At 39.2% G+C, this 96781-nt stretch carries 98 protein-coding genes and 1 tRNA gene (1 of these 99 only partly in view); 52 read left to right on the top strand and 47 right to left on the bottom strand.

Going from position 1 to position 96781, the window contains the following annotated elements; translation table 11 throughout:
• Positions 1-570 precede the first annotated feature (570 nt).
• On the bottom strand, positions 571-1278 hold the full coding sequence (locus HMPREF0766_RS14445; protein ID WP_002998577.1) for a hypothetical protein: 708 nt from the start codon (positions 1276-1278) through the stop codon (positions 571-573).
• Positions 1279-1471: 193 nt separating this feature from the next.
• Between HMPREF0766_RS14445 and HMPREF0766_RS22405 the strand changes: the two genes are divergently transcribed.
• Both HMPREF0766_RS22405 and HMPREF0766_RS22125 read left to right on the top strand, forming a co-directional pair.
• Positions 1472-1633 carry a hypothetical protein gene (locus tag HMPREF0766_RS22405; protein ID WP_002998575.1) on the top strand — a complete coding sequence of 54 codons (162 nt, stop codon included), beginning with the start codon at positions 1472-1474 and terminating at the stop codon, positions 1631-1633.
• Positions 1634-1693: 60 nt separating this feature from the next.
• A complete protein-coding gene (locus HMPREF0766_RS22125) occupies positions 1694-3256 on the top strand; it encodes a recombinase family protein (protein WP_081454856.1) in 1563 nt (520 codons plus the stop codon).
• Here the strand turns inward: HMPREF0766_RS22125 and HMPREF0766_RS14440 are convergent.
• Positions 3219-3290: transfer RNA gene (locus tag HMPREF0766_RS14440), tRNA-Arg, on the bottom strand. The genes HMPREF0766_RS22125 and HMPREF0766_RS14440 overlap by 38 nt on opposite strands.
• 210 nt (positions 3291-3500) lie before the next feature.
• On the opposite strand from HMPREF0766_RS14440, the gene HMPREF0766_RS14435 reads away from it, so the two are divergent.
• The 6 genes from HMPREF0766_RS14435 (at position 3501) to HMPREF0766_RS14410 (ending at position 9573) form a co-directional block, all read left to right on the top strand.
• Positions 3501-4136: a peroxiredoxin gene (locus HMPREF0766_RS14435; protein WP_002998573.1), complete on the top strand. Its 636-nt coding sequence runs from the start codon at positions 3501-3503 to the stop codon at positions 4134-4136.
• Positions 4137-4225: 89 nt separating this feature from the next.
• Complete coding sequence (locus HMPREF0766_RS14430) at positions 4226-4540, top strand: thioredoxin family protein (protein ID WP_002998571.1); 315 nt, start codon at positions 4226-4228, stop codon at positions 4538-4540.
• Positions 4521-4778 (top strand): DUF6952 family protein, encoded by a 258-nt coding sequence (locus HMPREF0766_RS14425; protein WP_002998569.1) that lies wholly within the window; start codon positions 4521-4523, stop codon positions 4776-4778. Before HMPREF0766_RS14430 ends, HMPREF0766_RS14425 begins: the two co-directional genes overlap by 20 nt.
• 330 nt (positions 4779-5108) lie before the next feature.
• Positions 5109-7553 carry a PIG-L family deacetylase gene (locus HMPREF0766_RS14420; protein ID WP_002998567.1) on the top strand — a complete coding sequence of 815 codons (2445 nt, stop codon included), beginning with the start codon at positions 5109-5111 and terminating at the stop codon, positions 7551-7553.
• A 7-nt stretch (positions 7554-7560) separates the two neighbouring features.
• Entirely contained in the window at positions 7561-7764 is a 204-nt protein-coding gene (locus tag HMPREF0766_RS14415) for a hypothetical protein (protein WP_002998565.1), read from the top strand.
• Between the two features lie 105 nt (positions 7765-7869).
• A complete protein-coding gene (locus HMPREF0766_RS14410; protein WP_002998562.1) occupies positions 7870-9573 on the top strand; it encodes a sodium:solute symporter family protein in 1704 nt (567 codons plus the stop codon).
• Positions 9574-9698: 125 nt separating this feature from the next.
• On the opposite strand, the gene HMPREF0766_RS14405 is transcribed toward HMPREF0766_RS14410, so the two are convergent.
• The 8 genes from HMPREF0766_RS14405 to HMPREF0766_RS14370 all read right to left on the bottom strand — a co-directional run bounded on the left by HMPREF0766_RS14405 (position 9699) and on the right by HMPREF0766_RS14370 (position 15829).
• Positions 9699-10592 carry an N-acetylmuramoyl-L-alanine amidase gene (locus HMPREF0766_RS14405; RefSeq protein ID WP_002998560.1) on the bottom strand — a complete coding sequence of 298 codons (894 nt, stop codon included), beginning with the start codon at positions 10590-10592 and terminating at the stop codon, positions 9699-9701.
• Positions 10592-11635 (bottom strand): DUF3078 domain-containing protein, encoded by a 1044-nt coding sequence (locus HMPREF0766_RS14400; RefSeq protein ID WP_236590615.1) that lies wholly within the window; start codon positions 11633-11635, stop codon positions 10592-10594. The genes HMPREF0766_RS14405 and HMPREF0766_RS14400 overlap by 1 nt, the downstream gene beginning before the upstream one ends.
• Positions 11636-11656: 21 nt before the next feature.
• Positions 11657-12325, bottom strand: a complete 669-nt coding sequence (locus tag HMPREF0766_RS14395) for a hypothetical protein (protein WP_236590616.1) — start codon at positions 12323-12325, stop codon at positions 11657-11659.
• A gap of 160 nt (positions 12326-12485) precedes the next feature.
• Positions 12486-13331 (bottom strand): glucosaminidase domain-containing protein, encoded by an 846-nt coding sequence (locus HMPREF0766_RS14390; protein ID WP_002998556.1) that lies wholly within the window; start codon positions 13329-13331, stop codon positions 12486-12488.
• 55 nt (positions 13332-13386) lie between these two features.
• Positions 13387-13956, bottom strand: coding sequence for a glucosaminidase domain-containing protein (locus HMPREF0766_RS14385; RefSeq protein WP_002998555.1), 570 nt, complete (start codon positions 13954-13956; stop codon positions 13387-13389).
• Between the two features lie 22 nt (positions 13957-13978).
• Positions 13979-14614: an O-methyltransferase gene (locus HMPREF0766_RS14380; protein WP_002998553.1), complete on the bottom strand. Its 636-nt coding sequence runs from the start codon at positions 14612-14614 to the stop codon at positions 13979-13981.
• A gap of 147 nt (positions 14615-14761) precedes the next feature.
• Positions 14762-15394 (bottom strand): GTP cyclohydrolase I FolE, encoded by a 633-nt coding sequence (gene folE, locus HMPREF0766_RS14375; RefSeq protein ID WP_002998551.1) that lies wholly within the window; start codon positions 15392-15394, stop codon positions 14762-14764.
• Between the two features lie 21 nt (positions 15395-15415).
• Positions 15416-15829, bottom strand: a complete 414-nt coding sequence (locus tag HMPREF0766_RS14370) for a 6-pyruvoyl trahydropterin synthase family protein (RefSeq protein ID WP_002998549.1) — start codon at positions 15827-15829, stop codon at positions 15416-15418.
• A gap of 74 nt (positions 15830-15903) precedes the next feature.
• On the opposite strand from HMPREF0766_RS14370, the gene mqnB reads away from it, so the two are divergent.
• The 3 genes from mqnB to HMPREF0766_RS14355 all read left to right on the top strand — a co-directional run bounded on the left by mqnB (position 15904) and on the right by HMPREF0766_RS14355 (position 18485).
• Complete coding sequence (gene mqnB / locus HMPREF0766_RS14365; RefSeq protein ID WP_002998547.1) at positions 15904-16521, top strand: futalosine hydrolase; 618 nt, start codon at positions 15904-15906, stop codon at positions 16519-16521.
• Between the two features lie 147 nt (positions 16522-16668).
• Positions 16669-17655 (top strand): pyruvate dehydrogenase complex E1 component subunit beta, encoded by a 987-nt coding sequence (locus tag HMPREF0766_RS14360; protein ID WP_002998545.1) that lies wholly within the window; start codon positions 16669-16671, stop codon positions 17653-17655.
• A 77-nt stretch (positions 17656-17732) separates the two neighbouring features.
• Positions 17733-18485 carry a DUF6263 family protein gene (locus tag HMPREF0766_RS14355; RefSeq protein WP_002998543.1) on the top strand — a complete coding sequence of 251 codons (753 nt, stop codon included), beginning with the start codon at positions 17733-17735 and terminating at the stop codon, positions 18483-18485.
• A 55-nt stretch (positions 18486-18540) separates the two neighbouring features.
• Here the strand turns inward: HMPREF0766_RS14355 and gcvH are convergent, their stop codons facing one another.
• Positions 18541-18921 (bottom strand): glycine cleavage system protein GcvH, encoded by a 381-nt coding sequence (gene gcvH, locus HMPREF0766_RS14350; protein WP_002998541.1) that lies wholly within the window; start codon positions 18919-18921, stop codon positions 18541-18543.
• Positions 18922-19015: 94 nt separating this feature from the next.
• On the opposite strand from gcvH, the gene HMPREF0766_RS14345 reads away from it, so the two are divergent.
• A complete protein-coding gene (locus HMPREF0766_RS14345; RefSeq protein WP_002998539.1) occupies positions 19016-20212 on the top strand; it encodes an anhydro-N-acetylmuramic acid kinase in 1197 nt (398 codons plus the stop codon).
• On the opposite strand, the gene HMPREF0766_RS14340 is transcribed toward HMPREF0766_RS14345, so the two are convergent.
• Genes HMPREF0766_RS14340 through HMPREF0766_RS14325 form a run of 4 tightly spaced genes read right to left on the bottom strand, consistent with a single transcriptional unit; the run spans position 20209 to position 22802 of the window.
• Complete coding sequence (locus HMPREF0766_RS14340; RefSeq protein ID WP_002998537.1) at positions 20209-20877, bottom strand: DUF2461 domain-containing protein; 669 nt, start codon at positions 20875-20877, stop codon at positions 20209-20211. The two genes, HMPREF0766_RS14345 and HMPREF0766_RS14340, sit on opposite strands and share 4 nt — an antisense overlap.
• 14 nt (positions 20878-20891) lie before the next feature.
• Positions 20892-21689, bottom strand: coding sequence for a phosphatidate cytidylyltransferase (locus HMPREF0766_RS14335; RefSeq protein ID WP_002998535.1), 798 nt, complete (start codon positions 21687-21689; stop codon positions 20892-20894).
• Between the two features lie 2 nt (positions 21690-21691).
• Positions 21692-21838 carry a DUF2007 domain-containing protein gene (locus HMPREF0766_RS14330; protein ID WP_002998534.1) on the bottom strand — a complete coding sequence of 49 codons (147 nt, stop codon included), beginning with the start codon at positions 21836-21838 and terminating at the stop codon, positions 21692-21694.
• Positions 21839-21851: 13 nt separating this feature from the next.
• Complete coding sequence (locus tag HMPREF0766_RS14325; protein WP_002998532.1) at positions 21852-22802, bottom strand: CPBP family intramembrane glutamic endopeptidase; 951 nt, start codon at positions 22800-22802, stop codon at positions 21852-21854.
• A gap of 132 nt (positions 22803-22934) precedes the next feature.
• Between HMPREF0766_RS14325 and HMPREF0766_RS14320 the strand changes: the two genes are divergently transcribed.
• On the top strand, positions 22935-25445 hold the full coding sequence (locus tag HMPREF0766_RS14320) for a phosphocholine-specific phospholipase C (RefSeq protein ID WP_002998530.1): 2511 nt from the start codon (positions 22935-22937) through the stop codon (positions 25443-25445).
• Between the two features lie 46 nt (positions 25446-25491).
• Here HMPREF0766_RS14320 and HMPREF0766_RS14315 read toward each other — a convergent pair whose 3' ends face one another.
• From HMPREF0766_RS14315 to HMPREF0766_RS14295, 5 genes are all read right to left on the bottom strand, one after another.
• Positions 25492-28755, bottom strand: a complete 3264-nt coding sequence (locus HMPREF0766_RS14315) for a S41 family peptidase (RefSeq protein ID WP_002998528.1) — start codon at positions 28753-28755, stop codon at positions 25492-25494.
• Between the two features lie 124 nt (positions 28756-28879).
• Complete coding sequence (locus HMPREF0766_RS14310) at positions 28880-29629, bottom strand: zinc ribbon domain-containing protein (protein ID WP_002998527.1); 750 nt, start codon at positions 29627-29629, stop codon at positions 28880-28882.
• Complete coding sequence (locus tag HMPREF0766_RS14305) at positions 29629-30726, bottom strand: Nif3-like dinuclear metal center hexameric protein (RefSeq protein WP_002998525.1); 1098 nt, start codon at positions 30724-30726, stop codon at positions 29629-29631. The genes HMPREF0766_RS14310 and HMPREF0766_RS14305 overlap by 1 nt, the downstream gene beginning before the upstream one ends.
• Positions 30727-30771: 45 nt before the next feature.
• Positions 30772-31242 carry a hypothetical protein gene (locus tag HMPREF0766_RS14300; protein WP_002998523.1) on the bottom strand — a complete coding sequence of 157 codons (471 nt, stop codon included), beginning with the start codon at positions 31240-31242 and terminating at the stop codon, positions 30772-30774.
• A gap of 181 nt (positions 31243-31423) precedes the next feature.
• A complete protein-coding gene (locus HMPREF0766_RS14295) occupies positions 31424-32134 on the bottom strand; it encodes an SAM-dependent methyltransferase (protein ID WP_002998521.1) in 711 nt (236 codons plus the stop codon).
• A gap of 201 nt (positions 32135-32335) precedes the next feature.
• Between HMPREF0766_RS14295 and apaG the strand changes: the two genes are divergently transcribed.
• The 5 genes from apaG to HMPREF0766_RS14270 all read left to right on the top strand — a co-directional run bounded on the left by apaG (position 32336) and on the right by HMPREF0766_RS14270 (position 39040).
• A complete protein-coding gene (gene apaG, locus HMPREF0766_RS14290; protein ID WP_002998519.1) occupies positions 32336-32722 on the top strand; it encodes a Co2+/Mg2+ efflux protein ApaG in 387 nt (128 codons plus the stop codon).
• 103 nt (positions 32723-32825) lie between these two features.
• Positions 32826-33491: an NAD-dependent epimerase/dehydratase family protein gene (locus HMPREF0766_RS14285; RefSeq protein ID WP_002998517.1), complete on the top strand. Its 666-nt coding sequence runs from the start codon at positions 32826-32828 to the stop codon at positions 33489-33491.
• Positions 33488-35350, top strand: coding sequence for an ABC-F family ATP-binding cassette domain-containing protein (locus HMPREF0766_RS14280; RefSeq protein WP_002998515.1), 1863 nt, complete (start codon positions 33488-33490; stop codon positions 35348-35350). The genes HMPREF0766_RS14285 and HMPREF0766_RS14280 overlap by 4 nt, the downstream gene beginning before the upstream one ends.
• Positions 35351-35426: 76 nt before the next feature.
• Positions 35427-37286 (top strand): tRNA uridine-5-carboxymethylaminomethyl(34) synthesis enzyme MnmG, encoded by a 1860-nt coding sequence (gene mnmG, locus HMPREF0766_RS14275; RefSeq protein WP_002998513.1) that lies wholly within the window; start codon positions 35427-35429, stop codon positions 37284-37286.
• Positions 37287-37486: 200 nt separating this feature from the next.
• Positions 37487-39040 (top strand): Ig-like domain-containing domain, encoded by a 1554-nt coding sequence (locus tag HMPREF0766_RS14270; RefSeq protein WP_236590617.1) that lies wholly within the window; start codon positions 37487-37489, stop codon positions 39038-39040.
• On the opposite strand, the gene HMPREF0766_RS14265 is transcribed toward HMPREF0766_RS14270, so the two are convergent.
• Together HMPREF0766_RS14265 and nadB are read right to left on the bottom strand one after the other, a co-directional pair.
• Positions 39037-39552, bottom strand: a complete 516-nt coding sequence (locus tag HMPREF0766_RS14265) for a gamma carbonic anhydrase family protein (RefSeq protein WP_002998510.1) — start codon at positions 39550-39552, stop codon at positions 39037-39039. The two genes, HMPREF0766_RS14270 and HMPREF0766_RS14265, sit on opposite strands and share 4 nt — an antisense overlap.
• A 7-nt stretch (positions 39553-39559) precedes the next feature.
• Positions 39560-41152, bottom strand: coding sequence for an L-aspartate oxidase (gene nadB / locus HMPREF0766_RS14260; RefSeq protein ID WP_002998508.1), 1593 nt, complete (start codon positions 41150-41152; stop codon positions 39560-39562).
• A 491-nt stretch (positions 41153-41643) separates the two neighbouring features.
• Between nadB and nadA the strand changes: the two genes are divergently transcribed.
• A complete protein-coding gene (gene nadA, locus HMPREF0766_RS14255) occupies positions 41644-42642 on the top strand; it encodes a quinolinate synthase NadA (RefSeq protein WP_002998506.1) in 999 nt (332 codons plus the stop codon).
• A gap of 37 nt (positions 42643-42679) precedes the next feature.
• A complete protein-coding gene (thiL, locus tag HMPREF0766_RS14250; RefSeq protein ID WP_002998504.1) occupies positions 42680-43720 on the top strand; it encodes a thiamine-phosphate kinase in 1041 nt (346 codons plus the stop codon).
• 54 nt (positions 43721-43774) lie between these two features.
• Here the strand turns inward: thiL and HMPREF0766_RS14245 are convergent, their stop codons facing one another.
• Complete coding sequence (locus tag HMPREF0766_RS14245) at positions 43775-44563, bottom strand: segregation and condensation protein A (protein ID WP_002998502.1); 789 nt, start codon at positions 44561-44563, stop codon at positions 43775-43777.
• 146 nt (positions 44564-44709) lie between these two features.
• Between HMPREF0766_RS14245 and dxs the strand changes: the two genes are divergently transcribed.
• Positions 44710-46638, top strand: a complete 1929-nt coding sequence (gene dxs, locus HMPREF0766_RS14240) for a 1-deoxy-D-xylulose-5-phosphate synthase (protein WP_002998500.1) — start codon at positions 44710-44712, stop codon at positions 46636-46638.
• A 383-nt stretch (positions 46639-47021) separates the two neighbouring features.
• A complete protein-coding gene (dnaA, locus tag HMPREF0766_RS14235; RefSeq protein WP_002998498.1) occupies positions 47022-48449 on the top strand; it encodes a chromosomal replication initiator protein DnaA in 1428 nt (475 codons plus the stop codon).
• 250 nt (positions 48450-48699) lie between these two features.
• On the opposite strand, the gene HMPREF0766_RS14230 is transcribed toward dnaA, so the two are convergent.
• The 5 genes from HMPREF0766_RS14230 to HMPREF0766_RS14210 form a co-directional block, all read right to left on the bottom strand.
• Positions 48700-49182, bottom strand: coding sequence for a ribonuclease E domain-containing protein (locus HMPREF0766_RS14230; RefSeq protein ID WP_002998496.1), 483 nt, complete (start codon positions 49180-49182; stop codon positions 48700-48702).
• A 355-nt stretch (positions 49183-49537) separates the two neighbouring features.
• Positions 49538-50566 (bottom strand): tetraacyldisaccharide 4'-kinase, encoded by a 1029-nt coding sequence (lpxK, locus tag HMPREF0766_RS14225; protein ID WP_002998494.1) that lies wholly within the window; start codon positions 50564-50566, stop codon positions 49538-49540.
• 204 nt (positions 50567-50770) lie between these two features.
• Positions 50771-51235, bottom strand: coding sequence for a gliding motility lipoprotein GldH (locus HMPREF0766_RS14220; protein ID WP_002998490.1), 465 nt, complete (start codon positions 51233-51235; stop codon positions 50771-50773).
• A 12-nt stretch (positions 51236-51247) separates the two neighbouring features.
• Positions 51248-52546 (bottom strand): PSP1 domain-containing protein, encoded by a 1299-nt coding sequence (locus HMPREF0766_RS14215; RefSeq protein WP_002998487.1) that lies wholly within the window; start codon positions 52544-52546, stop codon positions 51248-51250.
• A gap of 105 nt (positions 52547-52651) precedes the next feature.
• Positions 52652-53791 (bottom strand): DNA polymerase III subunit, encoded by a 1140-nt coding sequence (locus tag HMPREF0766_RS14210; RefSeq protein WP_002998483.1) that lies wholly within the window; start codon positions 53789-53791, stop codon positions 52652-52654.
• 167 nt (positions 53792-53958) lie between these two features.
• Here HMPREF0766_RS14210 and dnaN point away from each other — a divergent pair, with 167 nt between their 5' ends.
• From dnaN to HMPREF0766_RS14170, 8 genes are all read left to right on the top strand, one after another.
• The gene (dnaN, locus tag HMPREF0766_RS14205; protein ID WP_002998480.1) at positions 53959-55083 is read left to right on the top strand and encodes a DNA polymerase III subunit beta; all 1125 of its coding nucleotides are present in this window, start codon (positions 53959-53961) and stop codon (positions 55081-55083) included.
• Between the two features lie 10 nt (positions 55084-55093).
• Positions 55094-55744, top strand: a complete 651-nt coding sequence (locus tag HMPREF0766_RS14200; protein ID WP_002998478.1) for a DedA family protein — start codon at positions 55094-55096, stop codon at positions 55742-55744.
• A 32-nt stretch (positions 55745-55776) separates the two neighbouring features.
• Positions 55777-56415: a DedA family protein gene (locus HMPREF0766_RS14195; protein ID WP_002998475.1), complete on the top strand. Its 639-nt coding sequence runs from the start codon at positions 55777-55779 to the stop codon at positions 56413-56415.
• 59 nt (positions 56416-56474) lie between these two features.
• Positions 56475-57047, top strand: coding sequence for a CAP domain-containing protein (locus HMPREF0766_RS14190; protein ID WP_002998473.1), 573 nt, complete (start codon positions 56475-56477; stop codon positions 57045-57047).
• Between the two features lie 80 nt (positions 57048-57127).
• On the top strand, positions 57128-58003 hold the full coding sequence (locus HMPREF0766_RS14185) for a YicC/YloC family endoribonuclease (protein ID WP_002998471.1): 876 nt from the start codon (positions 57128-57130) through the stop codon (positions 58001-58003).
• A 4-nt stretch (positions 58004-58007) separates the two neighbouring features.
• Complete coding sequence (gmk, locus tag HMPREF0766_RS14180) at positions 58008-58580, top strand: guanylate kinase (RefSeq protein WP_002998468.1); 573 nt, start codon at positions 58008-58010, stop codon at positions 58578-58580.
• A gap of 13 nt (positions 58581-58593) precedes the next feature.
• On the top strand, positions 58594-59172 hold the full coding sequence (nadD, locus tag HMPREF0766_RS14175) for a nicotinate (nicotinamide) nucleotide adenylyltransferase (RefSeq protein ID WP_002998466.1): 579 nt from the start codon (positions 58594-58596) through the stop codon (positions 59170-59172).
• A 138-nt stretch (positions 59173-59310) separates the two neighbouring features.
• A complete protein-coding gene (locus HMPREF0766_RS14170) occupies positions 59311-59835 on the top strand; it encodes an ExbD/TolR family protein (RefSeq protein WP_002998463.1) in 525 nt (174 codons plus the stop codon).
• 66 nt (positions 59836-59901) lie between these two features.
• On the opposite strand, the gene HMPREF0766_RS14165 is transcribed toward HMPREF0766_RS14170, so the two are convergent.
• From HMPREF0766_RS14165 to kduI, 3 genes are read right to left on the bottom strand one after another with little or no spacing between them, the layout of a single operon-like run.
• The gene (locus HMPREF0766_RS14165) at positions 59902-60672 is read right to left on the bottom strand and encodes an SDR family oxidoreductase (protein ID WP_002998461.1); all 771 of its coding nucleotides are present in this window, start codon (positions 60670-60672) and stop codon (positions 59902-59904) included.
• 51 nt (positions 60673-60723) lie between these two features.
• Positions 60724-61839, bottom strand: a complete 1116-nt coding sequence (locus HMPREF0766_RS14160; protein ID WP_002998460.1) for a DUF4861 family protein — start codon at positions 61837-61839, stop codon at positions 60724-60726.
• 6 nt (positions 61840-61845) lie between these two features.
• On the bottom strand, positions 61846-62691 hold the full coding sequence (kduI, locus tag HMPREF0766_RS14155) for a 5-dehydro-4-deoxy-D-glucuronate isomerase (protein WP_002998458.1): 846 nt from the start codon (positions 62689-62691) through the stop codon (positions 61846-61848).
• Positions 62692-62958: 267 nt separating this feature from the next.
• Between kduI and HMPREF0766_RS14150 the strand changes: the two genes are divergently transcribed.
• The 9 genes from HMPREF0766_RS14150 to HMPREF0766_RS14110 all read left to right on the top strand — a co-directional run bounded on the left by HMPREF0766_RS14150 (position 62959) and on the right by HMPREF0766_RS14110 (position 71338).
• The gene (locus HMPREF0766_RS14150) at positions 62959-63144 is read left to right on the top strand and encodes a CsbD family protein (protein ID WP_002998456.1); all 186 of its coding nucleotides are present in this window, start codon (positions 62959-62961) and stop codon (positions 63142-63144) included.
• Between the two features lie 80 nt (positions 63145-63224).
• A complete protein-coding gene (surE, locus tag HMPREF0766_RS14145; protein WP_002998454.1) occupies positions 63225-63998 on the top strand; it encodes a 5'/3'-nucleotidase SurE in 774 nt (257 codons plus the stop codon).
• Between the two features lie 8 nt (positions 63999-64006).
• Positions 64007-64270 (top strand): hypothetical protein, encoded by a 264-nt coding sequence (locus HMPREF0766_RS14140; protein ID WP_002998452.1) that lies wholly within the window; start codon positions 64007-64009, stop codon positions 64268-64270.
• Positions 64270-65142, top strand: coding sequence for a menaquinone biosynthesis family protein (locus tag HMPREF0766_RS14135; RefSeq protein ID WP_002998450.1), 873 nt, complete (start codon positions 64270-64272; stop codon positions 65140-65142). Before HMPREF0766_RS14140 ends, HMPREF0766_RS14135 begins: the two co-directional genes overlap by 1 nt.
• Positions 65143-65280: 138 nt before the next feature.
• Entirely contained in the window at positions 65281-68580 is a 3300-nt protein-coding gene (gene secA / locus HMPREF0766_RS14130) for a preprotein translocase subunit SecA (RefSeq protein ID WP_002998448.1), read from the top strand.
• A 5-nt stretch (positions 68581-68585) separates the two neighbouring features.
• Complete coding sequence (locus HMPREF0766_RS14125) at positions 68586-69068, top strand: SPOR domain-containing protein (RefSeq protein WP_236590619.1); 483 nt, start codon at positions 68586-68588, stop codon at positions 69066-69068.
• Positions 69069-69079: 11 nt separating this feature from the next.
• Positions 69080-70270, top strand: coding sequence for a M20 metallopeptidase family protein (locus HMPREF0766_RS14120; RefSeq protein WP_002998444.1), 1191 nt, complete (start codon positions 69080-69082; stop codon positions 70268-70270).
• A 1-nt stretch (position 70271) separates the two neighbouring features.
• Positions 70272-70844, top strand: coding sequence for a hypothetical protein (locus HMPREF0766_RS14115; protein ID WP_002998441.1), 573 nt, complete (start codon positions 70272-70274; stop codon positions 70842-70844).
• A complete protein-coding gene (locus HMPREF0766_RS14110; RefSeq protein WP_002998438.1) occupies positions 70841-71338 on the top strand; it encodes a GNAT family N-acetyltransferase in 498 nt (165 codons plus the stop codon). The genes HMPREF0766_RS14115 and HMPREF0766_RS14110 overlap by 4 nt, the downstream gene beginning before the upstream one ends.
• Here the strand turns inward: HMPREF0766_RS14110 and HMPREF0766_RS14105 are convergent.
• Positions 71327-72637 carry a M20/M25/M40 family metallo-hydrolase gene (locus tag HMPREF0766_RS14105; protein WP_037460411.1) on the bottom strand — a complete coding sequence of 437 codons (1311 nt, stop codon included), beginning with the start codon at positions 72635-72637 and terminating at the stop codon, positions 71327-71329. The two genes, HMPREF0766_RS14110 and HMPREF0766_RS14105, sit on opposite strands and share 12 nt — an antisense overlap.
• A gap of 197 nt (positions 72638-72834) precedes the next feature.
• Between HMPREF0766_RS14105 and HMPREF0766_RS14100 the strand changes: the two genes are divergently transcribed.
• The 3 genes from HMPREF0766_RS14100 to HMPREF0766_RS14090 are packed head-to-tail and all read left to right on the top strand — an operon-like array spanning position 72835 to position 73704.
• Positions 72835-73149, top strand: a complete 315-nt coding sequence (locus tag HMPREF0766_RS14100; RefSeq protein WP_002998435.1) for a rhodanese-like domain-containing protein — start codon at positions 72835-72837, stop codon at positions 73147-73149.
• Positions 73150-73156: 7 nt separating this feature from the next.
• Entirely contained in the window at positions 73157-73468 is a 312-nt protein-coding gene (locus HMPREF0766_RS14095) for a hypothetical protein (protein WP_002998433.1), read from the top strand.
• Entirely contained in the window at positions 73465-73704 is a 240-nt protein-coding gene (locus tag HMPREF0766_RS14090; RefSeq protein WP_002998432.1) for a DUF6358 family protein, read from the top strand. The genes HMPREF0766_RS14095 and HMPREF0766_RS14090 overlap by 4 nt, the downstream gene beginning before the upstream one ends.
• Positions 73705-73722: 18 nt before the next feature.
• Here the strand turns inward: HMPREF0766_RS14090 and gcvT are convergent, their stop codons facing one another.
• From gcvT to HMPREF0766_RS14060, 6 genes are all read right to left on the bottom strand, one after another.
• Positions 73723-74805: a glycine cleavage system aminomethyltransferase GcvT gene (gene gcvT, locus HMPREF0766_RS14085; RefSeq protein ID WP_002998430.1), complete on the bottom strand. Its 1083-nt coding sequence runs from the start codon at positions 74803-74805 to the stop codon at positions 73723-73725.
• 80 nt (positions 74806-74885) lie between these two features.
• Positions 74886-75719: a DUF6929 family protein gene (locus tag HMPREF0766_RS14080; protein ID WP_002998428.1), complete on the bottom strand. Its 834-nt coding sequence runs from the start codon at positions 75717-75719 to the stop codon at positions 74886-74888.
• A gap of 2 nt (positions 75720-75721) precedes the next feature.
• The gene (locus tag HMPREF0766_RS14075; protein WP_002998426.1) at positions 75722-76414 is read right to left on the bottom strand and encodes a pseudouridine synthase; all 693 of its coding nucleotides are present in this window, start codon (positions 76412-76414) and stop codon (positions 75722-75724) included.
• Positions 76415-76423: 9 nt separating this feature from the next.
• Positions 76424-76795 (bottom strand): DUF4359 domain-containing protein, encoded by a 372-nt coding sequence (locus HMPREF0766_RS14070; protein WP_002998424.1) that lies wholly within the window; start codon positions 76793-76795, stop codon positions 76424-76426.
• Positions 76796-76863: 68 nt separating this feature from the next.
• The gene (locus HMPREF0766_RS14065) at positions 76864-77349 is read right to left on the bottom strand and encodes a DUF4112 domain-containing protein (protein ID WP_002998422.1); all 486 of its coding nucleotides are present in this window, start codon (positions 77347-77349) and stop codon (positions 76864-76866) included.
• Positions 77350-77352: 3 nt separating this feature from the next.
• Entirely contained in the window at positions 77353-78075 is a 723-nt protein-coding gene (locus HMPREF0766_RS14060; RefSeq protein WP_236590620.1) for an SIMPL domain-containing protein, read from the bottom strand.
• Positions 78076-78226: 151 nt separating this feature from the next.
• Here HMPREF0766_RS14060 and HMPREF0766_RS14055 point away from each other — a divergent pair, with 151 nt between their 5' ends.
• Positions 78227-78418 carry a cold-shock protein gene (locus HMPREF0766_RS14055; RefSeq protein WP_002998417.1) on the top strand — a complete coding sequence of 64 codons (192 nt, stop codon included), beginning with the start codon at positions 78227-78229 and terminating at the stop codon, positions 78416-78418.
• A gap of 65 nt (positions 78419-78483) precedes the next feature.
• Here the strand turns inward: HMPREF0766_RS14055 and recO are convergent, their stop codons facing one another.
• Entirely contained in the window at positions 78484-79206 is a 723-nt protein-coding gene (gene recO / locus HMPREF0766_RS14050) for a DNA repair protein RecO (protein WP_002998415.1), read from the bottom strand.
• 57 nt (positions 79207-79263) lie between these two features.
• Entirely contained in the window at positions 79264-79491 is a 228-nt protein-coding gene (locus HMPREF0766_RS14045) for a hypothetical protein (RefSeq protein WP_002998413.1), read from the bottom strand.
• 207 nt (positions 79492-79698) lie between these two features.
• Here HMPREF0766_RS14045 and rpmB point away from each other — a divergent pair, with 207 nt between their 5' ends.
• The 6 genes from rpmB (at position 79699) to bshC (ending at position 84603) form a co-directional block, all read left to right on the top strand.
• Complete coding sequence (rpmB, locus tag HMPREF0766_RS22115; RefSeq protein WP_002998411.1) at positions 79699-79932, top strand: 50S ribosomal protein L28; 234 nt, start codon at positions 79699-79701, stop codon at positions 79930-79932.
• Positions 79933-80008: 76 nt separating this feature from the next.
• Positions 80009-80191: a 50S ribosomal protein L33 gene (rpmG, locus tag HMPREF0766_RS14040; protein ID WP_002998409.1), complete on the top strand. Its 183-nt coding sequence runs from the start codon at positions 80009-80011 to the stop codon at positions 80189-80191.
• 51 nt (positions 80192-80242) lie between these two features.
• A complete protein-coding gene (locus tag HMPREF0766_RS22110; RefSeq protein WP_002998407.1) occupies positions 80243-80404 on the top strand; it encodes a DUF4295 domain-containing protein in 162 nt (53 codons plus the stop codon).
• Positions 80405-80599: 195 nt separating this feature from the next.
• Entirely contained in the window at positions 80600-81574 is a 975-nt protein-coding gene (ftsY, locus tag HMPREF0766_RS14035; protein ID WP_002998405.1) for a signal recognition particle-docking protein FtsY, read from the top strand.
• Position 81575: 1 nt separating this feature from the next.
• A complete protein-coding gene (gene rimO / locus HMPREF0766_RS14030; RefSeq protein WP_037460288.1) occupies positions 81576-82910 on the top strand; it encodes a 30S ribosomal protein S12 methylthiotransferase RimO in 1335 nt (444 codons plus the stop codon).
• 103 nt (positions 82911-83013) lie between these two features.
• Complete coding sequence (gene bshC / locus HMPREF0766_RS14025; protein WP_002998401.1) at positions 83014-84603, top strand: bacillithiol biosynthesis cysteine-adding enzyme BshC; 1590 nt, start codon at positions 83014-83016, stop codon at positions 84601-84603.
• Here the strand turns inward: bshC and ctlX are convergent.
• Positions 84600-85544, bottom strand: coding sequence for a citrulline utilization hydrolase CtlX (gene ctlX / locus HMPREF0766_RS14020; protein ID WP_037460409.1), 945 nt, complete (start codon positions 85542-85544; stop codon positions 84600-84602). The genes bshC and ctlX overlap by 4 nt on opposite strands.
• A gap of 505 nt (positions 85545-86049) precedes the next feature.
• Between ctlX and gcvP the strand changes: the two genes are divergently transcribed.
• Positions 86050-88923: an aminomethyl-transferring glycine dehydrogenase gene (gene gcvP / locus HMPREF0766_RS14010; RefSeq protein ID WP_002998394.1), complete on the top strand. Its 2874-nt coding sequence runs from the start codon at positions 86050-86052 to the stop codon at positions 88921-88923.
• Positions 88924-89204: 281 nt separating this feature from the next.
• Complete coding sequence (locus tag HMPREF0766_RS14005) at positions 89205-89867, top strand: hypothetical protein (RefSeq protein WP_002998391.1); 663 nt, start codon at positions 89205-89207, stop codon at positions 89865-89867.
• Between the two features lie 49 nt (positions 89868-89916).
• On the opposite strand, the gene HMPREF0766_RS14000 is transcribed toward HMPREF0766_RS14005, so the two are convergent.
• Positions 89917-90609: an AIM24 family protein gene (locus HMPREF0766_RS14000; RefSeq protein ID WP_002998389.1), complete on the bottom strand. Its 693-nt coding sequence runs from the start codon at positions 90607-90609 to the stop codon at positions 89917-89919.
• Between the two features lie 148 nt (positions 90610-90757).
• Between HMPREF0766_RS14000 and HMPREF0766_RS13995 the strand changes: the two genes are divergently transcribed.
• Complete coding sequence (locus HMPREF0766_RS13995; protein ID WP_002998387.1) at positions 90758-91588, top strand: N-acetylmuramoyl-L-alanine amidase; 831 nt, start codon at positions 90758-90760, stop codon at positions 91586-91588.
• Between the two features lie 50 nt (positions 91589-91638).
• Here the strand turns inward: HMPREF0766_RS13995 and HMPREF0766_RS13990 are convergent, their stop codons facing one another.
• The 5 genes from HMPREF0766_RS13990 to HMPREF0766_RS13970 form a co-directional block, all read right to left on the bottom strand.
• Positions 91639-92949, bottom strand: coding sequence for a hypothetical protein (locus HMPREF0766_RS13990; RefSeq protein WP_002998385.1), 1311 nt, complete (start codon positions 92947-92949; stop codon positions 91639-91641).
• 154 nt (positions 92950-93103) lie between these two features.
• Complete coding sequence (locus tag HMPREF0766_RS13985; protein ID WP_002998383.1) at positions 93104-93646, bottom strand: NUDIX hydrolase; 543 nt, start codon at positions 93644-93646, stop codon at positions 93104-93106.
• A gap of 9 nt (positions 93647-93655) precedes the next feature.
• The gene (locus tag HMPREF0766_RS13980; RefSeq protein ID WP_002998381.1) at positions 93656-95389 is read right to left on the bottom strand and encodes a phospho-sugar mutase; all 1734 of its coding nucleotides are present in this window, start codon (positions 95387-95389) and stop codon (positions 93656-93658) included.
• Positions 95390-95468: 79 nt separating this feature from the next.
• The gene (locus tag HMPREF0766_RS13975; protein ID WP_002998379.1) at positions 95469-96113 is read right to left on the bottom strand and encodes a hypothetical protein; all 645 of its coding nucleotides are present in this window, start codon (positions 96111-96113) and stop codon (positions 95469-95471) included.
• Positions 96114-96781, bottom strand: partial view of an SDR family oxidoreductase gene (locus tag HMPREF0766_RS13970; protein ID WP_002998378.1) — the 3' portion only. The gene runs 214 nt beyond the window's last position; the window shows 668 of its 882 coding nt (coding positions 215-882); its start codon lies beyond the right edge, outside the window; the stop codon is at positions 96114-96116.

The raw sequence follows: 96781 nt of genomic DNA, 5'->3' as shown, positions 1-96781 counted from the left end.
AACACAATAATCCGTCCTACGGAACGGATTGGAGTTAGCCAATAATTTTTGTGTGTTTCCGAAAAAACACTTCTGCTATTCCTTTACAAAGTAAAGGAACAATCCGCTTTCGGCAATCGGACAAACACTGCCACTGAACGCCAAATGCTACCATAGAGAAATGAAAGGCTGATAAAAATTCGGATAGGGAAAACGACAGTATTGGTATCTGCATATATGAACAGGTATTTACACATATAAATAAGTACATAAACCTGTGTGTACGTTTGTATGCAAATATGCTTTTATAGTTATATGCCTTTACGCTTATATTTAGAGGCGTATCTACGTATGTACGTACATACAGGCACTCGAAGCAAACAGGTTCTCCCTCTTAAAATTATTTTCCAAAAGAAAAAAACAGAAAAAAAAGAAAGCCATTTTAACAAGGCGGACAGGCGGAAAAACCAAAAGGAAACGGAATAAGTCCCGAAAGGTGGCGAAGCCATTATGCCGTAGTCTTTTGGTCGGGCGGTGCGGTGGCTGTCCGCCTTATCTTTGCTACCTTTTTATTCTTTTTTGGGAATGGTTTTAATGCTTTAATAATCGTCTTATAGAAACCAAATGTCCAAATAAAACAATAGGTACTATAAATGTTGGCAACCAACTAAACGGAAAATTTAAAATAGCTATGTTCGGCTGTTCAAAAGCGAATTTCTGTATAGGAGAGGGAGCGGAGAAAAAAGCGTTTACGACAATGTTAATCAGAAGACCAAGACAGATAAAATTCCAAATCAAAATTGTCTTGCGATTAATCTTTTCTTTTACTAACCCAAAGTATGCAACTATTGGTGCGGTTATACCTGCTATAATATCTAAATTTCTTCCCTCGAAAGTCATTAATTCGGGAATAACTTTATTCAGAAAAAGCCAAAACAGTACAACCTCGACAGGTATTCTGACGATATTCAAATAAGTAATGTTTGTCAGGGATAAACTGTCAATAAATCTCTGTCCTTTTTTCATTGAGAACAAAACGGCAATTGCCAAAAGCGTTGGCAAAATCCCAAACAACAATATTTTGGGCGGAAATGAATTTGTATCTGAATTATAAACATTTTTAAGTGTCAAAACGGCTTGGATAATTAGCCATATTATCAAACTGATAATGATTATCGGTGAGTTTTTCCGTGTAGTTGGAGAGGTGGAAGTCTTAATAACCCAAGAGAATAAAAAAAGTGTTGCAACTGTTATCAGCCCGAACGTTAGGGGAATGTATATAGGTAAGTTTTCTAACATCTTAGTCTAATGAAACTGCAAGGTATAAATATTTCCCTTTTGTGATGCTTTCCATAAGACAAGAAATTGTTTGAAATTTTTAGATTATAATACAATATCTGGCAACTGAACGCCAAATGCTACCTCTGACTGCAACATTAGTAGCCCGACTTGCTTACCTGACTAATTTAGTCAGTACAAAACGAGTTAGGCGATGCAGGAGAGAAAAGAAATAGAAAAAATACCTATCGAGGAAGCAATGGAGCTTCTCCGTGAAATCGGTACTGACGTGGAACAGGAAACAGCCGAACTGATTATGGAGTTTTTGTACAACCTCACAATGATAATTATCCGTGAATGCTTTGACACCGAATGATTTATTTTGTAATTTAGCTAATCCCACACAAAGTCAATATCCACTTAAAAATGATTAGCTATGAAAAGAGCCGATTTATATATACGTGTTTCCACCGATGAACAGGCGGATAAGGGATATTCACAACGTGACCAAGAGGAACGCCTGAAAAGATATTGTGCGACCAACAAGATTACTGTCGGACAAGTTATTTACGAAGACCATTCCGCCAAGACCTTTAACCGTCCCGAATGGATAAGGTTACTGAACAGTCTTAAAAAGAGAAGTTCAAAGACTGACCTTATCCTGTTTACCAAATGGGACAGGTTCAGCCGTAATGCCGGCGATGCCTATCAGATGATTAGCACGCTCAACAAACTTGGCATAGAACCACAAGCGGTAGAACAGCCGTTAGACCTTTCCATTCCCGAAAACAAGATGATGCTTGCGATATATTTGTCCGCTCCCGAAGTAGAGAATGACCGCAGAGCATTGAATACGTTCTACGGTATGCGTAGAGCAAGGAAAGAAGGGCGTTTAATGGGTAAAGCTCCTTTCGGATATATCAACAGAAGCAAAGAGGACGGACGAAAATACATTGCTCCGAAAGAACCTGAAGCAACAGCTATGCTTTGGGCTTTCAACGAAATAGCCAAAGGCGTGTTTGCCTGTGACCAAGTACGGCAAAAAATGAATACGTTGCACAAAACAACGATAAGTCGAAGTGCTTTTCACGTAGCTGTCCGTAATCCGCTGTACTACGGTAAGATATTCATTGCCAAATTCAAGGACGAAGAAGCACAATTGGTACAGGGTCAGCACGAATCGCTTATATCCAAAGAACTTTTTGACAGAGTACAACTGATATTGGACGGAAACAAAAGGGTGGAACGTCCCAATACCAAAATACTTTCAGATGAGAACCTGCCCCTGCGTGGTTTCTTGGTATGTCCCGAATGTGGTCGCAACCTAACAGGAAGTGCTTCCAAAGGAAGAACAAGTCGATATTATTACTATCATTGCGTTTCCTCCTGTGGCTTCCGTCAAAAAGCCGAATTAGCCAACGATATTTTTGAAAAGAGTATGCGACAGTTTGCGTTGAATGGTACTTCTCAAATAGTGAAAAGACTGCTTTTGGACAACTACAAGAAATTCGTTAAAAATCCATTTGACGAAAAGAAACAGATTGCACAGGAAATAGATAAACTGAATGCGAGATTATCAGTAGCACGAAACAAACTGCTGTCTGAAATTATTGATGATGAGGAATATCTCGAAATCAAAGATGAGTGTAGGCAACGAATCCAGAGTTTGGAAGAACAGTTGAGTAAAGACGGTTCTGATACCAAGAAAATCAATATAGAAAAGTCTTTGGACAGGGCTTTGAAGTACATAGAAAATATTCCCAAAATGTACAGCGAGGGTGAAATCAGAACAAGGCGAGATATAATCGGTTCGATATTCCCCGAAAAATTAGAGTTTGACGGAAAAACGTATCGAACCACCCGAATGAATGTAATCGCAAACTATATCTTTCAGATAAACAGCAGATTACTCCCAAAAAAGAACAGGACAAACGAAAATCAATTTCATTTGTCCTGTTTAGTAGCCCCAAGCAGAATCGAACTGCTATCTAAAGTTTAGGAAACTTCTATTCTATCCGTTGAACTACAGGGCCATTAGTTATTGAGCGTAGCAAATGTAATATTTCTCTTCTTTCTAAACAATGTCTACGCATAATTTATAACGAAATGAGAATAGTAAAAATCTATGCAATCACAATTAAGATATAGATTTCAACAATTGCTTATTGACAATTGTAATACTTTCATGATGGAATAAGTCGTATCTTTGTAGCATAGAAAAAATTAAAAAACAATATATAATCATGAGCTTTACAGGTAAAAATTTCCCAAGTATTGCAGTAGATGCAATCGATTCATTAGGTGACAATTTAAGTATCAACATTTTTGAAAAAGCAACTCAGGAAGGTAAAAAAGTATTATTGTTCTGGTATCCGAAAGATTTCACTTTCGTATGTCCTACTGAACTTCATGCTTTTCAGGATGCTTTACCAGAATTTGAAAAACGCAACACTATTGTAATCGGTGCTTCTTGTGATTCTAACGAAGTACATTTTGCTTGGTTAAATACAGCAAAAGATAATGGTGGTATCGAAGGCGTTACTTACCCTATCCTGGCTGATACAAACCGTAACTTATCCAGCATTCTGGGTATTCTGGAAATCAAAGAAGTAGAGCACCCTGAATACGGTACTCTTGCTGAAGGATCCGCAGTATCTTACCGTGCTACTTACCTGATTGATGAAACAGGTAAAGTATTCCACGAGTCAGTAAACGATATGCCTTTAGGTCGTAACGTTAAAGAATATATCCGTCTGATCGATGCGTACACACACGTACAACAGCACGGTGAAGTATGCCCGGCAAACTGGGAAGAAGGTAAAGAAGCTATGCACGCAACTCGCACAGGTGTAGCTGAATACTTGTCAAACCTTAACTAAGTCTGGCTAGCTTTAGCGAAGACTAAAAACAAAAAAACAGGGGAAGTGTCTTTATTTCCCCTGTTCTTAACCACTTAAATAATAAAATCATGTTACAGGAATTAGAAAACGATACGCTACAAGAAATTGTGGACAATAATGATATTGTAATGGTACAATACTCAGCTTCATGGTGTGGAAACTGCCGTATCATGAAACCAAAATTCAAAAAGTTAGCTGGTGAGAATGAAAATGTTTCATTTATCATTGTTGACGCTGAGAAGTTTCCGGAGTCAAGAAAATTAGCAAACGTAAATAATCTTCCCACTTTTGCTGCATTCAAAAACGGTAAACTGATCAATCAGGTTCAAACTAATAAATTCGAAGGATTAATAGACTTATTCAATGAAACTACCAGTAATTAAGCATTTAACGGAATTTATCGAGCAAAATGATGTGGACTATGTACTGGAGACCATAGAGACACTGGAAGCACTGACAGAAGTTCCTTCCTTAAAAGATGAAGAACTGGACGTTATCGGAGAATTAATCTCTAATATGTACGGAGCTGTTGAAGTCGACAAATTGATAAAAGAAGGAACTCCTAAAAAAGAAGCACTAAATGTGTTTATGAAAAGAGTCCTTGGGTCTATAGATAAATAATACGCTAAGCATTGATCTAAAAGTAAGTAGATGATAAGGGAGAAGCACTTTTGCAACAACACATGTGCATAACTTCTTTTTTGTGGAAAATTTATTTTTACAGGTGTTCTGTCAATAGAAATAAAAAACACTACATTTACTATAATAAAGGTTACAATACTTAAAGTTGCAAACAACGGAAACCTGTTTAAAACTCAATTATTCGTCGCTAATTGCAGCTTTAGGTCAAAAAAAGATTTTTTAATTGTTGTTAAAAGGGATCTGTAAAATTTACAGATCCCTTTTACTTTTCTGCTACACGGAGTTACAAAATTATTTATCTTTAGTCCTATGATTATAAGGAATATCGCTATTGCTCTTTGCATGATCGCAAACACTCATCTATTATACGCTCAACCTGCACTACCGACACCTTCATCCGAAATCAAGCTCAAACTCGAGAAACTAAGCTCTCTGGGATCTGTACTCTATTTTGCCGCACATCCGGACGATGAAAATACAAGACTTATTGCCTGGCTTGCACAGGAAAAAAAATACAGAACGGCTTATCTGTCACTTACACGTGGTGATGGCGGACAGAATCTGATCGGGACAGAAATTGGCAAAGAACTGGGACTAATCCGTACGCAGGAACTATTAAAAGCCAGATCTATTGACAAAGGTGAACAGTTTTTCAGCACAGCATATGATTTTGGTTTTTCCAAGACCTACGCAGAGACCTTTGATTTTTGGGAGAAAGATGAAGTCCTGAAAGAAGCGGTGTGGATTATCCGTAAGTTTCAGCCGGATGTTATCATTACCCGCTTCCCCCCGGATGAAAGGGGAGGACACGGTCACCATCAGGCTTCAGCTATACTGGCTATAGAAGCTTTTAAAATTGCCGGTGACCCTAAAGTATACCCCGAACAGCTGAAATATGTAAAACCCTGGACAGCCAAAAGGTTACTCTGGAACACCTTTAATTTTGGCGATATAAAGACTACAGCCGATAATCAGTTTAATCTCGAGATCGGAGATTATAATCCACTCATAGGTAAATCATATGGGGAGATCGCATCGGAGAGTCGCTCTTCACACAAAAGTCAGGGCTTTGGTGCTTCCAGACAAAGAGGAAATAGCAGAGAATACTTTGAACTTCTGGGTGGGGAAGCTCCTGAAACAGACTTAATGGATGGTGTAGAAACATCCTGGAAAAGAGTAACAAATAACCCTGCTATACAACAAAAGATCACACAGCTTAATCAAAACTTTAATATCAGTCATCCTGAAGCTTCTGTAACCGGATTGACCGAGCTCTTACAACTGGTACAAAAAGTAGATGATGCTCACTGGAAAACGCAAAAGACCAAAGAAATAAAAGAGCTGATACTGGACTGTGCCGGCATATGGATAGAAAGTTATACCGATCAGCCGAAATTTGTCTTAGGCACAACAATTTCTGTTGCTAACGATGCTATCGTCAGAAGACCGGACGTTAAAGTCGAGCTTTCGGCAATAAACAATACCCCTGTTAATAAATCACTTCCCTATAACAGCATCTTAACCGAAAAAAACAACCAAACAGCGACACCAGTTTCACAACCTTACTGGCTTGAGAAAGAAGGTACACTGGGAAAATTCAATGTGGATGATTTAACTCTTGTCGGCAATCCTGAAAATCCCGATGCCCTGCACAATACTTTTACCCTCAAAATAAACGGGGTGTCAGTCACATTTGATCGTCCGGTATTATTCAAATACACGCATCCGGTAAGAGGAGAGGTATATGAGCCGCTAATCATTAGCCCTGCCGTGACGGCCAACATACAAAGCAGTGCGGTGGTGGCACGTCTCGGCGAGCCGAAAACGGTAGAAATCTTATTTCAGGCGCATACAGATCAACCTCAGACAGCAGAAGTATCATTCGATGTACCAAAGAACTGGACTGTATCTCCGCAAAAACTATCCTTAGATTTTAAAAATAGGGAGACAGAAGTCTCGCAAAAGATAATCTTAACGCCCTTATCAAAAGATGTCCGTTTAGATTCTTTACAGATCAACATCGGCAATAAGGCAGCCCTTTCTTATCATTCTATTGCATACGACCATATTCCGAAGATTACCTGGTTTCCGCCGGCAAAAGTCCGTCTTACCGGACTGGATATTAATATTCCTCAGAAAAAAGTCGGCTATATTGAAGGTGCCGGAGATCTGGTAGCTTCCAGCCTGAAAGATATCGGCATCTCAGTTACTCCACTGCGGGAGTCCGAGATCTTCAATGACCAGTTGCAGGACTATGATGCGATAATAGTAGGTATAAGGGCTTTCAACGTGAATAACAGAATATCTGCGTTAATGCCGCATCTTTTAAAATATGTGCGATCAGGAGGAACTCTGGTAGAGCAATATAACGTGAATAGTGGTCTGAAATCCAAAACATTTGGTCCATACCCGTTTCAGATCACACGAGACCGTGTGACTGATGAAAATGCAACGGTACAGTTTGACAAAGAAAGTCCGGTATTACAGACACCAAATAAGATCACAGCCGCAGACTTCGACGGATGGATTCAGGAGAGGGGATTATACTTTGCGTCACAGATAGATAGCAAATATGCGACTCCACTTGTGATGAATGATAAAAATGAATCCCCGAATAACGGATCTCTTTTGGTTGTTAATGAAGGAAAAGGTAAATTTGTATATACATCCTTGTCTTTTTTTAGACAATTGCCTGCCGGAGTACCGGGAGCTTACAGATTATTTGTAAATTTGCTATCAAAACAATCACAATAAATTAAAAATGGAAAACCACATCGAAAATACAGAAGAAACGGCATTAAATGTTCCTGGATTGATTATTCTAATTGGGGTAATTTTTGGCGCACTGACTGTTCTTGCCTGGAATCTATCCATTCTTGGTGCGATCGGTGGAGCAATCGGAGGCTTTATTTTTGCAGTCATTTTTATCAGTTTTCTTCTAAAAGGAAAGCCACATGACAGATAGGGGTTTACCCCCTTTTGTGCGTAGCTGGAGACAGTTTTATATTTTAGTTGTTCTCTGGCTAGCGCTTTTTATTCTGTTTCTTTACGGATTTACTCTGTATTTCTCATGAGTGCGATCGACTGGACCGTACTCTTTCTAACCCTTCTGCTCATTATCTGCTACGGCATATACAAAAGCAGAGGCATACGCAATATAGACGGCTACCTGCTGGGCAACCGCTCTATGCCCTGGTATAACGTGGGGCTATCTGTAATGGCGACTCAAGCCAGTGCAATCACTTTCCTTTCAGCTCCGGGCCTAGCTTACTCCTCCGGAATGAGCTTTGTACAATTCTACTTTGGGTTACCACTCGCAATGATTGTACTCTGTATCACCTTTGTCCCGATCTTTCATCGTTTACGTGTATTTACAGCATACGAATTTCTGGAGAAAAGATTCGACATCAAGACACGTGCCCTTACAGCCATTCTATTTTTGATACAACGTGGTATATCTACGGGTATTACCATCTTTGCACCTTCTATTATTCTATCGACCATTCTTCATGTAGATGTTACCTATACGACACTGTTTATTGGTAGTCTGGTCGTCCTTTACACAGTATATGGCGGAACCAAAGCCGTCTCGTATACACAGGCACTCCAGATGAGTATTATCTTTGGCGGGCTTCTGGTTGCCGGTTTTATGGTTGTGCATTTATTACCCGAAGATATTGGTTTTAGTAAAGCCCTGCATATTGCCGGAAAATCAGGAAAAACAAATGCCATTGATTTTACATTTGACCCCAACAATCAATATACGGTATGGACAGGGCTGATCGGTGGTTTTTTTCTTCAGTTGTCTTATTTCGGGACAGATCAAAGTCAGGTGGGGCGTTATCTCACCAGCTCATCTATCCGGGATAGCCGATTGGGACTTTTGATGAACGGATTACTGAAAGTTCCGATGCAGTTTGCCATTCTGTTGATCGGTGTACTTGTATTTGCTTACTATCAATATCATACTCCTCCGGTATTTTTCAATCAGCAAGAAATTCAGAAGTTACAGGGCAGTACGTATAAAGATGAATACAAGGCTCTTGAACAACAACACGTACAACTGTACGCAGAGAAACAGGCGGTCATCAATGAGTTGACAACAGCACTGGACAAAAACGATGACAAAGCAATAGAAGGTGCCCGCCTGAAGCTTGAACAATCAAATAAACAGGTACAGGGTGTCAGGGATAATGTGATTGCGCTGATCAAAAAGAATGACGGTAAAGCGGAAGTGAACGATAACAACTATGTATTTTTATCCTTTATAACTACCACATTCCCTAAAGGTCTTATCGGATTGCTGGTGGCGATTATATTCCTGGCTTCTATGGGTGCAACGGCCAGTGCGATCAATTCTCTGGCATCTACGACTATCGTGGATATCTATAAGCGATTTATGAACAAAGACGCCTCTGATCAGGGTTATCTCAATGCATCCAGACTCATTACATTTGCCTGGGGCATATTTACCATACTCATCGCGCTCTATGCCAGTCAGCTTGGCAATTTACTGGAAGCAGTCAATATACTCGGATCCCTGTTCTATGGAACAATATTAGGTATTTTTATAGTGGCTTTCTATGTGAAACGAATAGGAGGAAGGGCGGTCTTCTGGGCAGCAGTGATATCGGAAATCATTATTGTAGCCATATGGAAAATGGATGTTGTCGCTTTCCTTTGGCTCAACCTTATTGGTTGCGCACTTGTCGTTATCGTAGGGCTTATTCTGCAGCAAATATTACCCCGAAAAACGGAGAATTTAGCCGGCTAAAAACTGCAACAGGGTTACTCAACAATCAGTAAAGTCTCCAACAATAAGAAAATCCGGCAAATCTACAGCCGAATTATAAATGTATTTCATACCGGCTTCCTGAAGGTAATGCTTTTTACCTGGGCTTAATATTTAAGGTACAGATTATACAACACACTCTTGTCATACAGGGTAAGCTCCGGTCTGAGGTCATTCACAATAAACTTTCGTTTGAATGCTATGATAGCTGCAGACAGGTTACGGGTATCGTATCCGATTATTTTAAGCGCATCTACAGGGTTGAAATTCTCAGGAGGGGTCATGAGCGTGCGTTCATCATACCAGATCCCAAATCCCCGTTCAGCTAGCTTCTTCCACGGAAAAAATATACTTGGATCATTTTTGCGGGTAGGAGCAATATCTCCATGACCGATAAAGTTGGCTGCAGGGATATCGTAATTTGTCTTTAGCGTATCCAGTAAGGTTAGCAAGGCATTGATCTGTACCTCGGAGAATGGCTCTCTGCCATTATTATCCAGTTCAATTCCCAAAGACACCGAATTCATATCTGTAACGGATCCCCATTTGCTTGCTCCTGCATGCCATCCTCTTAGATAATCATTAAGCAATTGGTAAACCTCACCTTTCTTTCCGATCAGATAATGTGCACTCACTTTGGTATGTTCCAGGGTAAATGTACGCAGCGTCTGTTTGAGGCTATCCTGAGCAGTATGATGAATAATAACATAATTGGGTTTACGGATATCAAAATGAATTGCCCCCACCCAATCCAGGTCTTTACGCATTCCTTTTTGCTGCAGATTGGCGACCTTATCCACAGCCTTTACTTCCGGAACAGAGCTGTCTGCCGTTTCTTTTGCTCCGCTTGGTTGCGGAAGCTCAGCAGTCAGTGTAGATGCAATTTCTTTGACCTGATTCTGGTACTGTTTATTTGTCTTGGCATATTGATTGGTCTTACAAGCTGAAAATCCTATCACCACCACTAAAACTCCAAAAACGGCTTGTATGCCTGCTTTCATTACCTCGGCAAATTAAATGTAAGACCTAAAGCCAGAGATTCTGAAAACTGCAGTTTCGCTTTCGGGTTTTCAGGAGTAACATCATCGCTGTCATACAGCATTATCCCGTTTAAATTAACATTCACTAATCGTGTAATCTTAGCTGTCAGCCATACATCTAATCGATGACTGGGATCACCGATTTTCTCATAATTTGCAAACAGGTTGTAACGACTCTTCAGATTAAGATTCTTCGACAGATTCTTATCCAGATTTGCTGTTATCTGAAAGGCGAGATCATTTTTAAAGGTTTTTCCGGCCTTAACACCATATTTCTCCTGATCCTTAGTGATTGTTTGTCCGGGATACTTAATGGCGTATTGTTCTATTGTCAGCGGTTTGATACGATCGTCCAAAACAAAAGTCTGACGGGCAGTACCTGTACCAAGACGTACGGAAAAAGTATTATCAGGTTTATACTCCAAACCGAAAGATTCGGTAACATAACCCGGAGCCATAAATGCTGAAACAGTTTCTTTTATCCGCTCTACTCCATCTTTGGTCTCATACGTATAACCTACATCAAATTGGGATTCAAAAGTTAAGGAAGTAAAGAGTGACCAGCTTTTCGATAATTTATAAGACAGTTTGTTATCCCAGAAAATACGGTCATTGTTCTTTTTAGCCATTTGATCCTTATTCTTCACTTTACCATATCGCAGATCCACCTCCGTAATAAAGTTAAAATCATCCTTATTAAATTCAGATTTATGCCAGGCGTTTAGCCCCAGAGCTAATGAATTGACCCCCCCGCCTTTCCAGCTATCACTGAATGCAGCCTGATTCGCATTAACCCCAAACCGGCTCCAATGTTTCCAATAGTCCACTTCCAGCGCTAGTTTAGGAATAGGAACATTGATTGGTTTTATATTCAACTTTTGCTTATCCTGATTATTTGTAATAGAGTCCGGTTTTGCCCGAAGATCTTTTAAATCAACCTGAGCATGGGCTGTTTTGAAAAGCAGGCCCATCAATAGAAGAAAAGCGTAGTTTTTTATTTTCATAATAGCTGTTTTGTTAAACAATTATTTATAGGGTGTTATATCTAATGTTATGTCCGGCAACAAAGGTAAGCGTTTTAATGCAGGATTGCTTATATACTGTTCATAACTTGACTGAATATAGGATGTCATCTGATATTCAGTTGCCGAAATTACAAAAAAATATGATGGCCGGTACTGTGTCATAAAATCCTTCAACCGTTCATCCTTAAGACCTGTAACCTTTACAACCAATGCCTCTGTAAATTTGTAATCGATCATATTCTCTTTATAATCGTTTTCAATGAGGCGTGTCAATCGCTTTGCATTCTTTACTTCTTTGCTGAAAAGGCTGTAAATCGCATTGATACTTACACCCGCTCCGGTAGGTCCTACTGAAAATACACTGCCCGGATCAGCCAGACGATACGCCTTATTATAATTTTCCCGTTCCTGTTGCAGAATCTCTTCAGGTGTCTTCCTGCCTTTGACAGTGACCTCCTGCAGATAAATTGTAGCCCTCTTCAGATAGAACAGGATCACCGGACTGTCTTCTACCTTTACCGTATCTCCGTGGAATCCCTTAGAGGACGCTATAAGTATATCTCCTTTTTTGGCTTTGATCTGAAATTCTCCTTTGGAATTATTAAAAACCTCGCCTCCGCCGGATACATTCCTGATATTCACCTTCGCAATCCTTTGCTTGGTGTCCATATCAAAAACTATTCCTTCTATTTGTTTTTGCGCAAAAAGAGGGTTGATTTTCCCGAGAAATAAAATAAAAAATAGAATATAAAGGCGCGTTCTCACAAAGTAAAACTACATTATCGAACGCTAATTGTGAAATATTTAACAACTTTTCACTGTTTGTGAATTATTTTGAAATCACAAGCAATTGTCCTATAGAAACATCATCTGCAGTCAATCCATTGAGCTGTTTTATCTGTTCTACAGACACATTATACATTTTACTGAGTGCATATAATGTCTCCTTGGCTTTGACTTCGTGAATACGCATAGCCACCGGACTTTTTATCTGTTCAGGTACCACAGCAGCGGGCTCCTGTACAATACGTTGTTCTATTACTTTGTCTACCACTTCTTCACGTTTTTCTTTTTCTACATAAGTTTCCGAACGGTCGTAGCGATACAGTTCATACCTTTCGATCATATCGATCAGGAGTTCGGCATACCGAGGATTGGTGGCATAACCGGCAGATTTCAGCCCTCTTGCCCAACCTTTATAGTCGTCCTTATCGAGCAGGAAAAGTTTCTCGTATCGTTTTCTTAATAAAAATTGAGAGTGATCTTTAAAGGATTGATCCGGATTGTCATATACGCGGAAACAGTCATTTTCATTATCGTCCGGACGGTTGACACTTCTGCCGTTCCATACACCACCACACTTGATACCAAAGTGATTATTTGCCTCTCTGGCAAGATAGCTGTTTCCGCTTCCGGATTCGAGTAGTGCCTGCGCTAATTTTATACTGGCCGGAATGCCGTATTTGTTCATTTCAGAAATTGCGACACTTTTATAACGTTCTATATAGCTCAAACCCGACATACTGGTCGCTCCTTTGGCGGAGGACGTCTGGCTGCCCTGATTTCCCTTTGAAACAGAGGTTCCATTTTTGCCCTGTAAAACGGTGTGCCTTTTACTCGAACATGATGATGCAACCAGCATAATCATGATGGACAAATAGAAAATCTTTTTCATTGAATAATATAGAGTTTTGCCTTGTTATAAAATGCAATAATACTGAAAAAAAAGCTTATCTCAATTTTGAGGATGTTCCTTGTGAAACATCAGCATCTAATCTGTTGGCAATACGGGATTTATTCTCTGAAACCGGAGTATCCAGTTCGTCCAATCCGTATCTTTTGATCATACCCAACACCTGAGATTTCCAGCTTTTACTGTGTGAATATCCTGATCTTGCGATTCCGTTTATCCATTGCAGATAGTCATCTGAGTCGTATTTGTCAAAAAGTTTTTGAGTGGATGTTCTTCGTTTCAATAAGGCAACGAAGTCATGATATGAATCTAAAATAGAAGAATAGCCTTTGTAGGATGACCTGATGGTCTTGCTATTGTTCTTGCCTTTAATTCCGAAATGATTATTCAGGTTTTTGGCCACTTTGCTATTTCCATTTGCACTTTCATGCATAGCAATAGCTAAAATAACGGAGGCGGGAACACCCTGTTCGCGGCTCAGACGTTGTGCGATCTGCTTGTGCTCTTCGACATAAGATGTCGGAGAAAATTTCTGTGCAAAAGTAGTTATACTTAAAAAACACAAAAACAACACAAGAAGAACCTTCTTAAAGTTTTTTTCTTGCATAATAAATCATTTAGTCCACAAATCACTTTTTGCGTAACACAAAAAGCCCATCCCGAATAGGTAGAATTAATTTGTCTACCCGTTGATCCTTTGCTAACTGCTCGTTCAACCCGAGAATTTGTTTCGTTTGATTGTCCGGATCCTCCTGCAACACTTTTCCCTTCCATAAAACATTGTCGATCATAATAAGTCCACCGGACGGAACCCGATCAACGAGTAATTCATAATACTGAAGATTTCTCTTTTTATCAGCATCTATAAATATCAGGTCAAAATCTCCTGATATCTCATTTATCACTTCAAGTGCGTCCCCGATATGATACCGGATCTGCTCCTTATATAATGATTGATCAAAATATCCCTGCACACGTTCTTCCTGCTCTGCATTGATATCAATCGTATGGATCTCCCCATCTTTGCTAAGCCCTTCGGCCAGACAAAGAGTCGCATATCCTGTAAATGTACCGATCTCCAAAATGCGTCCCGGTCTTGCCATTTTACTCAAAAAAGAGAGTACTCTTCCCTGATAATGACCGGACAACATATGAGGCATAGTCTCCCGTAAATAGGTCTCTCTGTTGATCCTTTTTAGTAACGCAGATTCAGCGTCACAAGTATGTTCTAAGTACGTATTTAACAGTTCTTCTGACTGATACATGGATGCAAATGTAAATAAGGCTTTTGTAAATACAAAAACAAAAAATCATATTTCACTAAAAATCAAGACATTACATTATTTTGTTCGTCACAAAGTAAAGTAATGTCCGGATTTAGGAATTCTTAATAAAAGCGTGGATTTCTTTGATTAAACCAGACTGGCGGTAATTAATCTCAAAAATTCGGACCGTGTCACATCGTTTTGAAATGCACCGGTAAATGCGGATGTCGTTGTAACAGAATTTTGTTTCTGCACACCGCGCATAGCCATACACATATGCTTACATTCCATCACTACAGCTACACCTTGTGCACCAAGTGTCTCCTGAATACAATCCCGGATTTCATTGGTAAGACGCTCCTGTACCTGCAGGCGTCTTGCAAAGATATCCACTACTCTGGGTATTTTACTCAGACCCACTATATGTCCGTTAGGGATATAAGCGACATGTGCCTTTCCAAAGAAAGGAAGCATATGATGTTCACAAAGGGAGTATACCTCTATATCCTTTACTACAACCATCTGACTGTAGTCTTCCTCAAACATAGCACCTTTCAATACAGCTGCCGGATCCAGATCATATCCATGTGTCAGAAACTTCAATGCTTTGGCCACACGTTCAGGGGTCTTTAAAAGTCCCTCTCGTGCGGGATCTTCGCCCAGAGCCTGCAGGATATCGGTATAATGAGTAGCTATTCTATCAACGTGCAATGGATTATACTTGTCGATTTTAACATAGCCATCCATCTCTTCATGATCTAAACTTGAAGGGTTGCTCATGATCAAATTTTATTTTAAGATTTAATTGCCGAAATATTCGACATAGTTGTTTTCTGTTTCTACTAATTTCACACTATGCAGGATCACATTATGCTCCTCAAAAAGAGGATTCAATACGTTAAAGATCTCAATAGCCATGTATTCCGTGGAAGCCAATTTGCCTTTCATAAAGTCTACATCAAGGTTCACATTGCGGTGATCCAGTTTTTCGATAATATGATGCAATATGATTTCCTTCATTTTTTTTAAATCGATCAGAAAACCAGTCTCCGGATTTACCTCTCCCTTGACTGTCACAAACAACTCATAGTTGTGTCCGTGCCAATTGGGATTGCTACATTTTCCAAAGACATTTTCATTCTGCTCTGATGACCAGTCCTCTCGGTAAAGTTTGTGCGCAGCACTGAAACGCTCGCGTCGAGTAATAAAAATCATAATGCTGCAAAGATACTGCTTTACGGTTAGATTTGAGTAAATATTAGTATTATTGTAGGACAACGCTTGCTCGTATGAAGACACTTATTGTTGCCGCTACATCCTTTGAAATTCAACCCTTTCTGGAAAAAAAGCAGGATAATCCTGCCTGTGAAACCTTAATCACCGGAGTAGGCATGACCAATACGGCCTATCAACTCGGGAAACATCTGGCTAACAATCACTATAACCTCATTATTAATGCCGGAATAGCAGGATCTTTTGACAAAAATCTGATGATAGGAGAGGTGTTGGAGATCACAGAAGATCGTTTTGCAGAGTTAGGCGCTGAAGACGGAGCGACATTTCTTCCCATAGAAAGGCTTGGCTTTGGCCAATCTGTTTATTTTTCTACCACACCTCCCGACTGGAAGATCCGGCTTGATTCCTATAAAAAATGTACCGCGATTACAGTCAATAAAGTACATGGTCATGAACAGACGATTGAAGATGTCAAAAGACTATTCCCTTCTGTCTCTTTAGAATCTATGGAAGGAGCGGCCGTATTCATGGCTGCCGCGGAAGAAAACATTCCTGTGATTCAGCTTCGCAGCATTTCAAACTATGTGGAAAGACGTAACAGAGAGACCTGGAATATTCCGTTGGCAATCAAAAATTTAAACGCGCAACTTTTAGATCTTTTATCGAGATAGGTTTTATTTCCTCCTAATATTGCCATATCAGTCTCCTTTTTTTATCAAAAATGAGGCAAAGTCATATAATTTTGACAGCCGGAACCTTCAAAATATCAATAAATAATAGTAGTTTTGCGTATTAGAATTTGACACTATTTACAACTGATGAGAGAAATACAATTCAGAGAAGCACTTCGCGAAGCCTTAAGCGAAGAAATGCGTAAAGACGAAAAAATATTTTTAATGGGCGAGGAAGTTGCAGAATACAACGGAGCCTATAAAGTAAGTCAAGGTATGCTTGACGAATTCGGACCAAAACGCGTTATAGATACTCCAATCGCAGAGCTTGGTTTTGCCGGAATCGGTGTTGGAGCAGCCATGAACGGTCTTAAGCCTATTGTTGAATTTATGACATTCAACTTTTCACTGGTAGCAATTGACCAGGTGATCAACGCTGCAGCCAAAATTCACTCTATGAGTGGCGGTCAGTTTTCCATTCCTATTGTATTCCGTGGCCCGACAGGTAATGCCGGTCAGTTAGGTGCACAGCACTCTCAGAACTTTGAGAACTGGTATGCTAATACACCAGGATTGAAAGTTGTCGTTCCATCTAACCCTTATGATGCAAAAGGTCTTTTGAAATCTGCTATCATTGATCCGGATCCTGTTATTTTCATGGAATCTGAGGTAATGTACGGCGATAAAGGTCCTGTTCCTGAGGAAGAATACTATCTGGAAATCGGCAAAGCGAATGTTGTAAAAGAAGGTACTGATGTAACTGTTGTATCATTCGGTAAAATGATTCCTCGTGTTGTTCTTCCGGCTATCGAAGAATTGACAAAAGAAGGTGTAAATGTTGAATTGATCGACTTACGTTCTGTACGTCCTATCGACTATGCAACCATCGTTGAATCTGTTAAGAAAACAAACCGTTTGGTTATTGTTGAAGAAGCATGGCCTCTGGCCTCTATCTCTTCAGAGATAACATACAAAGTACAACGTGATGCTTTCGATTACTTAGACGCTCCTGTAACTCGTGTTACAGCGGCAGATGTACCTCTTCCATATGCACCTACATTAGTAGAAGCAGCTTTACCAAGTGTAGCTAAAGTGGTAAAAGCAGTAAAGGAAGTAGCTTACTTAAAGAAATAAGTTATCTTATTATAAATTCAGGAAAGCCTCTCAGTGATGAGGGGCTTTCTTTTTGACCACTTACTTAAATTCCTTTTATGAAAAAACACGCATTAAGCCTCCTTATCTTATTAGGTCTGGCATTGACCACTCAGGCACAGCAAGCCGTGACTTTAAAAATCAAACCATCCCTTAACAAACCTTCAGTGGTCAAAATGGATGTGAAGACAGATGTGGACGGACCACAAAGTGTATTAATGAATATGACCATGAAAATGGAAATGACCCCTAAAAGTATAGAAGGGGAAAAAATTACTATCGAAACACTTACCAAAACCATAAAAGCTGAAATCAATGCAGATATGATGACGCTTAATTATGATTCGGAAAAAGAATCTACAGACGAAATGGGAAAAATGCTGAGTGAACAGTTTGCACCCATACTTGGCAAAACAATCACGACAGTAATGACAAATTCAGGAAAAGTCCTGGATGTATCTTTTCCGACAGAACTGGGACAAGGAATAGATAAAAACTCTTTTAATAATATGGCAACAGCCCTGCCGGATCACCCTGTAAAGCCCGGAGATACATGGGATAGTGAAATAGAAAAAGGAGAGTTGGTTCCGAAGATCACAACGAAATCCACATTTAAAGAAATATCGGATAGCGGCTACGTTATTGATATCGCAGGAAATGTATTCGGAGATGATGACTCGCAGATAGGTACTATAACCGGAAACTATATCTTAGATAAAACAACTAATCTGACCAAAAGCTATATCCTGACAACAAGGCTTGAAGTTCAGGGAACAAAAGTGACTACGGAAGTCACGATGAATACCTTATAAAAAAACAAGGGACGTAACCGAATGGTTAGGCCTTTGTTTTTTATAAGCAAATGCCTTACGCATTGATTTCTTCTTTATATTGATCTGCAGACAATAACGCATCTACATCAGCAGGATTGCTCAATTTGACACGAATAATCCAACCTTCACCATATGCATCTGAGTTAACCAATTCAGGAGAAGCATCGATTGCTTCATTTACTGCTAATACAGTTGCAGTAACGGGCATAAACAGATCTGAAACTGTTTTTACAGCTTCTACTGTACCGAAAACTTCATTTGCAGGTACTTCCTCGCCTACTGTGTTGATATCTACAAATACGATATCGCCTAATTCGCGTTGTGCAAAGTCTGTAATACCAATTACGGCTTCATCTCCTTCAACACGAACCCATTCATGATCTTTCGTGTATTTTAATTCTGCTGGAAAATTCATAATCTTAATTTTTTCTCAAAAATAGAATTATAACATGACATTACAAAATATTAAAGATGCCCTTTATATATGATTAAAGTTGTATTTTTAGAATATGAATGCACAGATTGAAAAGTTGTATGCTCTTGCTCAAAAGCAGGAGCGGATGATTATAGGCTTAATGTCGGGAACATCACTGGACGGATTGGATATCGCGCTATGTAAGATCTCCGGATCAGGGAACAATACGCGTCTGGAACTTGTCGATTTTGAGACTATGGATTATGAACCTCAATTCCGGACGTATGTAAGGGAAGTGTTTTCAAAGCGTACAATTGATCTGCAAACCTTATCTGGTGTGAATGCCTATGTCGGTATCGTGCACGCTAAGCTTATCAATCAGGCTCTGCAGCAATGGCAGATGGATGCCTCTCAGGTGGATATTATTGCCAGTCACGGGCAAACAGTATATCACGCGCCTCAAAGTCTGACTCATGACACGCACCTTCCGAATAGCACACTGCAGGTAGGCGACGGAGATCATATTGCTGTAATAACCGGAATTATTACACTTTCTGATTTCAGACAAAAGCATATTGCGGCGGGTGGAGAAGGCGCTCCTTTGGCTGCCTACGGAGATTTCCTGCTGTTCACAGATAAGATTGAAAACAGAATATTACTTAATATCGGAGGCATTTCGAATTTCACTTTTCTACCTCATAAAGACAGTCCGTATGAAGCGTATGCTACGGATCTGGGGCCGGGAAATACCATGATGAATCAATATATGAAGGAACATTTTGATGAAGAAATGGATAGAGATGCACATGTGGCCCGTTCCGGAAAACCTGATCAGAAGTTATTGGCAGAATTAAGTAAAGAACCTTTTCTCCTCCTGGATTTCCCAAAAACAACAGGGCCGGAACTTTTTAATCTTCAGTACTTACAACATTTGCAGGAATTGTCTGGCACGACAGCCCTCTCTCATGAGGATGTGATGGCTACGCTATGTCATTTCTCTGCTGACACGATTGTCGCAGCGATTCTAAAACAGTGCACGGATCTTCAGCATGTTGCAGTATATATCAGCGGGGGCGGACTGCATAACCCCTTACTCGTAGAATTGATAAAAGACGGATTGCCCGATTATAAAATAACATCTTTTGAAGAGCTGGGTCTTAATCCGGATGCAAAAGAAGCGTGTCTGTTTGCGTTGCTGGCAAACGAGACACTTGTTGGAAAACCTGATCATGTCAATCAGATCAAAGATTCACCAGCTGTTTGCATGGGAAAAATAAGCCTTCCGGCTTAATCGTTGTCGATGGCCTGATGTATATAGGCTTTAAAGGCAAACATGCTATGTGCGGCTTCAATTACCTTGTCCAGCGCATCGGAAGCCATCAGCTCTTTATCTGAAAACTTACGATAGAGAATAAAACTCTTTAATTTAAGGATTTCTATCTCCGGATGCGAAGCATCATATCCCGCAGGAGGTCTTACCAGCTTATCTTCTGCGGACAGATCTGATGCCTTCCACTGATGATCTTGCAGTGCTTTATAGAACCCTTCAGCATTATAATCGATTTCCTGACGGATAGCATCCAGATGTTCTTTATTTGGCCTCCAGTACCCCACTCCCAAAAAAGACTTACCCGGTTCTATATGCAGATAATATTCCGGACCATCCAGCTTACGTCCGTCAACAGATATACCGGCACTGAACCAGGTCTTGTAAGGTGTCTTATCATTCGAAAAACGGGTGTCCCGATAGATTCTGAACAAACATTTGCTCTCTGAAATATCCGTGTGAATATGAGGATCGAAAGCAGATAATGCATCAATAATACCACGGATAAAAGCTTTTACATTAGCCAGAGAAGCCTCATACAGCCCCCTGTTCTCCTGAAACCATTCCCGATTATTATTTGGACGCAGTGCTTCCAAAAAAGAAAAGGTTTGTTTTTCAATCTTAGCCATAACGAAAATAGAGTTTATACTAATAACAAAAATATATAGACTAACGGAGCTGCGATAAGCACACCGTCAAACCGATCCAGAAAACCACCATGTCCGGGCATGATCTTACCTGAATCTTTTACGTCAAGACTTCTCTTAAGCATGGATTCGACCAAATCTCCCAATGTCCCGAAAACACCAATTGTCAGCGCCACAACGACCCATTGCCATTTCTCAATAGACCCGAAATACTGCTCCAGATTGAGCGCAACAACTACAGCCAGAAGCACTCCTCCGATAAATCCTTCCCAGGTCTTGTTCGGAGAAATCCGTTCGAAAAGTTTTCGCTTTCCAAAACTTCTCCCCGCCAAATAAGCTCCGGTATCATTAGACCACTGAAGAATCAGATATCCCAGGGGGATATAAAAATTGAATTTTCCGCGTACAAAAGCCAGACCTATCAGTGTCAGAAACGGAACAACCGTGTATACAATTCCGGTGATGGTATAGGATATATCGTGAAACGGAAATTTACGGTTTTGGTATAAAGCCGCAATATAGATCCATAACAGAAAGGGGACCACCAGCAGAATAATCCGAAAGGACCAAAATTCCAGATAAGCTCCTCCGCCTGTAACCATCAAAACCAGCCCCGTCAGCAATCCGATAGGCTTATCTGGCTTGATATCATCAGAGGTCACCAGCTTATAAAATTCTTGAAGACTTGCTACACCCAGTAATGCAAAGAAAGCCACAAATACCTCTTTACCTAACAGATGAGAACCTACAAGGATAATAATAAAGAAAACACCTGTAATAGCTCTTGTCTTCATGATTAGTTTTCTTCCGGATTAAGTTCATCAATCAATGCATTTGCCTTATCAACATCATTGACATTGACATAAAGCTCTATCTTACCAAACAGATAAGAAGAGTCTTGCTTATTAAGCACAACAGCATTAACCTCATTTTCTAAAAGCATCTGCTTTACAATTTCACTCTGAATCGCATTTGTATACGTCTTGATCTTTATCCAGTCTTTTTCCATCGTTAACCTTTCTTGAATAATTGTATAATATAAATAACAATACCATTGTTGCCGCTATACTCCCGATATAAATATACCATGGATAAGTTTCAGCAGTATTCATCTCCTCAAAAGTTTTCCCTTCTCTGGAATAGTAAAAGCCAAAAATTGTAGCGGTAGCATTGTTGATAAAATGTCCGAATATAGGGACCCAGATATTATTACTCCAGATCAGAAGATACCCGAAAAATGCGCCTAAAAGCATTCTTGGGAAAAATCCATAAAACTGAACGTGTATGGCACTAAAAATTATGGCCGTTACCCAGATCGCTAGGTGCTGATTTTTGAAAAGACGAAAAAAACTAGTTTGGATTACCCCTCGGAAAAACAATTCTTCACAAATCCCTGGTAATACCGCCAGAATGATAAGATTAATAATCAAGCCCCACCACGACGTTTTCATAACGATGCCGGACATCATGGAGGCCGCACTATCTTCCTGTTCGCGCATCCAGGATTCGATGCCTTTCAGGCTGTCCGGCAGAACCATCTTTGCATTCCATTCTGCAATCTGACTCATCAAAGGGATAAAAGCAATCATCGTGAGCAGCACCAGTACGAGATAGGTGAGGCGCCCCCGCCTCTGTACAGGAAAGTAGTTTATCTGACGTTGTTCAGCTTGTAAAAGAAAATAAGCAGGTAATCCAAATGTAGAAATACTACTTACGGCTAATAACAAATTGCTAAAAACCGGATTACTCATGATGGACGCCCCTGATTTGAGTACGTCAAAACTACCGGAATAAACAGCAAATATAAACATGACTATTCCCTGCAGCGTCAGACTGCAAGCCAGGCTAATAATAATCAATAATAGCATAGATACGACCGGCGTATTAATAGGCTTTGTAAATAGCATTTGTTATTGTAAAAATAATAATGATACTGTATTCTCTTAATCTCAAAAATTTGTTAAAGATAGGCAATATCAGTAGTTTGCACGTTCAATTTTACAAATACTGCGGATTTTTCCCGCAAACACCTAATTCTTATGGAAAATAGAAGAGATTTTATTAAAAAGGCCGCATTATTAACGGGTTCCTTTGGTCTTTTCAATAGCCTGCCGGGATCTATTCAGGCAGCACTAGCTATTGAGCCGGCTCCCGGATCAACATTCTATGACGCGGAGCATATTGTACTACTGATGCAGGAAAACAGATCTTTTGATCACAGCTTTGGCACATTAAAAGGTGTGCGTGGATTTAATGATCCAAGAGCAATCCAATTGCCCAATAAAAATCTGGTCTGGTTACAGCAAAACAAAGAAGGTAAAACTTATGCTCCGTTCCGCCTGGATCTGCAAAATTCGAACGCTGCCTGGACAAGAGATCTTCCACATTCCTGGGAAAACCAATCTGCAGCTCGTAATAAAGGAAAACATGATAACTGGCTGGAAGCCAAACGTTCAGGAGTAAAAGAACAAAGAGATATTCCTCTGACGCTGGGTTACTATTCCAGAGCAGATATTCCGTTTTACTATGCATTTGCAGATGCATTTACGATTTGTGATCAGCATTTCTGTTCTTCTATAACCGGAACGACTACCAACCGTCACTTCTTCTGGACAGGCAAATGTGTCCCTGAAAAGGGAGAAAAGCCTCTTGTACGTAATTCCGACATCTATTTTAATCAACTTGCACACTGGAAAACCTTTCCTGAACGACTGGAGGAAAATAATATCAGCTGGAGAGTCTATCAAAATGAGGTCAGCATACAAAATGCCCTGGAAGGAGAACGTGAACCCTGGTTAGGTAATTTTACAGACAATAATCTGGAGTGGTTTGCGCAGTACAATATCCGGTTCAAGAAAAGCCATACCGATTTTTTAAAAGTGCGTGTAACACAGTTACCTGCAGAAATTGCGGATTTAGAAACTCAGATAAAAAACACAAAGCCTGCTGATAGCCAAAAATTGCAGAAAAACTTAAAGAACAAAATTCAGCAACTGGAAAGCTATCAGTCAGCATTAAAAACATACAGTGCCGAAAACTTCGCTGCGTTAAGCAATTTTGATAAAGCACTTGTAACCAAAGCGTTCCAGACAAACGAAGGAGATCCGCACTATCATGAAATCGAAACGGTCTCTATGGATGACCAGGGAACATCAAAAGATATCACGGTTCCCAAAGGTGATGTATTATATCAGTTCAGAGAAGATGTCAAATCCGGAAAGCTGCCGACCGTTTCCTGGCTGGTTGCCCCACAAAACTTTTCAGATCATCCGAGCGCACCGATGTACGGTGCCTGGTATGTTTCAGAAGTGCTGAATATATTGACTCAAAATCCGGAAATCTGGAAAAAAACTATTTTTATCCTTAACTACGATGAAAATGATGGTTATTTTGACCATATCCCTCCCTTTGTTGCTCCTAATCCAAATGATCCGGCCTCCGGTCGAACCTCTCCTGATCTGGACTACAGTGATGAATATGTAACACGTGCACAGGAGATTGCAGCAGGTGTATCCGAGCAGAGTGCAACAGAAGGGCCAGTAGGGTTGGGATATCGTGTTCCGCTTGTCATTGCTTCACCGTGGTCCAAGGGAGGCTGGGTAAATTCCGAAGTATGCGATATTACCTCTACCATTCAGTTTATGGAAACATTCCTGAATAAAAAATACAATAAGCAAATCTTCGAAAGTAATATAAGCTCCTGGAGAAGAGGGATTACCGGCGATCTGACCTCCGCCTTCCGTCCTCAAACTAACAAGAATACCTCTTCACCGGATTTCCTTGACCGTAATGAACAAATACTGAGAATAGATAAAAGTAAATCGCTGGACTATCCTAAAAATCACCATGCGCTGTCTTCTTCAGAAATAGAAACCGCAAACAGATCTCCGGCTACAAGTCCGTTTTTGCCTAAACAAGAGTCCGGTATAAAAGAATCCTCCGCATTAGCATATGAGTTGTACGTAGATGCTGATATGTCTGCGTCTAAAATAAAACTCCGTTTTAATGCCGGAAAAAATATCTTCAGGGACAAAGCATTAGGTTCACCTTTCAATGTTTATTCCGGATCTTCATATAAAGACGGTGTAAGCTACTGGCCTTTTGCCACTTCAGCAGGAAATCAGGTGGATTTTGAATGGAATCTGGCAGACTTCAAAGACCTCTATGACTTACGGGTATATGGTCCTAACGGATTTCTACGAACCTTCAAAGGCGATCAAAGCTCAGCACGATTAACCGTAACCTGTGAATATGAATTAGATAAGAAAGGTATTCCTACCGGAAATATCAACCTCAGGATTAAAAATACTGACCCGGATAAAACGCTTCCTGTAATCGTATCTGCACAGATCTATCAACAGCTTCAGGAGAAAATAAGCTTGAAGCCCAATCAGGAAAAAATCATTCCTATCAATGGTAAAAAATCGTTTAACTGGTATGAGGTAAAGGTTTTATTAGCGGATAATCCAAATTTTGAACGCGGTTTTGCCGGAAGAGCCGAGACAGGGACTTCCTCGATGACAGACCCTCAAATGGGACGTGTTATTTAATTATAAGGGGGCTGAAGATAATCTTCAGCCCCCTTTTACTATTCTGTTAATTTACTCTGACCGGATCTGCCGGTTTACGCATCTGCTGATAAGGATATGTTTTCATCTCTTCTAACAAGATCTGTATAGTTTTCTCCAGTTGCGGATCACGTCCCTGCAGTACTTCTTTCGGTGTCTGCTCAACAAAAACGTCCGGAGCAACTCCTTCATTTTCGATAATATAATTCCCTTTCAGATCAAATATTCCAAAGTTAGGAGAAGTTACTCTTCCACCATCTAATAAAATAGGGTAGCCACTGATACCGACCAATATACCCATAGTCGTACGACCAACCAGTTTACCTAGACCTTTGTGACGAAACATATAAGGCATCATATCGCCTCCTGATCCCGCATTTTCATTGATAATCATAGCCTTTGGCCCATATATCCCATTTCCTGGTGTAGTGAAGCTCTTTCCGTCACGGATGCCCCAACCGGCTATCAGATCACGGGACAGCAAATCAATGACATAATCAGCTACCGATCCTCCGCCATTATTACGCTCATCCAGTAACAGAGCCTTCTTATCCATTTGAGAGAAATAGTATCTGTTGAATGATGTATAACCCTCTGAACCAGTATTCGGCATATACACATACGCTATCTGGCCTTTACTCAGTTCATCTGTGCGTTTTCTATTGCGCTCTACCCATTCTGTCTGACGTAAATTTACTTCATCACTGAAAGGAATTGGCTTTACGATCACCTCCTTTGCACCAACCAGAGATGGTTTATTATTCACCATAATGGCGGTTTGCCTTCCGGCTGTCTGATTGAATAAACTATAAATATTCATATCGGCAGTCAGTTCCACACCATTTACAGATACGATAAACATACCTTCCGAAACCTCTATACCCGGCTCAGCTAGCGGTGCCTGCAGATCAGGATTCCACTCCATACGTGTATAGATCTTACTTATCTGATAACGATTGTCTGCAATTTTATAATCCGCACCCAGCATACCTACATTTACAGACGGAGTTCTTGGCTGATCTCCCGGATAAATGTAACTGTGTCCTACAACCATTTCACCCATCATTTCATTCAAAAGATATGACAGATCCGAGCGATGATTTACGTAGGGAAGAAACTTCTCATATTTACGCTTTACTGCATTCCAGTCTGCACCATGCATATTCTCTACATAGAAATATTCCTTTTCCATTGCCCATACTTCATTGAACACCTGCTTCCATTCAGCAGCAGGATCTACGAGCTGTTTCACATTATCTATCTTTAGTTTACCGTTATCAGGAATAGGCTTTTGATTAGAATTCACAATAAAATATGATCCTCCTAAATAGTACATCAGCTTTTTGCCATCTGCACTAACCTCAAATCCGCCGGCACCCTCTACAAATACTTTATCTTCCAGCTTCTTTAAGTCATATGCTCCGATAGTACGTCCGCGTTGATAAAGCAGCATATCTTCTACTCTTCCATCCAGTTTATAATAGCCAGCAGGTAATGGTAAAGCAACAATACGATTAGAAATCTGATCAAATTCAACCTTGATATTTTTGACTTTAGGTTCTTCCTTCTTATCCTCTTTTTCTTCTTTTTTCTTCTCTTCTTCCTTTTCTTTATCCTTACCAACTGCTTCTTCATCACTTTCCAGTTTAAAAGGAGAAGGCGTGTCCTTAGCTAAAATAAAGGCATAAATAGTATAATTAGGAGAGCGCTCATAGGCGGACATATGTAAACCCGAGTTTGTCAGTCCGGTATTCGTACTGGCCGTAAAGAACAAATACTTTCCGTCTCTGCTGAAGGTCGGCTGATGCGTTTCAGACATACCGTCAGTGATTTGCTGACTTTGCTTTGTATCCAGATTATACATAAATACCGCCGATACAGTATTCGGCAATGTTTTGATGTAAGAAATCCATTTAGAATCCGGAGACCATGACGGTTCAAAATAATTACCTGTTCTGTTCGTGTGTGATCCCAGGACATCATCATCAACTTTTGTCACTTTCTTTGTATCAATATCTACATAATACAAGTTGAGATGGGCATCATTAAAGAACAATTTTTTGCTATCAGGAGACCAGATCGGATCAAAATAGAAATAATAATCGCCCAGTGAGATATAAATAGGGTCATTTTTGGCCATCTGATCTCTCAGCACCAATTCATATTTACCTCTTGCATCAGACAGATAGGATATCCATTTTCCGTTAGGTGACCAATTCGGAAAACGCTCATGAGAGCCTGGTGAAGAGGATATATTTCTTGCATCACCTTTTTCCTTAGGCACAGTGAATATTTCACCTCTCGCCTCAAAAATTGCCCGCTGTCCTGTAGGAGAGACATTCCAATTGCGAATTCCTTCGGATATATTGGAATAATGCGGACGCTTATAAAAGTTGTCTGCAAATATCTGAACCGGAATATGAGCTGTCTTTTTGCTTTTAATATTGAAGGTATAGATCTTGCCTTCAGCTTCATAAATAAGATCATCACCGAAGCCGTTCAATGTCCGGATGTCATATTCCTTGCTATTCGTAAGTTTCTCTGTTTTCTTCGTTTTTGTATCGTAGCTGAAGATATTCACGATTTTATCTCTATCTGACAAGAAGTAAATTTTGTCCCCCAGCCATATGGGTTTAACATTATTACTTTTTTCACCAGGTACGATTTCGATATCATTTGTTTTATTGTTGAAAATCCAGATCGAAGGCATACCTCCGCCTCTGTATCTTTTAAAAGCAACTACTTCACGCTCTGTAGGATCAGAATTTTTTAAATAAGCCCAATAATTTCCGTCCGGAGAAGGGGAGCCTTCAAAAGCTGTAGGCATAGGAAGAGCTTCATCTTTTCCTTTGTTTATATTGATCTTATAGAGTCTGGAACCCAATGAGTACTGAAATTCCTGTGTACTTGTAAAGTAGAGTTCCTGATTATTAATCCATCCTCTCATTACATCTGCTGCAGGATGATACGTAATTCGTTTAGGTTCACCTCCAGCCACAGAAATGGTATAAACATCTACATTACCATCATAATTACCTGTAAAAGCAATCTGCTTTCCGTCCGGTGAAAACATTGGATTTCGTTCTACATCCGGATTGACGGTAAGTCTTTTGGGATTACTGCCGTCTCTTCCCGCTATCCAGATATCGCCTCCATATACAAAAGAGATGTGATTTTGACTGATGCTCGGATTTCTCAATAAGAGTGTTTCCTGTTGTTGTCCCTGAGCTGCTGTAGCTGAAGCCAGAGTAAGAATGATACTACTGCAGTAGAATCTTAGCTTTTTATTCATAAAATAGGAAATATGCTGTTAAAATTTTATTTTAAAACAGCATGAAGATACAGGTATGAAATCTGATTTACAAAAAAAGCGCTGATATTATCAGCGCTTTAACATTTTTTATCTTAAATGGAAATTATACCATTTCGCCTTCTACTTCCAGTAAGATTCCTTCGTCAACGATTACACGTCCGCAATGTTCACAAATAATGATTTTTTTGCGTTGGCGAATCTCAGATTGCATCTGCGCAGGGATCTTGTTGTGACATCCTGAACAGCTGTCACGGTCAATAGAAACTACAGCCAAACCATTTTTGAATGAATTACGAAGTCTGTTATAGACATTAATCAAACGCTCTTCAATGTTTTTCTCTGCTGCTTCAGCATTCTTCAATAACGCATCTTCCTCTTTCTGAGTTTCTGCCGTAATTGTATCCAGCTCTTTTCTTTTCCCTTCAAGCTCTGTTTTGTTGTAAGCTAAAGTCTTTTCTGTGCTCTCGTATTGCTCAGTCTTGTTACGAATTTCAAACTCATATTCTTTGATTCGTTTTTCACAAACCTGAATTTCTAAGCCCTGAATTTCGATCTCCTTAGTGATAGCATCATATTCACGATTGTTTTTAACTTCGTTCAGCTGACCTTCATATTTCTTGATGGCCCCCTGAGCGTCCTTAATCATGTTTTTGCGCTTTACGATAGAATCTTCCAATTCATCCAGATCCGTTCTGATTTTCTCAATACGGGTTTCTAATCCTGCGATTTCATCTTCAAGATCAGCTACTTCGATAGGCAATTCACCTCTGATTTGACGAATTTTATCGACTTTAGTATGTATGGTTTGCAAAGACCATAATGCTTTCAATTTTTGTTCTACAGTTTGTTCCATTAACAGTAGTATTTTATTGGATTTGTGTCTGTTTCCGTTATTAGGACTGCAAAGTTAGCAAATTTATTCCGAATAATCTCTAACAATAATTCTTGCGTAAATTGTTCACTTTCAAAATGTCCCGTATCTGCAATGACGATCTGACCTTCAGCATCGAAAAATTCGTGATACTTATAATCTGCTGTGACAAAAAAATCTGCTCCTGATCTTTTTGCATCAGCAAGCAAAAAACCGCCTGCACCTCCACATACCGCCACACGAGACACTTCCTTTCCTCGCAATTCTGTATGACGAATGACGGTAAGATTGAGCTTTTCCTTCAAATATCGCAGAAAATCTATTTCACTCATTGGTTCGGATAAATTTCCTATCACTCCCGATCCTATTGTCTGATAATTGTTTTGCAATGTAACAATATTATACGCGACTTCTTCATATGGATGACTCGCATACATGGCTACAAGGATCTCACGCTCTTTTATTTGTGGATAAATGACCTCAATTTTAGTCTCTTCAACTCTTTCCTGCTGACCGATTTCACCTATAGCCGGATCAGCTCCTTCCAATGGTCTGAAAGTTCCGTATCCGGCACTGTTGTAGCTGCACTGGTCGTAGTTACCAATATTGCCTGCACCTGCTTCAAAAAGAGCATCACGGACAATCTCCACGTGTGTTCGTGGAACATATACGACCAGTTTATTTAAAAGATTTTTCTTTTGCTTCAGTATAGCCGTATTCTCCAGATGGAGTTTCTCGGCAATTTTTGAGCTGACTCCACCAAAGATATTATCCAGATTGGTATGAATAGCGTAAATCGCAATATTATTCCGGATGGCCTTGATAATAACCCGCTCTACATAGTTGGATCCGGTAAACTTTTTCAAGCCCCCGAATACAATAGGGTGGTGCGAGATAATGATATCACAGCCTTCAGCAATAGCTTCATCTACAACTGCTTCTGTACAATCTAATGAAATTAATGCACGGTGAATCTCATCCCCGGGACTACCCACTAACAGACCGGAATTATCATAAGACTCCTGATAAGCCAAAGGAGCAATACTCTCTAAATAATTCGTTAATTCAAATATTTTCATTCAACTCTTATTTGCTTTACTATATCCAAGAAAAGGAGCAATCCTTTATCCTTCATTAACCTCTTTTTCTACAAACTTATTGTGCTCTTTCAATAAAACTCTGTATTGATTGATCTTAACCCAATATGTAATGAAATAAATCAGGTTCATAATACCTGCAATAACAAGTATAAACGGTGGAAAAGGAATATTAATGGATAGAAATGTCCATGCATAAATCTGTCCTTCCTTACGTGTAGGATTTTCTTCAACCGCAATTTTACGGTCATAAAACTCGTTATTCAGGGAGTCGCATAATCTGCGAGCCACCTCAAAGTGCCAATAAATATTGAACAGCGGGACCGCTACAAACCAGGCCTGCGAAGGCAGGATATTCCTGTTTTCCGGAGCGATCAGATTTAATGTTTTCCGAATGGTATTGGCAAATAAAATCCAGCAAATCAGACGAACTGCAGATGCCGCCAAAATAATGTACAGCATTTCCATCGTCATCTTATCGGGTGTAAACTCTAACATTCTTAATTTTGAATTTCTTCTTTAAATATAGGCTGAATTATTCAAAACTTGATATTGATGAATAATATTTAGCACCTATCTGACAATATAACAACCTGTAAAAAGTTCTTTAGTTTTATTTTTCTGATAAAAATCAGTTTAAAAGAGCGTATTAAAAACACATTTTTCTATTTTTCATTCCTCAAAAATAAAGAAGGAAAATAGCAGGTTTCTTGTGAAAATCATCTTTTCTTTTCTTCCACTGATCTACCTTAAGTGTGAGAACAAATTCATCCTGTGCTGTGAGGTTACAAGCCACACATATTTTGGTTTGAGGCTTGCAGACCTTTAGTAATTCAGCAAATAATGTATTGTTGCGGAAAGGCGTTTCAATAAAAATCTGCGTCTGTTTATCTCTGTAAGCCTGTGCTTCCAGATCTTTTATCTTCCGGTTTCTATCCGATTTATCGATAGGAAGGTATCCCTGAAATGCGAATTTCTGTCCGCTGAAACCAGAAGCCATTAAGGCTAAAAGAATGGAACTTGGTCCCACCAAAGGAACAACCTTTATACCTTTGCTATGTGCTTCAGCAACAATATCAGCACCCGGATCTGCCACTCCGGGACATCCAGCTTCAGACATTAATCCCACATTTTTGCCTGCCATCAGTCCTTTGAAAAACTCTTGTTTGTTCCCCTGATCACGGTTATGTTTACCATAATCATGGATGATCAACTGTTGTTGCGGAATAGACAGACCGGCTTGTTTCAAAAATTTCCGTGCAGTTTTTTCGTTTTCTACAATATATTCATCCAGTGTATTGATGGTCTCTTGTAAATAGGGGGTATAGGAAGCCATTGCAGCGTCATCGCTCAACGGAACAGGAAGGAGATACAATATACCTTTTGACATATACAAACCTAGTCATTTATGACGAATATGATCAGACGAATACAAATTTATCTTGTTTGTCAGCATTTGAATAGGATACTTAATAGTCATTTAACAAACATTAACAAGCTCTGGTTCAGGATTTTTTCATTTTTACGTAATTTTATCACATTCAGGGAGTTGTTCTTTGATAATTTATAAATTATATTAATATTTGCATTAATGGTATCTCTAATAACAGAAGGTGTAAAGATTTCGGTAGAGAGTATTTATCAACCGGAATATTCTAATCCTGAAAAGGAACATTTCATGTTTGCTTATCGTATTTCTATTGAAAACGTAGGCGATTATACCGTTCAGCTATTGCGTCGTCACTGGCAAATATTTGATGCAATTGGAGAACACAGAGAAGTAGAAGGAGATGGTGTTGTTGGGGAACAGCCAGTTATACAGCCAGGAGAATCACATCAATATGTCTCCGGTTGTAATCTTAAAAGCGAAATGGGCTATATGGAAGGTACATACCAAATGTCCCGCCAGTTAGATGGAGAGATTTTTTATGTAGAGATTCCCCGCTTTAATCTTATTGCTAATCATCGCTTAAATTAGACTGTATTATATACAACACTGTCATAAAGAAGTACAATTCTTAGCTTTCCTGTAAATATTACTCACCTCAAACCCGTTTAATTCTGTATTTTTGTACCTTATTATGGATAAGACTGGCTATACCGCACTTGTTTTAGGCTCCACAGGCCTGATTGGCAGCTTTTTGGTCGAGATGCTTTTGGATAATACACAGTATTCAACGGTATATGCTGTATCAAGAAGCCCGCTGCAGTTGCAACACCCCGGATTTATCAATATTGTAGCAGATGCGGATTCAATAGCTCATCACCTGGAAAATATAGCTGTTGATCACCTCTATTGCTGCCTGGGAAGTACCAAAAGCAAAACTCCCGATCTGTCCGCATATTATAAGATAGATCATGATTATCCCTTATCAGTAACTCAGCAATTAAAAAATAAGGTGCTTTCTGCTGTATGTTTGGTATCGAGTATGGGGGCTAATGTATTATCCAATAATTTTTACCTCAAAATGAAAGGAGAGGTAGAACGGGATATAGAATCGCTTTCCATTGAAAGGACATTCATATTCAGACCCTCTTTATTATTGGGTAAACGCAAAGAAAACAGACTGCTGGAGAAGGTATCTTCAGTGGTTATGAATATTATAAATTATTTCCTAATAGGAAAATTAAAAGATTATAAAAGTATAAAAGCAGCAGACGTTGCCAGGTCAATGATGCATGTATGTTTATCTGATATGACGGGAACACATATCTTCAAGACGGCAAAAATTAAAGAATTAGCGTGAGTATATTATCTACAGAACAGGTTAGTCATTCCTTCAATGACAGATGGCTATTCAAGGACATCCATTTTGGGCTACAAAAGGGTGACCGAATAGCTCTTGTCGGAATCAATGGTACCGGCAAATCTACACTTCTCTCTATTTTAGCAGAAAAGGCAATTCCGACTTCCGGAAAGGTAGTAAAGGAAAAAGGAATTAAAATTGGTTTTCTTGCTCAGGACCCTGACTTTTCAGGATTACATTCTATCAATGATTTCATTTATAGTGCAGATAACGAACAGCAAACTTTAATCCGTCAGTATGAAGAACTGCTAAGCACAGATGAACCTGATCAGCAAAAACTGGAAGATCTTACTGAAAAATTATCTTTGCTCAATGCATGGGAATATGAATACAACATCAAAACTATTCTAAACCGTCTTAATATTATTGATTTCACTCAACAGATAGATAATCTGTCAGGAGGTCAGAGAAAAAGACTGGCCCTTGCAAAATTACTGATAGACGAACCTGATGTCTATATATTAGATGAGCCTACGAATCATCTGGATATCGAGACTATTGAATGGTTAGAAAAGTTATTGAATACAGGAAATAAAACGGTACTGTTAGTGACGCACGACCGTTACTTTCTGGATGGAGTTTGTACAGAAATCCGTGAACTTGACAGGGGAAATCTTCTTACATTCAAAGGTAATTACAGTTACTATCTGGAGAAAAAAGCAGAGCGGGAAGCCAATGATTCTTTACTGGTTGAAAAGAGTAGAAATCTGTTGCGTAAAGAATTGGAATGGATGCGCAGGCAACCTCAGGCACGTGGTACTAAATCCAAATCCAGAATTGAAGCCTACTATGATCTTGAAGAGAAATCTAAAGCAGCAAAGAAAAACGATATTGTACAGCTGAGTGTAAAAGTAAGTCGCCAGGGATCCAAAATACTGGAAATTGAAAATGCTTCTAAAAGTTTCGGTACAAAATCTATCATTGAAAATTTCAGCTATACTTTCAAAAAGGGAGATCGTATTGGTTTATCCGGTCGCAATGGCTCAGGAAAATCTACCTTCCTGAATTTAATCACCGGCATTGAAAAACCAACCTCCGGAACAATCAGTGTAGGAGAGACCACAGTATACGGTTACTATAAACAAGGCGGTCTGGAATTTCAAACCAACGAACGGGTAATAGACGTTGTAAAGAATGTTGCTGAATATATAGAGATGGCCAAAGGTGAAGTGATTACCGCTTCACAATTATTGACACATTTTTTATTCCCTCCGGAGAAACAATTTGGCATGGTTGAAAAACTGAGTGGAGGAGAACGCAAGCGTTTACAACTGATGCGTGTACTGATGCGTAATCCAAACTTCCTGATTCTGGATGAGCCATCAAATGATCTTGACATAGATACATTGAACGTATTGGAAGATTTCCTTGAAAAATATACAGGTGTACTTCTTCTTGTTTCACATGATCGTTATCTGGTAGACAAACTAACTGATCAACTTTTTATATTTGACGGAACAGGAAAGATCAACATTTATAACGGAAACTATGCAGACTTCAAAGCTGAACAAGACCTTTTGAACAAGCAACTCAAAGCAGGGAAAACAAATGTAAAACCTGCAGAAGTAAAAGAACAGCCAGGCAAGAAAAAACTAAGCTACAAAGAACAAAAGGAATATGAAGATCTCGAAAAGGAAATTACTTCTTTAGAACAGCAGATCGCAGAAAAGACAGAAGTGTTATCATCAACAACCGACCATATACAACTGGTGGAAATTGCTGAAGCTATCAAAACACTTGAATCAAAACTGGAAGAAAAAACGGAACGATGGTTATTATTAGCAGAACTTGCGGAATAATAAGGAAGCGTTCCACGTGAAACTATAGATAAAATAATCGTGAAGCAGTGATTGTTCCACGTGAAACTAAAATAAAATGTTTAAGAAATATAACGTAATTGTAGTAGGTGCCGGTCATGCCGGATGTGAAGCAGCAGCAGCAGCAGCGAACCTGGGATCGTCTGTATTGTTGATTACCATGAATATGGGTGTCATCGCTCAGATGAGCTGTAATCCTGCTATAGGGGGTGTAGCAAAGGGTCAGATTGTAAGAGAGATCGATGCTATGGGTGGATACACAGGTATCATAGCAGACAAATCCACACTACAATTCAGAATGCTTAACCTGTCAAAAGGCCCTGCTATGTGGAGTCCGCGATCACAAAATGACAGAATGCGCTTTGCAGAAGAATGGAGAATGCAACTGGAAGCAATCCCCAATCTGGACATGTGGCAGGACACCGTAAAAGAAGTCATTGTAGAAGGTGATAAAGCTGCCGGAGTCATTACTTCTCTGGGAATACGAATAGAAGCTGATGCAGTAGTTCTGACAAACGGAACTTTCCTGAACGGGGTGATCCATATAGGAGAAAAGAAATTCGGCGGAGGGCGCACAGGAGAGAAAGCAGCCACAGGCCTCACTGAACAACTGGTAAGTCTGGGTTTTGAATCCGGTAGAATGAAGACCGGAACGCCACCCCGTATAGACGGCAGATCGCTCAATTATGAGCTAATGGAAGAGCAATGGGGAGATGAGAATAAAGGAAGATTTTCCTATACGGATGTCCCTATTCCTACAGCACAAAGATGCTGCTGGATAACCTATACTAATGACAAAGTTCATGAAATGCTGAAAACAGGATTCGAAAGATCTCCAATGTTTACAGGAAGAATAAAAGGATTAGGTCCCAGATATTGCCCATCCATAGAAGACAAAATAAACAGATTTGCAGAACGCGAAAGACATCAGATATTTGTAGAACCGGAAGGATTCAATACTGTAGAAATATACGTTAATGGATTTTCTACTTCTCTTCCTGAAGATGTACAACAAAAAGCTTTGCAACTGATACCCGGATTTGAAAATGCCAGAATGTACAGACCGGGTTATGCAATCGAATATGATTTCTTCCCACCGATGCAATTGGATCTGACACTTGAAACACTGCGTATAAAACACCTGTTTTTTGCGGGTCAAATAAATGGAACTACAGGATACGAAGAGGCAGGAGCACAGGGATTCATAGCAGGTATAAATGCTCACCAGAGAATAAATGATCTTCATGAACTGACGCTAAAACGTTCAGAATCTTATATAGGTGTTCTGATTGATGACCTCGTCACAAAAGGAACTGAAGAACCTTATAGAATGTTTACATCCAGAGCAGAGCACCGCTTACTGTTACGTCAGGATAATGCAGATATTCGTCTTACACCAATGGCTTATAAACTGGGTCTGGTAGGAGAGGAGAGACTTAATAAAGTAAACGAAAAAATAAAAAATTCAGATGCTATTGTAGAGTATTTAAGACAAAACAGTGTGACAGCTGATCACATTAATCCGGTATTGGAAGATCTTAACTCTTCTCCGGTTTCGCAAAAAACCAGAATGTTTAATATATTAAGCAGACCGCAGATTAATATTTATGATATCAAAAAAGCGGATAGTGATTTTGAAAGCTATCTCAACCAGTTTGATAAAGAAACAATAGAGCAGGCAGAAATAAAAGTAAAATACGACAGCTATTTTGAAAAAGAAATGGAGATAGTCAACCGTATGAAAAAAATGGAAGATAAAGAGATCAATCCGAATTTCGATTACAATTCTCTAACTTCACTTTCTATAGAAGCCAGACAAAAATTATTAAAGGTCAAACCAAGAACACTGGGACAGGCATCCCGTATTTCGGGTGTTTCACCAGCTGATATTAGTGTTTTAATGGTGCACATGAGTTAAACTATTGTAATTCAATACATTAGCTATAAAAATAACAAGCTTAAAATAAAAGGATATAAGAAGATATTTTTAATTTTATGATACAAACATCCAAAAAAGATAAAAGTCGCTCAGAATCGATAAAAAACACCTTATTTCAAAAAGTGGTAATTTTCTCGTTTTTTTGTCTTCTTATTTTAAGTACGATTCAGTGCGCCAACATGCAACACCCTACCGGCGGACCAAAAGATTCACTTCCTCCAAAAATATTAAGTGAACTACCAAAAAATTATAGCCGGAATTTCAAAGCAAAAAAAATAGTTTTGCAATTTGATGAGTATGTCAAACTAAACAGTCAGTTTAAAGAATTCAGCATATCTCCGGATGTAGATACTCAACCAGAATATAAAATCAAGAAAAAGAATCTCGAAATAACATTACCAGATTCATTAGAAGAAAATACCACTTATACGATTCATTTTGGAAAAGGGCTTGTCGATTACAATGAAGGTAATCCGCTTCCCAACTATTCGTATGTATTTGCGACAGGTAATGAGCTGGATTCCCTGTCTATATCCGGATCGGTTCTTAACGGCTATACGAAGAGTCTCGATATGAAGAATGAGGACAAAGATGTTATGGTAATTCTGATTCCCACACGCCAGGATAGCATATTCGGAAAGCGTAAAGCGAACATATTTACAGCTGTAGATACAGCTGGTAATTTCAAATTCAATAACCTGAGGGAAGATACATACCGTATATATGCTTTGAAAGAGAAAAGCAGTAATCGCATATATGAAAGTACGGATGACTGGATCGGATTTCTCAATGACAGCATCGTATTAAGGAAAGATACCAGTAATATTAAGCTGGAATTTACTAAACCCTATCCTGATAAATTCAGAACCGGTGAAAAGAAACTGGAAAAGGATGGGGGAGTACAGTTGGTATTTAACCGGCCATTGCTTGACCCGGCTGTGAAAATATTATCTCCTCAGGAACTGGATGCATCCAAATATGTACGCTATGGCGTAAATAAAGATAGTGCCTTAATATACACTCAAAATACTGACTTTGACTCTCTTAAACTGGAGATACGTAATTATAATACGGTCATGGACACTGTATTAATAAAAAAAGGTGTTAATATGAAGTTTGAAAAAGAAATTCAACCGGTTCTCAATATAAATAATAAAGTAGATAAGATTACCCACATCACCGTTACTTCTAAAATACCTTTAGCGTCTATAGATAAGTCTAAAGTCAAACTAACAGAAGATAGCGTTGCCAGAACTAATTTCCAATTACAAAAGGATACCCTTAATGATCAGCTTTACCACATTCGTTTTAACTGGAAACCTAAAAGGAATTATACATTAGTATTAGAAGAAAAAGCCCTTACGGGATTATTCGGGGATCACAATAAGGAGCTCAAAACCAATTTTACATTGGATGAAAGCGAAAATTACGGTGATATAAACTTTAATTTTACCAATACAGACAGTACCATGCAATATGTGGTTGAACTTATTGATGACAAGAAAGAAAAAGTATTTAACAGGCAGATACTAGGGTCTAATAACACCATATCCTACAAGAAATTTCCGGGAGGCAAATATTCCTTACGTGTAATATTTGATGCCAACAGGAATGGAGTATGGGATCCTGCAGATGTAAAGACCAGAAAGCAGGCAGAGAACATATGGTATCTTAATAAAACATTTACGATACGTGCCAACTGGGAACAAAATGAAACTGTCAATATAAATTAACTGTTTTCAAACCAGGAACTATATAACACATAATTATGCGGTAACTGATGTAACATTTCTCTTTGTTCATCAGTTATCGCTTTTATTTTTTTAGCAGGTACACCTGCATACAGATAGCCTGATTCACAAATTGTATTTTCGAGTACGACGGCTCCTGCCGCAATAATAACTTCACTCTCTACTATTGCCTTATCCATAACAATGGCGCCCATACCGATCAATACATAATCTTTGACTATACAACCGTGTACCATTGCCTGATGACCTATATTGACATAACTTCCTATATCCGTTCCATTCTTTTGGTAAGTACAATGAATCACAGCACCATCCTGGATATTGGTATATGCTCCTATACGGATATAGTTTACGTCACCTCTGATCACGGCATTAAACCATACCGAACACTTATCCCCCATAACTACATCGCCTACAATGGTCGCATTAGGCGCTATAAAGCAATCTTCCGGATATTGGGGATATTTATCCTTAACAGGTAATATAACAGCCATATACGTTCTAAAATATAGTGTCCTTTAATACATCAGCATGATAAGGATAATCCGTTGAATAATGCAATCCTCTGCTTTCTTTGCGATCCTGAGCTGACTTAATAACCAAAAAAGCAACCTGAATAACGTTTCTCAATTCACAAAGTGGTACAGATAATTTGGTATGCTTATAAAACTCCTCTGTCTCATCATACAAAAATCCGAGTCTTCTGAATGCACGATCCAATCTGAAGTCAGAACGTACAATGCCAACATAATCAGACATCACTTTTTGTGTCTCCCGAAGATTGTGAGAAACCAGAATATCCTCATTCGATAAACTTGTATTGGAATCATCCCAATCAGGTATATTATCCTGAAAATCAATATCTTCTAATTTCTCTGCAGCATCCAGCCATATCCGGTGAGCATATACAGCCGCTTCCAGTAATGAATTGGAAGCTAATCTGTTAGCACCATGAAGACCAGTGGAAGAACATTCACCACATGCGTACAGATTATTAATAGTACTACGCCCGTATGCATCTACAAGAATTCCACCACATAAATAATGAGCAGCCGGAGATACAGGAATATAATCTTTCGTCATATCCAATCCTATGGATAAACATTTCTCATAGATATTTGGAAAATGCGCTAAGATATCCTCCTTACTACGCATCGTAATATCCAGGTATACATAATCGATACCTGACTTTTTCATCTCAGCATCTATTGCTCTTGCCACGATATCACGCGGTGCCAACGACCCGCGTTCATCATACTCCTCCATAAAGGACTCACCTGAAACACGTCGCAGAATCCCGCCAAAACCGCGTACAGCCTCTGAAACAAGAAATGCCGGATATTGACTGGGGTTATAAAGTGCTGTAGGATGGAACTGAATAAACTCCATATTACGTACTTTACCTTTCGCACGGTAGACCATAGCTATACCATCGCCTGTAGCTATAGTAGGATTAGTAGTACTGGAGTACACATGTCCCGCACCTCCGGAAGCCATTAAGGTAATCCGGCTCAAAATCTTTTCAATACGGTGATTCTTTGTATTCAGCGCATAAATACCAAAACACTTAATATCGTCTGATTTTTTATCCACAAATTCACCTAAATGGTGCTGCGTAATTAAATCGACTGCGAAATAATGTGTAAGTATCTCAATATTAGGATCCTGATGTACTTTAGCAAGTAAAGCACGTTCAATTTCATACCCTGTTATATCTTTATAGTGCAAAATACGGTGTTTGGAATGGCCACCTTCTTTTGCCAGATCATAACTGTCATCATCCACCTTATCGAAGTTAGTTCCGTATGCAATAAGCTCCGCAATACGTTCCGGTCCTTCCCTAACAACGTTTTCCACAATTTCCACATGGCATAATCCATCCCCAGCTATCTGAGTATCAAGTATATGCTTATCAAAGCTATCAGACTTATCCACAACGGCAGCTACACCGCCCTGTGCATATTTGGTATTAGACTCATCTTCATTAGACTTAGTGACTATCAATACTTTACCTTTTTTTGCAGCCTTCAAAGCAAAGCTCAAACCAGCAATTCCGGAACCAATAATCAAAAAATCAACCTTGCGATCTCCCATAAATACTAATGCGTATTAAAAATCAAGTTTTTCAGATAACAAATTAACAAAATATGTGGATAACGTGTAGATAAATGGTGAATTAAAAATGAAAACTATTTTTTATTCCACATTTCCACAAAAAATCGAGCCATTGTGAACAAATTATAACCACAACTTTACCCCATTATTAACAAAATATAAACAACAAACAATTCACACTGAAATATGGAAAACCAAAACGGACAATTTTCATATATCTGAAAATCAGCTCTATTTATAAACTTTAGATGTGAATAAATGTGGATAACTATGTTAAAAGTAACAATCGCAAATATAAATTCTCAAAACTTTCCCCATTTTCCACACACTAATAAACAATAAGTCTCCTTTTTATAAAAAGAGTTATTAATTATTGAAAAAAGGGAATGTGGATTTCGTTTCAAATTCTTTCGCTACTTTTGTGAAGTGATACCGTCTGAATCGTTGACTTAAATTTTATCAACACGGAAATGAATATTACTTATGAAAGAGATCTGGAAGCAAAAGGATACATAGATGTTGCTATTGATCCGACAATTGATCTCGTAGAAGAAATTAATCGCCTCAAAAAGGAAAAGAATGCTGTTATTCTGGCTCATTATTACCAAGAGTCTGAAATTCAGGATATTGCGGATTATATAGGCGATAGTTTGGGACTTTCCCAACAGGCTGCCAAGACAGATGCAGATGTGATTGTGTTTGCTGGTGTGCACTTTATGGCTGAAACGGCTAAGATATTATCCCCTTCAAAAAAGGTATTATTACCCGATCTGAAGGCAGGATGTTCATTATCAGATAGTTGTCCTCCTCATTTGTTTGCCAAGTTTAAAGAGAAATATCCTGATCACCTGGTCATAACTTATGTAAACTGTACAGCTGAGCTTAAAGCGCTATCAGACATTGTATGTACTTCCAGTAATGCGGTGCAGATCGTAGAAAGCCTTCCTTTAGATCAAAAAATAATTTTTGGTCCGGATCGCAATCTGGGTGCTTATGTTAAAAAGAAGACGGGCAGAGATCTGATCTTGTGGAACGGTGCATGTATGGTACATGAGATTTTTTCGCAGGATAAAATTGATGCTTTGCGCATTGAATATCCGGATGCTAAGTTTATTGCACATCCGGAGTGTGAGGATCATATTTTAGCAGGTGCTGATTATGTAGGATCTACTTCTGGTATGCTCAAATTTACAATGAATGATCCGTCGCAGGTTTATATCGTTGCTACTGAATCCGGTATTATTCATCAGATGCAAAAAGCGAGTCTCGAAAAGACTTTTATTCCGGCACCTCCGAATAATGCATGTGCATGTAACGATTGCCCGCACATGAAGCTTAATACTTTAGAAAAACTTTACAACTGTCTCAAGTTTGAATCTCCTGAAATTACACTTCCGGAAGACGTTATTTTACGGGCTCAAAAGCCGATTGAACGTATGCTGGAGATTTCAGAAAGATTAGGATTGTAAGCTTAACTGATATAATTTTTAATTTTAACATTACAGAATGTTTGAAAATACAGAAAGAACAAATCTGGATCAGATGGGTGAATTTGGTTTAATTGAACACTTAACCAAACATGTGGAACTGAACGAAAAGTCTACAATAAAAGGAATAGGGGATGATGCAGCTGTATTGGATTTTTCAAATAAGAAAACACTTATTTCTACTGACTTATTGTTAGAAGGAATTCATTTTGATCTGCGTTATGTTCCGCTTAAACACCTGGGATACAAAGCTGTACAGGTAAATCTGAGTGATATATATGCAATGAATGGTATAGCCTCTCAGATCACTTTTTCAATAGGATTATCCTCTAAATTTCCTTTAGAAGCAGTTGAAGAAATCTATGAAGGAGCATTGATTGCCTGTAAAAAATTCAATGTAGATCTTGTAGGCGGAGATACTTCAGCTTCTGCTCAGGGATTAATTATCTCTGTAACGAGTATAGGATACGCAGATGAAGACAGAATAGCTTATCGTTCAGGTGCTCAGGAAGGTGATCTACTTTGTGTTTCCGGAGATCTCGGAGCTGCTTATGTAGGATTGCAGATTCTGGAGCGTGAAAAGCAGGTATTTTTAGATAATCCTAAAATTCAGCCGGATTTGGAAGGAAAAGATTATATCATCGAGCGTCAGTTGAAACCTGAGGCCCGTAAAGATATTGTTCAACTATTAGATAGCCTGGATATCAAACCAAATGCTATGATAGATGTATCAGATGGTCTGGCTTCGGAGATCATTCATATCTGTAAACAGTCTGATAAAGGATGTAAATTATATGAAGACAAAATTCCGTTAGATCAGATGACATATGATACTGCCCGTGAATTTGGTTTAGATCCTACTGTTTGTGCATTAAACGGAGGGGAAGATTATGAATTGTTGTTTACAGTTCCACAGTCAGCATATGATAAACTTAGAAATCTTCCAGATATAACAGTTATCGGATATATTACCGAACCAAATGCTGGGTATGAAATGATTTCCAAATCCGGAAATGTATATCCTTTAACTGCTCAGGGTTGGAATGCTTTTAAAAAGTAAAGTAGTGATTACTATAGAAAAAAAGCAGCTGTTTCACATGAAACAGCTGCTTTTTTAATTTTCTTCCATTTCCAGTACTTCCGGATCAGGTACATTGGGATCTTTTTTTTCAACCCAAAAATTATTGTATCCCAATCCTACCTCAATCTCTAATAAGCGTTGCTGCAGCATTTCGAGAATAGCTAAAAAATTATAGACGAAATGAACTTTGTTTTCTGAACTCTTTCGGATACTGTTAAAATCCAGTTTCTCATTCATTTCTATCAATTCTTTAATTACTCTTTTTTGTTGTTCTATGGTATACGGATACTTAACAACAGTATGTTTGACTTCCTGTACACGATTAGCATAATGGTACATCATACGTTCATATACCATCATCAGTTTATAAAGATCGAATGAGGACAATTCTTCTCCGTCCTGTACAGGACGGTTAGTATTCTTCAGATCATAACCGATATTTCCTCTTAAATGATACCTGAGACGATTTTCTTCAAGTCCCTTTAAATCTTCACAAATATTTTTGAACTGTTTATAGAGTATCAGTTTTTGTACCAATTCCTTTTTAAGATCTATTTCATTTTCATTTTCATCCAGATCAGGACGTGGTAAAAGCATTTTAGCTTTGATACGCATGAGGGTAGAAGCTACAAATATAAACTCACTCGCGAGTTCTATATTCAAAGCCTGCATCTTCTGTATGTAATCCAGAAAATCATCTGTAATTTTAGAGATCGCTATATCATGGATATTCAATTCATCACGCTCTATAAAAAACAACAGCAGATCAAACGGACCTTCAAACTGGTCTAACTTAATTTCGTAACCCTCACTTGCATTCATAGATTCAAAAGTACATAATTATAAAAAATTATTAATAAATTAGTTTATTATAGAACCTATGTAAACCATAACAATTACGAATTGTTATATGATTTATGTAAATAAAAAATTGTTACTTTGTATCTTATTTTGAAATCGGAAAAACTATGCAGGTAGAAGCTGGAGAACTATTGCAAAAAATAAACTTTCCTTCAGATCTTAAGAAATTAAAGGAAGAAGATTTATTGCAGGTATGTAAAGAGCTTAGACAATATATTATTGATATTGTCTCCGTGAACGGAGGGCATTTTGCAGCAAGTTTAGGGGTAGTAGAATTAACCGTTGCTCTTCATTACGTGTTAAATACACCTTATGATCAATTGATCTGGGATGTAGGTCATCAGGCCTATGGTCACAAGATATTGACGGGGAGAAGGGATGTATTTGATACAAACCGGGTACTAAATGGTATTTCGGGTTTTCCAAACCGGAATGAAAGTGAGTATGATACTTTTGGTGTAGGTCACTCTTCTACATCTATATCAGCAGCTCTTGGTATGGCTGTAGCTTCTCATTATAAAGGAGAAGAAGACAGACAGCATGTAGCTGTAATAGGAGATGGAGCACTTACTGCCGGATTGGCCTTTGAAGCGCTGAATCACGCCGGAATAGAGAAATCTAATTTACTGGTTATTCTAAATGATAACTGTATGTCCATCGATCCGAATGTAGGAGCGATGAAAGAATATCTGACCAGTATAACGACGTCTAAACGTTACAACAGATTCAGAGATGATCTGGCTGCTGTACTTTCTAAAATCTCAGAGGTGGGACCAGATGCACTTGGGATAGCTAAGAAGCTTGAACGTGGGATTAAGGGATCTCTGCTGAAGAATGCAAATCTTTTCGAATCTTTAAATTTCAGATATTTCGGACCTGTAGATGGACATGATGTCAAGAAATTAGCCAAAACACTGGAAGATCTTAAACATATTCCGGGACCGAAACTTCTGCATTGCGTTACAGTAAAAGGTAAAGGATATGCTTTAGCCGAGAAAGATCAGACACTGTGGCATGCACCGGGTCTTTTCGACAAAATCACAGGAGAAATTAAAAAATCTGTTTCTGACAAGCCTGTTGCACCTAAGTATCAGGACGTATTCGGACATACGTTAGTTGAGCTGGCTGAGAATAATAAGAAAATAATGGGAATTACTCCGGCTATGCCGTCAGGATCTTCCATGAATATCATGATGAAAGCTATGCCTACCCGCGCTTTTGACGTAGGTATTGCTGAACAGCATGCTGTTACATTCAGTGCTGGACTGGCTACACAGGGATTACTTCCATTTTGTAATATCTACTCTTCATTTATGCAACGGGCGTATGACCAGGTTATTCATGATGTAGCCTTACAAAACCTGAATGTGGTATTCTGTCTGGACCGTGCAGGTGTGGCAGGGGCAGATGGTCCTACACATCACGGTGCATACGATCTTGCCTATATGCGTTGTATACCAAATATGATTGTGTCTGCTCCTATGAATGAGGAAGAACTTCGTAATCTGATGTATACGGCACAATTGGAGAATAAAGGACCATTTGTGATCCGTTATCCTCGCGGTGCAGGGGTAATGCCTGATTGGAAGAGACCATTTAAAGAAATAGAAATCGGAAAAGGCCGTAAAGTATCGGACGGAGAAGAGGTTGCTATATTAAGCATTGGCAGTATAGGTAACGAAGCTGTAAAAGCAATTCGTGTATTGAATGAAGAAGGTATTTATCCGGCACATTACGATTTGCGATTTGTCAAGCCTTTGGATAAAGAATTGTTACACGAGGTCTTCCGTAAATATAAAAAAGTGATCACCGTAGAGGATGGTTGTTTACAGGGAGGAATGGGGTCTGCAGTACTCGAATTTATGGTAGATAATGGTTATCAATCTCATGTTGTTCGTCTTGGTATTCCAGATCAGATTGTAGAGCACGGTGAGCAAAAAGAGCTTTGGAATTTGTGTCATTATGATGCGGAGGCTATTGCTGAGCAATGCAGAAAATTATCCACTATCCGTAAAACAGATTCTCTTGTCGGATAGATAGATTATACCATATTAAAATTTGAAAAAAGGAGTTGAAATTTTCAACTCCTTTTTTATGCTTTATACTTATAAAATTATCTGAAAATTTGCCGCGATTTTAAAACATAGTTTTCCACATTGATTTTTTAAATTCAATAAAAGTTACTAAATTGGGGGTATCGAGCCCATCATAAGAGCTGATGTTGAAAACTAAAATTTTGCCTGTGAATTTTAGTAAAAAATCTCTAAAAAATGATGTAAGTTATTGTTTATTAATACGTTGTGTATTTTTTTACTTTTTAATTTTTTAGCTGAATTTTTTTTGCCATCTTCGTTTTAAGAGAAAGTTATGAACAATTTTTTGGTCAGATATTGTAAATCAAGTTATTAACAATTTTAGAATGGAAAAAACGTACACAAGTGTTTGGAATAGTTGTCTTCAGATTATCAAAGACAATATACCTGCGCAAAGTTTCAAGACTTGGTTTGAACCGGTGAAAGCGGTGAAACTTGATGAGAACGTTTTAACTATTCAGGTGCCGAGCTTATTTTTTTACGAGTGGCTTGAGGAACATTATGTAGGTATCTTACGTAAAACGGTCAAAAAATTTTTGGGAGAGCAGGGAAGGTTGGAATATAATATTGTGGTGGAGAAATCTTCAACCAATATACCCTATACAACCAATATTCCGTCAAATGGAAACGGTGCAGAAGGAAAACGTCAATCGATCCCGGTGCCGGTCAATTTGAATAAGAATATTAAGAATCCTTTTGTTATTCCCGGATTAAAGAAGTTACAGGTAGATCCACAGTTGAATCAGCATTATACTTTTGATAATTTTATCGAAGGTGAATGTAACAGACTGGCAAGATCTGCAGGGTTTGCTGTAGCAAATAAACCCGGAGGAACTTCTTTTAATCCTTTGATGTTATACGGAGATGTAGGGTTAGGTAAAACCCATTTATCCCAGGCCATTGGAAATGAGATCAAGCGTAATCTCCCGGATAAGTTGGTTATCTATGTATCCTGTGAAAAATTCTGTCAGCAGTTTGTAGATTCATTAAAGAATAATACAATCAATGACTTTGTGAATTTTTATCAGGCAATGGATGTCATCATCATGGATGATGTGCACAATTTTGCCGGTAAGGAGAAGACCCAGGACATTTTCTTCCACATCTTTAATCATCTTCACCAGTCGGGTAAACAGATTATTCTGACTTCTGATAAGGCGCCTAAAGATCTGGCAGGATTGGAAGAACGATTATTAAGTCGTTTTAAATGGGGATTATCCGCGGATATACAGGTTCCGGATCTGGAGACAAGGATGGCAATCCTGAAGAAAAAAATGTATTCTGACGGTATTGAATTGCCAGAAAATGTAGTAGAGTATGTGGCGCATCAGATTGATAACAGTGTCCGCGAATTAGAAGGTGCCATGGTTTCATTATTGGCGCAATCTACCCTTAACAAAAAGGAGATTGACCTGAACCTGGCTAAATCTATGCTGAAAAACTTTGTGAAGAATACCAGTAAGGAAATTTCAATGGAATACATACAGAAACTGGTATGTGAGTATTTTGAAGTTCCGGTAGAAATGGTGAAATCAAAAGTTAGGAAACGTGAAATCGTACAAGCGCGTCAGATCTCTATGTATCTTGCAAAGAATCATACTAAATCTTCTTTGAAATCTATCGGTAACTTCTTTGGCGGACGGGATCACTCTACAGTGATATATGCCTGCCAGACAGTAGAAGATCTGATAGAAACAGACAAGAAGTTTAAAACGTATGTACAGGATATCCTGAAGAAGTTAAAAGCATCGTAACAATCAAAATTTTGAACGTAAAAAGGGAAGCAATTATATTGCTTCCCTTTTTGTTTTTACCTCTTTATTAATATAAACAGTTAGTCTTGGCTATTCTATTACCGTTTTCTTTGATTACATAGTAAACATTGGTATAATTGCTAATTTAAGTTTTATGCTTTAAAAAAATGCTTATTATAAAAAAAGGAGCCTTGTTTTTCAACAAGACCCCTTAATTGCTAATTTATGAAACCTATTATTGCTTTACTAGTTATTGTACCGGCTGCGCAGGTTGCTCAGTTGGTTGTTCAGTCGGCTGAGTTTGTTCTACTGGTTGTGCTGGCTCAACCGGCTCAGTAGTGGATGGCTCAGTTGCAGGTACTTCTGCAGGAGCTGATTCAGGAATTGTTACCGGAGCTCTTTCTGCTACAATTTTTTCAAAAAGTGGCTTTTGCTCATCTGTCAATACCTCAATGATTTTGGCATCAGTCTGTGCCTGAAGTTTTGCAATCTGCTCTGCTTTAGCTTCTTTAGATGCTGTGTTATCTGCTAATAATGCTTGTTCTGCTTTTGCATATTCCAAGGTTGCATTATATACAGTTGGTTGCTGCTCTTCTGTCAATGTAAGTTGTTGAGTCAATACAGTAACTACTTGTTTTGCATTATCTTCTGGTGACTGGGTTTGTTGCGCTTGCGCAAATGTTAATCCTAATGCTAAGAAAAATCCGATACCTGTTAAAACTAATTTTTTCATCTTGTTAAAATTTATACGTTTAAAACTCAATTATTAAATTCTTTACATTAATAACTGCTTTTTAACAGGGCTTAGTATATAATTGTATCAGGTTTGTTACTTTTTAACATTACTTAACATTTTCATTATTTGTAAATATTTGATAATCAATAGTTTAAATTGTAATTATTGTGTTACAATAAAACGCTGTATTTAGGGAAATCTGAACCAGATTACAATGGATTTAGGGACAATAGCTGTTCAAATGCCTTATTTTACTTAAAAAAGCAGAAAACATATGGGATCAGCCAAGTGAAAACAAGATGTGACCAACAGATGAATAGGTGTCAGACGTGAATATAAGGAAACAGGCCTGTCAGAGACCTAAATGACTAAAAATGCTTCTTTCTATATTTTGATAATCGGCTGTATCGAATGCTATCTGAATGGGGATATAGTAAAACGGGAAATGATGCAGACGTGTTCCATAAAGGCGCTGGAAGTCTTTTTCTGTAGTCAAAATAAGTTTATTTGATCCTGTAATAGCTTTGTACATCTCTTCTATTTTATTGATATCGGTCTCTGAAAAAGCATGATGATCCGAATAGGACATATGAATCAATCTGTTCACATTGGGTTGTAAATGATTGATCAGGGGATTAGGGTTTGCAATGCCTGTAATAAGCAGTACATCGGTTTCTTTTAGATTGGTATAGCATCCTGAACCATTCTTATCCATCCATTTATCATATTTGATTTTACTGAAATATATGGAAGCTGTCGGATTATGACGTGAAATCTTCTTAATGATTTTCCTTTTATCTTCTTCAGTTGCGTCTTCAGGGGTTTTGGTTACGATGATGATATTGGCTCTATGGCTTTCCATCATCATATCTCGGAAATTGCCGGTAGGGAGTAAAATAGCAGGTTCTGACAGTGAAGTATATTCAAACAGGAGAATGGAATAGGTCGGTTTTAATTTTCTATGCTGAAAAGCATCGTCCAGAATGATCAGATCATGCTTATCTTTTAATTGTTCTACGCCATAACAGCGATCTTCGCAAACAGCTACGGTTATCTCCGGAAACTTACGTTTGAACTGTAAGGGCTCATCTCCGGCCTCTGTTGATGTGGATTGGGTAGAAACGAATCTAAATCCCTTTGTCTTACGGCCATATCCTCTGCTGAGGGTGGCCAGCTTGATTTTGTCTTTCAAAAGACGTATCAAAAACTCTGTCATCGGGCTTTTACCTGTTCCACCTATGGCCAGATTTCCTATTACTATGAGGGGAATATTATAGGTTTTGCTTTTCAATAGCTGATAATCGTACAGACGATTTCTAAGCCATATAATGCTGGTGTAGATAATGGTAATTGGAAATAGAAACCATCTTAACAGTAGCATAGCCAAATTACTTTTGATTACGTTGGATCAGGTATCTGCGGTATCGTTGTAGTAAAAATAAAACAATTACTATCGGAAAAATATAGGTTTTGAATGGATGTTTTTCATCCATTACAAAGAATGAAACAGCACAAATAACAACTAAGAAAAGGTAGATATAACTAAAATTAGGATGGACTAAGATCTGGTTAAATTTATTCATAGTTATCTCTTTACAATTTTTATTCCCACATCATTGATATCTTTCAACGGGTTTTCGCGCATATTTTGTTCTATAGCAAAAGTGTAGACACCTGTATCTGGAAAGCTGTAATTTTCATGTATCAATGCCTGGTGTGCATATAAACTCCCTGCACTGTTACCTGTCCATCTGCCATCTAATTCGGCCAGTTTAAGTTCTCTTCTTTCCTTTTTACTGACACCTTTGGGATTTGTTTCATGTATACGGACAAAAATATTAGCGTATCTGTAATCTCCGTTGTGACGCAGATTAAGGTATACATCATACTTAGCATTTTTGTCCGTAATATGTGCTTTTACTTTTGGAATAACATTATACGGCCAGCTTTTGTCCGTAATGATGGTATTCTCATCCACTACGGTATTGGGATCACATCCGGCTAATACCAGTACATTTAAAAGAATAAAAGCGTAAAATAATCTTTTCATCTTGTTAACCCCTTATTCAGCAGGCTGAGAACCATTATTATTGTTTTTACCTTTATTACGGTTTCTGTTATTGAATCTCTTTTTAGGTTTCGGAGCATCCGTATTTTGAGGCTCCTTCGCTGATTTGGATTCCGTATTATCTTCCTTTTTCGCTTGTTGAACTTTCGGTTGCTGAGGCTTATTATTGTGTTTATTTACAGATTTTTTGTCCTCTGCTACTCCATCTGCTTTCTGTACCGTTTGTTTGTTTTTATTGCGGTTTTTGCTTTTGGATTTTTTCTTTCTGCGTTCATCCAATCGTGTCAGACTATCTTGGCCGACTACATTTTCATAATCGTAGACAACAGGTTTTTCCACTTCTTCCTGAATGTTAGGATTAACCAGTTCTTCCGGTTTTCTTCCTTCACGATTCATTTCGATGAATTCTTTTACCTTATCTACAGACAGTGGTATCCAGTTTTCCGCTTTCGGATAAGCATACCACATTGTCTTTTTGAAAATATCGGTTTTTTGAAGATAAGCGGTACCAATAACTGTTTCGATACGGTCTACATTATTCGGGATATCCTTTAATGCGTCCATATAGCTGTCCAGCTCATAGTTGAGACAACACTTTAGTTTGCCACATTGTCCAGCTAATTTAAGCGTGTTAAGCGAAAGATTTTGATAGCGTGCAGCTGAAGTAGATACAGTTTTGAAGTCTGTGAGCCAGGTGGAACAACAAAGTTCCCGGCCACAGGATCCGATTCCACCCAGACGACTTGCTTCCTGACGCATACCGATCTGTCTCATCTCTATACGTATCCTAAAGGATTCCGCCATTTTTTTGATGAGTTCCCGAAAATCCACACGACCCTCTGCTGTGTAGTAAAAGGTAGCTTTTGTCTTGTCACCCTGATAATCAACATCGGATATCTTCATGGAAAGTCCCAGATCCAAAGCTAGTTTTCTCGCTTTGTGCATAGTTTCCCATTCCAGATCCTTTGCTGCTTCGAATTTCTTTACATCCGCCTCGTTCGCTTTTCTGTATATCTTTTTTGTAACAGCATCTACAGATACATTATTTTTTTTCAACTGCAGTCTGACCAGTTCACCGGTCAGAGAAACATGACCAATATCGTAGCCACCTGTAGAAGGTTCCACGACGACCATTTCTCCCATTTCCAGGTAATGATTGTCTGTATTGATAAAAAAATCTTTGCGAGATCCTTTAAAACGCACTTCGACAATATCGAAGGCTTTATAGTTAGATGGCATATCCATATTGGACAGCCAGTCATATACATCTAATTTATTACATCCGCTGGTCATGCAAGAGCCATTGCTTTGGCAACCTGCCGGGGTAGCGCCTGCAACTGCAGTTCCGCTTCCACAACCTCCACCGGATGAGCAACTGCCACATCCCATATTTTTTCCTTATATATATTGAGTCCCTTTTGGGAACGTTTGATACTTAAATAATAAAACTAATTGCAAAGATAAATCTAAAAATAATATTTTAGGATTTGCATTGCGTTCTACACAATAATGTGTTTTTTCAAATAAAGATACAGCTTCTTCGATCTGATTCACAGTAAAAAGAGGCGCAAATTTGTTTACAAACTCCAATTCCTTCTCCGGAAGGAACACAAGATCATGCAATTCTTCCTTGATAAGGATAATCTGCCTCATCATATTTATGGCATACAAAAGAAAGCTTTTCTGATTCTCTCTTCCCAGTTTTGACAACTCATCGTCACATATACTGATCATATGCAGGCCTGCATCGCTGACAATAAATCGCAGCCACCGGATCAGTAAGTCCAGATGATTACCTGATTCTGAGAGCAGATTGAGCGCCTGTTGAAGATTCCCGTCTGCAATAAATGCAATTTCTCCGGCCTGTTCTTTCTGAATTCCCCTTTCTTCTACCAGATAATTTGTAATATCCTGATGCGGAAGTTTTTGAATTTTGACAAGCTGTGTACGGGAAATAATAGTATTTAATATGCGATCCTGATTTTCAGACACCAGTAGAAAAAGGGTTTTTTCCGGTGGTTCCTCTATTAATTTGAGCAGAGCATTACCCTGTGTATCCAGGTATTCCGGCAGCCACATGATAAGGATTTTATATTCTGCTTCAAAGGCTTTCAAACTTAGTTTTTTGATAATATCATGCGCTTCTGCTATATTGATATTCGCTTGTTTATTATCTGCTTCGAGCTGTCCTCTCCAATATTCAAGACTGAGGTATGGATTTTTCAAAAAAGCAGCCCGCCATTCTTCCATATATGTTACAGAAGTCTCTTCTTTTCCTTTTGCAAAAAAGGGAAAAGAGAAATGAAGGTCGGGATGAATTATTTTGGCATATTTCCGGCAGGAATTACACTGGCCGCAACTGTCGTCAGCAAGTTTGGCTTCACAATTGATAAATTGGGCATAGGCATGTGCTAAAGCCAGGCTTCCTGAACCCTCAGGACCAAGAAACAACTGGGCATGACTTACCCTGTTCTCCAATACGGTACGTACGAGATGATCTTTAATTTCCTGATGACCAATAATATCTTTAAACTGCATAATTCAAAGCCAGCATACAAATGTAACAAAATATATTTGCGGATAGGGTTTCACCTGTTGTATGATAAAACAAAATGTCGAAAACTATTCTTGATTAACGACAGGTCCATACAAAGAATATTGATTCTTTTCTGTATTATTGCAAGTATAAATAAGTATATTAGGAAATGAGATTTATAGTATCCACTTCAATTCTATTAAAACAGTTGCAAGCCATCAGTGGCGCTTCAAGTAGCAGTACTGTTCTGCCTATTTTGGAAAATTTCTTGTTTGAAATCAAAGATAATACGCTGACGATTTCTGCGACAGATTTGCAAACAAGTATGGTGACTTCTTTACAGATAGAGTCTAAAGAGGAGGGGCGTGTAGCTATGCCATCTAAGATTTTGATCGAGACCTTAAAGACATTACCGGATCAGCCTGTAGCATTTTCCGTTGACACAAATACGTTGGCTATCGAGATCAGTGCGGGAGATGGTAAGTATAAATTGAGTGGTGAAAATGCGGATGATTTTCCTAAGATTCCAACAGTAGACAATACATCTACAGTAAATATTCCGGCGCCTGTTTTGGCGGAGGCTATCAACAAAACCATCTTTGCAGTGAGTAATGATGAGTTGAGACCTGCAATGTCCGGTGTATTGGTACAACTGGCGGAGCAATCCACCACTTTTGTTTCTACAGATGCACACAAACTGGTGCGTTACCGTCGTACAGATATCTACACGGATAAACCAGCCTCTCTTATTTTGCCTAAAAAAGCACTTTCCTTATTAAAATCGTCTTTACCTTCTGACGATGTGAATGTGACTATTGAATATAATAATACGAATGCGTTCTTCCAGTTCGGTAATATCTTTCTGATCTGTCGTCTGATCGATGAGCGTTATCCGGATTATGAGGCTGTAATTCCTCAGGTAAATCCTAATAAACTGACCGTAGACCGCTCTTTGTTTTTGAATACATTACGTCGCGTTGTCATTTTCGCTAATAAGACTACTCATCAGGTACGTTTGCGTATCTCAGGTAGTGAGCTTAACATTTCTGCGGAGGATCTTGACTTTTCAAATGAAGCACACGAACGTTTGAGCTGCCAGTTTGAAGGAGATGATATGGAAATCGGTTTCAATGCTAAGTTTTTAGTAGAGATGTTGAATAACCTGAGCAGCGAAGAAGTAATAATTGAGATGAGTACACCAAACAGAGCCGGATTATTGATCCCGGCGATCAAAGATGACAATGAGGACATCCTGATGTTGGTAATGCCTGTCATGTTGAATAATGCCGGTTAATTAGAAGGCCTTGGAAGTTATATCATCACTTATTGATTTTATTCTCCATATTGATAAGCATCTGGTCGAGATCGTCAATGATTATCAAACGTGGACTTATCTGATTCTTTTCATTATTATTTTTGCAGAGACAGGTTTTGTAGTTACTCCCTTTTTACCGGGTGATTCCTTACTGTTTGCAACGGGAGCTATCATTGCCAAACCGGAGACGGACTTAAATATCTGGCTGATGTGGGTTTTACTGATGGTTGCCGGTATACTGGGTGATATGGTGAATTATCATATCGGAAAGTATATAGGACCCAAAGCCTTTAGCGGCAAGTACCGGTTTCTTAAAAAGGATTATCTGGACAAGACCGAAAAATTCTATGAAAAATACGGAGGGAAGACGATTATATATGCCCGTTTTGTTCCTATAGTAAGGACATTTGCACCTTTTGTAGCGGGAGTAGGATCTATGTCATACCGCAAGTTTGCTTCCTATAATGTTATCGGAGCGATTGTGTGGGTATCCAGTTTCTTATTTCTGGGATTTAAGTTTGGAGAGTTAGAATTTGTAAAGAAAAACTTTACGTATGTCATTCTTGGCATTATTGTATTCTCTATACTGCCTCCTGTAGTGGAAGTGATAAAAGAAAAATTTAAAAAGAAGGAAGCCTAAAAGCTTCCTTTTTTTGTACTATACGTATTGCTATGGATCTGATTGCACAGCTTTTTGATTTTATACGACATATAGATCGGCATATGGTAGATATTGTCAATGATTACCATACATGGACATATCTTATACTGTTTGTCATTATTTTTGCAGAAACAGGTCTGGTTGTAACCCCTTTCTTACCCGGAGATTCGGTATTGTTTGCGACTGGAGCTATTTTAGCCAAGCAGGAAAGTCAGTTGTCCGTATGGATTATGCTGGTGTTGCTGATAACTGCGGCTGTACTTGGTGATTTTGTAAATTATGAAATAGGCAAATACTTTGGTAAGCGATTATTCAAACCTGATTCTAAAATTTTTAAGCCTTCCTATTTATTAAAAACAGAGCAATTTTATGAGAAATACGGTGTTAAAACGATAATATATGCTCGTTTTGTACCTATTGTAAGGACATTTGCTCCTTTTATTGCTGGTGTGGGCAAGATGCCATATTCGCGTTTTGGATCCTATAATATAATCGGGGGAGTATTGTGGGTGTCTCTTTTTCTTTTGACCGGTTATTTCTTTGGTCAGATTTCCATTATACAGGAGAACTTTTCTCTCGTTATTTTGCTTATTATAGCTATATCGGTTATTCCTCCGATTATAGAGATTGTCAGAAATAAAAGCAAATAAGCAACGTTTATAGATTAAACTTTTGTCTGACTCTTCAGTCTTCATTATAAAATATGTCTATGAAATATCTGATTGCAGCGATTTTTTCGCTGGTTGCTCATGTTGCACAAGCACAACGTATTACCACAGAAAGAGATGAAGCGAAAGATGCGTATGTATTACTTAATGATATACGTAGTAATCCTTCTAAATACAGAAAGCAACTGGGAATATCCGATATACAAAATGTAACCCGGAAAGCATTGGTCTGGAATAAGCAATTAGCTAAAGTTGCAGAAGAAAGAGCCTATGATATGGCCAAAAGAGATTATTTTGACCACATTACACCTGATGGTGTAGGTGTGAATGTACAGATTGCAGACGGAGGATATACTTTAAACAAAGATTGGTTAAAGAATGTAAAGGCAAATAATTTTGAGTCTATAGCTGCAAATCATCCTTCTGCAGTAGAAGGAATAAGAGCGCTGATCATCGGAAAGGGATCACCCGGTTTTATGCACCGTAAGCATTTGCTAGGTATGGATAAATGGAACGGATCCCTTCAGGATATAGGTATAGGATATGTCAGGATCCCTTCGGGAGCGACTTATAAAAGCTATCTCTGTGTAATAATCGCAAAGCATGACTGGTAATAATTGCATTATCTTCTATAAAGCTCACTTTCACCGGTTTATTTTTTACTTTTTATTTTTTACTTTTCATACCTTTGCATATGATAAAATCAATGACCGGGTATGGTATTGGCACTCATGACAATGAAAAGGTTAAGTATAGTGTTGAAATAAAATCCCTCAATTCAAAATTCTTAGAGCTTAATATCCGTCTTCCAAAGGCGGTTTCTGATAAAGAGCTGACCCTTCGCGGAGAATGTGGTAAGCTTATTGAAAGAGGGAAAGTCAACGTGATGGTAAACGTTGAGTATACCGATCAGACAGCAAAAGCCTCAAATATTAATGCTGCTCTCTTAAAAAAATATTACAAACAACTTCAGGACATCGCTTTAGAACTTGGTGATAATCAAGCTTCCTTGTTTGCTTTGGCTTTGGATATGCCCGAAGTGGTGACTAATAATGATGATACGGTTGATGAAGAAGAAGGCAGTATATTGATGGCTGCATTTAAAGAAGCCGTAAATCAGTTTAATATATTCCGTGAAAAGGAAGGAGTAGTATTGCGGAATGATCTGGAACAGCGTGTGCAGTTTATCCTGGATTACCTGACTTCAGTAGAAGCAAAAGAAACTTCCCGTATTCCGTTAATAAGAGAACGGATCAGTCAGTATATGGATGAAGTAGTCGGCAAAGAGAATATCGATAAGAACAGGTTTGAACAAGAGCTGATTTATTATATAGATAAACTGGATATCACGGAAGAGAAAGTCCGCTTACGCAGTCATTGTAACTATTTTTTTGAAGCATTGAATGCGCCTGATTCGAATGGTAAGAAACTTGGTTTTATCTCTCAGGAGATGGGAAGAGAAATCAATACTTTAGGATCAAAAGCGAATAATGCGGAGATACAGCAGATTGTAGTCCGTATGAAAGAGGAATTAGAAAAAATTAAAGAACAGTTGCTAAACGTTTTATAGCCGCATGAAAGGTAAATTAATTATTTTTTCTGCACCATCAGGAGCAGGAAAAACAACCATAGTAAGACACTTATTAAATAAATATCCGGATAAAATAGAGTTTTCGATTTCTGCCAGCACCCGTGAACCACGCGGAGAGGAAGTGGATGGAAAAGATTACTATTTTATTTCGAAAGATGAATTTTTGCATAAAATCGCAAAACAGGAATTCATTGAGTTTGAAGAAGTTTATTCGGGTACATTTTACGGTACACTTCGTTCAGAGGTAGAACGTATCTGGGAAAAAGGGAAGCACGTTATATTTGATATAGATGTAGTCGGCGGTTTGCGGCTGCGATCCAAATTTCCGGATCAGGCACTTTCTATATTTGTACAACCACCTTCTCTGGAAGTGTTGAAAGATCGGTTAAGAGGTCGTGGCACTGATAGCGAAGATAAGCTAAAAGAGCGTTTTGCAAAAGCCGAACATGAGTTGTCTTTTGCGGATCGGTTTGATGTCATCCTCAAAAATTACGATCTGGATACGGCATGTGCTGAAGCAGAAAAATTATTGTTAGATTTTATCGATAAAGATTAAGTAAGGGTCTGCGATGAAGAAGGTTGGGCTTTTCTTTGGGTCTTTCAATCCGGTACATATAGGGCATTTGATTATTGCCAATTATATGGCTAATCATACTGCTCTGGATGAAGTATGGTTTGTGGTATCGCCTCAGAATCCTTTTAAAAAGAAAGCTTCTTTGGCAGATCCCTATGATCGTCTGGAGATGGTGAATATGGCTATCGAGGATACGGAAAACCTAAGATGCAGTAATATTGAGTTTAATCTTCCTGTACCATCCTATACTATAGATACGCTTGTACACTTATCCGAAAAATATCCGGATAAGCAGTTTCATCTTATTATGGGACAGGATAATCTGGAATCTCTCCAGAAATGGAAGAATATTGATATTATTCTGCGGGATTATCATATCTATGTATACCCCCGGCCAGGATATAATTCCGGCGATATGAAAGATCATCCTTCTATAACCCTTACCGATACCCCATTAATGGAATTGTCTTCTACATTTTTACGAAAGGCTATTCTGGAAGGGAAGGATATTAAATTTTTCACACCGGATAAGGTTATAGAATTTATTGACAAAAAAGGTCTTTATTCAAAATAGAAAAACATAGCCCATCTACCCAGATGGGCTTTTTTATTGCCTCAGCTGAAAGATTTAGTCTCCCTGTTTTATGGAATGGTCGATTTTAAAGCATCCTAAAGTTAAATAACCATTATTTAACTTTTAAACTCAAAGGTCATGGCAGAGCTAAGTCTTAAACAACAGAACACCGGTAAAAAGGAGCGGAGAAGTATCAGATCAAGGGCAATGCCCAAAGTAGATCTGACGGCTATGGTAGATCTGGCATTTTTACTGATTACATTCTTCATGCTGACCACATCATTGAATACTCCAAATAATCTGGCTGTTGCTATGCCGGATAAGGGACCAATTACAGAGCCGGTATTGATTAATGAGGATCGCACAATTAATCTTTTATTGGGAGATAATAATGAGATCACCTATTATAAAGGTGCTGATCAGCATCCAAAGAGCAGGCCTTTGAAGGTTTCATATGGTAAACTGGGACTGAGAGAGCTTTTGATAAATCTAAGAAAGGAGGTTTTCCAAAGTACAGGCGGACAGGATATGATCGTGCTGATCAAGCCCGGAAATGAGTCTGTGACAAAAAATCTGGTAGATGTTCTGGATGAGATCCAGATAGCAGATGTCAGGCGTTTTATGATTACAAAGATGTCAGCAAAAGAAAAGGAAATGCTCTAATGGGTAGGATACAAACTGTAAAATAAATGGCTTCCGAAAAGGGAAGCCATTTATTTTATACTGAGATTATCTTCCCATCCATCCGCCATCAACGGTAAGAATGGTACCGTGTACATAGTCAGATGCCTGAGAAGCTAAGAAAACGGCAGGACCTTTAAAATCTTCCGGTTGTCCCCATCTTCCTGCGGGAATACGATCTAATATAGATTTTGATCTTTCAGGATCATCACGGAGTGCTTCCGTATTGTCCGTTGCAATATATCCCGGAGCAAATGCATTTACATTGACACCTTTGGAAGCCCATTCATTGGAGAAAGCTTTTACAAGAGAACCTATGGCTCCTTTTGAAGCGGCGTATCCCGGAACATTGATTCCCCCCTGGAATGTTAGCAGAGAGGCTGTAAATACAATTTTGCCGGATCCTCTGGCGATCATCTCTTTCCCTATTTCGCGGGTCAGTATAAATTGTGCATTTTGATTGATTTCGATAATCTGATCCCAGTATTCGTCTGGATGTTCCGCGACAGGTTTTCGCAGAATATTACCGGCATTATTAAAAAGAATATCAATCTGCGGATGTTCTGCTTTGACCTTTTCAATAAAAGCATACAGGTCTTTTCTGTCCGAAAAATCTGCCTGATATGCGCTGAATTTTCTTCCGATAGCTTTAACGGATTTTTCTACCGCAGAGTCCTGCAGTTCTAAGGATGCAGATACACCAATAATATCTGCTCCGGCCTCAGCAAGTGCTTCGGCTATGGCTTTTCCGATACCTCTTTTACAGCCCGTTACGAGAGCTGTTTTCCCTGTCAGGTCAAACATTTGGGTTATAGACATAGTATATTTATCTTTAAAAGTTGTATGCTGATAACTCTTCTTTTAGTACAATTATTTCAGTGTAACCTTGAGCGGTTTGCTGATATTTTGTTGTTGCTGTTTTACATAATCAAACCATTCCTGTGCAGTTGTGATTTTTCCGGCTCTATCCCAGGCAGCACCGTTATAATAAACAAATTTCTTATTCCCGGGGATAGTCGTGTGCACCAGAAACTGTTTAGGGTCTGTAGTATCTAACGTTATTTTATCTTTTCCAAACAATACAGCTGTGCCGGTAGTTCCCTTATCAGCTAGTGTCGGTTCCCAATACGCAAGACTGTTGTCTGCAAATTGATAAGCTGGTTTTTCTTCACCTCTACGGGATAGTCCTATTACAACATCTGTAGAAGATTTCTTATTGTTTTTCAGCTCTACCTGTATTTTATTGAGCTGAGAACCCGCATCAATAGATATTGTTTTGGAGAGTTCAATTGTATTACCTTCTATTTCCTGAGGTTCGAAGATCAATCTGAATGTCGATCGGATAGGGCCATTGTCCAATACTTCAAACTTGCGGTAATGTTTGGTAAACTTTATGCTTCCATTGACAAATAAGGCCAGATCACCGACACCTAAAGTCTGACCTACTGAATAATAGTCCAGGCCTTTACCGTGATCGGCATGGTAATCACCCGTTTTGTACCATTCATCAATAACCAGTTCAGATGTTCTTTTAGACCAAAAATCAAACCCCTGTGCATCTTCACTTGTACCTTCTAAAGCTTTGCCATAGGCTCTGTATGCTGCAATATCATTTTCCCAGGCAAAATCATCCTTACGTTCAGGGACATAGCGGGCATAGGTCCGTACCTGAAAAGCAGTCCCTTTTTGAGGTTTTACCGTTAAAGTCAGTTCCTGTTGTTCAGCTACATTGACTTCCACCAGAACATTCTGCGGAAAAGACTGTCCCAGCTTTTCAAGTTGGTGTGCAACTTCCGAACCGTCAGCTGCATTGACAATTGTAAATACGGAATCAACTTTAAAATGCTTCGTAAACGATGAATAAGGGATACTTATCAGTTCATGACGCGAATGATTACCCGGATTTTTAACAACAATTTTTTGCTGTGCGGATAAAGAGTGTGCAAGAGCAAGAGCTACGAAAGCAGCTATAAATGTCTTTTTCATCTTTATTTATTTTAAGTCGTTTATTGCCACTTTGTCCATATCATCATAGTCCAGGTTTTCACCGGCCATTCCCCAGATAAAAGTATAATTACTTGTCCCGGCGCCAGAATGTATGGACCATGGCGGAGATATTACTGCCTGATCATTTTGCATCCAGATATGTCTTGTTTCATCCGGTTGTCCCATAAAATGACAGACCGACTGCTCCTGAGGAACTTCGAAGTAAAAATAGACTTCCATGCGGCGGTCGTGTGTATGTGCCGGCATCGTGTTCCAGACAGAGCCCGGCTGAAGCTCAGTCATCCCCATCTGCAGCTGACAAGTTTCCAGTACCGTATTCAGTAACATTTGATTAATGGTACGGTGATTAGCTGTTTCCAATGTTCCCAGTTCTTTTTTGATGGCCGTTTCCTTCGTTACTTTTTTCGTTGGGAAACTACGGTGTGCAGGCGTGGAATTCATATAGAATTTGGCTGGTTTTTGAGCATCCTCACTGCTAAAGAAAATCTCTTTATTTCCTTTTCCTATATACAGCGCCTCTTTGTAGTCCAGTTCATATACCGTTCCGTCAACCTCTACCGAACCTTTTCCACCGACATTGATAATACCCAATTCACGGCGACTCAAAAAATACTCTTCTTTCAATAATTCAGGAATCGTATCTAATTTGATTTTTCCGGATACAGGCATTGCGCCTCCGGCCATATAACGATCATAGTGTGTATATACAAAATGAATTTGATCTGCATCAAAGAGCTTTTCTATCAAAAAGTTTTTTCTGAGACCAGCGGTGTCAAGAGTTTTGCTTTCCTGAGGACCGATGGCGTATCTGGATTCAAATATTGTTTTCATGTTAGAAAAAATTTAATCGTAATGAGGGGTGAATAAATTTCTAAATTAACGGTTTTAGACGGGATTGACACATAATTCTACGAAAAGGTTTTCAATCATTTATGAAAGTAAAAATAAAGATTAAAGGGCAGATAAATGTAAAATATAAAGAGCTGATTATAAGAAGAGTGCTGTAGAATAGTCCTTCTTCCAAAACAAAATGGGGGCTGAGGTTGTTATCTTATTACATTCTCAAAATTTTTTAAACTAAAACAAAGGAGGAAAAAGATGAGTAAATTAACATGGGAAGGCCGTTGGAACGAATTAAAAGGTAAAGTTAAACAGTCGTATGCAGATTTGACAGATGATGATTTGTTGTACGAAGAAGGAAAAGCCGATGAACTGTTGGGCCGCATTCAAAAGAAAACTGGAAAAACGAAGGAAGAAGTAGAAAACTGGTTTAACAGTTTGTAATCCTTTAGTTATTGTAATAAGATCGTTAAGCGTTAGCTAATTTAGCTAGCGCTTTCTTTTTTTCTTTCTAAATTAGCAGTATGGTAAAAAAGAAGCCAACCATATTAGTGGTTAACGATGACGGTATAACAGCACCGGGAATAAAGGTGCTTATCGAAGAAATGCAAAAACTGGGACATGTGGTCGTCGTCGCTCCTGACAGCCCGCAATCGGGAATGGGACATGCGATCACTATAGGAAAACCTCTACGACTGGATAAAGTAAACCTTTATGAAGGAGTAGAAATGTACAAATGTTCCGGAACTCCTGTAGATTGCGTAAAACTGGCCGTAAATAAGATTTTCAAAGGTAAGAAACCGGATATCTGTGTATCAGGTATCAATCATGGCCTTAATAATTCTATTAATGTTCTGTACTCCGGGACAATGTCGGCTGCGGTTGAAGGGGCTATTGAATCTATCCCTTCTATCGGATTTTCTCTGGATGATTTTACATACGATGCTAACTTTGATCCCTGCAGGCCTTATATAGTGAGTATAACTCAACAGGTACTCAACAACGGATTGCCAAAGAACACCTTGTTAAACGTCAATTTTCCGCAAGGAAACGATATTAAAGGAATTAAGATCTGCCGTCAGGCAGGAGCACGCTGGGTAGAAGAGTTTGATGAACGTGTAGATCCGCACAACCGGGATTATTTCTGGCTTACCGGCAAATTTCAACTGGAAGACCGGGGAGAAGATACAGATGCACATGCTCTCAATCATGGATATGTATCTGTCGTTCCTACACAATATGACATGACTGCACATCATGCTATTCCGGAGTTGAATTCTTGGAGTTTTGATGTTTAATCGGAATCATGCAGAAAAATAACTTTTTGATCGGGATAGCATTAGGCATAATTGCTCCGGTGATCGCATATCTCTTGACAACCTATACCAGCCTGGAGACTATGCTGTCAGCCAATAAGCCTGCGATGTTGTATTTCATCGCCGGATTGGTCAATCTGGTTATGCTCCGTTACTTTTATAGAAATGACAAAGAGCAGACGGCCAGGGGTATTATGTTGGTTACATTTGCAGGAACAGTCATATTGATTTATACATTAAAAATATTTGGATAATGAAATTAACATTAGGTTTTTCTCCATGCCCTAATGATACGTTTATCTTCGATGCGCTCATTCACAATAAGATAGATACAGAAGGGTTGAGTTTTGAAGTGGAATACCAGGATGTGGAAACCCTTAATCAAAAAGCTTTTCAGCAGCAACTGGATGTGACTAAGCTGAGTTACCATGCCTTCGCCTATGCTGTAGAAGACTATGAATTACTGGATGCGGGAAGTGCTCTTGGATTTGGTGTCGGCCCTTTGCTGATCACAAAAGATGAAAAATTGGCAGAGCGACTGAAAGAATCTCTGGATACTAAAGGTACCTTAAATGCTGATCTGGCAGATTTGAGAATAGGGATTCCGGGAAAGTACACCACTGCAAATTTTCTTTTAGGCCTGGCTTTTCCACAATTGCAAAATAAACAGGAAGTCGTTTTCTCGGGTATTGAACAGGCTTTGATTGACGGCGACATTGATCTGGGCCTGATTATTCACGAGAATAGATTCACATATGAAGATAAGGGACTTCATAAAGTAGTTGATCTGGGTGATTTTTGGGAAAAGACGACCGGATACCCCATTCCGCTGGGCGGTATTGTGGTCAGGAGAGGGATAGAAGATGAGGTGAAACAAAAGCTTAACCGCATATTGAAGAAGAGCGTAGCCTTTGCTTTTGAACATCCAAAGTCCGGACTGGACTTTATCCGTTCGCATGCACAGGAAATGAGTGAAGAAGTGATGTACAAGCATATTGAGCTTTATGTCAATTCGTATTCCAGAGACCTGGGGACTGAGGGCAGAAAGGCTATTGCCTATATGTTTGATAAGGCTTTGGCATTAAAGCTGATCCCCGATACGGACAAGAAATTGTTTCTTTCTTAAAATCAATAAAAAAAAGCAGGTGATTTTGTAAGTTATCATATCTAATAACTAAATTTGCCCGATTAGTGTCAAATTGTCTGCAAAATAGTTTTGGAGTCATTATTGCGAAATGCTATAAATTGAGATAGATAAAAAATTATGTTAAAATTTTTAAGTAAATTATTTGGTAGTAAATCCGAAAGGGATATCAAAGGTATCCAACCTATTGTTACCAAAATTAAAGCTGAATACGAAAAGTTATCCAGTATAACCAATGATGAGCTACGCTCTAAGACAACAGACTTCAAAAACCGAATTAAAGAATACTTAGCTGATATCGATGAGGAAATCAATGCCCTGAAAACAGAGGCAGATGCTGATGATGTCGATATGATGCATAAAACAGAAATCTATGATAAAATAGATAAGCTGAAAAAGGATCGTGATAAAAAACTGGAAGAAGTGTTAATGGAGATTTTACCTGAAGCATTTGCAGTGGTAAAAGAAACAGCAAGACGTCTTTCCGAAAATGATCAGCTGGAAGTTACGGCTTCTGAGTTTGACAGAGAAATAGCATCCCGCAAACCGAATGTCATTATAGATGGTGATAAAGCGTTCTGGAAAAATACATGGATTGCTGCAGGTACAGAAGTGAAATGGAACATGGTTCACTATGATGTGCAGTTGATTGGTGGTATCGTATTACATCAGGGTAAAATTTCCGAGATGTCTACAGGGGAGGGTAAAACATTAGTAGGAACATTACCTACTTATCTGAATGCCCTTTCAGGACAGGGAGTTCACATCGTAACGGTCAATGATTATCTTGCTCGTCGTGACTCGGAGTGGAATGGCCCGTTATTCGAGTTCCACGGATTGAGTGTAGACTGTATAGACAAGCACCAGCCAAATTCTCCGCAACGTCGTAAAGCATACGCTTCTGATATTGTTTACGGTACAAATAACGAATTTGGTTTTGACTACCTGCGTGACAATATGACGCAGACCCCAGATGCACTGGTACAGGGCAAACTGCACTATGCCATGATCGATGAGGTTGACTCTGTATTAATTGATGATGCCAGAACACCGTTGATTATCTCCGGACCTATTCCGCGTGGTGATGAACATGAGTTCTACCAACTGAAACCACGTATCGAGAGATTGGTAAATGCACAGAAAAACTATATCAATACTGTTCTGAATGATGCTAAAAAAGCAATCAATGCCGGTGATTCAGATGTAGAAGGCGGAGGAATGTCCTTATTACGTGCTTACAGAGGTCTTCCAAAAAATAAAGCATTAATCAAATTCCTGAGTGAAGGTGGTAACAGACAAATTCTTCAGAAAGTAGAAAACTATTACATGGCGGAGCAAAACCGCCAGATGCCTAAGGTAGATAAGGAATTATTTTTCGTCATCGATGAAAAAAATAATCAGGTCGAACTGACAGATAAAGGGATCGAACTGATCACGGCATCAGGTGAAGATCCTAGCTTCTTTATTCTTCCGGATGTAGGTACAGAGATTGCTGAAATTGAAAAATCAACACTTACTACAGAAGAGAAAGTTCATAAAAAAGAAGAGCTGTTACGTGACTACGCTGTTAAATCTGAGCGTATTCATTCTATCAACCAGCTATTAAAAGCATATACGTTATTCGAAATAGATGATCAGTATATCGTTGATGACGGAAAAGTAAAAATCGTAGATGAGCAGACAGGCCGTATCATGGAAGGACGTCGTTATTCAGACGGTCTTCATCAGGCGATTGAAGCAAAAGAGAATGTAAAAGTAGAAGATGCTACTCAGACATACGCTACGATTACTTTACAGAACTACTTCCGTATGTACCACAAATTGTCAGGTATGACGGGTACAGCATCTACAGAAGCAGGAGAGCTTTGGGAAATCTACAAATTAGATGTTGTAGAAATCCCGACAAACAGAGCAATTCAGCGTGATGACAGAAATGACCTGATCTATCGTACAGCTCGTGAGAAATACAATGCAGTAGCAATGGAGATACAAAGACTGACAGAAGAAGGCCGCCCTGTACTGGTGGGTACGACTTCAGTGGAGATCTCCGAATTGCTAAGCCGTATGTTGAAGATGAGAGGTATCAAACACAATGTACTGAATGCTAAATTACACCAGAAGGAGGCAGATATCGTTGCTGAAGCAGGTAAGGCCGGAACGGTGACTATCGCTACAAACATGGCGGGTCGTGGTACGGATATTAAGCTTAGTGAAGATGTCATCAAAGCAGGTGGTCTGGCTATCATCGGTACGGAGCGCCACGAATCACGTCGTGTAGACCGTCAGCTGAGAGGTCGTGCCGGTCGTCAGGGAGATCCGGGTTCTTCTCAGTTCTTCGTTTCTCTGGAAGACAACCTGATGCGTCTGTTTGCCTCTGAGCGTATTTCTAACATCATGGTAAAAATGGGTGTGGAAGAAGGCGAAGAAATGCAACACAGTATGCTGACCAAATCTATTGAACGTGCACAACGTAAAGTAGAGGAAAATAACTTCGGCATCCGTAAACGTTTACTGGAATACGATGATGTGATGAACTCACAGCGTACAGTTATTTATACTAAACGTAAAAATGCATTATTCGGAGAGCGTCTGGATGTAGATTTGAATAACACTATTTTTGATGTTGTTGAGGATATCGTAGCTGAAGCAAAAGAAGGAGGATCTTTCGAAGAATTCCAACTTGAAGTGATCAGATTATTTGCTTTGGATCCGGAAGTTACAGCAGAAGAATTTGCACAAAGTAATATTACTACATTAACAGATCGTTTGTTTGATCAGGTGATCAATCATTATCACAATAAAGCAGTTCAGATCGGAAAGCAAACATTGCCTGTACTGTCGAACGTGTTTGCAGAGCGTGGTAATGTTATCGAGAATGTGGTTGTCCCTTTTACGGATGGTATTCGTGGTATTCAGGTTGCAACTAATCTGAAAAAGGCAATCGAAACAAACGGTAGAGAAGTATTCAAATCATTCGAAAAAGGTATAGTATTGGCGTTGATCGACGAAGCCTGGAAAGAGCATCTTCGTGAGATGGACGACTTGAAACAGTCTGTTCAGAATGCGGTATACGAGCAGAAAGATCCGATTATTATCTATAAAATGGAAGCATACTCTTTATTTAAATCGATGTTAGCTTCGATGAATAAAGAAATTGTCAGCTTCTTATTTAAAGGAGAAATCCCGGGTCAGACACAGGAAGTCGCTGAAGCTCGCCCTATACCTGCACAACCGGCAAGAGTGGTCGCTTCAAAAGCAGAACTGACTTCTCCGACCGGAGTGAGTGATGAAGATGTACAGGACACCAGAGAAAATGCGGTTACACAGCCTATCCGTAAAGAAGCTACTGTAGGCAGAAACGATGATTGTCCTTGCGGATCAGGTAAAAAATACAAAAATTGCCACGGCAAAAACAGTTAATCTTTTTGAAGAATAAAGTATTCACTATGTATAAAAAGGGATTAATACTATTTTTTTTGATGTTTGGATGTGCAGTGTTTGCAAAAGCACAGCAATCAGGACGGGTTGAGGTGTTTAAGGACTCTCTGATCTCGGTTCTGCAAGCCTACAGATCGGAAGAAGGTATTAATCCCTCTCTTGAAAAAAAGACTGTTTCTATAGGAAAAATCTCCGTAGTGGATAAATCCAAGATGAAGCGCGTCAAAGTTCGGGGATTCAGAGTGCAGATCTTTTCCGGAGCCAGCCGTAACGAGGCATATGCTGAACAGGGAAGATTCAAAAACCTATATAAAGAGTACGAGGCTTATGTCAATTATGACGAGCCAAACTACCGTGTAAAAGTGGGAGACTTTACAAGTCGCTCAGAAGCAAACAATCTGATGCGTATTTTAAGGTCTCAGTTTGATAATGTATTCGTCTTTACAGAAGACGTTTACGTCTATCGTTAAAGTTGCTAATCATGACAATTTCAAAGGAACAGGTACAACAGCTATCAGAAGAGTTTTTAAATGATATTATAGCTATCAGAAGACATCTGCATCAGCATCCTGAGCTTTCCTTTGAAGAATACAATACCTCTGCTTTCATACAGGATCAGTTAAGACAGCTGGATATTCCGTTTACAACAATGGCCAATACAGGAGTAGTGGCATTAGTAAAAGGAGATCTTCCCGGCGAAGAGGTGATTGCCCTCCGGGCAGATATCGATGCTTTACCGATTCAGGAAGTAGAAGGCAGAGCATATGGTTCATCCAATCAGGGTGTGATGCATGCCTGCGGTCATGATGCCCATACATCTTCTTTGCTGGGTGTTGCCAGGATTCTTCATCGTCTCAAATCTACTTTTTCTGGCACAGTCAAACTGATCTTTCAGCCAGGAGAAGAACGTCTTCCAGGCGGAGCATCACTGATGATCAAAGAAGGAGTATTGCATAACCCGGAACCCAAATCTATCATTGGACAACATGTAATGCCTTTTATCGAAACCGGAAAAGTAGGTTTCAGAGAGGGTAAGTATATGGCTTCCTGTGATGAGTTGTTTATGACAGTGAGGGGCAGAGGCGGCCATGGAGCACATCCTCACCAGAATATAGATCCTATCGTCATCACAGCACATATTATCACCGCTTTACAGCAGGTTGTAAGCCGTATGGCAGATCCGCGTACACCTACAGTATTATCCTGGGGTAAAGTACAGGCAAATGGTGCAACGAATATAGTTCCCAATGAAGTGTATCTGGAAGGAACTTTCAGAACATTTGATGAAAAATGGCGTGCAGAAGCACATGAAAAAATGATTAAGATGGCTGTTGGCATAGCCGAAAGCATGGACGCTGTCTGCGACTTTGAGGTACGTAAAGGCTATCCTTTCTTAATTAATGACGAATTAACAACCCGTCAGGCCAGATTACTGGCCGAAGATTATCTGGGGAAAGAGAATGTTGTTGATCTGGATCTGTGGCCTGCAGCAGAAGATTTTTCTTATTATTCTCAGGAAACAGACGCCTGTTTCTATAGATTGGGAACAGCAAATACATCCCGTGGCATTACCTCAGCGGTACATACTCCTACATTTGATATTGATGAGCAATCACTACGAACAGGTATGGGTCTGATGGCTTATATTGCACTTCGTAAATTAGGAAATTAATATGTCTTCTCACCACATTGTCCGTGAAAATCAAGAGCCGGCCTTATTGATAGATGTACTGGATGCTATCGATGAAGAATCCCTGGGTCAGTTACTGGAATGGAGCCCTACCCTTATCAGCAGTGACGCCAGTTATGATGTGCTCGAAAGTCTGGGTATTAAGGTAGATATACTTTTTCTGCATGATTCGGTGTATGATATCGATATACAGGAACACACCCGAATATTTCCAGTAGAACAATCTTATATAAGTAGCGCACTGCAGTATCTTGTCGAAAACGGACATCGCGCTGTCAATGTAATTACAGATCACATCCCATTTGAGTTATTACTTTCCTATGCAGACAATCTGGACATGGTGATTATATCCACCACGAAAAGAACCGTCTTGGTAAAGTCTCCATATGAAAAGTGGAAATCACAGGGAGAGATATTACGTGTTGTCGGTTCGGATCAAATTCATACATCAGGATTAACATTAATAGGAGATAATCGTTATAAAACTTCTGCCGAAGGATTTTTTAAGATAGAATTTGAGGAACCTACATATCTGTTTATTGAAGAAGAACGATGAGCATTACCATCCAAAAAGCAACTGAGCAGGAAGCGGAAACTATTGCTCAAATTGGCAGGGCCAGTTATTATACTACATACCCTGAAATCTTATCAGCCGATCAGATTGAATTTATGCTGGAGAAGAGCTACACAGCATCTGCAATCAGCCAATTGATGAAAGAAGGGCATTTGTTTTATATCCTGTATGATGAAGGAGAAGAACAGGGCTTTTTATCTGTCAGATTGAAACCTGAGGATAGTGCTGTGCTGCGCATAGAAAAACTTTATTTACTTGCTGTTGCGCAAAAAAAAGGGTTTGGAAGGAGACTTATTTCATTTGCAGAAGATGAGGGCATACGGTTTGGCTGTAAGGTATTGGAACTTAATGTAAACCGGAATAATCCGGCTTACCATTTTTATATAAAAGAGGGATTCCACGTCTCCGAAGAAGTAGATATCCCTTATTTTGGCTATGTGCTGGATGATTATGTCATGCAGCGGTTACTCCCGTAATTTCTCTACTCTTGATGGTGTCTGCTTACCGTTGACGATACCTGTAATACCAATGGCAATTGCCTCTATACTGGCTTTTATATTTTCGATATTCAGTGTGCTTACTTCATCTTTTACAGTATGGTAGTAGGTATCCTGATCCATCTGACTGGTTGAAAAAGAGTGAGCAGGTACACCTTGTGCAGCCAAGACAGCATTATCGCTTCTGTAGAAGAGATTCTGCTGCGGATAGGGATCCGGATAAAATTTGAATTTGGAACCTTTCAGATTTTTCTGCATCAATTCTCCCAGATTGGATTGATGATAGCCTGTAATGTACATCGTATTGGGTCCGAATTTGGAATCTTTACCAATCATTTCCATATTGATCATGGCCGTGACCTGATCCGGATTAATGTGTTGAGAAAAATAAGTAGATCCGTACATACCAAGTTCTTCTCCGGTGAAGGCTACGAAAATAAGCGTTCTTTCATTTTTATTTACCTTTTTAAAATGCTTTGCCAAAGCAATCATAGCTGTTACACCAGAGGCATCATCGTCAGCACCGTTGGCAATAGAATCCTGCCCTTCAGGGGCAAGGATACCGATATGATCATAGTGAGCCGAAAAGATAACATACTCACTGGCTTTGGATTTTCCCGGAATTATGCCCGCTACATTAAACAGCGGTATAGTTTCATAAGTGTTTTTTAATTCTACCTGATAGTCATCTGAAATCTGATGGCCCAGAATAAAGACAAAACTATTTGTGAAGACCGTATTGCCCTCTGCAACCAGACTTTCTTTTCCATATATCTTTTGAAAACGTTTAAACAGATCTTTAAAAGACGGATCTACCTGAACAATTGCATTTTGAATTCCACTTTGTACAATTTTTCTGAATTCTTCCGAAAAATCACTTCCAGCCTCTATTTTTAATACTTTTGCGCCACTTTTTGCATCCAGGTGCAAATCTTTTACGCGGCTCAGTATCATTACATTTTCTGGTGATACAGTGGTTTGATCAATAGATACTTTCGGAACGGACGGGCTAATCTTTTGTACCTGAAAAGTCTGGCGGTAGTTCTTTTCCGCGTATGGCTCCAGACCTATACTTTGAAATTCACCGGCGATATAATCGGCCGCTTTTTCTATGTCCTTTGTCAGGGCCGAACGTCCCCGCATCTCATCTGACGCCAGTGTATTGAGGATATTGGTGATATAGGCATTATCTACGACAGGAGTTGCGGATTTTTGTGCCGTACTATTCAGACTGGCAAATACAAACAAACCACAAAATAAAGCATTAATTCTGTTCATAATTAAAAAGGTATTTACATGGGCAAGATACGGATTTTTAATAAAAAGAGGTTTTACAGGTAACGTCCGCAACAGGAATCTGCCCGCAGACGGAGATAAGAAATCGTTTGGACTATCTTTTAACACTAAAGAGCAGTTCATTATTCCTTTTTCCTTGAAGCAAATCCTTATATTTGATTAAAATATTTAAAGAAATCATGAAAGAAGTATCCGTTGCTGAATTAAAGCAAAAAATCGATAATAATGAGGATTTTCAACTAATAGATGTTCGCGAATCCTTTGAGTATGAAGTGTCTAATCTGGGCGGACTTAATATTCCTTTGGCAGGTATCGTTATTGAGGCTGAGAAAATTTCGAAAGACAAGCCTGTTATTATCCAGTGTCGTAGCGGCAAACGCAGTGCACAGGCTGTAATGCTTCTTGAGCAGCAGGGATTTGATAATCTGGCAAACCTTAAGGGAGGTATTTTGGCCTGGAAAGAAGAGATCGATCCTGAGCTGGACGTTTATTAGTCTGCACATGAAAAATCTGGAGCATCAGACCAAACAGGCTTTTCTGTTTAGTCTTGCTTTTTATGTAATAGGCCTGCTGGCCTGTTTTATCAATATACAGTTTGCGACACTTATTATAAGTGTTTCCTTATTGATTTCCCTGATATGGGTATTTCTGGTTCTTAGAGAGATCTTTCTTTCGGGGAGGATTTCTAATGTTGAAAGATTGGGATTAGCTATTTTCATTGTAATGGGCAATATTCTGGCGGGAGCTGTATATTTCTGGTTTTTACGGAATAGAGTAATCCATTCTGCTGTGAAAAATAAGTTTAATAAATGAAGAAAGAGATTATTTATAATGTAGGCCTGAATGTTGGAATGATGTTGCTTATCATGATCGGATATACGGCATATAAGAGTGGGAATGCATTAATTTTCGGACTGTCTATTGCGCTTGGAGTTGTATTTATCTATCTGAAAATCGTCTTGTTGAAGCAGGTCAGAAGAAAGACACGAACACCTCAGGAGGTACCGGTGAAGACTAGTACAACAAAGAAGAAAAAGAAACGGGCTTAATTTAAGCCCGTTTCTTTTTTATTTTACAAATGGCGGTTTTGCCACTTTAGCTTTAATCTTCTGATTACGGATGTGGATAAAGATCTCGGTTCCTTCTTTAGCAAAAGCCTGATCAACATAACCTAATCCAATAGATTTTTTCAGTGATGGTGACTGCGTTCCGGAAGTAACACGACCGATAACATTTCCGTCTGCATCTACTATTTCATAGTCGTGACGGGGAATACCGCGGTCTATCATTTCAAAACCCACTAATTTTTGTTTAACTCCGGCTTCTTTTTCAGCTTTCAGATTTGCTGAGTTTACAAAATCCTTTGTGAATTTCGTTACCCAGCCCAGGCCTGCAGCTAACGGAGATGTATTGTCATCAATATCATTGCCATACAGACAAAAGCCCATTTCCAGACGAAGCGTGTCTCTTGCACCTAAACCTATCGGCTTAATGCCGTAAGCTGCTCCTGCTTCAAATATGGCATCCCACACTTTCTGTGCATCCTCATTGGCTACATAAATTTCAAAACCACCGGCACCGGTGTATCCTGTCGCTGATACCAATACATTATCTACGCCTGCGAAAGTACCTTTAGCAAATGTATAGTATTCCATCGGAGCAAGCTCTATATCAGTAAGGGATTGCAGAGCTTCTGCAGCCTTAGGACCCTGAACTGCAAATAGTGAAGTCTGGTCAGAGATGTTTTTCATCTCCACACCATATGTATTGTATTTGCTGATCCAGTTCCAGTCTTTTTCTATATTGGATGCATTGACAACAAGGAAATAAGTCTTTTCATCAATACGGTAAGTCAGAAAATCATCTACGACACCACCATTTTCATTCGGAAGGTATGCGTACTGTACTTTTCCGTCATATAATTTGGATACGTCGTTTGAAGATACTTTCTGAAGTAAATCCAGGACATTGTCTCCCTTTAAAATAAATTCGCCCATATGACTTACATCAAACACGCCGACACCGTTGCGTACAGTTTCATGTTCGTCATTAATCCCAGAATATTGAACCGGCATATTGAATCCCGCGAAAGGGACCATTTTTGCGCCCAACGCAATGTGATGCTCCGTAAGAGCTGTATTTTTAGACATAAACAACTTAAGTTTAATTTTGTACAAATTTATAAATTAAACCCACAAAAAATGAGGGTTTACGCTTTTTGTGCAATCGTTTACTTGGATAAGGTGAGTTTATATATTATAGCTTCCTCTTCATCATTATCACGGTCCTCACAAAGCAGAAATTGAACAGACTTCTGATCTTCTTCGTAAAAGGTAAGACCTTCGATCTTGTGTGTTGCAGAGATTTCAAGTGTACGCTTTATATCAAAAGTCCCGGCATCCATTACGCCAATGAGGGATCCTCCGATCTCTCCGTCGTGATAATTGGAATTCGAATCTTCTGCAGCAGCAATAAAATAAATCAGTCCCTGATGTAAGATTGCATCTGTAAAACCGGTACTCATTGTCTTAATGGCAGGCAGAGCAATATCTTTCCAGAGAATTTCCTGTTCCGGCTGCTTTCGGTTGATCTGGAAAACAACATTACGCTTCTGAGGTCCGTTGCCTCTGTTGAATAAGAGGATGCGGTCTTGATCTACAATAGCACCTTCAATATTAAAATCAGCTTCGCTGATGTTTGCCACCTTCTGTAATCTCGAATAGAGCGCTGTCAGATCAGACGGATTTACTTTAAATGAGTTATCCGGGAAGACCTCAAAACCTTTATTTCGTTTCGCTGTCGAACCAGAGCCATATATAAATAACGTGTTTTCATACAGACTGATTGCCTCAATGTCTGCTTTTTCTTTTTTAATAATATTTTCTCCCAGTATTTCGGAAGAAGTAAGGGGAAACTTCAGAAGTTGATTTTTTTTGAGGTGATAGTCATATATGTAATGGCTGTTATCAGCGATCAGATACAGATGAGACTGATTATAAACTAATCCTGACGCCGCACCGATGCCGATTATTTTACAGAAAACCTCTAATATAAATGTATTCATGACTACAGATTTGGTGACTCTAATTTTAAAATAGATAATACTCTTTCAAACTCCGGTTGTAAGGGAGCTTTTATGTGTACTATATTTCCTGTTGTGGGATGTTCAAAAGATAGCTGTGATGCATGAAGCATCATTGTATCCATTTCGAAACGTTCTTTCCACAATTTATTTTGCTTGTTGCAGCCATGCGGCCTGTCGCCCAGTATAGGATGGAAGATGTGGGCAAAATGCTTGCGCAGCTGATGCATGCGGCCCGTCTCCGGATTGGCTTCTACCAGAGAATATCTGGAAGTTGTGAAATTGCCTGTAGGAAGATCAATTTCAGACCGCGACAATGTCTTATAATGCGTTAGCGCCTCTTGCTCTTCTCCATTATCTTTTTTCAACGGATAATTTATCTGACCGTCATCTTCTGTATATCCTCTTACTACTGCCAGATAAGACTTATTCATTTTTCGATCCTGAAACAGTTGCTGCAATGACTTGTCCATTTCTTTTGTAAGCGAGAATAACAATATTCCTCCTGTTTTGCGGTCCAGCCGGTGGGCAGGATATACGCGTTGCTGAAGCTGATCACGCAGGAGCTGTAGTGCAAATTCAGAAGCATCCCGTGCTATAGGTGAACGATGTACCAGCAGACCATGTGGTTTATTGATAGCGACGATCTCCTGATCTTGATATAGGATATCCAGCATTATCTTTGGTTATATTTTTTTAAGAACTTTGATGATATCTGCTATTTTCTCGTCTATCTTACTGCTTAGCCATACTTTGCCGAAAGCACCAATACCGATTACGGTTTGTTTATTTTCCCAACGAACCTTAGTCGTAGAAAATAAAAAATAATTGTCTATCTGTACACTTCCTTTCATAAACTGATTGATCATCTGGTCTCCAAATATTTGCATTCCGAAATCAAATGCATCCTGATGCTTGTAGCTTAACTGCTCTTTTAAGATCTGCTTTGCTTTGTCGCGTATAATCTCTTCGTGTTTTTCGCGCGGAGGATTTGTTAAGAACGCGGTGATCATCAGAATGATCAGCACAAGTGCTATATATCTGCTTTTATTTTTCATGCTATCGCTTTATAAACAAAAATAGCGTTAAACTTTCGCTTAACGCTATTCTTAAAGAAAGATCTTTTTTAAAAGATAAGTTGATAGATCCATTCGGTAAGTTTCCAAAGGATGAAAATCATAATTCCGCAGATCAGCAGAAGTATACCCAGTACTGCGGCAACCAACCAAACACCTGAGCCCTGGTGCTTTCCTTCGTAATAATGTTCCCGTAAGATCTCCACATTGCGCTGATTAGACTTCTTAAAAAAGTCAAAGATATTTCCTAAAAACGGAATGGCGCCCAGTATGGCATCGATCATAATATTGATCAGCATCTTGACGACAGCTTTAGAGCTTACACCGTTTCTCCACATCACCATGACCAGCATCAGCGATGTTGAAAAGGTAACCAGATTGCCTGCAAACGGGATCAGATTAAGAAGAGGGTCCAGGCCAAACCGGACTCCTCCAATATTAAATTTGTTGTCCAGTATCCAGGATACTCTTTCTACCCAGGCAAAATCCTGCTTTAAGCGGAGTTCCTTTTCTTCGGGCAATAGAATTTTTGGCATGGATTATAATAATTCAAAAATCGCATCTATCTCCATATATATTTTGATAGGTTTGATATCGATGTCGAGACTTTCCTGTTCCGGTGCTCCGCCCATTGCATCCGCAGATTTGAATGACATAGCACGTACACTAGGCGCATAATTTGCAAAATTGAAACTCGTATTATCATTGATGATTAATACCTTACCAACTTTGTCACCAGCAGCAGCTGCTAAGATAGTTGCATTGCTTTTCGCATCATTAACAGCTTCTGTTTTTAATTGTTTCTCCAGCTCTTTTTTCCCTGAATAGTCGTATTCATTGATTGATGTGTTTTGAAGCCCTTTTGCATCTACATCATCAAACAGACTGTTTAGTTTGGAAAGATCAGTTACTTTCAGACGATACTGACGGGACTGCAGTAATTCTGAGTTTTTCTTTTTCTTAGGGTCGTTGTTGTTATAGCTCCAAATATTCTGAATGGTGAAATCTTCTTTTTTGATTCCATTAGCCATAGCAGCATCAAACAATTGTTTTTCAAGTGTTTCGATAGTTACTTTCTTTTTGGTATTTCCGTCCAGGTAGTATTCTTTTAAAGATACAGAAAGATAAATGATGTCCGGAGTGACTTCTTTTTCAGCCTTTCCTTTTGTTGATACCTTGCGCAGATTGTCTGTAACTTGCTGTTGTGCGTACGTGGTTCCCATAATTCCTAGAATTAAAATACCTAATATTATTTTCTTCATATCTGTTGTTTTATGCCTGAGACCTGTCAAAAACTTGACCATTTTTCAGGCAATAAGTAAAATATAGACGTAAAAAAGAGAATTTAGTTTAATGTTTTTTGCCGATTTTAAATAATTATAAATATCTTTAGGGAATTAAATATTATACAAAATGCAAGAAGGAGTAGTAAAATTCTTTAATGAAGCCAAAGGTTTCGGTTTCATCATCCCTAATTCTGGTGAAGGAGAAATCTTTGTTCACGTTACTGGATTAATTGACAAAATTCGTGAAAACGACAATGTTTCTTACGAAGTAGAACAAGGCCGTAAAGGTCTTAACGCGGTAAATGTAAAAGTTATCTAATTAATAGATTCAAGATATATTTATTGTGAAAAGAGCCGTTTTCCATATCGAAAACGGCTCTTTTTTTATCGGAATATTTCTTCAAGTATATATACAGAATTTATTTCCCCAAAATTCGCAACATGTATATTATAAAAGTCCAGAATCTTAGAGAGCAGTAAGGCACGCTCTTCTTTATTGATTTTAAGGGCTGCAGCAGAGGCATAGGTCGATCCGATAAGCTGATGAAATATTTCAGTATGCGGAGGCTGTAGTACATCACTGTGGGCCGGCAAAGAGCTGCTGAAGTTTCCTTCTCTCAGGTCAAAATAGGGCAGAACTTTTGTTCCCACATTTGGGAGAAACCCCAAAAACATGCTCAGTTTTATAAGAAAAGTAAGATGAAAGTTTGCCAGGCTATGGTCCGTTTCATCCAGATAGCGTATTGACTGAAAAATAAAATTAAACAGAAAACCGTCATGTTGCTGTTGCTTCAATGACTTGTACAGCACTTCATTAAGAAAGATAGCGATAGAGCTCTTTATAATATTGTAGGGCAGATCCAGCAAAGGAGGTGTCTGGTGTGCTTCAGAGATACGTTGCAGATTGTTATTATCCTTGTGATATACGATCAGCTCCAGCAGATGAAGGGGCTGAAAGAGATTTGCCTTTATCTTTGCTTTTGGTTTTTTAGCCCCGTTGACCAGATAGGACTGTAGTCCGAAACTTTCAGTATAGACCTGTACAACTACACTACTTTCAGAGTAGTTTGTCAGTTTGAGGGCTATACCTTTTGTTTTATGAAGCATGGTTTTCCGATTGAGGCAGGCAAAAATACGAATTTGACAGTTGTAATATTTACCTCTCTAATCTTTGTGTTGCTCTTCCTGTCGGGATTCCATAATGCTCTTTCTTTCTATCTTACGGATCAGACTGTAAATAATTGTTACAAATCCCCAACTGAAAACAAGGACCCCGAGAATCATGATAATCTTGTATAGATCAATCTCTTGATGCATCATCCAGTATCCCCCATAGGTAATCAGTATGCCGGATACAGAGAGTATAAGCCCTCTTCGTAAATATTTGTTCATTGTGAATTGTTGAAAACTATTTGATTAAAGATACAAAGTTAGATTAAAATAAAAAGTTATTTTTGCGCACTGACCTGTCCTGCATCATAAATATTTTAAATATTTCCCTTCCAAGTCTTGTATTTGCAAAAAGAAATATAGATATTTGCAAACTCTTTGCGAAAAGACATATTAGTAATATACAGACAACAATAAAAATCAGATATCATGTCAAGAATTTGTGATTTAACAGGCAAGACGGCATTAAATGGTTACCGCGTATCGAATTCGAACGCAAAAACCAAACGTAAATTTTATCCAAACTTACAAACGAAACGTTTCTTCATTCCTGAAGAAAATCGTTGGATTACGTTAAAAGTTTCAACTTCGGCGATTAAGACGATTAATAAAAACGGCATCACTGCTGCTATTAATACGTTTATTAAAAAAGGATCTATCTAATTAGGTCAGTCGCCTGTTGCATTAAATATTCTGAAATTCAATCCCCGTTAAGGCGGATATAAAATAAAGTAAAACAATGGCTAAAAAAGGAAATAGAGTACAAGTAATCTTAGAGTGTACTGAGCACAAAGAAAGTGGTCTTCCGGGAATGTCTCGCTATATCACCACAAAAAACAAAAAGAACACAACTGAGCGTCTTGAATTGAAAAAATTCAATCCGGTGTTGAGAAAAGTTACTGTTCACAAAGAAATTAAATAATCATTATCACAATGATCCCTTGTGGGATATTGAGTTAAAAAATATAAAAACATGGCAAAGAAAGCAGTTGCATCGTTACAAAAAGGTGGCGGTAAAGAATTTACAAAGGTTATTATTACTACTCGTTCTGCAAAAACTGGAGCTTATACTTTCAAATCAAGCATGATTCACAATGATAAAGTGAAAGATGCTTTAGCTGCAGCTACTAAATAAGACGAAACAGTAAGATATTCCTTTTTTAAAGTTTTTCTTTAAAAAATTCTCAAAAGCCGTTTTGGTATATTACCGAAAGGGCTTTTTTCGTTACATCTAAATTTGCGTATATTTGATGCGGATATCTGTTCTGCAAAGGGATAAAACCTATGCGACAGAATCATTTTACATTACACGGTTTCGCTCAGGACATCTATGGGATTATTCGATTTTTTCAAAAAGAAGCAAGAAACGCCAGAAGCACAGGAAGCGCTAGATAAGGGCTTAGAAAAAACTAAAGAGGGGTTTTTGTCTAAAATTACAAAAGCAGTGGTTGGTAAATCTACTGTGGATGATGACGTGCTTGATGAACTGGAAGAGATACTGGTTACTTCAGATGTCGGCGTGACGACTACACTGAAAATCATAGATCGTATTCAGGCACGTGTAGCAAAAGACAAATACATCAATACTTCTGAGCTTAATAATCTGCTGAAAGACGAAATACAGGCTTTGCTTGCAGAGAATAACAGCTCTGACTTCGAAAACTTTGAATACGGAAATCATAAACCCTATGTGATCATGGTCGTGGGTGTCAACGGCGTTGGTAAGACAACGACGATAGGTAAACTTGCTCACCAATTGAAAGCTGCCGGTAATAAAGTAGTATTAGGTGCTGCCGATACGTTTAGAGCGGCAGCAGTGGATCAGCTAAAATTATGGGGAGAACGTGTCGGTGTACGTGTTGTGGCACAGGCTATGGGTTCTGACCCGGCATCTGTTGCTTTTGATACGATCAAGTCTGCTGTTTCCAACGGAGATGATGTGGCTATTATTGATACTGCAGGTCGCCTGCATAATAAAGTGGGATTGATGAACGAGTTGGGGAAAATCAAGAATGTCATGCAAAAAGTTATTCCGGGAGCACCGCATGAGATATTGTTAGTGCTGGATGCTTCTACCGGGCAAAATGCAATAGAGCAGTGTACACAATTCACCCAGGCCACAGATGTCAATGCGTTGGCGTTGACAAAATTGGACGGAACCGCAAAAGGTGGTGTAGTAATTGGTATTTCAGATCAGTTTAAGATCCCGGTCAAGTATATTGGAGTAGGAGAGAAGATAGACGATTTACAATTGTTCAATAAAAAAGAATTTGTTGATTCTTTATTCAAAGAATCTGCAAGGTAATATGAAAACAAAATCTGTAAGATCTGCTGAAATTAAGCAGAAACCCCGTGTTAATGTGATCACGTTGGGATGTTCCAAAAACATTCATGACAGTGAAGTGCTGATGGGACAGTTAAAAGGGAATCAAATGGAGGTGGTACATGAGGCCTCTAATATTCAAAATAATGATATTGTGGTTATCAATACCTGTGGTTTTATCGATAATGCCAAACAGGAATCTATTGATACCATTCTTCAATACAGCGAGCTCAAAGAGCAAGGTAAAATCAATAAGGTGATCGTAACGGGTTGTCTGTCCGAACGTTATAAGCCGGAGTTGCAAGCTGAAATTTCCAGTGTAGATGCTTACTTCGGAACAAATGATTTGCCTGAGTTATTATCCAGTATAGGAGCAGATTACCGCCATGAATTACTGGGTGAGCGCATGCTGTCTACACCTTTACACTTTTCATATTTTAAAATTGCAGAAGGCTGTAACAGACCATGTTCGTTCTGTGCTATCCCGTTGATGCGCGGAAAGCATGTTTCCAAACCGATGGAAGATCTGGTAAAAGAAGCGAAATTCCTAGCCTCTAATGGTACAAAGGAATTAATTCTTATTGCTCAGGATCTGACTTATTATGGTCTGGATATTTATGGTAAGCGTAATCTTTCTGATCTTTTGCGTAATCTTTCTGACGTAGACGGTATAGAATGGATTCGTCTTCAATATGCTTATCCTTCCGGATTTCCAATGGATATACTGGATGCAATGGCAGAGCGATCGAATATCTGTAATTACTTAGATATGCCTCTTCAGCACATTTCGGATAATATGCTGAAATCTATGCGTAGAGGTACAACAAAACAAAAACAAATTGATCTGGTGAATCAGATCCGGGATAAAGTGCCGGATATTGCTCTTCGCACAACATTAATCTGCGGATATCCCGGTGAGACTGAACAGGACTTTCAGGAGATGTTGGAATGGGTAGAAGAATCCCGTTTTGACCGCCTGGGCTGTTTTACCTACTCACATGAAGAGAAAACCCATGCTTATTCGTTAACGGATGATGTACCGGAAGAAGTAAAAGAATCCCGTGTAGAACAGATTATGGAGGTTCAGCAAGGAATTTCATACGATATTAATCAGGAGAAAATAGGTAAGACCTATAAAGTGCTGGTTGATAAAGTGGATGGTGATTATTTCATCGGACGTACAGAATATGACTCTCCTGAGGTTGATAATGAGGTGTTAATCTCTGCAAAAGATACCTATGCCCGCATAGGAGATTTTGTTCAGGTAAAGATTGACCGTGCTGAAGACTTTGATCTTTATGGGACTATTGTCAAATAATAGAAGAAGGGCCTTTCATTCCCGCTAAATTTTTATTTTTGTTAGGTTCCCTATGGGACAAGTGTATTTTTTTTCGAATACACCAATAATTTAATAAGCAGGAATGAAAGCAACTTATATAGATTACCGTGATACCAACAGTTTTTCCAAGACCTTAATCGCTTATCTGGACAACCATCCGGAGCTACAGCCTTTTTATGGAAACCGACCTGATCTGGATGGTTTTGCAAAGCAAATTGAACACAAAAAGACTTTCACACACCGACCATTGCTGGTCGATCAGTTGCGGGCTCAATATACAGATCTGCTTGCTGATGCACCTGCCGTTGAAGCCAATATTACCGCCTTACTTGACGAAAATACCTACACCGTAACCACCGGGCATCAGCTTAATATATTCACAGGACCCCTTTATTTTATTTTTAAGATCATTACAGCTATCCGGTTAGCAGACGATCTGAAAAAGGCGCACCCGGATAAAAACTTTGTGCCTGTATACTGGATGGCTACAGAAGATCACGATTTTGAAGAGATAAATCATACACGTGTCTTTGGTAAAAAGATAAGTTGGGATACTCCGGCTGTATCTGCAACCGGACGTATGGCCACCGAAAGTATCGAAGAAGCGGTCAAACAGTATAAGGCAATATTAGGCCTTTCAGACAATTCCTGTAAACTAAATGATAAAGTCGATAAGGCGTACATTGAACATAATAATCTGGCAGACGCAACCAGAACTTTTGTACATAGTCTTTTTAAAGAATATGGTTTAGTTATTCTGGATGCCGATAGCCGGGAATTGAAAAAGGTATTTGCTCCGGTTATCAAAGAAGATATTCTTCAGGAAAAAAGTTTTAAGGCTATTCAGAAAACTTCTGAAGAACTGGAAGAGAAGGGTTTTTCTACTCAGGTGCATGCCCGGGAGATCAACTTTTTCTATTTAACAGATACGTACAGAGAACGTATTGTCAAACTGGATGACGGCCGTTATGAAGTTTTGCATCAGGATGTCTATTTCAGCAGGGAAGAATTAGAAATGGAGATTGACAACTATCCGGAGCGCTTCAGCCCGAATGTGATCATGCGGCCTATGTATGAGGAAATAATACTCCCTAATCTGGCCTACATCGGCGGAGGAGCTGAAATGGTATACTGGCTCCAGTTAAAAGCAAATTTTGATCAGTATGCTGTTGATTTTCCGATTTTGGTACCCCGTAATTCTGCCATGATCACCGATGATACTATTGCTGGTAAAATCTTTCGTCTGGATCTGACATTCAAAAGCATATTTAAGCCTGCAAATACGCTTAAGAATGACTATGTCCGCAGGCATACTACGCATCGCCTGAATCTTAATGATGAATGGATGGAGCTAAATGCGATTTTCGGTAAAATAAAGCTTCGTACACATAAAATTGACCCCAGTCTTGGGCCGAGTACAGATGCCGTCAAGGCCAGACTAAAAAAGGCAATAAAGAATCTGGAGAAAAAGCTTCTGAAAGCAGATAAGCGCAATCATAATGAAGCATTGACGCAGATTGAACGAGTAAAGGAAAAACTGTTTCCGGGAGGAGGTTTACAGGAACGCACCGAAAACTTTGCTCTGCTGTATGTCAAATATGGAGATGAACTTTTCCGTGAGCTTTACAAGCATTTTAACCCTCTTGATTTTAAGTTTAGCATACTTTATTAAGATATCGTTTGTTGCGGCAGAAAGACTTCTGCCATCATGCATCTAGCACTTCCTCCGCCACAGGTTTCAATTACGTTCAGTGGACTTTTAAGGAGTGTACCATATTGCGAGAGCATATCCCGCTGTATAGGGAGCAGACAGTCGTATGCCTGACTGCTCATCACGACAAACGAAGCTCCGGAGACGGAATGCACCTGTAAAATGTTTCCGGCAAATCTGCCCGCCTGCTCCTCAGTAATAAATACAATCTCTTTATTGTCCTGATGCAGGTTGTCAATCACCAGCTGGCGTTGCAATTTATTGTCTATTGCATCTGCACAGAGCACCGCAAAATGGTCTCCGACTGCCATCATCACATTTGTATGATATATCGCTTTACGAAGATCACCAACTGATTGAAAGGATTCGAACAGAACGGGTGTATAATCCATAGTCAGACAGAAACGGTGTACAAGATCACTATCGGCTCTTGGGGAGAGCGAGCAGTATGCTTTTCGGTTTACCCGATCCAGAATAAGACTTCCTGTTCCTTCTAAAAACAGATGCTGATTTTCTGATGAAGTGAAGTCCCGGCGATCAGTTACAGCGTATCCGGCTTCTTTCAGCGGAGCGAAAATATCTATTTTACGCTCATTTCTTCTGTTTTCAGCAAACATAGGATAGAGCACTACTTCTCCGTTTTCATGAAAAGATATCCAGTTATTCGGAAAGATACTGTCAGGTGTATCGTGTTGGCCGTCATCCTGTATGACAATAAGTCTGATATCATGTTGTTTTAATAAGGAGACAAAATTGTCGAACTCTTGCTGAGCGCAGGTATTGATACGCTCATCAGACCAACCGGGGATGGTATGTTGAAAATAATTATTGATTGATGTCTGCTCATTCTTTCTGAAAGATGCCGGCCGGATCATCAATAGCGTATCTGTTGTTTGTCTCATGGTATATGGGTTTACATCCTCCTGTAGTAATAAAATAGAACACCTGATCGGGCCTTCTTGTTTTCCGGTTTCTGCATAAGGAATTTCTTCCACGTGAAACTGGTGTCTATTAGCAGATTATTGGTGTTTATGAAATTGTTTATGAGACTATTGGAACCTGTCCTCATTATAAATATAGTAATATAAACAGACTTTTTGAGCCAGAAATTGTCATAATGAAAAAATAGGATCACCCTGATTCTCTTATTTATAAAAAAGCTCACAGGGAAGGTAAAATGATGTGTTACAAATGCGATGAACAGGTGAATATATTTTATTAAAATGATAGCGCAAACGGTTGTTTTACAGGGTACGTATACTTCGTGTGTCACAAGACAAAAATCACTTTTTTTAGGCTTTGAAAATATGTATCTTTGCACATCCAAAATTCGTCTGTTTTGTGAAGAAATAAAGCCCTATAAACCGAGGGCCGGTACTGAACAAAAAGCGGTAACTTTTTACATCCATGAGTAAAATACATTTTCAAGAAAAATTCGAAAGTCGTCACAACGGTCCTAGTCAGGTTGAAGTGAATGAGATGTTGTCAGCTTTAGGTGTTGACGCTGTTGATCAGCTGATTGATCAAACGGTTCCTTCTCAAATCAGAGCTAAAAATGCATTAAACCTGCCTGCAGCATTGAGTGAAACTGCCTATTTGAAAAGAGCTAAGCAAATCGCCGAAAAAAATAAGGTATTCAAATCCTATATTGGCCAGGGATATTACGATGTAATTCTTCCGGGAGTTATCCAGAGAAATGTATTCGAAAATCCGGGATGGTATACACAGTATACGCCATATCAGGCTGAAATTGCTCAGGGTCGCCTTCAGGCACTGTTGAATTTCCAGACGGTTATTACTGACTTTACAGGTTTGGAAATTGCGAATGCATCTTTGTTAGATGAAGCAACTGCAGCTGCAGAAGCAATGTTTATGTTGTACTCTGCGCGTAAAAATAAAGCAGCAAACACTTTTTTGGTTTCAGAAAAAGCATTTCCGCAGACGATTGATGTATTGAAAACAAGAGCAATCTCTTTTGGAATTGAATTGAAAATTGCATCTGTTTCAGAATCTAATCTGACAGACGATGTTTTTGCGGTTTTCTTACAGTACCCACTGGGCGACGGATCTATCATTGACTACAAAGCGTTCGCTGATGCTGTTCATGCAAAAGGAATGACAATCTGTGTAGCGGCAGACCTGATGAGTCTTGCCTTACTGACGCCTCCGGGAGAATGGGGTGCTGATGTTGTTGTCGGTAACTCGCAGCGATTCGGTGTACCAATGGGTTTTGGAGGTCCTCATGCGGCTTTCTTCGCTACAAAAGATGCTTACAAACGTAATATTCCGGGACGTATCATAGGCGTTACTTCTGATTCAAACGGTAACTACGCACTTCGTATGGCTCTGCAAACCCGTGAGCAGCATATCCGCCGTGATAAAGCTTCTTCTAATATCTGTACTGCACAGGCATTACTGGCTATTATGGCTTCTTTCTATGCGGTATATCACGGACCACAGGGGATTAAAAATATTGCAAGCCGTATCAACGATCTTGCACAATTATTAGATCATGCTGTTCAATCACTGGGTTATACTCAATTGAACAAAACATATTTTGATACGGTTCGTTTCGAACTTGGAGAACATGCCGGTTCATTAAAGGCAGAAGCGTTGAATAATGAGATGAACTTCAATTACAATGGTACAGAAGTAAAAATCTCTATTGACGAAACGACGACCTTCGAAGATATTCAAACCATCACAAAAGTATTTGCTAAAATAATCGGCAAGACACTGAGTGATGTTGATTTTGATGCTGCTGAGAAAGCGATTTCATCTTCTATTCCGGCTGAACTGGTTCGTCAGAGTGCTTATCTGACACATCCTATTTTCAATAGCTACCACTCTGAGCATGAGATGTTACGTTATATCAAATCATTAGAAGCGAAGGATCTTTCCTTATGTCACTCTATGATTCCGTTGGGATCATGTACCATGAAACTGAATGCTACAGCAGAAATGGTTCCTGTGACCTGGGCACAGTTTGGCGGACTTCACCCGTTTGCACCGCTGGATCAGACTTCGGGATATATGCAATTGATCGGTGAACTGAATGACTGGTTGTCTGAGATAACCGGATTTGCGAAAATGAGTTTTCAACCAAACTCCGGAGCACAGGGAGAATATGCCGGTCTTATGGTGATCCGTGCTTATCATGAAAGCCGGGGTGATCATAACCGTAATATCTGTTTGATTCCTGCATCTGCTCATGGTACCAACCCAGCATCTGCATCAATGGCGGGATTGAAAGTTGTCGTAGTGAAATGTGATGATTTCGGTAATATAGATGTAGCTGATCTAAAAGCGAAAGCTGAGGAACATGCGGCTAATCTGAACTCATTGATGGTTACTTATCCATCTACACACGGTGTATTCGAAGAATCTATTATTGAGATCTGTGAGATCATCCACGCAAACGGAGGTCAGGTATATATGGATGGGGCGAATATGAATGCACAGGTAGGCCTGACAAGTCCGGGTCATATCGGAGCTGACGTATGTCACCTGAATCTGCATAAGACATTCTGTATTCCGCATGGTGGCGGTGGCCCGGGTATGGGTCCTATAGGTGTCGCTAAACATCTGGTTCCGTTCTTACCGAACCATGAAGTAGTAGAAACTTCAGGTGAAGAAGGTATTCATGCTGTCTCAGCAGCTCCTTTTGGTTCTGCATCTATTCTGGTTATCTCACATGCTTATATTGCTATGATGGGCGGAGATGGTCTGACAAATGCAACTAAAACAGCTATTCTGAATGCAAACTATATCAAATCCAGATTAGAAAACCATTATCCGGTCTTATATTCCGGAATCAATGGTCGCTGTGCGCATGAAATGATCCTGGATTGCCGGAACTTTAAGAACGTAGGAGTGGAAGTTGCTGATATCGCTAAACGATTGATGGATTACGGTTTCCACGCACCAACGGTTTCTTTCCCTGTGGCAGGTACCTTAATGGTTGAACCTACAGAGTCTGAATCTAAAGCAGAATTAGATCGTTTCTGTGATGCATTGATCGCTATCCGTCAGGAAATTGCGGCAATAGAATCGGGAGAGATTGATCAGACAGAGAATGTCTTGAAACATGCACCACACACAGCTGCTGTGGTGACTGCAGATGAGTGGACAAGATCATACAGCCGTCAGACTGCTGCATATCCGTTAGACTATCTGAAAGCACATAAATTCTGGCCATCTGTAGGACGTGTAAATGAGTCTCAGGGAGACCGTACACTGATTTGCTCATGTCCTTCTATTGAAGAATACATGGAGGCATAAGCCTTTTATTATAATACTGGAAGAGGCATTACTTTTAAGTGATGCCTCTTTTTTTGTTAATTGCTTTACAGAAGTAAACATATCTTAGAAGAGCAGATGCATTCAATTTTTTCGAATCAGTAAAATGCTGTTTAATAGATTGTTGTATATGTGGCGGGATTTTTTATATTTGTTAAACAAATAAGTTATATATGAAAATCTGTGTGGTACAAGCCTCACAAATACGAATCAGTACAGTTTAGAATCCGCCCGTCGGTCTTTAAAAAACAAATTTTATACATATGAAAAGCTATTTCAAAATTATTTCAACTCTTACTTTGTCTGCAGTTTTACTATCTGCCTGTGGCGGAAATAAAAAAAGTGAAGACGGTGATACCTCTACAGAAGAAAAAGGAGGTATCACAGACGTAGTTTCTGGAGTCAAAAATCTGAATAATCTAACTGATGGTGCGGCAAAAATGGAGGAAGTACAGAATAAATTGAAAGGACTGACTCCGTTATCTAATGAGGAACTGAAATCTTTCTTTCCGGAAACATTGGAAGGATTGAAGAGAACCAGTATTTCGGTAGGGAATGGTGAAATGTATGGAAATATCGCTACCGGTAATGCAACATATTCAGATGAAGCGGGTAAAGAAATCACCGTAAAATTGATGGATGGTGCAGGGGAGCTGGGATCGGGCGTTGTTTCTTTGCTTGTGCTCGGTTACCAGGTGGAAAGTGAAAGTGAAAACGGAAACCGTGTAGAGAAAACCGGTGAATTTAATGGAAAACGTGGTAAGACGGAAGAAAGCAAAGAAAATGACGGAACAGCAGATTACTTTGTTTCTTCGGTAAGCTTTTTAGAAAAAGACAGATATAATGTTGAATTAAGAGGCCAGCATTTTTCTCTGGCTGAATTACAGAAAGCAATGGATAAGCTGAATTATGCTGCTTTAAAATAAAAAAATATAAATAAAAAGAGGGGCTAACTGTGCACTGCCCCTCTTTTATTTAGCTTTGTTGAAAATACACTTCTTCATACGGTTGGATCAGCACCCAGCCTTCTCCCTGAAACATCATTTGAAATTCTTCACCACTTCCACGACCCAGAATACTTTTGAATGATACATTGCTTTTCAATTCGGGCTTTAAGTGTCCTGCCCAGGCTACAGTCGCGTTCGGATCTGTAAACACAGGATTTCCAGGAGTTACCATCAGTGTAAGCGGATCACCGTGTGTTGTAATGGCGACATAACCACTACCCGTGAGCCGAACCTGAAATAATCCTCCGGAAAGCATTCCGGCAATACTCTTCAGCATTGTAATTTCATTTTTGATACTCTGATCGTGTGCAAGGATATCATTTCCATTTACACAGATAGACTCATTATTGAGTTGCAGGATCTGGACCTTTTTACCAGAATCTGCCACATACAGTCGCCCTGTACCCTGAGCTTTCATCAGCTTGGCTCCTTCTCCGGTAAGGGTTTTCTTAAGGAAGTTGCCAATACCTCCGGAAAGCATGCCTTCCCTTTCAAACTTGATAGTACCTACATATCCGACCATACTTCCGTTTTTGGTCCATACAGATTGATTATTCAGGTTGATCTCCAGCATTTGTGCTTTTTCCAACTCAAAATAATCATGTTCTGAATCATCCTGCCTTGTTTTTGCAATGAATGATTGTAATGAAAATTCGCTCATAATCGTAGTGTTGTAATAAATGTATTATTAATTGTTTTCTTTCGTTTAATAAGAGTATCTGTTGCTTCTATGCTAATTATGTGCCAGGAGGTTTGTGCGGTCTTTTATTTGGGCTGCAGGTTGTATATTTGTTTTAAAATAATGATTTATGAAGATAAAAATTTCTACGGGAATTATGCTGGCTTCTTTTGTAATCGCCTCCTGTTCTGGCGGAAAGTATGCCGCAACTGAGAAAGTGTACAAAAATAAAGCAAAAGAATTTGCCAAACTATATAAAGAAGTTCCTCCAAAAGATCAGGCTATTTCCAAATTGTATCCGGTAAAGGAGAAAGAATGGGTGGCTTCTATTAATTTTGGTATGCGTAAGCCCAACTATGTTGTCATCCATCACACGGCACAGAATTCTACAGATCAGACGATCAAAACATTTCATTCTGCCAAAGCAGGTGTTAGTTCACATTATGTGGTAGGTCGTGACGGTAAGGTGGTGCAGATGGTCAATGATTATTACCGGGCACATCATGCCGGAATTGGAAAATGGGGAAACGATACAGATCTCAATTCTTCATCTATAGGGATTGAGCTGGACAATAACGGTACTACAGATCCGTGGACTGAATCACAGATCAATAGCCTGATCGAACTGCTGACCTATCTGAAAACGAAGTACGGTATTCCACAGGCTAATTTTATCGGTCATATGGATCTGGCGCCTACACGTAAGAATGATCCGACCCGTTTTCCATGGAAAGCATTGGCTGACAAAGGATTTGGCTACTGGTATGATGATTTTTTAGAAACGCCACCTGTGGATTTTAATCCGGTAATGGCTTTACGTATTATAGGATATGATATCAAAAATCCGGATGCTGCTATCAAGGCATTTAAGACACACTATATCCAAAGAGACATTACTACGGCTACTCTTACGGATGAGGACCGTAAGATCATGTATGCTATTTATAAGAAGTTTTTGTAAAGGATACCAACTTATACAAATAAGGCCTTACTTGCGTAAGGCCTTATTTTTTATATTGTTTTCACAAATTTCGGATCGTAATTCTCGATATCAATAATATATCTGTTCTGTATCAGAAAGTCGAACAGTGGCTTCGCTTCCGGCGAAACTTTAAGATTCTGTGTTGTGATGATATTTTCATTTTTATCCATGTAAGGATAGACATACAGCTTTACATTTTTGCTAAACATTCCACTGATATAACCCAGTAATTCGTTTGTATAATGATCTTTATTATACTGATCCGAATTGAAGATATTTCTCAGGTTGGAGATATTGGACGCAATTCCAATATTACCCGGTTTGAACTGCGTGACATATTCTGCCAGGTGATTATTTCTGCGGAAATTGGATACCAGAATATTGTTACCGGTTGAGCAAAGGTATTCTGCACGTTCAGCGAAATATTTTAAATCCTCATTGGAAATATTTGAATCTTCATCCAGTACATTTCCCATCAAAACCTCTATCATAACGACCACATTTTCCGGATTTGCATTTGTATTGCGTTTGAATTGTTCTACAGCGAGGTTGAACAGGTCAAAGTTTGGAAGGGATTTCTGACGGTATTTTGTGCGGAGAATAATGATATCTTTTTTATACAGGTAATCTTTACTTTGTGCCGCTTTGCCATCCGGTTTGAAGATCGCTGCTTTTGAAAATCCCTTAGCTACAAGGTAAAGGTTGATCAAACGTTCATTGACACGTTCAAAAACCGGACCTTCTACTTTTACCAGATCTATTTCCACAGATCCTGCAGAGACATTATCTACGAAAGATTCAATCATGGACTGGATATCGTTGGTATAATAATATGCGGCATATACCAGATTTACACCGATCGTTCCCAGAACTTTTTGCTGCTGCTGGTTGTCATTGTCCAATAACCGGGTGTGAATGATGATCTGATTAATAGGGCCGTTTGTGACCGTCTGAAAACGGATACCAATCCAGCCATGGGGTTCATTTGTCTTTGTAAAATTGAGGGTAGTAACGGTATTTGCAAATGAGAAGAACTTTTTGGTAGCGTATTTTTCTCCGTGAAGACGCTCTGTCAAAAGTTCAAATTCGTGGTGGAGCATTTTGTTGAGGCGAGGTCTGCTGACGTATCTGCCGGACTCTTCGGCTCCGTATATGGCATCACTGAAGGCCATGTCATATGCTGAAATGGTTTTTGCAATAGTGCCCGAAGCAGCTCCGGCACCAAAGAAGTTTCGGGCGACTTCCTGTCCTCCTCCGATCTCGGCGAATGTGCCGTAAATATCGGGGTTCAGATTTATTTGAAGTGCTTTTCTCTTGGTTTCAATAATTTCTCTCGCCATGCGGCAAAGGTACAAAAAAGCCTACGGCTTCTAAAGTGAAATGATGTTTAGAGATAACAACATTCGTAGAGAGAAGGTTTATTCAGTGTTTGCTTCTTCCAAACTAAGCTTATACAAAAGATATTTCTGAAAAGCAATAAAAACCAGGCTTGCTTTAGAGCAGGCCTAGTTTACGGAAGGCATAGAACAGGGCTGCGGTATGCAGAGCCTGCCCTAATTTATTTTCAAACAAAAAAGTTTTAGCTTCTTCAATGGTCATTTCCACAACTTCAATATCTTCTGAGTTGTCGAGTTCCTGCTCCTGCACTTTTACGCCTCCTTGTAAGATGTAGGTATAGGTGAGATTGCCACTGGTAGCCGGATTGGCGTAGAGCTTACAGATCTCTTCTATTCCCTCGAACGCAAATCCCGTTTCCTCTAATAGTTCTCTTTTTGCCGCATCCCGGGGATCTTCTCCTTCTTCCACAACACCAGCAGGCAATTCGACCATAATCTGATCTGCACCATGACGGTACTGCCGTACAAACAGGATTTTTTGATCTTTAGTGATGCCGATCATGTTGACCCATGTCGGATATTCCAGCACATAGTATTCTTCTTTTATATTACCGTTCGGAAGCTCCATTTTGTCTACTCTGAGTGTAGCCCAGGGACGCTTGATAATGTACTCCGAAGCGAGTAATTTCCATTTTTCCATATTATCAGTTTATATAATATCGGCCATCATTTTTTCAACCTTATCTTCCAGACGCTGCGATACCGTTTGGTATTCTGCAACTGAGTTTAGAGGTTCTTTTACTGAACAGTAAAATTTGATCTTAGGTTCTGTTCCAGACGGGCGTGCAGAGATTACATCTCCCTCTACGGTGATAAACTGCAGTACATCAGATTTAGGAAGATCAATAGCCTTTTTTTCTCCCGTAGCTAATAGGATGGACACACTGTTCTGATAATCCCGGACTTCTTTTACAGTAATACCTCCCAATGTGTTTGGCATATTTTCGCGGAGTCTTACCATCATTGCTGCAATTTCTTCAGCTCCTGCTTTTCCTTTTTTAGTCAGTGACACCAGTTTTTCACGATAGCATCCGAATTCCTGATAGATGTCCATCAGTACATCGTAAACTGATTTACCCTTATTCTTAAAGTAAGCGGTCATCTCTGCTAGAAAAGCACAGGCATTTGGTGCATCTTTATCTCTGACAAGGTCGCCAACCAGGTACCCATAACTTTCTTCTCCTCCGGCAAGATATTCCTCTTTTCCAAGTAACTTTGTCATCAGCTCACCAATGTATTTAAATCCTGTAAGCGTTTCATAGTGCTTTACACCAGAATGTGCAGCAATATCGGCCTGAAGATTAGTGGTAACTATCGTTTTGACAATGTAGGCAGTTTCTGATAGTTTATTTTGCTCTTTTTTAGCACTTAATACATAATAAATCAATAGACTTCCGATCTGATTGCCGTTGAGCAATTCAAATTTACCTGCATTATTTTTTACAGCTACACCTACGCGATCTGCGTCCGGATCCGTTGCCAATACTAAATCTGCATCTGTGGCTTCACCTTTCGCTTTGGCCATTGCCATAGCATCTTCTTCTTCCGGATTGGGGTAAATTACTGTCGGAAAATTTCCATTTGGAGTTGCCTGTTCTTCCACAAGTATTAAATCGTCAAATCCCCATGCTCTGAGGAGCTGCGGAACGATGGTAATACCTGTACCGTGAATAGGAGAGAAGACTATTTTCAGATCTTTTTGTGCTTTTACAACCTCAGGATTGATACTGAGAGCCACATTGGCTTTGATATAAGCTTCGTCTATTTCTGTTCCGACCGGAATAATGTTTTCTGCGATAGCTTCAAATTTAATGTCATTGACAGAAGCAATAGCATTGACTTCATCAATCACATTTTTATCATGTGGAGCTGTGAGCTGGCAGCCGTCATTCCAATAGGCTTTATATCCGTTATATTCTTTAGGATTGTGGGATGCGGTCAGCATCACACCACTCTGACAACCAAAATGACGTATTGCAAAGGATAACACTGGTGTCGGACGTAATTCGGAGAACAGGTAAACTTTAATACCGTTTGCAGCGAAAACATCAGCTACCAATCTGCCGAAGGATTGTGAATTGTTGCGACTATCGTATGATACAGCAACTTTGATCTCCTGACCGGGGAACTGTTTTTTGAGGTAATTTGCCAGACCTTGTGTGGCTTTTCCGATGGTATATTTGTTCATTCGGTTAGATCCTACGCCCATAATACCCCGAAGGCCTCCTGTACCAAACTCTAGGTCCCGGTAGAAACTGTCAATTAATTCTGTTTCTTCATTTTGATCTATTAGTCTCCGGACCTGATCTACTGTTTCCTGATCATATTCAGATCCCAGCCATTGATTGATTTTGGCCTGTGTATTTGTATCAATAGTACTCATATGCTAAACTCTAATTGGTAGTAAATATAGTCAATCAATAATGAGATTGCTAAATAATTTTAAGCATTACAACATAATTTTAAGCATCACAGCTGCTGTATGCGCGATCTAATAGTGTGACATACCAGGCATTCTGATACCTGGTAATGTGAAATATTACAGATTCCTGTCCGGTTAGAATAACTCTGTAGCTCGTCTGCTCCAATGTTTTCATCTTTTGGATTTCTTCTGCCGGAATCTCCTGTTCTTCTACGCGGTCGAGAAAAGCGGCTAATGAGGAGAGCGTATTAGGGTGAGTGGTCGTATCTATAAACCAACCATCCTTACTCCACTTCTCATGTTCGCAACTATAGGTCGGAAGGCTGGCGAATGTGATTCCGTAATCATTCTGGAATGTAGGATAGGGATAAAACCCTGGTAAAGGATTTGCAAAATCTAATGTTGATATCTGTTGAAAGCGATCTCCTGCCCCGATTCTAAGAATGATGGTCAATCCGAGCTCGGGATGTATCAACGCATTGACCTTTGCTGAATCCTGACTTAAATAAGCACGGACAAAGCGGGTGGCAATTTCCTGAATTTCCACTTTCTGATCCGGTTGGTCAGATGTTGTCTTTCCCGAATCTGCTTGTTCTGAAACTTGCTGTGTTTCTTTTTTTGTCTTAGAGTTACAGCCGGCCAGTAGCAAAAGCATTATGGCCAGCATTAGGGGTCTTCTCCTCATTTATTTATTGTTTTTGCGGATGCTCTGTTCGATCATATCCCACATTTCTTCAGGTATTGCTTCAAATCCGCTGAATTGCCCGGCTCCCTGCAGCCATTCTCCGCCATCAATGGTAATAATTTCTCCGTTGATATAATTGGCAAAATCTGAAACCAGAAATGCAGCCAGATTTGCCAATTCCTGATGGTTTCCTACACGTTTTAGCGGTACCCGGTTTTTGAAATCAAATTTTTCCGCCAGATCTCCCGGTAATAAGCGATCCCATGCTCCTTTGGTCGGGAAGGGTCCCGGAGCAATGGCATTATGTCGGATACCATATTTTCCCCATTCTGCAGCAAGGGATTTGGTGAGGGTCAGCACTCCGCCTTTTGCGACAGCTGACGGGACCACGTATCCTGAACCCGTAAATGCATAGGTCGTGATAATATTGAGAACTGAAGCTTGCTGCTTTTTCGCAATCCAGTTTTTTCCGAATGTCAGCGTACAGTTAACGGTTCCTTTGAGTACAATATCAATAATCGTGGAGAAGGCATTTGCAGACAGACGTTCGGTAGGTGAAATAAAATTACCGGCAGCGTTATTTAACAGCACATCGACACGTCCGAACCGCTCTTCTGTTGCTGCTAGCAGATGTTCTACTTCTTCTATATTCCGGATGTCACAAGCTA

Origin of the sequence: Sphingobacterium spiritivorum ATCC 33861, from assembly GCF_000143765.1 — a bacterium.
GTDB classification, from domain to species: Bacteria; Bacteroidota; Bacteroidia; order Sphingobacteriales; family Sphingobacteriaceae; genus Sphingobacterium; species Sphingobacterium spiritivorum.
The sequence above is the reverse complement of the archived record's forward strand: the minus strand, read 5'-3'. Positions and strand labels throughout refer to the sequence as shown.

Coding starts and splice junctions, on each gene's coding strand:
- HMPREF0766_RS14230 (WP_002998496.1), bottom strand. CDS start 49,182: ATGAAAAAATTAGTTTTAACAGGTATCGGATTTTTCTTAGCATTAGGA.
- HMPREF0766_RS14140 (WP_002998452.1), top strand. CDS start 64,007: ATGCAGAAAAATAACTTTTTGATCGGGATAGCATTAGGCATAATTGCT.
- HMPREF0766_RS14410 (WP_002998562.1), top strand. CDS start 7,870: ATGAGTGCGATCGACTGGACCGTACTCTTTCTAACCCTTCTGCTCATT.
- rpmB (WP_002998411.1), top strand. CDS start 79,699: ATGTCAAGAATTTGTGATTTAACAGGCAAGACGGCATTAAATGGTTAC.
- HMPREF0766_RS14345 (WP_002998539.1), top strand. CDS start 19,016: ATGAATGCACAGATTGAAAAGTTGTATGCTCTTGCTCAAAAGCAGGAG.
- HMPREF0766_RS14115 (WP_002998441.1), top strand. CDS start 70,272: ATGTCTTCTCACCACATTGTCCGTGAAAATCAAGAGCCGGCCTTATTG.
- kduI (WP_002998458.1), bottom strand. CDS start 62,691: ATGAAAACAATATTTGAATCCAGATACGCCATCGGTCCTCAGGAAAGC.
- HMPREF0766_RS14185 (WP_002998471.1), top strand. CDS start 57,128: ATGATAAAATCAATGACCGGGTATGGTATTGGCACTCATGACAATGAA.
- gmk (WP_002998468.1), top strand. CDS start 58,008: ATGAAAGGTAAATTAATTATTTTTTCTGCACCATCAGGAGCAGGAAAA.
- HMPREF0766_RS14295 (WP_002998521.1), bottom strand. CDS start 32,134: ATGTCAAAAGGTATATTGTATCTCCTTCCTGTTCCGTTGAGCGATGAC.
- HMPREF0766_RS14445 (WP_002998577.1), bottom strand. CDS start 1,278: ATGTTAGAAAACTTACCTATATACATTCCCCTAACGTTCGGGCTGATA.
- mqnB (WP_002998547.1), top strand. CDS start 15,904: ATGAAGACACTTATTGTTGCCGCTACATCCTTTGAAATTCAACCCTTT.
- HMPREF0766_RS13980 (WP_002998381.1), bottom strand. CDS start 95,389: ATGAGTACTATTGATACAAATACACAGGCCAAAATCAATCAATGGCTG.
- bshC (WP_002998401.1), top strand. CDS start 83,014: ATGAAAGCAACTTATATAGATTACCGTGATACCAACAGTTTTTCCAAG.
- mnmG (WP_002998513.1), top strand. CDS start 35,427: ATGTTTAAGAAATATAACGTAATTGTAGTAGGTGCCGGTCATGCCGGA.
- HMPREF0766_RS13985 (WP_002998383.1), bottom strand. CDS start 93,646: ATGGAAAAATGGAAATTACTCGCTTCGGAGTACATTATCAAGCGTCCC.
- HMPREF0766_RS14220 (WP_002998490.1), bottom strand. CDS start 51,235: ATGAAAAGATTATTTTACGCTTTTATTCTTTTAAATGTACTGGTATTA.
- dnaA (WP_002998498.1), top strand. CDS start 47,022: ATGGAAAAAACGTACACAAGTGTTTGGAATAGTTGTCTTCAGATTATC.
- HMPREF0766_RS22125 (WP_081454856.1), top strand. CDS start 1,694: ATGAAAAGAGCCGATTTATATATACGTGTTTCCACCGATGAACAGGCG.
- HMPREF0766_RS14195 (WP_002998475.1), top strand. CDS start 55,777: ATGGATCTGATTGCACAGCTTTTTGATTTTATACGACATATAGATCGG.
- secA (WP_002998448.1), top strand. CDS start 65,281: ATGTTAAAATTTTTAAGTAAATTATTTGGTAGTAAATCCGAAAGGGAT.
- HMPREF0766_RS14340 (WP_002998537.1), bottom strand. CDS start 20,877: ATGGCTAAGATTGAAAAACAAACCTTTTCTTTTTTGGAAGCACTGCGT.
- HMPREF0766_RS14120 (WP_002998444.1), top strand. CDS start 69,080: ATGACAATTTCAAAGGAACAGGTACAACAGCTATCAGAAGAGTTTTTA.
- HMPREF0766_RS14355 (WP_002998543.1), top strand. CDS start 17,733: ATGAAAAAACACGCATTAAGCCTCCTTATCTTATTAGGTCTGGCATTG.
- apaG (WP_002998519.1), top strand. CDS start 32,336: ATGGTATCTCTAATAACAGAAGGTGTAAAGATTTCGGTAGAGAGTATT.
- folE (WP_002998551.1), bottom strand. CDS start 15,394: ATGAGCAACCCTTCAAGTTTAGATCATGAAGAGATGGATGGCTATGTT.
- HMPREF0766_RS14135 (WP_002998450.1), top strand. CDS start 64,270: ATGAAATTAACATTAGGTTTTTCTCCATGCCCTAATGATACGTTTATC.
- HMPREF0766_RS14390 (WP_002998556.1), bottom strand. CDS start 13,331: ATGAAAAAGATTTTCTATTTGTCCATCATGATTATGCTGGTTGCATCA.
- HMPREF0766_RS14385 (WP_002998555.1), bottom strand. CDS start 13,956: ATGCAAGAAAAAAACTTTAAGAAGGTTCTTCTTGTGTTGTTTTTGTGT.
- ftsY (WP_002998405.1), top strand. CDS start 80,600: ATGGGATTATTCGATTTTTTCAAAAAGAAGCAAGAAACGCCAGAAGCA.
- HMPREF0766_RS14320 (WP_002998530.1), top strand. CDS start 22,935: ATGGAAAATAGAAGAGATTTTATTAAAAAGGCCGCATTATTAACGGGT.
- gcvT (WP_002998430.1), bottom strand. CDS start 74,805: ATGTCTAAAAATACAGCTCTTACGGAGCATCACATTGCGTTGGGCGCA.
- HMPREF0766_RS14005 (WP_002998391.1), top strand. CDS start 89,205: ATGAAAAGCTATTTCAAAATTATTTCAACTCTTACTTTGTCTGCAGTT.
- HMPREF0766_RS14070 (WP_002998424.1), bottom strand. CDS start 76,795: ATGAAAAATAAAAGCAGATATATAGCACTTGTGCTGATCATTCTGATG.
- HMPREF0766_RS14210 (WP_002998483.1), bottom strand. CDS start 53,791: ATGCAGTTTAAAGATATTATTGGTCATCAGGAAATTAAAGATCATCTC.
- HMPREF0766_RS14045 (WP_002998413.1), bottom strand. CDS start 79,491: ATGAACAAATATTTACGAAGAGGGCTTATACTCTCTGTATCCGGCATA.
- thiL (WP_002998504.1), top strand. CDS start 42,680: ATGTTTGAAAATACAGAAAGAACAAATCTGGATCAGATGGGTGAATTT.
- HMPREF0766_RS14425 (WP_002998569.1), top strand. CDS start 4,521: ATGAAACTACCAGTAATTAAGCATTTAACGGAATTTATCGAGCAAAAT.
- HMPREF0766_RS14105 (WP_037460411.1), bottom strand. CDS start 72,637: ATGAACAGAATTAATGCTTTATTTTGTGGTTTGTTTGTATTTGCCAGT.
- nadA (WP_002998506.1), top strand. CDS start 41,644: ATGAATATTACTTATGAAAGAGATCTGGAAGCAAAAGGATACATAGAT.
- lpxK (WP_002998494.1), bottom strand. CDS start 50,566: ATGCTACTGTTAAGATGGTTTCTATTTCCAATTACCATTATCTACACC.
- HMPREF0766_RS22110 (WP_002998407.1), top strand. CDS start 80,243: ATGGCAAAGAAAGCAGTTGCATCGTTACAAAAAGGTGGCGGTAAAGAA.
- HMPREF0766_RS14415 (WP_002998565.1), top strand. CDS start 7,561: ATGGAAAACCACATCGAAAATACAGAAGAAACGGCATTAAATGTTCCT.
- HMPREF0766_RS14245 (WP_002998502.1), bottom strand. CDS start 44,563: ATGAATGCAAGTGAGGGTTACGAAATTAAGTTAGACCAGTTTGAAGGT.
- nadD (WP_002998466.1), top strand. CDS start 58,594: ATGAAGAAGGTTGGGCTTTTCTTTGGGTCTTTCAATCCGGTACATATA.
- HMPREF0766_RS14090 (WP_002998432.1), top strand. CDS start 73,465: ATGAAGAAAGAGATTATTTATAATGTAGGCCTGAATGTTGGAATGATG.
- HMPREF0766_RS14360 (WP_002998545.1), top strand. CDS start 16,669: ATGAGAGAAATACAATTCAGAGAAGCACTTCGCGAAGCCTTAAGCGAA.
- HMPREF0766_RS14395 (WP_236590616.1), bottom strand. CDS start 12,325: ATGGACACCAAGCAAAGGATTGCGAAGGTGAATATCAGGAATGTATCC.
- HMPREF0766_RS14305 (WP_002998525.1), bottom strand. CDS start 30,726: ATGAAAATATTTGAATTAACGAATTATTTAGAGAGTATTGCTCCTTTG.
- HMPREF0766_RS14000 (WP_002998389.1), bottom strand. CDS start 90,609: ATGAGCGAATTTTCATTACAATCATTCATTGCAAAAACAAGGCAGGAT.
- HMPREF0766_RS13975 (WP_002998379.1), bottom strand. CDS start 96,113: ATGAGGAGAAGACCCCTAATGCTGGCCATAATGCTTTTGCTACTGGCC.
- HMPREF0766_RS14430 (WP_002998571.1), top strand. CDS start 4,226: ATGTTACAGGAATTAGAAAACGATACGCTACAAGAAATTGTGGACAAT.
- recO (WP_002998415.1), bottom strand. CDS start 79,206: ATGCTTCATAAAACAAAAGGTATAGCCCTCAAACTGACAAACTACTCT.
- HMPREF0766_RS14435 (WP_002998573.1), top strand. CDS start 3,501: ATGAGCTTTACAGGTAAAAATTTCCCAAGTATTGCAGTAGATGCAATC.
- HMPREF0766_RS14100 (WP_002998435.1), top strand. CDS start 72,835: ATGAAAGAAGTATCCGTTGCTGAATTAAAGCAAAAAATCGATAATAAT.
- HMPREF0766_RS14330 (WP_002998534.1), bottom strand. CDS start 21,838: ATGCTTTTAGAAAATGAGGTTAATGCTGTTGTGCTTAATAAGCAAGAC.
- HMPREF0766_RS14370 (WP_002998549.1), bottom strand. CDS start 15,829: ATGATTTTTATTACTCGACGCGAGCGTTTCAGTGCTGCGCACAAACTT.
- HMPREF0766_RS14160 (WP_002998460.1), bottom strand. CDS start 61,839: ATGAAAAAGACATTTATAGCTGCTTTCGTAGCTCTTGCTCTTGCACAC.
- HMPREF0766_RS22405 (WP_002998575.1), top strand. CDS start 1,472: ATGCAGGAGAGAAAAGAAATAGAAAAAATACCTATCGAGGAAGCAATG.
- HMPREF0766_RS14400 (WP_236590615.1), bottom strand. CDS start 11,635: ATGAAAATAAAAAACTACGCTTTTCTTCTATTGATGGGCCTGCTTTTC.
- HMPREF0766_RS14190 (WP_002998473.1), top strand. CDS start 56,475: ATGAAATATCTGATTGCAGCGATTTTTTCGCTGGTTGCTCATGTTGCA.
- rpmG (WP_002998409.1), top strand. CDS start 80,009: ATGGCTAAAAAAGGAAATAGAGTACAAGTAATCTTAGAGTGTACTGAG.
- HMPREF0766_RS14315 (WP_002998528.1), bottom strand. CDS start 28,755: ATGAATAAAAAGCTAAGATTCTACTGCAGTAGTATCATTCTTACTCTG.
- nadB (WP_002998508.1), bottom strand. CDS start 41,152: ATGGGAGATCGCAAGGTTGATTTTTTGATTATTGGTTCCGGAATTGCT.
- dnaN (WP_002998480.1), top strand. CDS start 53,959: ATGAGATTTATAGTATCCACTTCAATTCTATTAAAACAGTTGCAAGCC.
- HMPREF0766_RS14150 (WP_002998456.1), top strand. CDS start 62,959: ATGAGTAAATTAACATGGGAAGGCCGTTGGAACGAATTAAAAGGTAAA.
- HMPREF0766_RS14300 (WP_002998523.1), bottom strand. CDS start 31,242: ATGTTAGAGTTTACACCCGATAAGATGACGATGGAAATGCTGTACATT.
- gcvH (WP_002998541.1), bottom strand. CDS start 18,921: ATGAATTTTCCAGCAGAATTAAAATACACGAAAGATCATGAATGGGTT.
- HMPREF0766_RS14380 (WP_002998553.1), bottom strand. CDS start 14,614: ATGTATCAGTCAGAAGAACTGTTAAATACGTACTTAGAACATACTTGT.
- HMPREF0766_RS14170 (WP_002998463.1), top strand. CDS start 59,311: ATGGCAGAGCTAAGTCTTAAACAACAGAACACCGGTAAAAAGGAGCGG.
- dxs (WP_002998500.1), top strand. CDS start 44,710: ATGCAGGTAGAAGCTGGAGAACTATTGCAAAAAATAAACTTTCCTTCA.
- HMPREF0766_RS14075 (WP_002998426.1), bottom strand. CDS start 76,414: ATGCTGGATATCCTATATCAAGATCAGGAGATCGTCGCTATCAATAAA.
- HMPREF0766_RS14095 (WP_002998433.1), top strand. CDS start 73,157: ATGAAAAATCTGGAGCATCAGACCAAACAGGCTTTTCTGTTTAGTCTT.
- HMPREF0766_RS14270 (WP_236590617.1), top strand. CDS start 37,487: ATGCAACACCCTACCGGCGGACCAAAAGATTCACTTCCTCCAAAAATA.
- HMPREF0766_RS14215 (WP_002998487.1), bottom strand. CDS start 52,546: ATGACCAGCGGATGTAATAAATTAGATGTATATGACTGGCTGTCCAAT.
- HMPREF0766_RS14335 (WP_002998535.1), bottom strand. CDS start 21,689: ATGAAGACAAGAGCTATTACAGGTGTTTTCTTTATTATTATCCTTGTA.
- HMPREF0766_RS14405 (WP_002998560.1), bottom strand. CDS start 10,592: ATGAAAGCAGGCATACAAGCCGTTTTTGGAGTTTTAGTGGTGGTGATA.
- HMPREF0766_RS13990 (WP_002998385.1), bottom strand. CDS start 92,949: ATGGCGAGAGAAATTATTGAAACCAAGAGAAAAGCACTTCAAATAAAT.
- HMPREF0766_RS14065 (WP_002998422.1), bottom strand. CDS start 77,349: ATGCCAAAAATTCTATTGCCCGAAGAAAAGGAACTCCGCTTAAAGCAG.
- HMPREF0766_RS14285 (WP_002998517.1), top strand. CDS start 32,826: ATGGATAAGACTGGCTATACCGCACTTGTTTTAGGCTCCACAGGCCTG.
- HMPREF0766_RS14110 (WP_002998438.1), top strand. CDS start 70,841: ATGAGCATTACCATCCAAAAAGCAACTGAGCAGGAAGCGGAAACTATT.
- ctlX (WP_037460409.1), bottom strand. CDS start 85,544: ATGAGACAAACAACAGATACGCTATTGATGATCCGGCCGGCATCTTTC.
- HMPREF0766_RS14060 (WP_236590620.1), bottom strand. CDS start 78,075: ATGAAGAAAATAATATTAGGTATTTTAATTCTAGGAATTATGGGAACC.
- HMPREF0766_RS14325 (WP_002998532.1), bottom strand. CDS start 22,802: ATGCTATTTACAAAGCCTATTAATACGCCGGTCGTATCTATGCTATTA.
- HMPREF0766_RS14080 (WP_002998428.1), bottom strand. CDS start 75,719: ATGAATACATTTATATTAGAGGTTTTCTGTAAAATAATCGGCATCGGT.
- HMPREF0766_RS13995 (WP_002998387.1), top strand. CDS start 90,758: ATGAAGATAAAAATTTCTACGGGAATTATGCTGGCTTCTTTTGTAATC.
- HMPREF0766_RS14055 (WP_002998417.1), top strand. CDS start 78,227: ATGCAAGAAGGAGTAGTAAAATTCTTTAATGAAGCCAAAGGTTTCGGT.
- gcvP (WP_002998394.1), top strand. CDS start 86,050: ATGAGTAAAATACATTTTCAAGAAAAATTCGAAAGTCGTCACAACGGT.
- rimO (WP_037460288.1), top strand. CDS start 81,576: ATGAAAACAAAATCTGTAAGATCTGCTGAAATTAAGCAGAAACCCCGT.
- HMPREF0766_RS14420 (WP_002998567.1), top strand. CDS start 5,109: ATGATTATAAGGAATATCGCTATTGCTCTTTGCATGATCGCAAACACT.
- HMPREF0766_RS14165 (WP_002998461.1), bottom strand. CDS start 60,672: ATGTCTATAACCCAAATGTTTGACCTGACAGGGAAAACAGCTCTCGTA.
- HMPREF0766_RS14265 (WP_002998510.1), bottom strand. CDS start 39,552: ATGGCTGTTATATTACCTGTTAAGGATAAATATCCCCAATATCCGGAA.
- HMPREF0766_RS14310 (WP_002998527.1), bottom strand. CDS start 29,629: ATGGAACAAACTGTAGAACAAAAATTGAAAGCATTATGGTCTTTGCAA.
- surE (WP_002998454.1), top strand. CDS start 63,225: ATGGTAAAAAAGAAGCCAACCATATTAGTGGTTAACGATGACGGTATA.